Source organism: Streptomyces sparsogenes subsp. cuspidosporus, from assembly GCF_039532705.1.
Classification (GTDB): Bacteria; Actinomycetota; Actinomycetes; order Streptomycetales; family Streptomycetaceae; genus Streptomyces; species Streptomyces sparsogenes.
The window spans coordinates 1-115,343 of the sequence record NZ_BAAASD010000014.1 but is presented as its reverse complement, the minus strand read 5'-3'; the positions used below and the strand labels follow the sequence as shown (position 1 = coordinate 115,343).

Below are 115,343 nucleotides of genomic sequence, written 5' to 3'. Positions count from 1 at the left end.
CCGCCCGCTCAGCCCAAGGCGGAAATACCGCTGTCACACCCCGTCCACACCTCCCGGCTCCGCACCCCCGGGCCCGCCCCCCGGGGCCCGGGCACGCGTGATCGAGCACGTCCGGATGTTTGCTATGGTTTTCCCGTCGGAACGGCCGCGGGCCGGACGGCAGACACCTTGTCCGGGTGGCGGAATGGCAGACGCGCTAGCTTGAGGTGCTAGTGCCCTTTATCGGGCGTGGGGGTTCAAGTCCCCCCTCGGACACCACACCAGCTCGGCTCCGGCCCGGCTCCCCCTCCTCGAGGCGCCTGAACACCAGTTCGGGCGCCTTGTTCGTTGGCGGACCGTTCCCTGGCGTCCGGGCGCCCGACGCGTGAAATCCGGGACCTCTGGGCAGGCATCGCCCCGATCGCGCGGGAACCCGAAACGGGACGTGAAGCATCACATCAAACGAGTCCGATCCTCGAAACCGGGGCGGGCCGGTTTGTCCGTGTCTTGTCCATTTTCTCAGCCAATGGGTAGGTGAGTGTGGAATCAGGGGTTCCGCTCAGCGTCGTATTGGTCGATGATCACCCCGTGGTACGCGCGGGCATAGCGGCGTGGTGCGCCGCCGCCGATGTGCCGATCAAGGTGGTGGCCGAGGGGTCGGACGTGTCGGTGGCCCTCTACGGTCCGGGCCGGGGGGCGGACGTCGTGGTCCTGGACCTGTTGCTGCAGAACGGAAGACCCGCGTACGAGGAGTTACAGGAGCTGGTCGCCCAGGAGCGCAAGGTCGTCGTCTACACCATGCGGGACAGCCAGGAGGCGGCGTTGACCTGTATGGACCTGGGTTCGGCCACCTACCTCACCAAAGCCGAGGGGCAGCGGCACCTGGTCAAGGCGATCCGGGCCGCCGCCGACGACATTCCCTACACACCCCCGTCACTGGCCGGCGCGTTCGGCAGCGACACCCGGCAGAGCCGCCCGTTGCTGTCCGTACGGGAGGTCGAGGTGCTGGTGGAGTGGTTCCAGTCCGAGTCGAAGGCCATGGTCGCCCAGAGCCTGGGAATCTCGGAACGCACCGTCAACACCTATCTGGACCGGGTGCGCATCAAGTACGCGAACGTCGGGCGCCCGGCGACCACGAAGGCCAAGCTGGTGGCCAGGGCGGTTCAGGACGGCCTGATCTCGCTGGACGAGTTGTGACCCGGCACGCGGCCTCCACCAGGAGGCGGTCCTCGCCGTGAACCGTGCGCACCTGGATCCCGCAGGCCGCCGGCGCGGGCAGCCGCTCCTGCGGGGTGTCCACCACGATGCCCACCCGCACCTGGTTCTCGCGGCGGATCACGGTGACGCGCGCCGTCCGCCGGGCGGCGGCCAGCGCGGCGATGACCGGGTCCAGGAGCGCGCGGCGCAGTGGCAGTGGCAGCTCGAGGGGGTCGCCGCGGACGGCGAGCTGGACGGTCACCCCGTTGCGCTCGGCGACGTCGATACAGGCCCGCATCTCGTGGACCAGCGGGTCGAAGGTGCAGTCGCTCTCCGCGAACAGCCGCCGCAGCCGGGCGGCCTCCAGCGCGCAGGCCCGCCGCACCTCGTCGTCCCGGGGATCGAGGGAGCCGTCGGCGAGACCGGTGAGCAGAGGCAGCACGGTGGTGTTCAGCTCGGCGTACCGCCGGCGCTGGTCCACCTGGATCTGTCTGCCGACGGCGATGCGGGTGCGCACCCGCTCCTGCACCCGCAGGGCCTCGCCGATGGCCGTGCTGCTGGTGAGCAGCAGTTTCGCGCCGGCGGCGATGGTCATCTGGAAGCAGCAGGCGGACAGGGCGCTCAGGGCCATGGCCGCCCCGACGGGGCGCGGCGGCACGTCGGCCGCCAGCGTCTGGGCGACGGTGGCGGCCAGATGGCAGCCGATGAAGGCACCGGACGCCATGGGTCCCCGGTCGCCGAGCAGCACGACGGCGAACCAGCCCGTGAGGGAGAAGGACCAGTGGGCGGGGTCGACGAAGTAGTGGTTCGCCGGCACCTGGCTGGTCGCGGCCATGGAGGCGGCGAAGGTGCAGGCGAGCGCCGACGGCACCCAGCCGCGCGGCCATGGGCGCCCGCCGAGGCCGAAAAGGACGCAGCCGCCGAGGACCAGGGTGAGCAGGCCGTAGGCGGCCAGCGGGAGCCAGGGGTGAGGGTAGACGTCCAGGTTGCCCAGGAGGCGGGGCAGCGCGTACCCGACATGGAGGGTGACGAGGATGACCAGGGCCCCGGCGCGGATGCCGCGGCGCTGGTGACGGGTGATGAGCTGGCCGTGGTCCTCAGGCACGCGGCCACTCCAGGCGCACCGTCGTGCCTCGGCCCGGCCGTGACTCCACGGTCGCCCGGCCCCCCACGTTGCTCATCCGGCCGCAGATGGAGTGCTTGATTCCGATGCGCTGGACGGGAACGCGCTCGGTGCGGAACCCCACTCCGCGGTCGGCGATGACCACGGTGACGACGTGCTGGGTGCGCTTCGCCGTCACTCGCACCACATCGACCCCCGCGTAGCGGGCCACATTGCGCAGCGCCTCGCCGAGGCCGCCGCGCAGCGCGGTCGCGGCGGGGCACCAGACCGTGCCGAGGTCCTCGTCGAACCGCGTGATGACATGGAGGGAATGCGCGGCGATCTCGTCGGCCAGTTCGGAGGCCAGGTCCACCTCCCCCGCGGGCGACTGCTCGGCACGCAGTCGGACGAGATCTCGCGCGGCCTGGGCCCGCAGCGTCTCCGGCCGCATCGACGCCCACGGCGCCGATGCGATCAGCAGGGTCGCGCAGGCGGTGTCGTGGAGGGCGGCCAGGTATTCCCGCTCCGCGGCGCAGCGGGCCTCCGCCGCCTCGCCCTGCCGCCGTGCCCGGGCGGCCCGGTCGGCGGCCTCGTCGGCCGCCCGGCTCTCGCTGAACACCAGCCGGACCACCACCTGGGCCAGGACGACGTTGACCAGCACCCAGGTCACGCTGGGCAGGGCGTCGGTCCATTCGTGGCGCGGGCGCCACGCGGCGCCCGTCAGATCGGCGCAGCACAGCCATAACGCCGCCAGGATCGCGGTGAGCGGCGGCTGCATGAGCTGGTAGGCCACGGCCGTGAAGTTGACGGACACCAGGATCCATGTGCTTCCGTGCGCGGGCTGCCCGTCGGGGACCGTGATCCGCTGGCTCAGGCACAGAGCCGTCATGACCGCCACATCGAGGAAGAGAAGCAGCCTGGGCCGCGCGGTCGAGGCGGTGGCGAGCCACAGGTGGATCCAGCACCAGGCGAGCGCGGCGAACGCCACCGCCGCGGCGGGCGCGATCTTCCCCACCGGCATGGCCGGCACGGCCAGGAGGGCGCAGGCACTCATCACCGCGGCGCGGCCGTAGAGCGCCAACCGCCGGTTGAACACCACATAGGCCCGGGCCCAGGGCCCTGCCGGACCGGGGAGGCGCGCCAGGCCGGGCAGGGCGGCCCCGGGCGGGAGTGAGGGAATCGGCATCGGTCATCCCCCCTCGGCGATCGGCCGCGGTATACGGCGACCGGGGTGACCCGACGGTCCGTGATCAGAGGAAATGTCTTTTGTCGGTCGAACGACCCTCACACCGCATGACCCGGCCCGTCTAGGCTGGACCGAGCGCGGCGGCTCCGGGGGAGCGGGTCGGGACGATCTGGAATCCCACCCATGTCGGGCCCCGCAAGCCCCTTGCGAGGAAGTAATGCCTCGAGCATCGGCGCGCTTTCGCCTCATGCCAACCTTCTCTTGAACGTGTAGCGAAGGGAATGCAGTCGTTTATGTCCGCACCCGCGCCCAACGTTGTCCTGCTCGGCGGTCCCATGCCGCTGGCCGATCAGTGCACGCGATATGTCGATGACACCGAGTCGACGCTGAAGCTTCTCGTCGGCAACGCCTACGAACACTTCCAGCCCACAGGCGAGTTCACCGAACACCAGGGACGGCACCTGCGGGTCTTCCAATGGATCCGCCGGACCTACATCGCCGAGTGACCAGGGGTCGGAACATCGCCGGCGGGCCCCCTCGCGCTATGCGAGTCGACCCCCCGGCGAGTTCGGGCAGACCGGACGGGGCCGGCGTCACCGCCGGCCCCGTCCGTCAGGTCGAGGCCAGAACCGTGTGGCGCAACTCCCTGAGTTTCCGGCCGGGTTCCAGTCCCAGTTCCCGGTCGAGGACGCGCCGGGCGGACTCGTATATGCCGAGCGCCTCGGACTTCCGCTCGGAGCGGTAGAGCGCCAGCATCAACTGCCGGTAGAAGGTCTCGCGGAGCGGGAACTCGGCGACGAGCGACCGCAGCCGGCCGACGAGTTCCTGATGCCGGCCGAGTTCCAGCTGCACCTCCGCGGACATCTCCGCGCATTCGATGCGCATCTCGTCCAGTCGCTTCAGGAATCCGGCCACGATCGGCCCGGCCTGGACATTGCCGAACGCCGGCCCGCGCCAGAGCGCCAGCGCCTGCTCGAAGCAGCCCGCCGCCTCCGCGTGTGCCCCGCGCCTGACGTGCTTCCGCCCGTCGGAGACCAGCCGCTCGAAGGCATCGAAATCACATTCGGTCGACGCCCTGCGCAGCATGTATCCGCCCGGCCGCGTGATGATGGGGTCCTTTCCGCCCGGCCGGTCCAGGAACTTGCGCAGCCGCGAAATGCAGACGTAGATACCCGCGGTCGTGCGCTGCGGAGGCAGTTCGCCCCAGATTTCTCTCGTGAGCTGTTCCGCCATCACGACCTGGTCGGAGCGGATCAGCAGAACCGCAAGGACGGTGGCGAGTTTCTGCGCTCTGAGCGGCGCACTTCTCTTTTCGTCGACCACTCGGAGAGGTCCCAAAATCTCGTACCGCACTGAATTCCCCCCTGTATTCGTTCGATTAGGCGGCTTCGATTTCCGGGGCGTCGACGAGGACTGCGTGATGCAGCCGCTTGAGCGCGGCGGACGGCTCGAGTCCGAGCTCCTCCCCCAGCACGGTCCGCGCCGACTGGTAGACGCTCAGGGCGTCGGCCCTGCACCCCGAGCGGTAGAGCGCCAGCATGAGTTGCCGGTAGAACGCCTCGTACAGCGGAAGCTCTTCGATCCGGGCGTAGAGGAAGCTGACGAATTCGCGGTGGCGGCCGAGTTCCAGGCCGGCGTCCACGAACGACTCGACGCATTCGAGTCGGGACTGCTCGGCCCAGCACACGAAGCCGTTGACGATCGCCCCGTCGCGCAGATCCTCGAGAACCGGGCCGCGCCAGAGGTCCAGGCCCTCCTCGTACGCCTCACACGCCTCCTGGGTGCGCCCGGCCCGGCGCGCGGCACTCCCCTGGCGGACCAGGTCCTGGAAGACATGGAAGTCCAGTTCGTCCGCTTCATCCGCGCCCAGCCGCAGGACGTATCCGCCGCGGGCGGTCACGATGGGGCTCTCGGTCCGGTCGGGGCGCCTGAGGAACTTGCGGAGCTGGGAGACGTAGACGTGAAGCGTCGCTATGGCCTGCCGCGGCGCCCGGGTGCCCCAGATCTCCTTGACGAGGTCTTCGCTGCTCACCACCTCGTCCGCGCGCACCAGCAACGCCGCCAGCAGCACCTCGACCTTGCGGGCGCTGAGCGAGGTGATCGACGGTCCGTCGACAACGCGTAGCGGGCCAAGGATCTCGTACCTCATGACGCCCGACCTCCCCCTGTCACCGGCGTCTCCTCGGACCAGAGGGGCTCTCCATTACGATCGAATTCGGTCAGCATTCGAAAAAATTCACCCCCGATTTTGGAAGCCTTTATGGTCACACTTCAGGCCTCGGCGTCGATGCCTCCCCACGCCGAACCCAGTTTAGAGAGAACGAACTCACCACCGCGCTCAGCCACGCCGATGCAACACCGCCCTCAGTGCGATTTTCGGTCAGATGAGAGTGGTCTTCTGTCTACGGAAGTCGGCGGCGTGCTCCGCGGTCGGCGGTTGCGCCGACACATGGCACCGAACAACGACGGTCGGTGCCCCGGACGCCGGTTGCCCCTGACGAGACGACAACCAGCGGCAGCGTTCGCAAAGAGACAACATCGCCGCATCCTAACCGCGCCGCGCGGGACAGTGTGAGGGTCAATAGACCCACAACCAAATCGGCACATAGGAGGATTCATCGATCAGTGACCGTCACGGGGCCCGCCCGACTTCCGCGGCGCCGGACACCTGCCGCCCGTGCCCCGGCCGGTTAGATCAACTTTAGAGAACATTCCGAGAATGAGCGCAGTTCGGGGCATGTCGTGAGCCATAACCAGCGGTCCCGCGATTCACGTATGGGGGTGTCATGACCGGGAGCAGCCCGACCCGCTCACCGCAGGAGATGTCCCCCGTCGCGATCGTGGGCCTGGCCTGCCGACTGCCGAACGCGCCGAATCCGGAGGCGTTCTGGCGGCTGCTGCGCGAGGGCGACAGCGCCGTCGCGCCCGTCCCGGCCGACCGCCTGCCCCAGCGTCCCGGGTCCCCGCCGTACTTCGCCGGACTCCTGGATCACGTGGACACCTTCGACGCGGCGTTCTTCGGCATCTCGCCGCGCGAGGCGACGGCGATGGATCCGCAGCAGCGGCTGATGCTCGAACTGGCCTGGGAGGCCATGGAGGACGCGGGGCTCGTCCCCGGAACGCCGGCGGACAGCAGGACCGCGGTGTTCACCGGCGCGATCTGGGACGACTACGCCACCGTGCTCCACCGGCACCGGCCGCACGAGGTCAGCCGTCACACGATGACGGGTCTGCACCGCGGCATCATCGCCAACCGGATATCCCACCGCCTGGGCCTGCGCGGCCCGAGCCTCACCGTGGACGCGGCGCAGTCCTCCGGGCTCGTCGCCGTGCACCTGGCGTGCGAGAGCCTGCGCAGGGGGGAGGCCGATCTGGCGCTCGCGGGCGGGGTGAACCTGATCCTGGCCGAGGAGAGCATGCGGGTGGCCGAGGCCCAGTTCCAGGGGCTGTCACCGGACGGCCGGTGCTACACCTTCGACGCGCGCGCCAACGGCTTCGTGCGCGGCGAGGGCGGCGGCATGGTGCTGCTGAAACCGCTGGCCGCGGCCCTGCGGGACGGCGACCCGGTGTACTGCGTGATCGAAGGCAGCGCCGTCAACAACGACGGCGCCACCGACGGCCTGACGCGGCCGAGCGCCGAGGCCCAGACGGAGGTGGTGCGGCAGGCGTGGCAGCGGGCCGCGGTGACGCCGGCCGACCTCCAGTACGTCGAACTCCACGGCACCGGCACACCGGTCGGCGACCCGGTCGAGGCGGCCGGCCTCGGCGCCGCGCTCCGCGGCCACCGCCCGGCGAACGCCCCGCTGCGGGTCGGGTCGGTCAAGACCAACCTGGGCCATCTGGAGGCCGCCGCCGGCATCGCGGGGCTGCTGAAGACCGCCCTGAGCATCCACCACCGGCACCTCCCGCCCAGCCTGAACTTCGCCACCGCCAACCCGGACATCCCGCTGGCCGAGCTAGGCCTGCGGGTCCAGACCGAGTCCGGGCCCTGGCCCGACGAGCGGCGGCGCCTCACGGCCGGGGTCAGCTCCTTCGGCATGGGCGGCACCAACTGCCATGTCGTGCTGGCCGAGCCGCCCGCCCCGGCCGCGCCGCCGGCCCGTACGGCACCGGCCAGGGGCGCCTCGCCGCGCACCGTCCCGCCGGTCACGCCCTGGGTCGTCTCGGCGGCGAGCCCTCGGGCGCTGGCCGCCCAGGCCGCCGCCCTGCGCCAACACCTGCGAACCCGTCCCGGACTCCACCCGGTGGACGTCGGCCACGCCCTCGCCACGACCCGGGCGGCCCTCCCCCACCGGGCCGTCGTCCTGGGCACGGAGCCGGGCACGGGCACGGACCCGGACGGCGGACTCCTCGGCCGTCTGGAAGCCCTGGCCTCGGGGACGGAGACGGCGGGAGTGGTCCGGGGCCGCGCGGGCGAGGGACGGGTCGCGTTCCTCTTCAGCGGCCAGGGCAGTCAGCGCCCCGGCATGGGCCGCGAGCTGTACGCGGCGTACCCGGTCTTCGCCGCCGCGCTGCGGGAGGTGTGCGCCCACCTGGACCCCTGGCTCGACACCCCGCTGCTGGACGTGATGTTCGCGCCCGCTCCGCCGGGCGACGAGCCGCTGCTGGACCGGACGGTGTACACCCAGCCCGCGCTGTTCGCGATCGAGGTGGCCCTCTACCGCCTGGTGACGTCGTGGGGCCTTGTGCCCGACCACCTGATGGGCCACTCGGTCGGCGAGATCACGGCCGCGCACGCGGCCGGGGTGCTGTCGCTGCCCGATGCCTGCGCGCTGGTGGCGGCGCGCGGCCGTCTCATGCAGTCGATCACCGCTCCCGGTGCGATGGCCGCCTGGCAGGCGACCGCCGAGGAGGCCGGACACGCGCTCGCGGCGTACGGCGGCCGGATGAGCCTGGCGGCCGTCAACGCCCCCGCCTCCGTGGTGGTCTCCGGTGACCGCGACGCCGTGGCCGAGGCGACCGCCGCCTGGCGGGCGCGGGGCCGCAAGGCCACCGTGCTGAAGGTCAGCCACGCTTTCCACTCCCCGCACCTGGACGGCGTGCTCGACGAGCTCCGCGAGATCGCGGCCGGGCTGACGTTCGCCGCGCCCGCCATCCCCGTCGTATCGAATGTGACCGGCGGCCCGGCCACCGAGGCCCAGCTGCGCTCACCGGACTACTGGGCCGACCACGCGCGGCAGGCCGTGCGGTTCGACTCCGGTGTGCGGCACCTGTGCGACGCGGGAGTCGGCACGTTCCTCGAGCTCGGTCCCGACGCCTCGTTGACGGGCATGGCGCGCGAGAGCGCGGCGGCGTGGGCCGGCGACGCGCCCCGTCCGGTGGCGGTCGCGGTGCAGCGCCGCGACCGTCCGGAGGCGCTCGGCTTCGTGTCGGCGATGGCCCAGGCCCATGTGCGCGGCGTCCGCGTCGACTGGGCGGCCGCCTTCGCCGGGCACGAGACCCGGCGGGTGCCCCTGCCGACCTACGCCTTCCAGCGCGAGCGCCACTGGCCCGGCCCCCCGGACGAGCGGCGGGCGGACGCGCCCCGGACGGCCCCCGCCGCGCCACCGGCCGGCGCCGCCCGGCCGGCCGACGCCACGGGTGACGCCCCGCCGTCCGCCGACGGCGTGACCACCCCGGGCGGGCTTCTGGCGCTCGTGCGCACCCACACGGCCCTCGTCCTCGGACACGACAGCCCCGACGGCATCGACCCCGGTCTGACCTTCAAACAACTCGGCTTCGACTCGCTGGCCGCCACGGAGCTGAGCGAACGCCTCAGCGCCGCGACCCAGGTCGCCCTGCCCGCCACCCTCACCTTCGACCATCCGACGCCGAACGCGGTGGCCGCGTGGCTGCGCGCGGCGGGCGAGGGCAGGCCGGCCGCCGCCCCGGTGCCGACGGGCGGAGCGGCCACGGCCGACGATCCCGTCGCCGTGGTGGCCGTCGGCTGCCGCTACCCGGGCGGTGCCGACTCGGGCGAGGCGCTGTGGCGCCTGGTGGACGAGGGCGTGGACGCCGTGGGCGAGTTCCCCGGCGACCGGGGCTGGGATCCGGCCGAGCTGTTCGGCCGGGAACCGGACGGGAGCGGGGGCAGCGCGACAGGCCGGGGCGGCTTTCTGTACGACGCGGGGGACTTCGACGCGGAGTTCTTCGGGATCAGCCCGCGCGAGGCGCTGGCCATGGACCCCCAGCAGCGCATCCTGCTCGAACTCTCCTGGGAGGTCCTGGAGCAAGCCGGCATCCCCCCGGCCTCGCTGGCCGGCAGCGCGACCAGCGTCTTCGTGGGTGCGACGGCGGCGGACTACGGACCGAGACTGCACGAGGCCACCGCCGAGATCGACGGCCACCTGCTGACCGGCTCCACACCGAGCGTGGTGTCCGGCCGGGTGGCCTACGCCCTCGGTCTCGAGGGACCGGCGCTCACGGTGGACACGGCGTGCTCGTCCTCGCTGGTGGCGACGCACCTGGCCGCACAGGCGCTGCGGCAGGGCGAGTGCGACCTCGCCCTCGCGGGCGGGGTGACGGTGATGGCCACGCCGGGCATGTTCACCTCGTTCTCCCGGCAGCGCGGCCTGGCCCCCGACGGCCGGTGCAAGCCCTTCGCCGCCGCCGCGGACGGTACCGGGTGGAGCGAGGGCGCCGGGCTCGTCCTGCTCGAACGTCTCTCGGACGCCAGGCGCAACGGCCACCGGGTGCTCGCCGTGATCCGCGGGTCGGCGGTCAACCAGGACGGCGCGAGCAACGGCCTGGCCGCCCCCAACGGCCCGTCCCAGCAACGCGTCATCCGCCAGGCGCTGGCCAACGCCCGCCTCGGCCCGGCGGACGTGGACGCGGTCGAGGCCCATGGCACCGGCACCACCCTGGGCGACCCCATCGAGGCCCAGGCCCTCCTGGCCACCTACGGCCAGGGCCGCCCCGACGACCGGCCGCTGTGGCTGGGATCGGTGAAGTCCAACATCGGCCACACCCAGGCCGCCGCGGGCGTCGCGGGCCTCATCAAGATGGTGATGGCCCTGCGCCACGGCCGCCTCCCCGCCAGCCTCCACATCGACCGGCCCACCCCCCATGTGGACTGGTCCGGCGGACGTGTCCGGCTCCTCACCCGGCCCACCGACTGGCCCGAGGCCGGCCGGCCCCGCCGCGCCGCCGTCTCCTCCTTCGGCATCTCCGGCACCAACGCCCACCTCATCCTCGAACAGGCCGCGTCTCGGCCGGAACCGCGCGAGCCGGTCGCGCCCGGGGGCGGCGTGGTGCCCTGGGTGCTGTCGGCCCGTACCGCCGAGGCGCTGCGCGCCCAGGCCGGGCGCCTGGCCGAGTGGGTCACCACCGGCGCCCCGGCCTCCCCGGCCTCCCCGGCGGACGTGGGGTGGTCGCTGGCCACGACGCGCTCGGCGGACCGGCACCGGGCCGTGGTCAGCGGTATCGACCGGGACGAGCTGCTGTCCGGACTGCGGGCGGTGGCCGAGGACCCGTTGGACACCGCCGTCGCGGCGGGGGCGGCTCCCGGCCCGGTCATGGTGTTCCCCGGGCAGGGTTCGCAGTGGCGTGGCATGGGCGTGGAACTGCTGGACGGCTCCCCCGCCTTCGCGGCTCGCGTCGCCGCGTGCGAGGCGGCGCTGGGCGAGTTCGTCGACTGGTCCCTGACCGCGGTGCTGCGCGGCGCGCCGGGCGCGCCGGAGCCGTCCCGGGTCGATGTCCTCCAGCCGTGCCTGTGGGCGGTGATGGTGTCGCTGGCCGCCGTCTGGGAGAGCTTCGGCGTGCGGCCCGCCGCGGTCGTCGGACACTCGCAGGGCGAGATCGCCGCGGCCTGCGTGGCGGGCGGACTGTCGCTGAGGGACGGCGCCCGGGTGGTGGCGCTGCGCAGCCGGGCCCTGCGGGCCCTCGCCGGGCAGGGCACCATGGCCTCGCTCGCGCTGAGCGGCGAGGAGACCGAGCGTCTCCTCGCGGACCTGGGCGCGGAGGCCGAGCGGGTGACGGTGGCGGTGTTCAACGGGCCGTTCTCCACCGTGGTGTCGGGGCCGACCGAGCGGGTCGCGGCGGTGGTGGCCGCGTGCGAGGCGGCCGGCCACCGGGCCCGGACCATCGAGGTGGACTACGCCTCGCACGGCCCGCAGGTCGACCGGCTCGCCGACACCATCCGCGCCGACCTGGCGGACCTCGGCCCCCGGGCCTCGGGCGCGGAGTTCTACTCGTCCGTCACCGGCGCCCCGCGGCCGACGGAAGAGCTGGACGCCGACTACTGGTTCACCAATCTGCGGCAGCCGGTCCGGTTCGCGCCGGCGATCGACACCCTGCTGGCCGCTGGATACCGCGTGTTCATTGAGGTCAGCCCCCATCCGGTGCTGATCCCCGCCCTGCGGGAGTGCTTCGAGGAGGCCGACGTGGCGGCGGCCACCGTGCCGACGCTGCGCCGGGACCAGGGCGGCCGGGAGCAGTTGGCGCGTGCGCTGGGGGACGGCTTCGCGGCGGGGCTCGCCGTGGACTGGAGCCGCTGGTTCACCGACGGCGAGGGCGCCCGGCCGCGTACGGTCGAGCTGCCCACCTACCCGTTCCAGCGACGACGGTACTGGCTGACGGCGGACCAGGGCCGCCGCGCCGGGCGGAGCTCCACAGCCGGCACCCGGCCCACCGGCCACCCGCTGCTGTCCTCGGCGGTCGAACTGGCCGACGGCGGGCTGGTGCTGAGCGGCCGGCTGCCCGGCGACGCCGACTGGCTGGGCGCCCACACCGTGGCGGGCGTCCCCCTCGTGCCCGGCGCGGTCCTGGTGGAGTGGGCGCTGCTGGCCGCCGACGAGGCGGGCGGGACGGTGCTGGAGGAGCTGCTGCTGCGCGCGCCGCTGCAGCTGCCCGGGCTGGACGGGCTGAACGGAGGTGTGCTCGCTCAGGTCTCGGTCATGGCTCCGGACGACTCGGGCCGCCGTGAGATACGGATCTCGTCCCGGCCGGAGGACGCCGGCGCCGGTGGCGGATGGACGTGTCACGCGGTGGGGTCGCTGGTCCCGTGGAGCCGGCCCGCTCCCGCGGATGCGGTGGCGCCGGTCGTCCCGTGGCCGCCGGCGGGCGCCGAGGCCCTGGAGCCCGGCGGGCTGTACGAGCGGGCCGAGCAGCGCGGTTACGGCTACGGGCCCGCGCTGCGGGGGGTGCGGGCGCTGTGGCGGGACGGCGCCGACCTCGTCGCCGATGTGGTGCTGCCCGAGGCGACCGGCGAGGGCGACGACGGCCTCGGTACGGGCGGCGCGGCGGGGTTCGGCATCCACCCGGTGCTGCTGGACGCTGCGTTGCAGCCCGCGCTGCTGACCGCCCCCGATGACGAGAGCGGCGAGGGTGGCGAGGGCGACGGGGGCGATGCCCGGCTGTGGCTGCCGTTCGCGTGGAGCGGGGTCCGCCTGTGGGCGACCGGGGCGCGCGCCGCGCGGGTCCGGCTGACGCCGGCGGAGGACGACGGGGGCGCCGCGGACGAACGGGAGCTGCGGATCGCCGTGTCCGACCCGGCGGGGGCTGCCGTGCTGGGCGTCGAGACGGTGGTGCTGCGCCCGCGCAGCGTACGGCAGGTGCGGGAGGCCGGCGGGGCCGCCGCGGGCGGTCTCTTCACCCTCGGCTGGACGCCGGTGGGGCCCGGCGAGCCGGCCGGCGGGAAGGACGACGCAGGACGCGTGGCCGTGCTGGGCGAGGCGCGGGCGGAGCCGGACGCCGACGGGTGCCAGGAGGGGTACGGGGGGCGGTACGCGGACCTCCCGGAGCTGCTGGCCGCGCTGGACGCCGGGGCGCCGGCCCCGGCCGTCGTGGTGTGGCGCCCCCCGACCCCCGGCGTCGGCGCCACGCCGGACGCCGCCCTGTCCGCCGTACGAGGCGCCATGGCGCTGCTGCGCGCCTGGAGTGCCGAGCCGCGGCTGGCGGACAGCCGGCTCGTGGTGCTGACCCGGGGCGCGGTGGCGCCCGACGGTGACGGGGGCGAGCCGGTGGACCCGGCCGCGGCGGCGGTCTGGGGCTGTGCCGCGGCCGTCCAGGCGGAGCACCCCGGCCGCTTGTTCCTCGTGGACGCGGACGCCGGCGCCGACATCGGTACGGGGGCGGGTCCGGCCGCCGTGGCGCGGGTGGCCGTGCTCGACGAGCCGAGGGCCGCGCTGCGCGGGGACACCCTGTTCGCGCCACGCCTGTCCCGGTCCTCCGCCGCCGTGGGCGGCGGGGCGTTCGACCCGGAGGGCACCGTCCTCGTCACGGACGCCGGGGGCCCGCTCGCCGAGGCGGTCGCCGAGCGTCTGGTGCGCCAGGAGGGCGTCAAGCGGCTGCTGCTGGTCTGCTTCGAGGGCGCGGACGGCACGAACGACGACACGGCCGACGAGACGAGGTGGGGTGCCCGGGTGCGCGTGGCCACGGTCGATCCGCTCGACGCCGCCGCGCTGGAGCGCGTGGTGGAGGGGGTCGATCCGGCCCATCCGCTGACCGGCGTCGTCCATGCCGCGGGGCTGTCCGCCGGCGCCGGGTCCGTACCGGGGTGGGCCGCGGCGGCCGGGGCGGCGGAGGCGTTGCACCGCGCCACCGCCGGGCTGCCGGGGGTCCGGTTGGTGACCCTGGCGGACGCCGCCGCCACATGGGACGGCCCGGTGGCCCCGGAAAGGGCCGCGGCGGGCGCGTTCTGCGCGGCCGTGACGGCCATGCGGCGACGGGCCGGGCTGCCCGGCGTGGCGGTGGCCTTCGGGCCGTGGGCCGCCACCGGTGCCGATTCCGGCGGGCGCTGGGCCGGGGTGCTCGGCGCGGACCACGGGATGGCGCTGCTCACGGCCGCGTGCCGCGCCGACGGCCCGGAGCTGGTGGCGGCCGACCTCCGCGCCCGTCCCCTGGCCGCCCACCCGGCCCACGAGCCGCTGGCCGCGCTGCGCGCGCTGGTCGCGGGCGCGGCCGGCCGCCGTCCGGCTCCTGGCCGGGGGCGGCGGCCCGGCGCACGGAGGTCCGCGGGTCCGCGACCTCGCCGTGCGCGTCCTCGGGCGCGTGCGCGCCCGAGCCGGCGGCAGGGCTGGTGGCCTGCCGCTCGTTGGGGGAGGTGGGGTGCTCCGTCACGCGTGGGTTTCCATCCGTCCGGGGCCATGCGCCCTGTTCGCCCGGGCGCACCGAGTGTCAGACACTTCGTCGGCAGTGCAGATAGAGCTGGATCTCGGGTGGTACGTCCGTGCTGGCCGGAGCGTACGAGTGGGAGTCCTCCGCAGCGATCTCGAAGCCCGCGTCCCGCACGACCCGCCGCAGTTCGTCCCGCAGGTAACCGGATACCCGGACCGAGTTGCCTAGGAACGGGATCGCGAAGTCGTCCACGTCCGCCTCGACCATGGCCAGGGCCAGCAGCCCGCCGGGTCTCAGCAGCCCGCGCAGCGCCCGCAGCGCGTACGGGATCTCCGGGCGCGGCAGCATCAGCAGCGAGAAGAAGGCGACGATCGCGTCGAACTCGCCCAGGTCGCGGGCGCCGCCCGGCCCGTAGCGGCCGCCGGCCCGCAGATCGACGATGTCCGCCTGGTGGAAGGTGGCCGCCGGGACGTTCTCCCGGGCGAGCGCCAGCATCCCGGGCGAGATGTCGATGCCGACCAGCTCGTGTCCGGCCTCGACGAGCTGACGGCCCGTGGGCAGGCCGGTGCCGCAGCCGACGTCGAGCACCCGGGAGCCGGGCGCGAGGGCGTCGGCCAGCCACTGGCCGGCCGACACCTGGCCGTCCTTGTGCGGAAACGCCTCGTCGTAGCGGTCGCCGATCGCGTCGAAGGCCTCCGCCTGCCCGCTGCGGTCCAGCGCCAGGCGGTCGAAGTCCTCGAACCCCTCGTAGTCGTCGGCGTAGTGGTCCACCGCCGCGCCGTCCGTCACCTGCCCCCCGTGCTCCGCCCCGTCGTGGACGCGCCGGCCTCCCTCACCGCTCACGCCTCCGCCCCCTCCTGTGACCGCGTCAGATGCGCCGACCCCTTGGTGAGTTGCGCCCCTGTCTGGTTTTTTCCCGAGTGCAGTCTTCCGGACGACGATCCTACGTTTGAAACACAGGGGCGCAGCAAGAGGTTCAGGACCTCGAGTGCGCCGACGTGCGACACCGGCCGGTACGGGCGGCCGGCCGTCGCCAGTCCGCCGGCAGTTCCGGGACGGTCCACGCCGGGTCCGGACGCCAGTCCTCCCAGCCCTCCCGGAACGGCGCTCCCCAGGATTCGATGAGACCGACGGCGGCCCGGCCCGCGGCCCGCACGCGCTCGGCCTGCTCGGGTGCCATCAGGCCGACGCGCTGGGCCTGCGCGAACTCGTCCTCGTCCTTCCATTCCCAGCTGCGGTCCGGGTAGACCGCGATGTCCAGGAAGTGGTCCTCCGAGTCGATGCCGCCGCTCCAGCGCAGCCGCGGCTCCTCCAGGTTCACGTACCAGTTCTTGAACCGCCAGTCGCGCTCCCAGAAAAGCCACACCGACCACGGGTCGCCGGGCCGGGCGAGCTTGAGCACCCCGGTGCCCAGCCAGGAGCACAGCGCGGTGGTGCGGGGCTTGGTGTAGCGGGTGGACAGCGGCTCGTGGTGGACGGAGGTGCCGTCGGTGAGCTGCGGCTTGACGCAGGCGGTGCCGGGCGCCAGCCAGACGGCGAGCAGCTCGTCGGTGTCCTGGACCACGGTCACGGGGCGGCAGATGTGGATGCGGTCGGCGGCGTTGGCGCGGTAGCGCCACAGGATGTGGTCGCCCCGCGCCCACCGGGCGGTGCCCGCCGTACCCGTCGTCTCCACGATGTCCGCTGTCATGAGCAGATCTTAGGTGGGCGGGCGGCATCACGCCGTGACCGGTACCGCAACACCGCGTTACGGATGGGTCATCCGCAACACGTCGAGCGCCTCGTCGAGCTGTTCCAGCGTCAGCAGCCCGCGCTCCACGTACCCCGACTCCAGGACCACCTCGCGGATGGTCTTCCGCTCGGCCAGCGACTTCTTGGCCACCTTCGCCGCCTCCTCGTAGCCCAGGTAGCGGTTGAGGGGGGTGACGACCGAGGGCGAGGACTCCGCGTACTCGCGGGCCCGCTCCGCGTTGGCGGTGATTCCGTCGACCGTGCGGTCCGCCAGCAGCCGGGAGGCGTTGGCCAGCAGCCGCACCGACTCCAGCAGGTTCTTGGCGATGACCGGGAGCATCACGTTGAGCTCGAAGTTCCCGGCCGCCCCGGCCCAGGCCACGGTCGCGTCATTGCCGGTGACCTGGGCGGCGACCATGAGCACCGCCTCGGGGATCACCGGGTTGACCTTCCCCGGCATGATCGAGGAGCCGGGCTGGAGGTCGGGCAGGGCGATCTCGGCGAGCCCGGTGCGCGGCCCGGAGGACATCCAGCGCAGATCGTTGGCGATCTTGGTGAGGGAGACCGCGAGGGTGCGCAGCTGCCCGGAGGTCTCCACCAGGCCGTCGCGCGCGCCCTGCGCCTCGAAGTGGTTGCGGGCCTCGGTCAGCGGCAGCCCGGTGGCGCGGGCCAGCTCGGCGATGACGGCCGCGGAGAAGCCGGGCGGGGTGTTGATGCCGGTGCCCACGGCGGTGCCGCCCAGCGGCAGCTCGGCCAGCCGGGGCAGCGAGGCGCGCAGCCGCTCCACCGCGTAGCGGACCTGGGCGGCGTAGCCGCCGAACTCCTGGCCCAGCGTCACCGGCGTCGCGTCCATCAGGTGCGTACGGCCCGCCTTGACGACCTCGGCGAACTCCTCCGCCTTGCGCTCCAGGGCCCCCGCGAGGTGGTCGAGCGCCGGGATCAGATCGCCGGTGACGGCCGCGGTGGCCGCGATGTGGATGGAGGAGGGGAACACGTCGTTGGACGACTGGCTGGCGTTGACGTGGTCATTGGGGTGTACGTCGCGGCCCAGGCGCTCGCTCGCCAGCGTGGCCAGCACCTCGTTGGTGTTCATGTTGGAGGAGGTGCCCGAGCCGGTCTGGAAGACGTCGACGGGGAAGTGGTCGTCCCAGCGCCCCTCGGCGACCTCGGCCGCCGCGCCCGCGATCGCCTCCGCGACCTCGGCGTCCACCACGCCCAGCTCCGCGTTGACCTTCGCGGCCGCGGCCTTGATCCGGGCCAGCGCCTCGATGTGCGCGCGCTCCAGACGCTGCCCGCTGACGGGGAAGTTCTCCACCGCCCGCTGCGTCTGTGCCCGCCACTTGGCGTGCGCCGGGACCCGCACCTCACCCATGGAGTCGTGCTCGATGCGGTACTCCCCGCCGGACTGCTTCTCGTCTGTCATGACGCCCACCTCCCACTCTTTGCGGCTCTTCGCCTCCGGGGCGCCTCAGCCTCCCCCAGCCTTCGGCCGGGGGTGCCCCCTGTCGACGGTCGACCGTGCTCGGCTGCTCGTTCCTCGCAGCCTCCGCGCGCTCTCCCTTTCGACAGCGGCGCGCCCCTTCGGCTCACTCGCCGATGATGCTCACAGCACCCGCTCCGCCCGCCGTGTTCCCCCTGCCGCGCAGGTGATCGCGTGAGCCGGGTCACCGGACGGCCTTCGGCGCGGGCGTGCGCGGCGTGTCCACCTCCCCGGTGCGCCGCAGCTTCTGCCACGGCAGCAGGGCCCCGGTCGCCGCGGTGACACAGGAGTGCAGCAGCACCACGTACATCAGCTGCCGGTAGGCGATCTGCTGCAGCGGCAGCACCAGCAGGGGGCCGTACCGCTCGCGGTCCAGCCGGAAGGCGTAGGCCGCGCCGAGCAGTTGCGCCAGCATCAGCGCCGACCAGGCCAGCAGGGACTTCACCGGATCGAGGAAGATCGCCCCGTACAGCGTGAACAGGTCGATCAGCGGGGCGCACAGCGGGGCGACCACCTGGAAGAACACCACCAGCGGCATCCCGACCCGGCCGAAGCGCCCCGAGGGGCCCTGGTCGATGAGGGAGCGGCGGTGCTTCCACAGCGCCTGCATGGTGCCGTAGCTCCAGCGGTAGCGCTGCCGCCACAGCTGGCCCAGCGTGCCGGGCGCCTCGGTCCAGGCGCGGGCGGTCTCCTGGTAGACGACCCGCCAGCCGGCCCGGTGCAGGGCGATCGTGATGTCGGTGTCCTCGGCCAGGGTGTCGGCGCTCATGCCGCCCACCTCCAGCAGGGCGCGGCGGCGGAAGGCGCCGATGGCGCCGGGGATGGTCGGCATGCAGCGCAGCAGGTCGTACATCCGCCGGTCGAGGTTGAACCCCATCACGTACTCGATGTGCTGCCAGGCGCCGATCAGGCCGGAGCGGTTGCCGACCTTGGCGTTGCCCGCGACCGCGCCGACGCCGGGGTCGGCGAAGGGGCGGACCAGCTCGCGCACGGTGCCCGGCTCGAAGACGGTGTCGCCGTCCATCATCACGATCAGGTCGGAGCGGGCCTCGGCGATGCCGTGGTTGAGCGCGGCGGGCTTGCCCGCGTTCTCCTGGCGCAGCACGTGTACGTTCGGCAGGTCCAGGGCCTCCACGAGGTCGGCGGTGCCGTCGGTCGAGCCGTCGTCCACCACCAGGATCTCGATCGGATGGGTGCTCGCGGCCAGCGAGTTCACCGTGTTGGCGATGCACTCCTTCTCGTTGTAGGCGGGCACGATCACGCTCACCGGCTCGTCCACGTCCGCGCCCCAGGTGAAGCGCCGCCGGTCCCGGGCGCGCCGGTGCCACCAGGCGAGGATCAGCATCATCAGCAGCCGGGCGAGGACGGCCACGCCGACCACGGCCAGCAGCCAGGCCAGGGCCGGCATGGTGACCTCGGTGAAGGAAGCGGCCCAGATCAGGGCCCGGCCCTGCCAGACGCGCGCCCCGTGGGCCGGGTGGACGGCGGCCTCGGCTCCGAGCGCCCCGGTGACGGTGGCGAAGGTGTAGCCCTTCGCCTTCATCCGCTCGATGTACCGGTCCAGGGCGGCGACGGTCCGTGAGCGGTCGCCGCCCGCGTCGTGGAAGAGCACGGCGGCGCCCTTCCCGGCCTTCGGGGTGGCGTTACGGATGATCTTCTCGACGGGCGGGCGCTGCCAGTCCTGGCTGTCGACGTCGCTGAACGCGCTGATGTAGCCGCGGTGGCCCAGATAGCGCTGGACCGGCCAGCTCCGGTCGTCGAGCGCGGAGAGCTGCGAGGAGTACGGGGCGCGGAAGAGCGAGCTGTTGATGCCGGCCGCGCCGGCCAGGGCCAGCTGGGTCTGCGCCAGCTCGCGGTCCACCCGGTCGTGGGTCTGGTACGCGAGGTCCGGGTGGGTGAAGGTGTGCACGCCGATCTCATGGCCGGCCTCCCGCATCCGGCGCACCAGGGTGGGCTCGCGGACCACCATCTGGCCGAGCACGAAGAAGGTGGCCGGCACGTCGTGGTCGCGCAGCACCTTGAGGATCTCCGGGGTCCAGCGGGGGTCGGGCCCGTCGTCGAAGGTCAGCGCGATGGTCCGGGCCGGGATGTGGTGGCTGGTGGGCCTGCCGCGGTTGTCGAAGGTGAGCACCGGGCCGCCGGAGAGGGCCCGCTCGGGGACGTGGCGGGCGGGGTACGGGGGGTGCACCCGGGAGTCGTTGCCGACCTCGGCGTGCAGATAGCCGTCCAGGAGCATCGTGCAGGCCAGCGCGATCAGCGTGACCACGCCGAGCACCAGGCGCGTCCGGGGCGCGGCCCGCCGCCGCCCGGCCGCGGCCGCCTTGGACACCGCGCGCCCCGTCGCTCCCCGGCCCCGCCGCCCCCGCGGCCAGGGGTGCGGCCGGGGCTCGGCGGCCGGGTGCCTGCGGCGGCGCGGACGCGGCAGCCTCGGCTGCCAGCCGCCGCTCATCGGGCCCCGGCCCCCGTCCGGCGCTCGGCGTGCCGGGCGGTTCCCGCCGTGGCCGAGGGGATACGGGCCTTGGTGTGGCCGCGCCGGGTGTCCTTCGAGTCCCGTCCGGCCGGGCCGGTCGTGGCGCCGCTGTCGGGGAGCTGGGTGTCGGGGGCGACGGCGGTGCCGCCGGAGAAACCCGCTCCCAGCAGGGCGGTGTATCCGAGGACGACGCTCCCCGCGACCACGCCCGCGTGCCGCAGCAGGCGGGCGCGGCGCCCGGAGAGGTCGACGAACACCGGCCCCTCCGCGGCCTCGGCCGCGGCCGTGTCCGGAGCCTCGTCGGTGGCTTCGTCCGGAGCCTTGTCCATGGTCTCGTCGGGAGCCCCGTCGGGAGTCAGTAGGCGGGTCGGCATGCGCTCGGCCACGTCTGATTGATCCATGAGCCCGAGGCTAATGCAGCAAATAGGATTTTCCGCATATAGGTAAACAATGCGGTGTGTCATAGCCCATGACGGTTCATTCGGTGTGCGAGCTTGGGAGAGCGGAACAAGCGCCGCGCCCCGGAGGCCGGCAGAGCCTCCGGGGCGGGCCCCGGCCCCGTCACGGAAGGAGCGCACATCGCGTGAGGGCCCTCTCCACCCCGCGCCTGGGCGGCTACACCACGCTCGCCGCGACGCTCTGCGCCGCCATCGCCGTATGGGCCGGTGGCGAACGTCCGCCCCCGCCGCCCGCGACCCCGTCCGCGCACTCGCCCACCTCCGCCCGCCCGTCCGCGCCGGCTGCTCCGTCGGTGCTGGCTCCTCCGTCCGCCCCGCCGCGCCCGCCGGCCCCGGCCCGCCCGTCCGCGCCCCCGCCGGCCCGCCCCGGCGCCCCGTTCGTGCCGTACGTCAGCGCGTGGGCGGCCACCGGGTACGACATGGCCGCGGCCGCCGCGCGCGGCGTCAAGGAGTTCGCCCTCGGGTTCGTCGTCGCGGGCAGGGGCTGCGCCCCCGTGTGGGACGGCGGGATCCCGCTCGCCGACCGGGCCCTGATGGCCCGTATCGCCGCCGCGCGCCGGGCCGGGGGCGATGTGCGGGTCTCCTTCGGCGGGGCGGGCAGCCGGGAACTGGCCACGATCTGCCCCGGCGTGCCGCAACTCGCCGCCGCGTACGCTGCGGTGATCGACCGTTACGGCTTCACCAAGGCCGACTTCGACATCGAGGGCCCCGCCCTCGCCGACCCCGTCTCCGCCACCCGCCGGGCGCGGGCCATCGCCTGGCTCCAGCGCGCCCGCCCGGACCTGGACGTCTCCTTCACCCTGCCCGCCATGCCCTGGGGGCTGACCGACGACAGCAGCGCCCTGCTCGCCAACGCCCGGGCCCAGGGCGTCGCCGTCTCCGGCGTGAACATCATGGCCATGAACTACGGCGGCGAGCACACCGGCGACATGGGCCGCTACGCCGTCCAGGCCGCCATCAACGCCCACGGCCGGATCCGCGGCGTCCTCGGCCTCTCCGAGGCCGCGGCCTGGAAGACCCTCACCGTGACCCCAATGATCGGGGTCAACGACGTCTCCGGAGAGGTCTTCACGCTCAAGGACGCCGCCGTCCTCGCCCGCTTCGCCGCGGCCAAGGGCATCGGCCGGCTGTCCATGTGGTCCGCCGAACGCGACCGCCCGTGCCCCCCACGCGCCACCACCCCCCGCCCGGCCCCCACCTGCAGCGGTGTGGCCCAGCGCCCGGGGGCGTTCGAGGCGATACTGACCGGCTGACCCGGCGGCCGTCCCTTTCCCGATGGCCGCCCTCGCATTGTTCGGCCCTGGGGGGCCTCGCAAGCTTCGGGCGGCCGCGCCGGACTCCGTCCGTCGGGTGGTCGCCGTCGACTGTCGCTACGCTCCCGGGCGCACCGGGATGCTGGTGACGAACGGCTGGGACGGGCCCGGGTCGGTGAAGAAGTCGTTCCCCTTGTCGTCCACCACGACGAACGCCGGGAAGTCCTCCACCTCGATCTTCCAGACCGCCTCCATGCCCAGCTCCGCGTACTCCAGGACCTCCACCTTCTTGATGCAGTCCTGGGCCAGCCGCGCCGCCGGGCCGCCGATCGAGCCGAGGTAGAAGCCGCCGTGCGCCTGGCAGGCCTCGGTGACCTGCTTGGAGCGGTTCCCCTTGGCCAACATGACGTACGAGCCGCCGGCCGCCTGGAACTGCTCGACGTACGCGTCCATACGGCCCGCCGTCGTCGGTCCGAAGGACCCGGAGGCGTATCCCTCGGGGGTCTTGGCCGGGCCCGCGTAGTAGACGGCGTGGTCGCGCAGGTACTGCGGCATCTCCTCGCCCGCGTCCAGCCGCTCCTTGATCTTCGCGTGCGCGATGTCGCGGGCGACGACCAGCGGGCCGGTGAGCGAGAGCCGGGTCTTGACCGGGTACTTGGTCAGCTCCGCCCGGATCTCGTCCATCGGCCGGTTGAGGTCGATGCGGACCACGTCGTCGTCCGACAGGTGCTCGTCGGTGGTCTCCGGCAGGTACTTGGCCGGATCGGTCTCCAGCTGCTCCAGGAAGACGCCCTCGGGGGTGATCTTCGCCAGCGCCTGGCGGTCGGCGGAGCAGGAGACCGCGATGGCCACCGGGCAGGACGCGCCGTGGCGGGGCAGCCGCACCACCCGGACGTCATGGCAGAAGTACTTGCCGCCGAACTGCGCGCCGATCCCGATCCGCTGCGTCAGCTCGAAGACCTTCTCCTCCAGCTCCTGGTCGCGGAAGCCGTGACCGGTGGGGGAGCCCTCGGTGGGCAGCTCGTCCAGGTAGTGCGCCGAGGCGTACTTCGCGGTCTTGAGCGCGTACTCGGCGCTGGTGCCGCCGACCACGATCGCCAGGTGGTACGGCGGGCAGGCCGCCGTGCCCAGCGAGCGGATCTTCTCCTCCAGGAACTTCATCATCGAGGCCTCGTTGAGGACCGCCTTCGTCTCCTGGTAGAGGAAGGACTTGTTGGCCGAGCCGCCGCCCTTGGCCATGAAGAGGAACTTGTACGCGCCGCCGTCGGTCGCGTACAGCTCGATCTGCGCGGGCAGGTTGGAGCCGGTGTTCTTCTCGTCCCACATGGTCAGCGGGGCCATCTGGGAGTAGCGCAGGTTGAGCTTGGTGTACGCGTCGTACACGCCACGCGACAGCGCCTCCTCGTCGCCGCCCTCGGTCAGCACGTTCTGCCCGCGCTTGCCCATGACGATGGCGGTGCCGGTGTCCTGGCACATCGGGAGCACGCCGGCGGCCGCGATGTTGGCGTTCTTCAGCAGGTCGAGCGCGACGAAGCGGTCGTTCGGGCTGGCCTCGGGGTCGTCCAGGATGCGGCGCAGCTGGGCGAGGTGGGCGGGGCGCAGATAGTGCGAGATGTCGTGCATCGCCTCGGCCGCGAGCCTGCGCAGCGCCTCCGGCTCGACCTTGAGGAACGTACGCCCGCCGGCCTCGAAGGTGCTCACGCCCTCGGAGGTCACCAGGCGGTAGGGGGTGGTGTCCTCGCCCAGGGGCAGCAGGTCCGAATAGGCAAACTCTGGCACGGCCATTCCTCACTCGACGGGGCTGGGGCTGACGTCGTCGACAGCGGACACCAGCGTAGAACGGCGCGGGACGGCCGGATCTGTGAGGTGGGGCATAAGACCGCCTTGCGGCGGGTGCGGCCCCGCCACGCCGGACTCCGTCCGGCGAGTCTCCCCAGTCCTATTTCGCGATGTATCGCGAGTGGTTAATCTGGTCGGGTGACTGAGCAGCAGCCGGTGCCCCTGACGAAGACCATCCCCGCCCCCGCGCCTGGCGCGCCCGCGTCCAGCGCGGAGTTGCGGGCCTCGGACGCGGACCGCGACCGGATCGCGGACATCCTGCGCGAGGCGCTGGCCGAGGGGAGGCTGGACCCGGAGGAGCACGCTGAGCGGATCGACGCGACGTACCGGGCCAAGACCGTCGGCGAGCTGGAGCCCCTGGTCCGCGATCTGCCGGCTGTCGGGGCGGCCGACCGGGCCGCCGGGGCGTCCCCGGTGCCGGGGGCGGGGGCGGGCGGCCGGGGCCCGCAGGAGGCCCGTGCCCTGCCCGCCACGGACAACCTCGTGGCCGTCTTCGGCGGCGCGATGCGCAAGGGCCGCTGGCGGGTGCGGCGCACCACCAACGTCCTCGCTCTCTTCGGCGGCGTGGAGATCGATCTGACCGAGGCGCTGTTCGAGCAGCGGGAGATCGTCATCAACGTCTCCGCCGTCTTCGGCGGGGTGGAGATCAAGGTCCCGGAGAACGTCACCGTCAGCGGCGGCGGCGCGGGCGTCTTCGGCGGATTCGACATCAAGGGGTACGAGGCGCCGGATCCGGACGCCCCGGTCGTCGTGGTGCGGGGATTCGCCTTGTTCGGCGGTGTCGAGGCCACACGAAAGCGCGGAAAACGCCTGAAGAACCTACGTGCATATTGAATTTCCGGCCGGGGCAACGGTGTGCATAAGCACGCGCACAGCGGGTAAGGCTTGGTGCATCGTCTCCCGTACGGCTGATGGGGGTGCTAACGGGCCGTACGGGCGAGGCGGGCAAGGGTGACCACCGGAGCCGTCGTCAGGAGTAGACCGTGCTGCAACCGCATCAGCCCCTGCTGGACGCCGCCGTGCCCCCGCAGCGCATCCCCGCGCGGGATCAGGCAGGGCCCTGGCACTCGGAGGCGGTGTGCCGCCGGGACGAGGCCGGGCTGTTCTTCGCTCCCTCGAAGGAGCCCACGGCTGCGCGGCTGTCGCGGGAGGAGGCCGCCAAGCGCGTCTGCGCGCGCTGCCCGGTCATGGTCGAGTGCCGGGAGCACGCCCTGCTGCAGCCCGAGCCGTACGGGGTGTGGGGCGGGCTGACCGCCGCCGAGCGCCGGGTCGTGCTGGCCCGCCGGCGCCGCCGCGAGGCGGAGCTGCAGCGCGCCGTGCGGGTGGCGGCCGCGGGCTGACGGAGGTCGCGGCGAGCCGGGTCCTCGTAGGCGGCGGGCCGGGCCCCGCGAAAAAAGGGGGGTCTGGGCCCCGCCGGGAGGAGGGGCCCCGCCTGTGCGTGCCCGCTACCGCGCGCGGTCGAAGTCGACCGAGGCGTAGGCGCGCAGCTTGGACAGCCGGTGGACCGAGTCGATCTGCCGGATGGTCCCCGACTTGGAGCGCATCACCAGCGACTGGGTGGTCGCGGTCTCCGCGCGGTACCGCACCCCGCGCAGCAGATCGCCGTCGGTGATCCCGGTGGCGACGAAGAACACGTTGTCGCCGCTGACCAGGTCGTCCGTCTCCAGCACCTTGTCGAGGTCGTGGCCCGCGTCGATGGCGCGCTGCCGCTCCTCGTCGTCCTTGGGCCACAGCTGCGCCTGGATGGTGCCGCCCAGGCACTTGATCGCGCAGGCCGCGATGATGCCCTCCGGCGTGCCGCCGATGCCCAGCAGCAGATCCGCGCCGGCGCCCTCGCGCGCGGCCATGATCGCGCCGGCCACGTCGCCGTCGGAGATGAACTTGATCCGGGCGCCCGCCTCCCGGATCTCCTTGACGATGTTCTCGTGCCGGGGCCGGTCGAGCACGACCACCGTGACGTCCTCGGGGCTGGACTTCTTCGCCTTCGCGATCCGGCGGATGTTGACCCCCGGCGGCGCGGTGATGTCGACGAACTCGGCCGCCTCGGGGCCGGTGGCCAGCTTGTTCATGTAGAACACCGCGGACGGGTCGAACATGGTGCCGCGCTCGGCGACGGCCAGCACGGACACCGCGTTCGCCATGCCCTTGGCGGTGAGCGTGGTGCCGTCCACCGGGTCCACGGCCACGTCGCACTCCGGGCCGGTCCCGTCGCCCACCCGCTCCCCGTTGAAGAGCATGGGCGCTTCGTCCTTCTCGCCTTCGCCGATCACGACGACACCGTTCATGGAGACGGTGTGCACGAGGGAGCGCATGGCCTTGACGGCGGCGCCGTCGGCGCCGTTCTTGTCGCCTCGTCCCACCCAGCGACCGGAGGCCATGGCGCCGGCCTCGGTGACCCGGACCAGTTCCAGGGCCAGGTTGCGGTCGGGGGCCTCGGGGCTGACTTCCAGCTGGGACGGCAGATGATGCTCGGTCATCGGATCGCACCTTTCTGTACGGCGACGGCCGGATGTGAGGGTGATTGTGCGTTTCTGCGGGAGCTGGGGACAGCCCCCCGAAAAGCACAGTATCCGCTGATTGCGAATGTGAGCAGAGGGCCCCACGCATGAGCACGACTGCCATGAGGGACGATAGGGGGCGTGGCAGGTATGCGAGGCAAAGAGACGGTGCGGGACATGCTGCTGTCGCTGGTGGTGATAGGCGCCGTCGCAGCGGGCATCTACGTCTTCGCCATTCCGCACGACGACAGCAAGAATCCGCTCAAGACGGTCGACTACAGGGTAGAGCTGATCACCGCCCGGCGCGCGGCGCCGTACCCGGTGGCCGCCCCGGAGCCCGGCAGGCTGCCCAAGGGCTGGCGCGCGACCTCGGTGACGTACGGGCCCGAGACATCGTCGCGGCCGCAGGGCGACACGGCCTGGCACCTCGGCTTCCTCACCGCGGAGGAGGAGTACGTCGCGGTCGAGCAGAGCAACGCCAAGACGGGGCCGTACGTCGCCGAGGTCACCCAGCGGGCGAAGAAGACGGACCGGGCGCAGCGGATCGACGGCAAGGAGTGGGTCCGCTACAAGGGTGACAAGTACAACGCCCTGGTGCACACGGAGCCGGGCGTGACCACGGTGGTCACCGGCACGGCCTCGTTCGGCCAGCTGACGGAGATGGCCTCCGCGCTCACCGCGAAGAAGGGCTGACCCGACCGCCGCCGCGCCCCACCCGCGCGGGGCGGCTTGGTCCGGCTGCGGTCGGTCCGGCTGTGATCGGTCCGGCTGTGATCGGTCCGGCTGTGATCGGTCCGGCTGTGGTCACCGCACGCGCACGCCGATGGGGGCGGGCCTTGTACGGCCCGCTCCCTCAGCGGCTGTCGTCGCCGCCTTCGCCCGCCCCGGTGTCGTCCCCCTCCGCCGTCTCGGCCAGCGCCGCGTCCAGCCGCGCCCGCGCGCCCTCCAGCCAGCGGCGGCAGACCTTCGCCAGCTCCTCGCCGCGCTCCCACAGGGCGAGCGACTCCTCCAGGGTCGTCCCGCCCGCCTCCAGGCGGCGCACCACCTCGACCAGCTCGTCCCGCGCCTGCTCATAGCCGAGCGTGGACGCCTCGGCCGCGCTCCCGGCCGCCTGGGTGGCCTTCTCGTCCGTCTTCGCCATGCCGCACAGCCTATTCAGAGGGACTGACAACGTCGGAGGGGCCGACCACGCCGGAGGGGCCGGCAACCTCAGCGGGGCCGGCAACCTCAGCGGGGCCGGCAACCTCAGCGGGACCGGCAACCTCAGCGGGGCCGGCAACGTCAGCGGGACCGGCAACCGCGCGGACCGTGAACTCGCCCTCGGCGACCCGCGCCCTGAGCTTCTCCTCCGCGCTCACCTCGGCCGCGGCGCGCACCACCGACCCGTCCGCGTGCTGCAACACCGCATAGCCGCGCCGCAGGGTCGCGGCGGGCGACAGGGCCACCACCCGGGCGTGGGTGTGGGTCAGCTCCGAGTCCGCGCGGTCCAGCAGATGCCCCAGGCAGCGCCGGCCGCGGTCGAGGAGCCCGGAGACCTGCTCGGCCCGCTCGTCCACCATCCGGTGCGGCTGCCGCATGCACGGCCGCGCCAGCGCCGCCGCGAGTCCCCGCTCCTCCCGGTCCAGCAGGCCGTGCACGCTGCGCAGCGCGCGCTCGCGCAGGTGCTGGATCCGCACCAGCTCCTCGCCCACGTCCGGCACGATCTTCTTGGCCGCGTCGGTGGGGGTGGACGCCCGCAGATCGGCGACCAGGTCGAGCAGCGGCGAGTCCGGCTCGTGGCCGATCGCCGAGACCACGGGCGTGGCGCAGGCCGCCACGGCCCGCACCAGCTGCTCGTCGGAGAAGGGCAGCAGATCCTCCACGCTGCCGCCGCCGCGCGCCACGATGATCACGTCCACGTCCGGCATCGCGTCCAGCTCCTGGACGGCCTCGATCACCTGCGGCACGGCATGGACGCCCTGGACGGCGACATTGCGCACCTCGAAGCGGACCGCGGGCCAGCGCAGCCGCGCGTTCTCCAGGACGTCGCGCTCGGCGGCCGAGGCCCGCCCGCAGACCAGCCCTATCAGCTGCGGCAGGAACGGCAGCGGCTTCTTCCGGTCGGCCGCGAACAGGCCCTCGGCCGCCAGCGACTTCTTCAGCAGCTCCAGCCGGGCCAGCAGCTCGCCGATGCCGACCGGTCGGATCTCGGCGGCCCGCAGGGAGAGCTGGCCCCGCGGCGCGTACCACTCCGGCTTGGCGTGCACCACCACCCGCGCGCCCTCGGTGACCGTGTCCGCGACCTTGTCGAAGACCGCGCGGAAGCAGGTGACGGTGAGCGAGATGTCGTAACTGGGGTCGCGCAGGGTCAGGAACACCACCCCGGCGCCCGGGCGCCGGGACAGCTGGGTGATCTGCCCCTCGACCCACACCGCCCCGAGCCGGTCGATCCACCCCCCGATCAGCCGGGACACCTCGCCGACCGGGATCGGCGCCTCAGCGGACGTGTTGACAGCCATGCCCGCGAGCGTATCGGCCCTCACCGACAATTCCCCGAGTCCGCGGCCCCCTACCATGGTGACCATGACTGCATCGCCTGCCCGCCGGGTCCTGCTCGCGGCCCCCCGCGGCTACTGCGCCGGCGTGGACCGTGCCGTAATCGCCGTAGAGAAGGCCCTGGAGCAGTACGGGGCGCCGATCTACGTGCGCAAGGAGATCGTCCACAACAAGTACGTCGTGCAGACCCTCCAGAAGAAGGGCGCGATCTTCGTCGACGAGACGGAGGAGGTGCCCGAGGGATCCATTGTGATCTTCTCGGCGCACGGTGTGGCGCCGGTCGTCCATGACGAGGCCAGGCAGCGCCGGCTCGCCACCATCGACGCGACCTGCCCGCTGGTCACCAAGGTCCACAAGGAAGCCGTCCGCTTCGCCAAGGAGGACTACGACATCCTCCTGATCGGCCACGAGGGCCACGAGGAGGTCATCGGCACCAGCGGCGAGGCGCCCGACCACATCACCCTGGTCGACGGCCCGGAGGACGTGAAGAACGTCCGGGTCCGCGACGAGTCCAAGGTCGTCTGGCTGTCCCAGACCACGCTCTCCGTGGACGAGACCATGGAGACCGTGGACGCGCTCAAGGAGCGCTTCCCGGCGCTCGTCAGCCCGCCGAGCGACGACATCTGCTACGCCACGCAGAACCGCCAGGTCGCGATCAAGCAGGTCGCTGCCGAGTCCGACCTGGTGATCGTCGTCGGCTCCAAGAACTCCTCCAACTCGGTGCGGCTGGTCGAGGTCGCCCTCGGCGCCGGCGCCAAGGCCGGCCACCTGGTCGACTTCGCGAGCGAGATCGACGAGGCCTGGCTGGAGGGCGTGACGACGGTCGGCGTGACCTCGGGCGCCTCGGTGCCGGACGTGCTGGTCGAGGGCGTGCTGGAGTGGCTGGCCGAGCGCGGCTTCGCGGATGTGGAGGTCGTCCAGCCGATGCGCGAGAGCCTCACCTTCTCGCTGCCCAAGGAGCTGCGGCGCGACCTGAGGGCGGAGGCGGCGGCCGCGGTGGCCGCTCCCTCCCAGGCCCCCTCCCAGGACGCATGACCGCCCGGCCGGAAGGCCCGGCGGGGGCCGGCGCGCCGACCGAGGGTCACGGGCAGGTCCGGGAGCGGGCGCCGGAGCGGATCCTGGGCGTGGACATCGGCGGTTCGGGCATCAAGGGCGCGCCGGTGGACCTGGCGCGCGGCGACCTGGCCGAGGAGCGCTTCAAGGTCCTCACCCCGCAGCCGTCCACGCCCGACGCGGTCGCGGACCGGGTCCGTGAGGTCGTGGACGCCTTCGGCTGGTCCGGGCGGCCGGTCGGGGTGACCTTCCCGGGCGTGGTGACGGACGGTACGACCCGGACCGCCGCGAACGTCGACAAGGGCTGGATCGACGTCGACGCGGCGGCGCTGCTCGGCGAGCGGCTCGGCTCGCCGGTCACGGTGGTCAACGACGCGGACGCGGCCGGGATCGCGGAGATGACCTTCGGCGCCGGACGCGGCCGCAGGGGCACGGTCATCCTGCTCACCTTCGGCACCGGCATCGGCAGCGCGGTCTTCACCGCCGGACGCCTGGTGCCCAACACCGAGTTCGGCCATCTGGAGCTGCACGGCCACGAGGCGGAGAAGCGGGCCTCGTCCAAGGCCAAGGAGGACCACGACCTGAGCTGGCAGACCTGGGCGCACCGGGTGCAGAAGTACCTCGCGCACCTGGAGATGCTCTTCTCACCGGAGCTGTTCGTGATCGGCGGCGGGGTGAGCCGCAAGGCGGCGAAGTTCCTGCCGCTGATCGAGGGGATCAGGGCCGAGGTCGTGCCTGCGCGGCTGCAGAACAACGCGGGGATCGTGGGGGCCGCGATGGCGGCTCGGTCCGCGGCGGCTGATCCGGCCGGGATCCGCGACTCAGCTGCCGCTCCCACTGCTGCCGCTGGTTCCGCCGGCTGACCAGGGCGCCCTTGCGCGCCAGGACGATCAGCGAGGCCAGCAGGGTGCCGGCGTAGAGCCAGCCGGCGTTCAGCGACAGCGCGGTGAACACGCCCATCGCCTGGCCGGCCAGGCCCTCCGTCCCGTCGTTGATCGGCAGCAGCCCGAAGGCGAACGCGATCGGCGCCCCGACCGGGGCGGCGGCCAGGTCCACCGGCCGTACCCACAGCCCGCAGGCCGTGCACGCCAGCAGGAAGACCACGCCGTACGCGGTCGTGGACGCGGAGAACAGCAGCGCGTCCAGGCAGCCGAAGCCCAGCATGACCACGGTCGCCAGCAGCCCCGCGCCGAAGCCGGTGAGACGCGGGGCGGGGTAGCGCACCCCGGCCACCGCGCGCCCCACGGCGCCCACGGCCGTCGCACCGCCCGCCCGGGGCCGCCGCGCCGCTCCCTCCGGCGCGCGCGCCCCCTCGCCCGCGCCGCCTCTGTACCTGTCCCGGCCCACGTCCCTGTCGTCCGCCGCCGGGCGGGGCGGCGGGGCGTACGAGCGGCGCGGCGTACGGGTGCTGTAGTGCTCCACCCGACCAACGTAGGTCGAGGGGTGCCCGGAATCCGGCGTTGGACACGCCCTTCGCAGGACCTTGGCAGTGTGTTCGACCGATTTTCAGTCCGGCCGGGTGACGCGGAGCGGCCCCGTAGACTGGTGCATCGGCCCCGCAGCGGGCCTCGTCCCTGTCGTCACATTCTCGCTACGGGAAGTTACGGGAAGTCGCCAACGTGTCGCTCACGATCGGAATCGTCGGTCTGCCGAATGTCGGCAAGTCGACCCTGTTCAACGCCCTGACCAAGAACGACGTCCTGGCGGCCAACTACCCGTTCGCCACCATCGAGCCCAACGTCGGAGTCGTCGGCGTCCCCGACCCCCGCCTCGACACCCTCGCCGAGATCTTCGGCTCGGCCCGCAAGCTCCCCGCCACCGTCGACTTCGTCGACATCGCGGGCATCGTCAAGGGCGCCTCCGAGGGCGAGGGCCTGGGCAACAAGTTCCTGGCGAACATCCGCGAGTCCGACGCGATCTGCCAGGTCATCCGCGCCTTCAAGGACGAGAACGTCGTCCACGTCGACGGCAAGGTCTCGCCCAAGGACGACATCGAGACGATCAACACCGAGCTGATCCTCGCCGACCTCCAGACCATCGAGAAGGTGCTGCCGCGCCTGATCAAGGAGTCGCGGATCCAGAAGGACAAGCAGGCTCAGGTCAAGGCCGTCGAAGAGGCCAAGACCATCCTCGACGAGGGCCGCACCCTGTTCTCCGCCGGCATCGTCCAGGGCACCGACCGCGCGGCCGTCCTCCACGACCTGCACCTGCTCACCACCAAGCCCTTCCTCTACGTCTTCAACGTCGACGAGGACGAGCTCACCGACGACGCCTTCAAGGAAGAACAGCGCGCCCTCGTCGCCCCCGCCGAGGCGATCTTCCTCAACGCCAAGCTCGAGGCCGACCTCGCCGAGCTCGACGACGAGGAGGCCCTCGAGCTCCTCCAGTCCGTAGGCCAGGACGAACCGGGCCTCGCCACCCTCGCCCGCGTCGGCTTCGACACCCTCGGCCTGCAGACCTACCTCACCGCCGGCCCCAAGGAGTCCCGCGCCTGGACCATCAAGAAGGGCGCGACCGCCCCGGAGGCGGCCGGTGTGATCCACACCGACTTCCAGAAGGGCTTCATCAAGGCCGAGGTCATCTCCTTCGACGACCTGGTCGCCACCGGCTCGGTCGCCGAGGCCCGCGCGGCGGGGAAGGCCCGGATGGAGGGCAAGGACTATGTGATGCGGGACGGCGACGTGGTGGAGTTCCGCTTCAACGTGTAGCAGTCGCCATGGCATCAACGTGGTGATCTGGCCAGACACGCAGTTCAGGCGGGGTCGGCCCCAATGGGGCCGACCCCGCCGCCGTGTCCGTTGCCGGATCTGTGCTGGACCACCTGACGCCTCCGCCGCCTGTCGTCAGTCCTGGTCATCCCTACCACTGCTGGACATGTGCCGGCCGGTCCGGGATTGGTCGGCGTCCTGCCGGGCTGGGACGGTCATTGGCCCGCGCGGGCGCGTGATCCGGGCAGCGCGCGCCTGGGATCACTTATGCCGGGTGCATTCCGGCCGCGGGGGCGATCGGTGCGTGATGTGTATAGCGACGGCCCAATCGCGAGACAGAAAATGATCACAAGAAGCACCCTGGGAAACCTCTCGGCCGCCAAAGATCGTTTTAGGCGTCAAAGCGAAGGCGAGTACGCCTGTTCGATTAATACTGGGCAGCCAGGCGAGTAATCAAGCCACGCGCCTCCTGTCCACTTGCCTTCTCATGCCCCGGCGGCACCATGGTTTGGCTACGTGAAGAGCGCCTCGCGTCGCGGGCTGAGATGGTCGGGAGACGGATGAAGTACGCGTGGCCGCATGCCACCTTCCTGGGACGGTTGGGGAGTCGTGCCCTAGAGGATCTGTTGAGTCAGGGAACTCCAATGGAGTACCCCACTCATCGGCACCTCTTGCAACAGGGTGATCAAGGTCGGCACGTTTTGCTGCTCACCCACGGCGTGGTCAAGGTTGTGGCCAGTTCGGAGAGCGGCTATGAGATGCTGCTCGCCATCCGGGCGGCGGGTGACTTCGTGGGTGAGATGGCTGCGTTCGAGGATCGCCCCCGATCCGGAACCGTCATCGCGTGCAGTGACGTGAAGGTCCGTGTCATCCAGCTGCCCGCACTGGAGAGCTTCCTCACCCGCCACCCGGACGCTATGAGGGCCATGCTGGGCATGCTGTGCGGACGATTGCGGTGGGCCAACCGGCGCCGTGTCGACTTTGGCGCCTATGACTCGCTCACCCGGCTGGCGCGGGTCATCGCGGAACTCAGTCAGGCATATGGTCAGCGCGAGACTGGCAGCGCGCTGAAAGGCAACGTGATCGGCGTGACGCTCAATCAGTCCGAACTGGCCTCGCTTGCCGGGTTGGCCAAGCCGACAGCGGAGAAGGCTCTCGCGGATCTTTCCCAACGGGGGCTGGTCAAGCGCAGCTACCGAAAGATTACGGTCTGTGACGTCCCGAAGCTGCTTGCGTTTGCCAAAGTACTTGATGAAAACCCGTACTGATATGGAATCAAGCGTCGGCGATCCTTCTAGCCTCTCTGACGGCACTTCGCGGGAAGTGTCGTCAGAGAGAGGAATGGCCGGGTGGCCGAGTGGTCCGGGTTCTACCCCTGCACATGCCTAGCCGTTGATGCCCAGGCATACGGAGGCAACAACGACCGTAGACAGTCCGAGATCCAGCATGACTTGCCGCGGCTCCTTTCCCGAGCTGCCAGGAACACCGGACTGGACCGTTCCCAGTGGCAGATTCAGCGCAAGGGGGACGAGGAACTGGCCGTCCATCCCATGGATGGCACGGAGCCGCGTCTGGTCGACGACTTCGTCCGGCACCTGGTGTCCGAACTGCGTGAGTACAACGTTCTGCGTGTCCCATCCGCACGGATGAGGCTGCGGGCCGCCATCCACCATGGTCCGGTAGAACTGGCGGACAACGGGTTCGCCGGCTCGACCGTGGTCACCACCGCACGGCTGCTCAGCTCCCGTCATCTCTACGACGCCTTGAAGGCCCACGATGGCGCCGACCTTGCGCTTCTGCTGTCCGATGACGTTTACCGGTCCACGGTGGCCGGCGGACACACCGCCCTTGCCAGCGCCGACTTCCGTCGCGTCGTCGTGCACGAGAAGGAGTGCGAGGCTGTCGCCTGGCTCCGTGTCCCGGGACACGATGCGCAGAGCCTTGGCAACGGCCCTCGCGCTGACGGGCCCGCGACTCAGGGGCCACGGCTGCCCGCCGACGACAACCGCGACAGTGGCTCAATGGTCCGCAACGACTACCGGGGCGAGCAGATCAACGTCAACAACTTCACCGCCCCCGTGGACCTGCGTGGTGGTGTCGTCGGTTTCGGGAGCACAGGTGGCTGATGACACGGCCGGGCTCAACGAGCTGCCCTTTTCCGGCCCTGAGGAGGGGCTTCTCCAGGAGCACCAAGAGAGCCCTGGCCTGACGGAGCCGCTGAGCGATGACTCGGGGCCGCACCCCCGCGCTGAGGGTGTGGAGCGGTCTGAGCCGGACGAACGAGAGGAGGACGGCAAAGGATACGACGACCTCCGCCGTGTCCTGGGGCAGCAGATCGTTCACAACAACTTCTACGCTTCCGTCGACGCGTCCGGTGCGGCGTTCGGCTTTGGTATGGCCGCCGCTCCCGGGCTCGCTCCCGGCTCGGTGACGCCGTCGGAGATCGACAAGGCCCTGCGGTACTTCCTACCCCCCCTTCCGTGCTTTGACGAGGCGTTCCGAAAGCTCGATGTGGAGCACATCGTTGTCCTGGTCGGCCAGGACAACAGCGGGCGTACTGCGGGCTCCTTCGCGCTTCTCAGAAAGGCCATGGGTACCAAGACCGGACTGCGGAGTCTGTCGCCCGCTAACTCCCTGGCGGATCTGGCGGCGTCACGTGACATCAAGACGGGGCAGGCGTACGTGATCCTCGACTACGTCGGTGAGACACACGTCGACGCGGTGCAGGCCTTCGGGATACGTCGGTTGAGTGAGGAGCTGCGCGGTAGGGGTTCTTACCTGGTGATCACGGCGTCCGAGGCCACTCGGCGACGCCTGGCGCTCCGCGACTACTGCGTTCCGTGGCACGCACCGGATCCACTTGAGCTTTTCCATCACTGCAACCAACTGCTCTCGGCACCGGTCCCACCGGACCTCGCGGAGGAGCTGCTGCAGCATGTTAAGGCGCTGCGTCGCCCAGCGGACGTCATCGCCGCGGCCACTGGACTCGCCGACGGACCGGATGTCGCGTTGAAGGCGCTTCGGGACAGCGACAGAGAGCTGGTCCGAAAGTGGTTTCACAAGGAGCCCTCTGCCGAGGATCTGCTGCCGCTGGCGGCCCTCGCGTTCCTTGAGGGAGTCCCGGAACGTACCTTCGAGCAGCATTCTGTCCAGCTCAGTACCTATGTGCGCGACTGGGAGCAGGCAGGCGAACTCCCGGTCGCAGAGCCGGACGGCGCGGCGACGACCGCACGGCGCGGCGTGGTCTTCAAGCAGACCCGCGCCCGCTGGAAGGAACAAGCGGTCGGACTTGTGCGGACTGAGCGCCGGGCCGGTCGGGGCCAGGATTCCAGCCGCAGCGAGCGGCGGATCGTCTTCCACTCGCCCCGGATCCGGGAACTGGTCATCGGTGAGCTGCACGACCTGTACGGGTACGAACTCTGGTACCCGCTGCGGCAGTGGCTCGGCAGGCTCTCCCTGGTTGACGACCTGGACGTGCGTACCGAGGTTGCCCGAGGCATCTCTTTGCTCGCCCGGCATGCTCTAGTCGAGGTGGAGGAGAATTTCCTCCAGAGCTGGGCCGGTGGCATCACCAGCCAGCGCGTGACGACGGCGCTCACGCTTCAGTTCATGTGCCAGGAGCCGCATTTGGCGCCTCAGGCGCTGAACGTGGCGCTGGGCTGGGCTGATCGCAGGGGTCCTGAGAGGGCTGTCACATCCGCCATGGCGCTCACGGGACGGATTGGGTCGCTCTACCGTCTTGAAGCGCTCAACTGGCTGTGGTTCCTGACGCATCGAGGCGAGCGGGTGGCTTCTGCCGCACGCCGTTCGCTGGTCCTCCTGCTGCAGACCGGCGAACAGGAGCCCGACCGAGCGGTGTTCATGCTTCGGTACGTACGCACTCGGATAGCCGGAACGGCCCGCCGCTCCACAGCACGTTCTCATGCGTTGCGGGCAGCCGTGCAACTGCTGGAAGCGGAACAGTTGGAGGGGGCCGGCCCGCTTCCTGCGGCGCTTCTGCAGCACGTTTCGGCGAGCGCGCGTCACCTCGGCTCGCTATGGACAAGTGTGCTGCTCAGCGTCTGCCGTCGCCGGGCCGTCGGTGCCCTTTGCCGAACCCTGGTGGCCCTGCGTGACGATCCTTCGGGTCCCGACCTCGTGCGTAATCTCGGCGAGGCGATGCGCATGGAGATGAATTCCCGGCAGTGGGACGTGCTGCGCAAGGACCTGTCCACCGCTTTGAACCACCCCGACTACGCGATCCCTGGCACCCGCCAATTGGCCCGCGTGCTCATCGGCTCGCTGAGGAGTTAGCCGATGGCGGGCAAACACCCTCATGGCCCTTTTGTCGCAGTGATTTTTTTGCCTCAAGGAGGACGAAGCAAGTGAACTACCCGGTAGTCGCCGAACACGTGCTCGGCGCAGTCCAGGGCAATTGGTGGTCGCGACGGCGCCGCCGTGATGATGTGCCGGATCTGCCGCCCGGTGCGGTGTACGTCTTCAGGGTCGGCGGAAACTACAGGCAGTTCCCCGAAGGTTTGGTGTTCGACCCCTCCCACGCCGACGTGCTGGACGCGTCATCGGTCAGCCTTGTGGACACCAGGGCGCGACTGGTGGAAGTCGAGCGCACCATTCCCTCGGTGAGCGAAGCCGACAACTTCACCATCCGGGCCTCCTTCACGTGCCAGGTCATCGACCCCACGGTCATCGCCCGACAGGGGGTCGTCGACGTGACGGTCCCGCTACGCGCCTACCTCGCGGGTGACAGTGAGTTGCCTCGGCTGAGCGCCGGACATCGCGTGGAGGAGGTCAACGTGGTGCGTAGCGAGGTGACCCGCCGCATGACCGCGTACAGCGCCATCGTGGTGCCGCGTGTCCCCGGAATGAGCGTCGAGTTCGTCGGCGCCGAAGTCCAGGTCTCGGACGATCTGCGGGACTGGGAGCAGACACTTCGAGACGAGCGTCGCTCTCAGGAGCTCATCCGTGGCCAGCGCGACTTCGAGACGCAGGACACCCAGCGAATCGCCGAGCTCCTCTCCCAGGGATCCGAATACGCAGACGCCTTCGGCATCGTCCGGGACCGCATCGACGTGGCCCAGGCGGCGGCTCGGATCCACCAGACTGCCCACGAGGAATCGGCCCGTCGCGAGCGGGCCGCTGAGGATAATCGGGCACACGCTCACGCGCAGGAGACGGCGCAAGCGCAGATGCGGCGTGAGGTCATCCTCACCTTGCTGCGGCAGATGGGTTCCACTGACGACTACATCGACTATCACCAAGCGCTCGATCAGGTGCTGCGGGACATGGGGGGACAGCTCGGGTCCAGCAACGCCGACCCGGCCGCTCGCGCCGTTGAATCCGGGCGGGATCGTCCCCGGCCCAACGCGTCCAGGCACCTGGGAGGCCCAGGGCATGCGCAGGACGGCTTCGTCAAGAATGAGGACGATCTCCTTGACTGATTCCGCGACCACAGCAGAGCCCTCTTCCTGGCGTTCTGATTCGGCGCGTCGTCTGCGTACCCTGACCGGCGTCGACGAGGACCTGCTCGCCAGGGTCCGCTACGAGCGGAGCAAGTACACGGCTCTCGGGGGAGTGGTGCTTGGCACCTCTGTCATCGCCGCGTTCTCCATGTGGAATTTCGCGACCGAGGCACTGGGTCGGGCATCTTTTTTGGCCCTGATTCCAACCGTGATCTGGATGCTCTTCATCCTCAACCTGGATCGCTGGCTGGTCACTCCTCAGCCGAACGCTCGGCGCCGGGTCGGACCACTCGTGCTGCGACTTCTGATCGCCTTGGTGCTCGGCGCCGTGATCGCCGAGCCGCTGGTGCTGCGCATCTTCGCCACCGCGGTGGAGGAGCGCGTTACGGGTCAGCGGAACAACGCGATCGACCAGCTGCGGGGGAACCTGCTGCGCTGCAACCCTGTGCCGTCCGGCACCGATACTCAGTCTCCCGCAGGCTGTGGCGGGTACGTCCTCACGTTCGGCTCGACGCCCGGCGGGCAGTCCGACGAACTCGCATCGCTCCGATCGGACGCCGCCGCGCTCCAGAAGCGCGTGGACCAGGACAACGACAAGCTCGACGTCATTGATGCGGAAGTCCGGGACGAGTGCCGGCAGCTGATCCGTGTTGCCTCCACCGGGCTGTACCAGCGGACGTCCGAGTGCTTGCGGTTGCGGGAAAAGGCGCAGGACTACCGGGTCACGCACAACACGGAGGAAAACGAGCGCCGACTGGGCGCGATGAACGATCGAATATCGCAGATGGGAGGTCAGTTGACAACCTTGCGCGGCACCTTCCTCCGGGACCGCGCCAAAGGAATTGAACAACGCCTCACGAAGGAGAGGACCAAGCAGAAGGAGATCGGTGTACTGGAGCGGATGCGTGCGCTGGATGAACTCGCCAGCGGAAACCCCGTGCTCTTCATAGGTATATGGCTGGTGCGAGCGCTCTTCGTGCTCCTCGACACACTTCCCGTGCTAGTGAAGTTCCTCAGCGGCGAGAGTGCCTACGAGCGAATGCTCACCAGCGAGAGCAACAGCGCGGTCAAGATCCATAGCGAGAGACTACGGATCGCCGAGCGCCGTGCCACGGCGGATACCGAGATCGCTCAGGACGCGATTGAGCAGGAAGTCAGACGGAGCCGGGCCGAGTCAGACGCCGCCCACCGCGAACACACGGCGGCGATGCACATTCGCGTCCGTCAGGCGGTGAGCGCGTTGGAGGATGAACTGCGGCGCACCTCGTCGGTTTGATCACCGTCCGAGTGGTAGCACGCCGCCCCGGACTTGCCCCGGGGCGGCCGCGGACGTTCATGGAAGGAGAGGGCATGTGCCCACAGCGGCTGGACGCGAGGGCCGTTCATGGCGGAGAACTCGTACGTACCCTGATCACGGAGACCCGGGAGGAGTTGCTGAAGGCGGACAGTAAAGCGGGGCTGATGCTCACCGCACTGGGGGCGGCCCTGACTGCCTTGCTCGGCACGATCAGCGCCGGTGGCATCGCACCGCAGGAGTACGCCTCAGTGTCGCAGGTGTTCTTCTGGGCAGGGTGCGCGGCATGGGTGCCGGCTCTCATAATGTTCGGTCTTGCCGTGGTACCACGTGCGGGAAAGCCACAGCAGTCGCGGGCGCACTACTTCGGGGATGCCGCGGTAACGTTCTCTGTGGGGCTGTTCGCGGATCTAGTTCAGCGAACTGACCCCAGGGAGCGGAACTTGGAGCAGTTCATGACGCTGTCGCGAACGGTATGGATCAAATACCGTTGCATACGCCAGGGGATGGCATGGAGTGCGGTGTTTCTCGTCCTCACCCCGATTGGTCTGCTGACTGGGGCATTGGCTTAACAGCGCGGTGTTCGAGACGGCCCAGGGAGCCGCGAGACACTAGCGGCTGACACCGCCCTCTCAGCGCGGCCTGACGCCAGCGGCCTGTCGGCGATCGTTGCACGTCCCGGCCTCTTGTCCTCCTTGCCGACCTGGCCGACGCGGCTGTACACAAGGCCGATCAGGGGCTCGCCTCGGCGGTCTGCAACCAGGCCGCACTCAATGGCCTCCGACCCGGCCTCCCCGAACGGGCACGCGAGATGTGCCACCAGCATGCCGCCGCCTATCTGCAGCCTGCCCGCTCCCCGGAACGGCGGCGATCCGCGTCCTGGAGCCCGTCGTCAACCTCCCCCGCCTGAAGATCCGGGCAGGCCGCGCCGATGACGGCCCGTGAGCGACTCGTTGCCCTCTATGAAGCTGTGGGCCAGGGCGCAACCGCTCAGTTCGAGACTGTCGGCCGAATCGGTGGTGGTTCCACCGGGCTCACCGCCGTCAGATGTCGGGCTAAAGCATTGCAAACAGGACCGGCTCGTCGAGGGTTAGGCGGGCACCTGCCTCGTCCAGGGTGCGTGCGGCCAGCGTCGCCTCGGCCAACCTGGGGGGTAGCGCTTCGGCGAACTTCAGGCCCTGTACGGCATGCCTGTCGATTTCGGGCAGGCTCAGGCCCTCGTGCCCCTGGGCCATGGCGTGGGCAAAGTCCTTGCGGGTGAGGTCGTCCCGCAGCCGGATCCAGTGGGCGTGGGCGCGCCGGTGCGGTGCCACGGCAGGCAGCAGGGTGGCGGCGAGCGTGGCGTTGGCGCGGTGGCCGGCCCAGGTCCACCACCGGACGTCCCCGTCGGGTCGGCGGGCGATGACGGTGCTCCCGGGGTGCACCGTGTTCAGGTGATCCTCCCTGGCCTGGGCGAGTCGTGCGGAGGCCCGTCCGGTGAGGCGCACGGGTGGGTCCTGGCCGAGGAGTACGTCGCGGGCGGCGCGGGTCAGCTCGAAGGAGAGGATCCGCTCGGCGCCGAAGCCTGCCCACCGGGCCCGCCCGCCCTCCTCGACCGGGATGACAAAGCAGCGGCGACGGCTGAAGTCGATGTGGGTGACCTGCCAGCTCCGTCCGGCCAGCAGGAGCCTGCGGGGACCTTGGACCTCCTCGGTGAGCAGGTCGGGGTCGGTGCGGCCGATCTCGCTGCGGCCGTTGAGGACGGTGAACTCGGGTGGGGCGGTGAAGACGGCCGTGAGGTTCATGAAATGGCGGTGCCCGTAGCGGTGTTCGGCCTCCGGGCCGATGAACAGAAGGCCCGAGTCCTGGTCGAGGTAGCCCTGTTCGACCAGATGCCGGACGACAGGTGCGGCTCCGGGGTCGAAGGGGCTGATGCCGCCCCACCACTGCTGCCACACGTTCTCGCCGACCTGATGCTCCTGGAGGCACAGGGCCAGCAGTTGCTGGGCGACGAGATGGCGGGGCTCGGGGGGTGGGTTGACGGGTTCCACCCAGTTACGAGACCACTGCAGCAGCAGGGCCGCCGAGGCGAGGAGCCCTTCGTCGTCCAACGCGAGGAAGAGGCAGTTGCGGCTGGCGCCGGGCCGGCGTCCGGTCCGGCCGAGCCGCTGGAGGAAGGCGGCGACGGTGCGGGGCGCGTCGAGCTGGATGACCCGGTCCAGGTCGCCCACGTCGATCCCGAGTTCCAGCGTGCTGGTCGAGACGATCACACAGTCACGGGCCTCGGTAAACGCCGCTTCGGCCCGTCTGCGTTCGTCCACGGAGAGCGAGGCGTGGGAGAGGAAGGTCGTGACGCCGCGCAGGCGCAGCTGCTCACCCAGCTCCTCGACGGTGCGGCGGCTCTCGCAGAAGACGAGACGTTTCTCGCCGCGGTGCAGAGCGGCGATGACGATCGCGGCGTTGGCGACGGAGCCGACGTAGTCGAGTTCGATCTCCCCGGCCGGTTGCATGGTCCCGGCAGGGGGCGGCTGCGGCCGGGATCCGGGGGCGATGACGCGGCCGGGACGCTGCCCGTATCCGGAGCCCTGGAGCCAGTCCAGCAGTTCAGCGGGGTTTCCGATGGTCGCGGACAGGCCGACGCGCTGGAGGGGGCGGCCCGCGACGCGCGCCAGGCGTTCGAGGACGGCCACCAGGTGCCAGCCGCGGTCGTCGCCGGCGAAGGCGTGGACCTCGTCAATGACGACCGAGTGCAGGCCGCTGAAGAAGGAGCGATGGTCGACGTGGGTGCTGACCAGCATGGACTCCAGGGACTCGGGTGTGGTCAGCAGGATGTCGGGGCGTTCGACGAGCAGCCGACGGCGGCGCGAGGTCGTGATGTCGCCGTGCCACAGGCCCGTGCTGCGCCCCAGCCAGCCCGCGTACGTCTCCAGGCGCGGGTGCAGGTTGTTGAGGAGGGCTTTCAGCGGGCACACGTACAACATGCTGGTGCCCTTCCAACCGCGCCGGTTCATCCGGGACAGCAGGGGGAAGACGGCCGCTTCGGTCTTGCCGCCCGCGGTGGGGGCCAGCAGTACGGCGTCGTCGCCGGCGAGGAGCGGGGCGACGGCCTCGGTCTGGAGGGGGCGCAGGGTGTGCCAGCCGAGCGTGTTGACGATGTGGTGTCCGAGGACGGGGTCGAGCAGATCGAAGGCGTCGGGCGCGTGCAGCTCGCCTGGCTCGTCGGACACCCGGTCGCTCACGGCAGGTCCAGAGGGATGTCCGCCGCGCTGCTTGCCGCGTTGCGCTCGGTGTCGCTGAGTTCAGCCGTGTGCAGGGTCAGGGAGTAGTGCTTACGGGGGTCGAAGTCCTCGAATTCGTCGATGCGGTCCAGGACGTCGGCGACCAGCTTTCGCAGATACAGGCGCGGCGCGATGCCGACCTTGCCGCCGAGCGCACCGGTGACGGCGCGGGCCAGCTCGTCGAGGTAGGCGTCGTCCGCGAGCGCAGCCAGCCGCGAGGGATGACGGGCGTCGGCCGCGAAGATGTCGCGCACCTTGCGCCCCAGTTCGCCGAGGGAGGCGAGGTCGAAGCCCGGCAGTCGCAGCTGCACCGCCCGCGGGGAGTCGAAGCGCGGGTCGGTGGTGAAGTCGGTGGCGAGGCGCTGGGCGAGCGGCGCCAGGCGCTGTACGCCCTGCTGGCCGTCGTAGAAGGCGGGGGTGCCGGTGATGACGAGGAACAGGCCGGGGAAGCGTCCGGTGTCGATCTCGTCGAGGAGCTGGCGCAGCGCGTTGAGGGACTTTTCCCGGACGTCGCCGCGCACCCGCTGCAGGGTCTCGACCTCGTCCAGTACGAGCAGGAGTCCGGGGTGCCCGCAGTCCCGCAGCACGGTCAGCAAGCCCTGGAGGAAGCCGAGGGCGCCGAAGTGGTCGAGGTCGCCGCGGATTCCAGCGGCGCGCTTTGCGGCGGCGGCCACCGACCTCTGGCCGCCGAGCCAGGCGATCAGGGCTTCGGCGAGGGCTCCCTCACCGGCTGCCACGGCCCGCCGGTATCCGCGCAGTGCTGCCGAGAAGGCGGGGGTGGTACGGGCGACGGAGGCCAGCCGCTGCTCCAGAAGTATGTCGACGGCGGCTGCCAGCGCCTCCTCGTCCTCGTCCGCCACGTCGCCTCCGGCCAGCGCCTCCTCTTCCAGGGCGTAGAACCAGGAGTCGACGACAGCGCGTAGTGCGGACGGCTGATGGGTGGCGGTGGTGAGCCGTTCGGTGAGTCTGCGGTAGACGGTCTCCAACCGGTGCAGCGGGGTCTCGGTCTCCGAGATCTGGACCTCGCTGACGGCGAGCCCGCGCCGTTTGGCCCGCTCGGCGAGCCAGCGGGCGAAGAAGGTCTTGCCGGAGCCGTACTCGCCGCGCAGGGCGTGGAAGGCGGCACCGCCACGGGTGACGGTGGCCAGGTCGTCGTCGAGCGCGCCCTCGAAGCGCTCCAGCCCGACGGCGAACAGGCCGAGCCCCGCCTGCGGGACGGTGCCGCGCCGCAGCGCGTCCACGACGTCGCGGCGGCGCGCGGCGCTGATGTCGAGGGCGGGTCGGGTCATGCGCTGCCTTCCGAGGGCAGGAACTGCTGGCTGAGCAGGGCACGGTCGAGCTGCACGGTGCGGCCCGACTCGACCAGCTGGAGCACGGGGTAACCGTCGATGTTGAGCAGCCGCTCGAGCATCGTGGCGAAGCGCGCGGGGTTGCGCTGCGACTTGCCGGTGGCGGCCTGGGCTGCCGCGGCGACCGCTCCGGGCGACAGCTTTCCGCCCGCCGCGTCCAGGGCGTCGAGCGCCGCCTCGACGGCCTTTTCAGTGGGCGCGGCGCGGACGAACTCGCGCTGCGTCCGGTACGGGGCGCTGCGCACGGTCCGCTGCCCGAGGGTGAGCCGGCCGGACGCCGTGGAGCGGCGGGCAGGCCGAGCCTTCGACTCTTCGAGGGGGGCGGGCGGTGCCGGTGTGTCCTGGGCCACCGCCTCGGGCACGGCCGCGGGGCCGGATTCCTTCCACCATGCGGGCTCGGCCGACTCGGGCGGCAGCAGCACCCAGCCCGATGGCACGGCACCTCCGGACGGTACCAGGGTGATCACGGGAACGGTGACCTCGGCGAGTGAGGCACCGCCGTGGTATCCGGCCTGCCGTGCGGTGTAGCGCAGGTCGTCACGCCAGGCGGCGGTGATGCGCCGGCCGTCGGTCATGACGCGCGGACCGGCCAGAGCGACTTCCCCGTCACCGGGGTTTCCGGTGCGCCAGCGGGCGCCGCGCACTCCGGTGACCTCGGCGGGCTGGTGTCCGCGTTCGGTGCGGTCGACGATGTGGCCGTGGTCGGAGACGAGCACGACCGGACGCCCGTAGTCGCGGGCGGCGTTGAGCAGGTCGGGCAGTTTCCCGATGTCGGTCAGGCCCCAGCGGCCGCTGGTTCCCTCCCGGCCGTCGGCCAGCGCGTCGTCGATGGTGTTGACGACGACGGCGACGAGGTCGTCGGAGGCGAGAGTCTGGACCAGTTCGGGGGCGAGCCGGTGACCGGGCGGGCCCTCGTAGCCCCCCTTGTGGAAGAGGTGCGCGTTGCGGTGCCGCTTGCGCCAGAAGGCGGCGAAGCCGTTGCGCTCGGCGGTCTGACCGCCCTCGGAGGGCCGACCGCTCAGCAGTGACGCGCGGCTGACACGGGTGACCGACGGCAGCATGGACACCGCTGCCTGCCGCACCGGCAGGGTGCCCTTCGCCGCGGCCGGCACGATCTCGGTCCACGCCCTTCGATCCAGTTCCCCAGCGAGGCGGACGGCGACGTCCGCGCTCATCCCGTCCAGTACGAGGATCAGCGGACGGCCGCCGCCCTGGGCGAGCGGGGCCGCCGTCCGGGCGAGGACGTCCTCGATGAGCAGCGCACCGCCGTTCGCCTGCTGGCAGGCGGTCTCGGACCAGGAGGCGAGGAGGCCGGCGAAACGGGCGTCGAGAGCGACGCGGCGCTCCCGTGCCGCTCCTATCAGCCGCCGGTACGCCTCGCCGACGGCGGCGTCACGGGACGCGTCTCCCTCCGCGAGGACACCGATAGCCAGGTCGGCCCAGCCCGAGGAGGCCAGGTGTTCCTGCACGGCCTGGCCGACGGTCGAGGGAGAGGCGGGCTCGGTGGCGAGCCAGCGCATCAGGCGGACGGCGGTACGGGCGGTCTCGCTGGACTCGGCGTGCAGGAGGGCAAGCTGATGTGCCTCCAGGTCGCGCAGGGCGGCCTCGGCGAGTGCGGTCGCGCCCTCGCCGCGCCTGCCGAGGCAGGCGGCCAGGGCCCGCAGCCGCCCCAGGTAGCCCGACGGAAGCAGCCGGTCGCTGCGGACCAGATCGGTGAGACGCGCGTCGGCGGCGAGCCGGTCGGCGCGTTCGAGGACGGCCAGCACCCGGGAGCGTGCGGCGCCGGCCGGTGCGGCGGGGCCCTCGGCCTGCGCGATCCAGCGGGTGAGAACGCCCGTGGCGGCGTCGGCGAAGGGCCGTAGCGTGTCGAAGGAGGCGAGGGCCGGACCGAACAGGGTGCCCAGCGCGAAGCCCGCGGCCTCCGCCGACTGTGAGCCCAGGGCGGCCGAGGCGAGCACGCCAAGCGGCAGCGCGTCACTGCCCCGTCCCTCGGCGGCCAGCGCGAGCAGCGTGGGGGCGGCCGGCCCGATGGTCCGGGCCAGCCAGTTCTCCAGGCCGCGCTGTTCCTCATTGGGCAGGGCGGCGTAGAGCGAGGGCCCGGCCGGGGTGCGGGTCCAGGCGAACAGCGCGTCGGCGTCGAGGTCCAGGGTGTCGGACGCGGGGTCGCCGAGCCCGAGGCGCGCACCGAGCAGGGCGCGTACGGCCCGGTCGCGGGTGAGGACGGCACCGACCCGGGGCCAGCCGTCGAGGGGCTCGGCCTGGAGTAGCGCGCCGAGCAGCCAGTGCTCGCCCAGCATGCGCGGGTCGAGGTCGGCGGCCCCGAAAAGCTGGGCGACGATCTCGGCGCGGTCGACGGGCAACGGATGCCTGCTGACCGCGTGGGCGCGCAGGTCCAGGCCGAGCTGGTCGGGCGGGACGGTGCCGGTGACGACAAGGACGCTGTCGTCGTCCCCCGCGCCGCCCGCGAGGTGGCGGTGCCAGGCATCGGTGACGCCGAGCGGGGACTGCTGGTCGGTGACGACGACGCGGCGGTGACCGCCGCCGGTCGCGACGGTAAACTCGGTGTCCTTCTCCTCGGGATCCCATACCGCGTCGACCAGGACGAGTCGGCGGTCGGGCGCGTGCTTCAGCTCGGTCTGAAGCAGTACCTCGATGGCGCGCCGGCCTGCGACGGGCCGGGTGATCGTCACCGGCTCTCACCGTCCGGCTCGGCACGCCAGGAGATCTCCACCGGAGTGTCCGGGTACAGGGCTCGGTACGCCTCGATCTCCTCGCGTACGGCGGTGAGGTCGGCATGGAGCGCGGCGGGACCGGGGGCGATGACCCGGCGGGCGGCCCGCAACGGGCGGGACCCATCGGCGCCGGCCCCCGAGTCCTCGGGCTCCCATGACAGCGGCTGCTGCTCGCCCCGCACGGGTCCCGCGGGGTCCGAGGAGACCGGCGGGGCGCCGTGCTCGGACAGTGTGACCTGCTCGGCGTCCGTCACCGGGCCCGGTTCGGCAGAGGGCGTGTCGGGGGTGGGCCGCTCCAGCCGGAGAGCGGCGTCCAGCAGGGCGTGCCCCGTCTCGCGGACCTCGCCGAGCACGGAGATCAGGGATCGTTGGAGCTCGGGAGCGCGCGCTGCCTCGCCGATCCGGTCCATGAGCCGCTGTGCGCGATCGCCGATGCTGTCGTCGCGGCCGGTGAGCCCGTGCACGCTGGACAACAGCCGCCAGTTGGTGCCGTCCAGGGCCGCCAGCACGTCCGCGGCGCTGTCCATCGTGTGGGACAACTCCCGGGCGGGCGTGTCGTACGAGACGGAGGCCAGCTCGCACACCAGCCCGGTGGCGTCGTCGGTGTGGCGCACAAGGCGGGCCAGCAGGGCGGCGGCCTCCCGCAGGATACGGCTGCGCTCGGCCGTGTGCTCCCCGTCGAGCCCGAGCAGGGTGGCGTGCCGCTTGAGCACGGTGCGCACGTCCCCCACGCTCTTCTCGTACGCGGTCGCCCTGGCCAGGACGTCGGTGGCGAGCCGGTTCACGTTGCGGGCGAACAGGCCGGGCTTGGCGGTGACGCCGAACAGTCGACCGGCGCGGTCCCGGGCGGTGGCGTACTCCTCCTCGGTGGGCAGCCGCTGGGCGCGCAGCTTCCAGCCCAGGCCGATCTCGGACAGCGGGGGAGGCGTGGTCTCGGTACCGGAATACAGCACCCAGGAGCGGTCGTCGAACAGGGCGTAGGCGGCGATGAGCAGACTGGAGACGTGCTTGTCGAGGCCGCGCAGGCCCAGGTCGTCCCTGATCCAGTTGCGGATGTCCTCGACCCCGAGTTCGCCGTGCTCGCCGTGTGCGGAGGCGGCCTGGTTGATCCGCGCGCGCAACTGGTCGCCGCGCACGACGAGCGGGCCGTCGTGGACGGTGCCCAGCTCCAGCGCCTCGACGACGCGCTTGACGGTCCGCAGCTCCCTTTGATCGACCTCGACCCGGCCGCCTTCGTCCATGGCACGGGTGAGCCACCGCAGGGCCGTGGCGAGGTCTGACGGGGTGACCGCCCGGGGTGTGGGGCCCGGCCCGGGGCCGAAGTCCGGGTGCTTGTCGTAGAGGGCCGAGAACATTCCGTCGGCGAGCTGCGCCACCGCCTGGTCGAACGGCTTGCTGCCCTCCGGTTGCGGGCGCGGGAACTCGGGCTGGAGGGACAGCACACGTCGCCCGTCGGGCACCTCGGCGCCCCGCGTGCCCTCCCTGGCCTCGGCGAGCCCGTACACCTCGCGCAGCGAGTCGACCAGGGTGCGGGTGAGGTTGTCGCGGGCATGCTCCAGGCTGCGACGGGCCTTGGCGCGGTCGTCCGGCGGGAAATTGCGGGTGTAGTCGGACAGCCGGTCGCGTTCCAGCAGGAAGTTGATCCTCATCAGGCGGCCGAGCTGGGCCTTGCGCTCCTCGGAGAAGTGGTCGCACAGCCAGACCAGCACGGGTGCGCCGGGGTGCGACGCGCGCAGGGCGGCGACGCGCCGGTAGGCGTCGTCGGGGGAGCGGCCCTGTTCCTCGTCGAAGGGGCAGTCGAGGATGATCCGCAGGTTGCCGGCGGTGGCCGGTTCGAAGGCCTCCTCCGCGACACTGCGCGGGTTGCGGACCTCACCGAACACGAATTCCACCGTGCGCTCGGAGCCGCGCCACACGATCTTCTTCTCGTCGAGGAGCTGCCCTTGCCGGCCGGTGAGGCCCAGCTCCTCCCACAGCCGCTCGCGGAGCCAGGCGCGCCGCACACCGCCCTTGTCCTCGCCGACGACGGCGTCGAGGATCGGCTCGACGTCAAGGTCGGACAGGTGGAGGGAGAAGACCGGGTCGTCGCTGCCCTCGGAGCGCAGTTCGCCGGGGAACTCGCCCTGCAGCGCCCGCATCCGCTCGATGACCTTCTCCCGCACGGGCACGGCCCGTGAGCGCAGAGAGCCGTGGTTGAGGGCGGCGAGCCGGCCGGCGGTCAGGCGGCGCAGTGCGGGCACGTCGGGCGCGAGGGCGGCGAGCAGCAGCGTCTTGACGTAGCGCTCGTCGGCGAGGAAGTCGGGGTGGTCGGCACGCCCGTACTTGTTCAGCAGGAAGCGGCGGGCCTTGGCGTGGAAGCGGCGGGCGGTCTCCGACTCCTGTTGGAGCTTGGCTGTGAACGCGGTGCTGGTGGCGTCGACGAGGACGTCCCACAGGTCGCCGAGCGGGATCAGTCGGCCGACCTCGGCGTCGGCGTTCCGTTCCAGCAACTGCTGGACCAGCTTGAGACCGGTGCGTTCACGCTGGAGCGCCCCGGACAGAGCCACGAGGACGTTCAGCAGGGCGGGGGAGAGCGGGTAGACGGCCCGGAAGTCCTCCCAGTCGGCGCCGGTGGCGCCTTCCCCGTCGAGGAGCACGTCCTTGACGAGCTGGCCTGCCTTGTCGATCCCGGCGAACGCGGCCTCCAGCACCCGCTCCTGCCCGGCGAGCGGCCTGAGGACCCGCTCCTTGATGATCTCGGGGAGGTTACGGTCCTCCAGGTCGACGACGGTGACGCGCTCCTTGAGGTACTCCAGGGCCTGCTGGAGGTTCTCCACGTCCGAGCCGAGGATGTCCGAGCCCATGAGCTGGGAAAGGTCGCGCTGGCGGGAGATGAACGAGATGATCGGCACCGGCCGGTCGGGGTTGCTGGACTCGATCAGCTTGACGAGCTTCTGGATCTCGTCGTTGATGAACGTCCGGTCCGACATCCGGGCCTGCAGCCACAGCACCAGCTCGTCCAGGAACAGCACCACGCCGTCGTAGCCGAGCAGCCGGGCGTGCTTGCTCATCTCACTGAGCCCGTCGTCCAGCGCCACATACGCGGCAGCGTCACCGCTGACCGTCTCCGCGTAGCGCTTGTTCGGCCCATTGAACAGGGCCGTCAGCAGCTGGTCGCGCTGCGGGTCGCCGGCGGGCGCGCGGAACGAGGCGTCGAGGGCCGCGCTCGTCCAGCCGGCGGCGGGGACGGCGCCGATGGGCTTGAGCTCCCCGTCCTCGTCGTCCTCGTCGTCCGCCGCAGCGGCCTGCGGGGCGACGGGCGCGGGCAGCAGCCCGATGAACGCCTCGTCGCCGATCTTCGCGCGCAGCTCACGCGCGTCCGCGAGCAGCGAGTCTGCCCGGAACACCAGCGGCGTGGGCGCCTCGGGCCGCTCCCGGCGCACGGCCTTCACATAGCCGCCGAGCAGTGCAGACTCCAGACTGGCGGCGCCCACCAGGTGGTAGGGCACCATCAGGAACTTCTTGCCGGGCAGCCAGTCGGCGTGCTCGGTGACCACCTCGCGCAGCCGCGGCTTGTTCTCGACGGCAGGGTCCCCGTTGAGCACGGCATGCAGCACGGTCAGGAAGTGGCTCTTACCGGCGCCGAAGGAACCGTGTAGATATGCGGCGTGCGAGGCGTTCTTGCTCAGGGCGCTGCGTACCAGCTTCAGGGCTTTGCGGAACTCGCCCTGGAGCTGCGGCGTGACGACATAGTCGTCGATCGACCCGGCGGCATCGCCGGTGAACCCCTCGGACAGGGCGATCTTGAAATCTCCGGAGAGAACGTCCTCCTTGATGTCGAGGACATCCCTCAGTACGACCCCGCTGCCTCTCGCCATCAGCCGCTTCCGCTCCCCACAGCCTCGTCACACCCGGCTGCCGCGGCCGGGCTCCCGGCGGGCACCGGCCCGCGCACACCACGACTGTCTATCCTGCCAGGGGTACGGGTGCCCGTGGGACGGCCGGGGGAATCGGCGTCAGGACGAGGCGCCCGGACCGTCCGCTCGCAGTACCGCCCAGACGGTCTTGCCGGGAGCGCCTGTGCGGGGCGTCACACCCGACCTCTCGGCGAGCGCGCCGACGATCAGCAGACCGCGGCCCGCCTCCTCGTCCTCTGCGGCCGTCCTCAGTGCGGGGCGGCGCTCGCCGCGCATGTCGCTGACCTCAATTCGCAGCCACCCGTCGATCAGGGCCAGCCCAAGCAGCGCGTCTTCCCGCCCTGGCCCGCGTCCGTGGGTGACGGCGTTCGCAGTGAGCTCGGCGACGACGAGACTCGCACTGTCGTTGACCTCGGAGCCGTACGGGTACCCCCAGGAGTCGAGGTAGTACGCGGTGAGGCGCCGGGCGAGACGAGCGCCGCGCGGGGTGGCGGTAAAGCGCAGCTCGAAGGTGGTCTCGTCGGGGTGCGTGGTGATGTCTGCGGGGGGTGTCATGCGTCGACGGTGGCGCGGGCGGAGCGACTGTGACCAGGAGGCGCGATGGTACGGGAGGGGACTGTGGGGGCGGGTGGTGGGGGTGTCAGAGGTGTACGGGGTCACCCGTACGGGAGAACGTCGGGCGTTCGGCCGCGCTGCCGGTCGGGGCGTTCCTACGCTGGCGAGATTGACCGTACGTGAGCGCAGTTGGCATGCATGCCGGTGTTTCGAGGGGGCGAGGGACATGGACCTGGTGGACGGTACCGGCACGGTGAAAGCCGCCGACGGCGTGGATCCGGGGAACGGGTTCCTGCGCTGCTTCGGCCGCCAGATGAAACTGCTGCGCGAGGCGGCGGGCCTCACCCAGGCGGAGCTGGGGGCACGGGTGGGGTATGGGGAGGCGCAGATCGCGTCGGTGGAGCAGGGACGCAGGATTCCCAAGCCGGAGCTGGTGGACGCGGTGGACCGGGTGGTGGGTGGGGGTGGGCTGCTGTCGGCGATGAAGGGGGAGGTGGGGAAGGCTCGGTATCCGGGGTTCGCCCGGCAATACGTCCAGCTCGAAGCCGAGGCCGTCGAATTGCATGTCTATGACACCCACATCGTGAACGGTCTGTTGCAGACGGAGGAATACGCGCGGGCTGTGTTCACGATGCGGCGGCCCCTGCTCGACGAGGGGACGATCGATCAGCGAGTAGCCGCCCGTCTGGCCCGCCAGGAGATCTTCTCCCGCAAGTCACGGCCGCTGATGAGCTTCGTCATCGAGGAAGCCGTGCTGCATCGACCGGTAGGCGGTAGCGCCGTGCTGCGAGGACAGTTGGAACAGATTCTGCTCATCGGCCACAACCGCAATGTGGAGGTTCAGGTCATGCCCACCGCCCGAGCTGACCACGCGGGGCTCAGTGGGCCGTTCACGCTGATCGAGACTGTGGGACAGCGCCGTATCGCCTACGCAGAAGTGGCCAGTATCAGCGGGCTGCTCACCGAGCGGAAAGCGGTCCGTGAATTGGAGGCGCAGTATGGAATCATCCGAGCACAAGCACTGACGCCAAGCGAATCGCTGGCGTACATCGAGAAGTTGCTGGGAGAGGTATGAATCTCCGTACGGATGTCCTAGCGCAGCCCCTCATCTGGAAGAAGAGCAGCCACAGCAGCGGTGAGGGCGGCCAGTGCGTGGAGGTCGCCCGGACGGTCGGAGCCGTCCACATACGTGACTCCAAGCGGACCACAGGGCCGGTCCTCACGGTCACCCCCACAGAGTGGACCGCATTCCTGCGCATGGCGGCGGGGCGCGACTGACCGGAGACGTAAAGGTCCTAGGGGGCGGGGATACAGGATCCACGCCCCCTCGGACCTGTACGGAGCCGACCGGGGCTACTTACCCGCCCGGCCCCGCTTCTTCTCGGGGCGCCAGGCGGTGAGGTCGTCTGAGGAGAGATGGCGACCGTACATGCCGGCAACGAGGGCGCTGTTGAAGTCCTCGGCGGGGTTGCCCTCCCACTCGTCGTCGTACTCGTCGTGCCACTGCTTGACCCATGGCATGACCTCCGCGAGCCCCGCGAGGAGCGGGACGAAACGAGGGTCCTCCTTGCGCCAGCCATCGACGTTCAGACGGTCGTTGAGGAGGTTGACGAGGGCCTCGGCCTGATGGCGATGGTTCCAGCCGGCCCAGCCGATGAGGAGCGAGGGGTCATTGTCGGGGGAGGCACCGGGGTAGGAGACGAACCGCTCCTTGGGGACGTCGAGCTTGCCCCGGTTCGACCAGTAGCTGTGCTTGAGGAAGTCGGCGGACGTGTACTTCGGCGGGACCTTGATGTCATGCCGCCTGCCGTCCTCGTCCTCCTTGCGCTGTTCCTCCCAGACCTTCTCCCACTGGGCGCGCTTGCGCAGGCCGGACTCCTTGTAGCGGAGGGCGGCGAGGTACGGGACGTGTTCGGGCTCGACGACGGCGGTCAGGACGGTGGACAGTGGCACGTCTTGCTTGTCGAGATGACGGGCGGCGTAGAGCGCGGCGACGTCTTGTACGTCGTTGTCGTGGCGGAGGGCATCGGCGAGCTGGAAGATCGTGAGTGGCTGCGGGGAGTCGAGCCCGTCGCGCTCCTCGAACCACAGCTCCTCGCGCTCCATGGCGTCCAGCAGCCAGGACCGCAGGGCAGCGGCCTCCCTGTCCTTCCAGGGCTTGGTGGACCAGCGGCGCTTGTACTCGGGCCGCTCGATGAGGCGGATGTCCTTGTTGTCGGCGATGAGGTCGAGCCGTGCCTGCACGATCTGGCGGTAGGACTCGGGCCAGTCGGGTGAAGAGGGGATCTCGGTGACCGGGGTGGAACCGTGGCGCTCGAACCACGCGGTGTCGGCACCACTGCGGGCCAGTGCGATTTCGAATGCGCGCTGACCGAGCTTTAGTTGTGGTACGTCGTCGTCGGTGAGGTCGGCCGGATCACCGGGGAGGGTGGTGCGCGCGACCTCGGCGGGCGTGAGCAGCCCGTACAGCCCGTACACGGTCCAGTCCAGCTCCTCCTGGAGGAGGATCATGCGGGCGCGGATCCGCTCCTGCGCGGCCTCAGCGGCTTCGAGGGCTTCGCGGGTGGGGGGGGTGGGGGAGATAGTGAGGGCGACGGGCTCATGGGCGGCTAGCTCTTGGGCGAGAGTGTCGAGTTGGCGTGCGAGGGCCAGGGGGAGTTCGGAGGGGAGAGGGAACTGCTGGAGCTTCGTCGAGTTGAACTGGTAAAAGCGCTCCCATTCGCTACTCGTGAAGCCTCCACCTTCACCCCGGATACCCTTGTCGTGGCACATCTGCTTGAGCCAGAAACAGGCCACCGACGAGTTCAGCACCCCGAGCAACTCAAGGTGCTGCTCCTCGCTCGCGGTCTCGGGCAGCTTGATCACAGGCGCGGTCTGCTTGAACACCTTCCCGCCCCGGTCCAGCACAAAGTGATTGTGCGTGGCGACCTCTCCATACGCGATTGCCCAAGTGTGTGCCTCGTCGTCCTTGGGCAACTGGTGCCACTCGTACCAGGGGCGCCCCTCTGAGAAGTAGGTCCCTTTGCTGAAAGTGGCTCGATTGCCCAGCTCGGTTCGGTTCGGCCACATCCACTGAAGCACCTCCGTGAGCTGGGCCCTGGGCCGCAGTTCGTGCGTGGCGGAGTATGGAAAGACGATCGCCTGTCCGTTCAACTGGTTCCAGTCGCGCAGCTCGTCTCCTACGATGAGGCTGCGCACATGTTCATCACGGATGCTGCGGTCTCGAAGGACCCGCCGAGGCGCGATCATGGCCTCATCCGAGCCGGGAATGCCAAACACCCCAAGCCGATACGTCCGAGTTCCAAGACGCGAAGTGAGTGCTCCGTCAACCTTGTCGAAAACATCACCCGCGCCACCGCCACTAAGCGACCAAGGATGCGAAGCAAACCTCCCCCTCTCCACATCCTCCACACTTACCCACTCCGCAGGACCCCGCCCCGGCTTCCGCCACTGCGAAACAATCGCCTGCCACACCTTCCCCCGTGCCGGATCCTTTGGCGGACCGGGCTCCCCCCGAACCCCCAGCACCGCCCGAATCGGCAGTGCCTGCCGCGGCCCCTGGTTCCGCCCCACCAGGATCACCGTCGGCGTACCATGCCCCGGAATGAACGCCCCCGACGTATCCAGCACATGCGTCAGCTCTACACCCGGAGAGTCCCGCCGACGCCGCGTCTGCGGGTCCTTGTACGGCCCCCCATGGAAGAACGACTCGATCAGCGTCGCCCCGAACTCCCGCTTCATGAAGGAATTCGCCGTGATCTGCCCGGTGAAGCCACCGTCCCGGCGGTCGCCGCTCGCCCGGACGGCCAGCTCGAAGATCCGCTGGGCGAACGGCACGGACAACGCGTACTTCCCGGAGCACGCCCAGTAGATCTTGCGGTAGTTCTCGTTCTCCGCCTTGTCCTTGACCGTGATGTATGGCGGATTCGCCACGACCACGTGGTACGAGCCGCGCCCCAGCAGGTCGGCCTCCTTCACATACTGCGCCACATCCTCCGTGCGGTACGTGAACGCCTCGCCCCGCTCGACGTCGTCGAACGTCGGGTCGGTCTCGCGTCCCGCCTCCCGCCCGTGCAGCAGGGAGTCGGCGACCGCGATGCGGATCGGCATCGACGGAGCCGCGGACAGGCGGCCGACCTTGCACTCCTTGAGCATGTCGACGAGCAGGCGGAAGCGGGCGATGGAGACGGCGAAGGGGTTCTTGTCGGCGCCGTGGACGGCCTCCAGGGTGCGGCGCACCAGCGTCCAGTTCTCCGTGCCGGGCTCGGCCTCGCGCCAGGCGGCGAGGACGCGGCGGAAGAGGCCGAGGAGGAAGTGGCCGGAGCCGCAGGCGGGGTCGATGCAGCGCAGGCCGCGGACGACGGTGGTGAGGTTGCCGTTCTCGTCGATCTCTTCGGACGTCTCGCCCCGCCAGCCCTCGGGAACGTGCTTCCACGCCGGGTCCAGGCCGAACTCCTCCAGGGCCGGGTCCAGGGTGAGGTCGAGAATGAACTCCTCGACGAACTCAGGGGTCTGGAGCAGCGCGTACGTCTTGCGGGCATGCTCGGACAGGTGCTGGTAGAGGTCGCCGAGGAAGCGGGTGTTCAGGGTCGGGTCGGTGAAGTCGTAGCGGATGAGGCCGTCCGGGCCGCGTTCGCGCCAGAAGGAGAGCAGGCGGGATGCAGCGCCATAGGTGGGGTCGAGTTCCCACAGCGGGTTGTGCGCCGGATCGAAGAGGCCCTCGGCGATCTCGTGCTCGCGGCCGAGCGCGCGGAAGGACTCCTTGAGCCAGTCGCGGTCGTTGAGCTCGGGGTGCTTGCGGAAGAAGGCGTCGTGGTTGTCCTGCGCCTCGGCGAGCCGCTCGCCGGGGCCGGAGAGGCGGGCATCGGGGACGAGGCCGTTGTCCTCGCAGAAGCGCACGAAGACGCAGGCGAGGACCCAGGCGGCGGCGATCTGCACCACCCGCTCCTCCAGCCACGGCTCCTCCCGGACTTCCGTGCGACCTGCACGGACGGCCCGCTCGTACTCGGCCTTCAGTGCCGCTGCCTGCTCGCTGTCGCCGTGGGCACGCTCACGCAGATCTGCCTCCAAGAGCGCGACCTGCTTCTGGAGGTCCTTGAGCAGCGCGTCGTGGTCCAGCGGCGCGGCGACCGGCGTGTCCGTTGCTTCGGCGGTCGTACGGGCATCCTGGGAGGGCACCGGGGGCGTTCCTTCGCTTCGTGGTCGCGGCGCGTGCTCTCGCGCCGGTCCGTCCATCCTGCCAGCCCGGACGGCGTGGCGGGCCCACTGGGACCTACCGCTTGGCGAGCGGAATCCCCCCGAGACGGCCCAGGCCGAAGGCGAGGCGGTAGATGTCGGGCAGGTCGAGGAGGGAGTAGTCGTCGACGTTGTGGTCCCGGCGGCGCAGCACGCCGAGGTCGATCAGCTCCTGGACCAGGCGCGGCAGGTCGTCGGGGTGTCGAGGGCCGGTGCGGACCAGTTCGGGGCGGTCGGCCTGGGCGTAGCGGGCCGTGTCCTCCCGCAGCAGCTTCGGGAGGTCGCGGTTCTTCCAGATGTTGATGATCTTTCCCTGGGCGAGGGGGACCTGGCAGCCCGCGAGCGGCTTTATGGCCCGCTCGACCCACGGGACGTCCTCGCAGATCTGGACCACCCGCACCGCGGAGGCCTCGCGGACCCCGCTCCGGATGGCGTCGTGATGCAGCGCGCGGTCGTGCGAGGGGGAGGAGACGCGCGTCGTCTCGGCGGCCACGTCGAGGGCCTTGAGGAAGCTGCGCGGGCTGATCCGGCCGTTGCTGTCCATCAGGTGGTTGGGCAGCCAGGCGTAGGGGCGGCCCCGGCGGACGTTCGTGCCCATGAAGGGGTCGGCGATCCGCTCGAACAGCTGCTGCTGGGCCTTTTCGTCGTTGCGCAGGCCGGGCGGGGCCGCGTACCGCACCGATGTGCCGGTCTCGGCGAGCTGCCAGCCGCCGGTGAAGCGGCGGAACCGCTCGGCCGTTCCGTCGTCCTCGTTGCCCAGGTGGTGGAAGAGGAGGCCGTACAGGTCGGCGCGGGTCCACTCCAGGGGGGCCGCGTTCCCGGACAGCTTCGACGCGTCGGGGAAGAGCTGCTTGGCCGCGTCGAACATGTCGGGACGCAGGAACACCTTCAGGCGGATGTTGCGGGTGCCGAACCGCATCCGCATCGCCAGGCGGAGCAGCTCGGCGATCATCCGGTTGCGGGTGTCCCAGTCGCTGTGCAGGTGCTCCAGGCCGTCGAAGACCAGCAGGTGCACCGTGTCCTCGGCGGCGGCCTCCGCGTCCGCCCGCGCGAGGGTGGTCTCGGCCGGTCCGGTGTTGGCGCGGACCCAGGCGATGCGCTCCGTCCAGTCGTCCGTCGCCCGCAGCTCGGGCTGTCCCAGGGCGGTGAGCAGGACGGCCTGCCAGATCTCCTCCGGGAGCGCGTCGCCGGCGAGCAGCGAGGGCAGGGTGAGCGGGCCCGGGTAGTGCGGCACGATGTCCATGCCGTAGCCGGGTGTGACGCGCAGGCGGTTCAGCCGGTTGATGCGGTACTCGCGGGCCGCCGCCGCGCGCAGGTCGGCGTCGAGCAGGGAGCGCGCCCAGAATGTCTTGCCGACGCCCCGGTCGCCCTGCACCACCGTGCTGTCCACATACAGCGCCGCGCGGTGCGCGTCCGGCATGTACAGGGTGTGCGGCTCGGGGGGCCGGGTGTCCGCGTCCACGGTGCCCTCCAGTGCGCGCGACAGCAGGTCGCGGTACTCGTCGGGGGCCAGCGGCTCGGTCATGGGCGGTCGTCCTCGGACTCGGTGCCGGAATCCTCGGCCGGGCCCGCCAGGATCAGCGGGACGGCCGTGTCCAGGAAGTCACGGTACGCGGCCTCGACGAAGGCACGCTCCTGCCAGTCCGGGGAGTTGGGCACGTTCATCCCGATCAGGCCGGGCTCGAACAGGATCGGGATCGGGGAGTGGGGCGCGTCGTCGTCGTCCTCATCCCAGGAGCCCTCCGTGGCTCCGGCGATCTCGTCCGGCGCGAGCGAGTCATAGAGGATGCTGAACGTGGCATAGGCGCTCTTACGGAAGGACTGAATGTGGGTGTCCTTCGAGTAGTGCACCGAGTCCGGGACCATCGACGCCACCATGCGCAGCTTCTGCCGGATCGCCGGGGCCTGCCCGGAGGCCGCCCACGCCTCGAACAGGTCACGGTAGCCCGACCACGTCTGGTCGTTGTCCGCGCCGAACAGCAACGCGTAGTCGCACAGATGGGAGATGGTCACGGCGGCCACGTCGTGGATGCCCGCCCGGCTGTCGAGCAGCACCACATCGGGCAGACGCCCGCTGTCGCTCCGTTCCACCGCCTCCTCGCAGGCACGGACCGTGGCGGCCAGGCGGTCGGCGAAACGGGCGCCCTCCGTGTCGGCGTACACCCGGTTCAGCTTGTCCACGTACGCGTTGGGGATGCCTTCGGTGCCCGCGCCGCGCGCCGGGGCGATCCACAGCTCACCCCGGTTGCGCGGGTTGTACCCGGAGCGGGCCACGATCTCCAGACCGTCCGCGTTGCCGAGCGCCGACTCCACCAGGTGGTCCACGACACCGTGCCGGCACAGAGTGCCGCCCCCGAGCAGGAGCGGGCCCACACCGGGCGACTCCAGGTCGAGGTCGACGACCAGCACGATCAGCCCTTCGTCGGCGAGCCGGCGGGCCAGGACCGCGGCCGCCGTCGTGCGGCCCACACCGCCCTTGAACCCGTACAGGGCCGTACGGCCGGGGCGGGGTACCCCGTCGTTCCCGCCGATGGGGGGAGTGGTGACATGGGACCACTCCTCGCCGACGACCGTGTTGTCGAGGAACCGGACCGCGCCCGCCGTGCCGGTGGCCGCCACGACCTCCAGGGTGCGCGGCGAGGCCGTCAGGGTCTTCGGCAGACGGGTGACCGAGGTCAGCACGAGCGGACGTTCGCCGCTGTAGCGCCCCAGGCGGCGGGTGAACGACTCCCGCCAGCGTTCGGCCTGTTCGGCACTCGCCCCGTCGTCCCTCTCGTCGTCCTCCACCACCAGGGAGAACCGGCCGAGCACATCCCTGACGAGGAGGACGTCGAAGCCTGCCGCGGCGACCTCGCGGGCGAGGTCGAGGGCGGCCGGGCGCGCCTCGTCGAAGCGGATTGGTGCGTCGTAAAGGCTCATGGCAGCTTTCCGGTCATTTCCACGTGCAGATGCAGCTCGTGGGCGAGTTTCGCCGCCTCCTGACGGCGGGACAGCAGCGCCCGGTCGAGGTGGGTTCCGTCGGTGTAGCGGTCGTCGACGATCCACTTCTCGAAGTCTTGCGAGACCCTCCTCAGGGCTTCGGTGAGGGAGAGGCCGGGGCGTCCGTCGAGCAGCAGGGGGAGGGCCTCGCGCATCTCGTTCACATGCCCCAGCGTCTTCCGCTTCCTGTTCTGGTTCCGGGCATGGGGGTCGTCCCACCAGAGCCGGTCGCTCTCGGAGCCCCCGCTGTTCCGCATGGACACCCCGTGCGCCCCGGCGAACCGCTTCAGCAGCGCCTTCATCAGGCACTCCACCGCGAGCCCGAACAGATGGTCCGCGTTCAACAGCCGTCCGTCGCCGTGGAGATAGGCGGCGTCCTCGTAGTGCCGTTCCCCCGCGCAGGCGTAGTCCGTCTTTGCCTTCTTGCTGTCCTCGTCGTCCCCCACGACCCCGATCATAGGGTCTTCGGCTGATCCCGCGTCAGCCGTTAGCTCGCCTCCTGGAGCTTCGTCAGTCCCTTCATGAACAGCCCTTCCAGGACTACCCACTCGCTCATCCGGTCCACCACGTCCACCGTGCGGCCGTCGATTGCCGGGGTGGCCTGCGGGTCGTCCATGGGGATCAGCAGCCACAGACCATGCGGCACGCCGGCCGGGCGGCGTGCCGCCTCCTGGAGGGAGACCAGCAACTCGCGGCCGCCCGCCTCCCAGTACCGGGCCGTCAGGGAGGCCCGGTGGGCGAGGAGCACCGTGCGCGGGCCCGCCTGCTCAGCGAGCGTCGTGCAACGGGCGGCGACGCGCTCGGCGGCGAGCCGGGTGTAGGACGCCAGCGCGGGCCCGATGCGGCCGGTGTCGGTGTACTTAGCGTCCGCCTTGAGTAGGGCCCCCCACCGCACCTGCTGCTCGTCGGCCAGGGCCCGCAGGGCAGCCAGGAAGAGCTCGTCCACATCGACCGGCAGCACATCGAACCGGGTGGCGAGGCGCTCGGCCGTGCCGGGCAGTTGGGCACCCCGGACGGTCAGGGCGAGGAACCCTCCCCGACGCACCGCCTCCTGAAGCCGTGCCTCCATCACCCGGCGCGGGTCGCGGCCCTGCGCCAGCTGGCCCTGCGCGGCGTCGTACAGCGCGCCGGTGCTCGTCAGCACCGAGCCGGTGTAGGCCGGGCGGCTCTGCTCGGCGTCCCGCGTGGGCGGGAAGAAGCGCCGTCTGTCCCGGTCGTACTCCAGCGGGAAGTGCGCCTCGGCCAGGGCCTCCTCCCACTCCACGTACGTGACGCCCGCGAGCGTGGCAAGGCCGGGGAAGCGGGACCTCACCCGGCTCAACAGGTCATCGGCACCGATTCCGATACCGGGACGCACCCCGGCCGCAGCCTGCGAGATGCGCAGCGCCCGGTCGAGGCCCAGGTCCAGGGGGAACAGCTCGAAGCGCGGCGTGACGCCGACTCCGCCCGCCATTGCTGCGGCCAAAGTCAGCAGGCGGGTGTCGGCCAGCGGGGCCATCCCCTCCGGGGCGGGCACGGCGCGCAGTTCCCGCAGGACGGTGCCGCCGCCGGGCAGCGGATCGCGAGCCGCCACCTCCTCGGCTGCCCGGCCGAGGAGGGTCGCGTACTCTGCGAGTTCCACCGGCGTGGGATCGTCACTGCCCGGCAGATCGACCAGGGCCAGCAGTACCGTGCTGCCGCGCCGCAGGACGGCGAATCGGGAGGCGCCGTCCTCGTCGCCGTTCCCCACGGCGGCGGCATCGTCGCGGCGGGCCTCGACTTCGGCGGCCGCCCGCACGACGGCCACGGCTTGTGTCTGGAGCCCGGCCCGGTCCTCCGTACCGTCCTCGTCGTGCGGCGTGCGCCGTACCCGCAGCTCGGTGGCGAGTTCCCGCGCCGTCATGACCCTGCCCTGCTCGGCCAGTATGGTCACCAGCTCGTCCCGGACCTTCTCCAGCCACGGAAGCGCCGCCCACTGATCGATCGCGGCGCTCAGATTCCCCGAGACGGTCGGCTGGCTGACGCCGAGGGCCCTGGCGATCGCCGACTGGGCTGGCCACGACGGCAGTTCATTTGCCTGCTCGACGCCCGGCAGGCCCAGTGTCGCCAGGACGATGTCGCGTCGGGGGCGGGTGCGGGGGCCGGCCTCGGCCGGAACCAGCCGGGCCGAGAGTGTCTCGACGGACTCCACGGGCTCGACGGACGTATCGGCCGCTACCCGTACGGGCTTCTTCGCCGTCGCGCGCCTGCGGAGTTGCTGGGTCCACTGGCGGTGGCGGCGATTGAGCTCCTTGCGGATCACGTTGCCCGCACCCCGCGCACGGGAGATCGTGTGCGGCGGGACGTCCAGGAGCTGGCCCACTGTCTCGGCACCGAGGCCGGCGGCCACCGACACGGCCCGCGGCGACAGTCCCGCGGCGTGCAGGGGGGTCGCCAGGCCCGCGGCGGCGGCGGCCTGCTCCCGGGCGTCCTCGACGTCCGCCGCCTGCGTGTCGACCGTGGCGGGGGTGGTGGGCGGGCGTGTCGCGTCCGCCCGGCGGAAGACCTGGCGCCAGGCCTCCTGCATCTGACGGAGGCTGTCGAAGCGCTGCTCGACGTCACGGTGCAGGGCCTGCCCGAAGAACTCGCTCAGCCCCTCCGCGAGCGCGGGCTCGAAGAGTTCGCGGGCCACATAGAGCTCCGCCTGAGGGACCGTCAGCGGATCGCCCTGGCCGTCGCCCCACACCGGCCGCTCGCCCGAGGCCATCTCGTGCAGCGTGACCGCCGCCGCGTACCACTCCGCGTGGTCGTCGTAGCGGGAGCGGCGGCTGCCACCCAGGAAAGGGTCGAGGTAACCGCGGGTGCCCGCGTGGAGGTCCTGGTCGGCGGCGTCGGCCAGGGAGAAGTCGAACAGCATCAGCTGCCAAGAGCCGTCACTGCGCTTGAACAGGCCCAGATTGTCCGGCTTGATGTCGCGATGGCGCACCCCACGGGCGGCCAGACTGTCCAGGGCCTCGAAGAGATCGTTGCCGAACCGCTCCAGCTGGGCGTATCCCAGCCGGCCCTCGCCGCGCAGCCGCGACCCGAGACTGACTGGCTCGCGGTCGCCCGCCGGCCGGAACCCCCCCGCGTACTCGACCTCCAGGACGGTGTGCCCGCCCAGCTCACGAGGGGGCGCGAGCAGCTTCACGATGCGGTTGCCGCCCACCTCGCGCAGCGCCTTCGCCTCCGCGTAGAGCCGCGCGTCCTTCTCCCGGTCGAGCGCCACCTTGAACACCCGCAGGGACGCCAGGTCCGGCACCCCGTCCTCGGCACGGCGTACCAACAGGGCGCGGGCGGTCGCGCCGGTGCCGAGGACCCGTACGACCTCCCACTCGGCGTCGAGGCGGCAGCCGGCCTTGGCCGTGAGCGGGTCCACGGCCTCGACGGCCCCGCGCCGGGCCGCGGCATCGTCCGCCTCAGCGGCGTCGAGCAGCCGCAGGAACTCTTCGGCGGACGACAGCCTGTTCTGCACGTCGGAGGCGGTGGCCCGGAAGACCAGGTCGTCCAGCGTCGTGGAGACGCTGTCGGACGCCGCGGACGGATGGAGCCCGCCGTCTGCGGCCAGGCGGTCCACCAAGGCGCCCCGTGCGTCGGCGGGCGGCTTGCCGGTCAGCAGCAGATAGGAGACGGCTCCGATGCCGAAGACGTCGAGGTCCACCGGGTCGGCGAACTCCCTGGCGGCCTCCGGGGCGAGGTACACCTGGGCGATGTCCGCCACCAGCCCCGAATCCAGCGGTGTCTGCCCGAGGCTGAGGTGCGAGGTGGTGTCGAAGTCCCTGGCAGCGGTCTGCCAGTCGGCGATCCGCAGCACCGGTTCCGTGCCGTCCTCACGCGCGGACACGTACACCGAGCGCGCCGACAGCGCCCGGTGGTAGAGCGATCGGTTGTGGGCGTAGCGGACGGCCTCGGCGAGCTGGCGCACCAGGTCCAGGCGCACGGCGGGAGTGAGCCGGTCGCCGTACGCGTCCAGGTACGCGTCGAGCCGCAGGTCCGACTCCCGGTGTCGGAAGAGGATCGCCGGGCCGCCCTGGTGCTCGCGGATCTGGACGGCCTGGACGATGCCGCGGTGATTGATGCCCTGGAGCACCTGGTACTCGCGCAGGGCCGCCCGGTCCACCCGGCCGCGCTGCTCCGCCGACGCCGCCTGGCCCGACAGATAGATCCGGACCCTGCCGCTCTCCTTGACCAGGCCGTCGTCGCGCACGGCGACCCGGTCCTCCCAGCCGGGGCCCGCGTCCAGCGCGCGCGGCGCGAGCCGCCAGTCGTCTCCGAAGCGCAGGTGGCTGGTGGAGTGGCTGATCCCGATACGCTTCATCAGCATTTCGAGCCGCTGGCTGTCCTGCGGGGTGACGCGCCAGCTCTCCCGCTCGGGCGGCAGCCCGAGCAGACCGTCCCAGATGCCGGGCAGGCCGCTCGTGCCGCCGTTGCGTCCGTACACCGACGCGCGCTGGAACTCGTCCAGCTCGCTCACCAGGTCGGGGTCGTGCAGGAAGACCGCCGGCTTGATGTAGGGGATCTTCGCCTCGGGGATTCCCGCCGCGTGTGCGGCACGCTCCAGCTGTGCTTTGAGCTCCTTGGCCTTGAGGTCGGTGAGGTGCAGCGGGTTACGCAGCGTCCGCACCCGGTCACCGTGGAACTGCCAGGTGTCCCCGTGGTTCACCACGCGGCCCGGGTGTCCCTTCAGCTCCAGCAGGTACACGCCGCCGGGCACGGCGATCAGCAGATCGCACTCGTTGACCCGGCCTGTGACACCGGTGAACCGGAACGTCGCCCACGCCCGGTACGGCTCGGCGTTCGGCATCAGCTGTCGTACGTGCTCAAGGCCCTCCTGCTCCCACCGGAAACCGGACCGGCGCGGCTGGAACCAGTGCTCGCGACGCGCCAGAGGGCCGGGCTTGGCGGCAGTCGGCGTCACGTGGAGTCCTCCGGGTCACGGGGCGGCGTAGTAATGGGGGAAAGCCTAGCGAGGTCAAGCGCGGTGACAGAGGGCCCTTCCGGCGGCTGTGCCGGGGCTCGATCGCACGCCACGGACTTGGCACGCATGGCGGATAGCTGGTGCGGGGCGCTGCTCCGTCGCTGGGCGGTGATGTCGCCGCTTGCCTGCCTTGCTGGGCTCTCCGGCACTCCAGCGGGCGATCTGCGTGAGCACGTGGATTCCCGGGTGCCTTGGAGAAGGCGGCTTGCAGGCCAACGGCATCCTCATGCCTGGCCTCTCATCGATCCCGGAGATCACGCGGTAGCTGCCTACTGAAACCCCCCGGGGTCGCGCTCCAGCTCAGTCAGGGCTCCGCTGCTGTGCTGCGGCGCCGGCTGTGCCCGGGCGGGGCTCATGGGGAGCTGTTGTGCTGTTCGGCCGCGGCGCGGCGGAATTCCTCGTTGATGCGCTGGGCTTCCTCGAGCTGGTCCTCGAGGATGACGATGCGGCAGGCGGCCTCGACCGGCATGCCCTGGTCGACGAGTTCGCGGGCGCGGGCGGCGATCCGCAGTTGGTAGCGGGAGTACCGGCGGTGCCCGCCCTGTGAGCGGAGCGGGGTGATGAGGCGGGCCTCACCGATGGCGCGGAGGAAGCCGGGGGTGGTGCCGAGCATCTCTGCTGCCCGGCCCATGGTGTAGGCGGGGTAGTCGTCGTCGTCCAGACGATCGCTGAGCGGATTGTCTGCTGTCATTCTCACCTCGTTGAGCAACGCGTCGAGGGGCCCTGGTGCCGTACGCACCAGGGCCCCGAAGGAAATTCAACACCATCTGTCGGCCCTACTGCTGTGCCGACCTTCTGTTTTCCGCTACGCCGCCCACGGAGGGCGGGATCGCGGGGATCGCGGCTGCGTGACCGGGGACCACCTTCCAATCCGGGGTCTTGCGGTACCCGGGCCGGTTTCCCGGGCCCGGGCGATCCTGATGGCGTCCGCTTCCTCCGTTCTTTGCCGGGTCATCCACTCAGTGCTGCCCGGTGCGGCCGCCAGTCCCGTCGCCCTCCTGAAGACAACCTGGCTTCGCGACTCCGCAGCCGCACCGGCCCTGCGAACTTCATGTACCTCTACCCGCCAGTTCGTCTCTGTCGGGTCTCGCTCGACTCTGTCTACGAGAGAAACCTTAACCAGGTCGCGCCCCAATGTCTACTCTGGCGAGCATAGATTTTGTTCTGTGCGGGTCCTCGTTAACCTGCCGTCCGTGCCAGCGGGTGTGCGCCTGGTCACCCGATCGGCTCGGGGCCGCACCCCGACGGGAGGCATCGGCGCGTTCGCCGCCGCGTCCAGCGGGGTACAGCCGGCCCGATCGATGAATAAAATCGGCTCTCATGTCGAACGCTGACGAACTGCTCGTCGATGTGGCCGCCATGGTCGAGTCCGAGCAGAGCAATCAGATGTCCCTGACCGTGGTCGCCGGCGGCGCCGTCATCACCGGACGGCTGGCTCCCGAAGCCGTGTGGAGGCAGCGCGTGTCGGAGATCCTGAGGGACTCGGACCGCCTCGGCCCCTTCTCCGGTGTCTTCACCGCCGACGAGACGCGGGACCGGCCCGGCCGTGGCGAGCCGCCCACGCATCTGCACTTTCATGTCGCCCGGATCCTGCAAGGCAGCATGGGGATCCCCGAGACGGGAGGGATGTACCGGGTCGCGATCAAGGATGTCAGCGCCTGGACCGTCGGAGACTTCAGCTACTCCGACTCATGAGTCACGTCTCATGAGTCACGTCTGATGAGTCATGCCTCATGAGTCACGCACTCCAGGTCGGGCCGGGAGGCGCCGTCCTGCCGACCGGACGCGGAACGCGTTGAGGGCTCGACCGGCGCGCGCCGGTCGAGCCCTCAACAATTCGAGAGCGGATTCGGCCGGAGGGGAAATGCTCGCCGGCTGAGGCGCTGAAACGGGCGCCGTGATCCGGGTCGGCGATGCCGGCCGGGTCTGCGAGGGCCTGCGGCGCCGGCCGGGCCGGGGAGCGTGGCGTGCCGGAGAATTTTCCCCTGCCGTGGAACGAGTCGGGGCCCGCACTCCGAAGTGCGGGCCCCAGTCGCGAAACGTGCGCGTCGGCGTCAGGCGGGAACGATGTTCTCCGCCGTCGGGCCCTTCTGGCCCTGGGCGACGTCGAAGCTCACCTTCTGGCCTTCCAGGAGCTCGCGGAAACCCTGGGTGGCGATGTTCGAGTAGTGGGCGAACACGTCGGCGCCGCCACCGTCCTGCTCGATGAAGCCGAAACCCTTTTCCGCGTTGAACCACTTCACGGTGCCAGTAGCCATGTGTCACATCTCCTTCGGGGCAGTGTCCGGAACTCCGCACTGCGCGGGCTCCGCGTCGCCGCGATGATTACCCCGTCCGGAAAGTGACCGGAAATACAAAGGAACTCCCACCGGCCTGGAAGGTCAGTGGGGGCGCCTGTAGTTTTCGGGAACCACAACTGCAACTGGCATCGACGGTAGCACGGCATATTCGGCTGCACATGCTGAATCATTACGCTCCGTTGTTGTCTCAGAAATGTTCAGCGCGCGCTGCGTCGATTTCTCACTCCGCGAGCACAGATATTGTCCGCCCGGAACACTTCACCCGAATGCCGCGCGCATGGGGCGCCTCCGGGTGAGCCGGCGGCAGGGTGGAGGGAGAGAGCGTGCGGCCGGACGGTGAGGTGGTCATGGCGGAGACCGGGGACCGGGCGGCGGGGCGTGAGGTGGCGACCTGTCTGGTGACGGGGGCGAGTGGGTACATCGGCGGCCGGCTGGTGCCGGAGCTGCTGGACGCCGGGTACCGGGTGCGCTGCCTGGTCCGTACGCCGCGCAAGCTGCGCGATCAGCCGTGGGCCGGCCGGGTGGAGGTCGTACGGGGCGATGTCACCGACGCCGGCTCGGTGGCGGCGGCGATGGAGGGGATGGACGTCGCCTACTACCTGGTGCACGCGCTCGGCACCGGCCGTGACTTCGAGCGCACCGACCGCGAGGCGGCGCGGATCTTCGGCGAGCGGGCGCGGCGGGCCGGCGTCCGCCGGCTGGTCTACCTGGGCGGGCTGACCCCGGCCGGCGTGCCCGAGCGCGAGCTGTCGCCGCACCTGCGGTCCCGCGCCGAGGTGGGCCGCATCCTGCTCGGATCCGGCGTGCCGACGGCCGTTCTGCGCGCCGCCGTCATCATCGGCTCCGGATCGGCCGGCTTCGAGATGCTGCGCTACCTCACCGAGCGGCTGCCGGTGATGGTCACCCCGCGCTGGGTGCGCACCCGGATCCAGCCGATCGCCGTACGGGATGTCCTGCGTGTCCTGGTGGGCTGCGCGGCGCTGCCGCCCGAGGTGCACCGGGCCTTCGACATCGGCGGCCCGGAGGTGCTCACGTACGTCGAGATGATGCGCCGCTACGCCGCCGTGGCCGGGCTGCCCCGGCGGCTGATCCTGCCCGTGCCGGTGCTCACACCCCGCCTGTCCAGCCACTGGATCGGCCTGGTGACCCCCGTGCCGGCCTCGATCGCGCGTCCGCTGACGGAGTCCTTGCGCCATGAGGTGGTGTGCCGGGACCGGGACATCGAGCGGTATGTGCCCAGCCCGCCCGGCCATCCGATCGGTTTCGACCAGGCGGTCGTCCTGGCGCTGCAGCGCGTGCGCGACGCGCAGGTCGCCACCCGCTGGTCGTCCGCCTCCGTGCCGGGCGCCCCGAGCGATCCGCTGCCCACCGACCCGCACTGGGCCGGCGGCAGCCTCTACGGCGACGTACGGGAACGTCACGCGGACGTGGCGCCCGACGCGCTGTGGGACGTCGTCGAGGGCATCGGCGGGGAGAACGGCTGGTACTCCTTCCCGCTGGCCTGGGCGGTGCGCGGCTGGCTCGACCGCCTCGTCGGCGGCGTGGGCCTGCGCCGGGGGCGGCGGGACGCCCGGCGGCTGCGGGCCGGCGACTCGCTGGACTTCTGGCGGGTGGAGGAGATCGAGCGCGGGCGGCTGCTGCGGCTGCGCGCCGAGATGCGGCTGCCCGGACTGGCCTGGCTGGAGATGTACGTCTACGACGACGGGGCCGGGGGCGCGAACTACCGGCAGCGGGCCCTGTTCCACCCGCGCGGACTGCTCGGCCATCTGTACTGGTGGGGCGTCTCGCCCTTCCACGCGGTCGTCTTCGGCGGCATGGCCCGCAATATCGTCCGCGCCGCCGAACGCGCGCGGCAGCAGCGCCGGCCCGCCCCCCGGCCGGCCGATGCCGGGCCGGGCGGCGGGTCCGAAGCGACCCCGTCCGGCGAAGCGGCCCCGTCCGTCGAGGACTCGGCCGTCCGCGCCGACCGCCGCCGTCCCCCGGAGGGGAACTGAGACCCATGCCCGTCCCGGTCGTCCTGTTCACCTCGGACCTGCGGCTGCACGACCATCCGCCGCTGCGCGCGGCGCTGGAGGCCGCCGACGCGGTCGTCCCGCTCTTCGTACGCGACGACGCCGTGACGGCGGCGGGGTTCGCCGCCCCCAATCGCGGCGCCTTCCTCGCGGACTGCCTGGCCGACCTCGACGCGTCCCTGCGCGAGCGCGGCGGACGGCTCGTGGTGCGCTCCGGCGACCTGGTGGAGGAGGTGTGCCGGGTGGCGGGCGAGGCGGGCGCGGACGAGGTGCGCATGGCGGCGGCGCACAGCCGTTTCGCCACGCGGCGCGAGGAGCGGCTCCGGCGGGCCCTGGAGCGCGAGGGGCGCCGCCTGCTCGTCCACGACGCGGTGACCGTGGCCGTGCCGCCCGGCGAGGTGACGCCGTCCTCGTCGGACCACTTCGCGGTGTTCACCCCGTACTACCGGCAGTGGGCCCGGGCCCCGCTGCGCGCCGCCGTGGCCGCCCCGCGCCGCGTCCGCGTCCCCGACGCCGTCATGGGCGAGCCGCTGCCCGCCCGCGGTGAGGTCACCGGTGTCTCGCCCGCCCTCCCGGCCGGAGGGGAGAGCGAGGGCCGGAGGCGGATGACCGCCTACTGGCGGCACGGCCTGGACGCGTACGCCGACACCCGCGACGACCTGGCCGCCGACGCCACGTCCCGGCTCTCCGCACACCTTCACTTCGGCACCCTGTCCCCGGTGGAACTCGTCCACCGCGCCCGCCGCCACGGCGGCCCGGGTGCCGAGGCGCTGGTCAGGCAGCTCGCCTGGCGCGACTTCCACCGCCAGGTCCTCGCCGCCCGCCCCGGCGCCGCCCGCGCCGACTACCGCACCAGACACGACCGCTGGCGCACCGGACGCACCGCCGAGGCCGACATCGAGGCGTGGAAGGAGGGCCGTACGGGCTACCCGGTGATCGACGCGGCGATGCGGCAGCTCCGGCACGAGGGCTGGATGCACAACCGCGCCCGGCTGCTGACCGCGAGCTTCCTGACCAAGACGCTCTACGTCGACTGGCGCGTCGGCGCCGCCCACTTCCTGTACTGGCTGGTCGACGGGGACGTGGCCAACAACCAGCTCAACTGGCAGTGGGTGGCCGGAACCGGCACCGACACCCGGCCCAACCGGGTGCTCAATCCCGTCACCCAGGCCAGGCGGTACGACCCCGACGGCGCGTATGTGCGCCACTGGGTGCCCGAGCTGGAGGGTGTCGGAGCCCCCGCGGTGCACGAGCCCTGGAAGCTGCCGGGACCCGATCGCGCCGCGCTCGACTACCCCGACCCGGTGGTGGGGCTCGCCGAGGGCCTGGAGCGCTTCCGGCGGGCACGCGGCCGGAAGGACCGGCCGTGACCTGTTCCGGCGTGGTCAGCCGGCTCCAGGTGGGTCGCTCGTCTTCCCCTGGTGGCTGAGCGGCTGGTGGCGGGTCGCGCCGTCGGCGCGGTTCCGGAGGCCGCTCGGCGTGGGCGGCGGCGTTGTGGGGATTCCCCCGATGTCGAGGCCGGCGCCGCGCGGACACGATGGGTGCCGCGCCGATCCGCGCCTCCCATCGAACCGGACAGAAGGCAGAAGGCCGTTCCGTGCTCACTTTCCCGTTGCACAGCGTCGTGCGGTCCGTCCTCGCCGAACTGGACGCGGAGGACTGGACGTTCGAGGAGGACGACACCTGGTGTCACGTCAGCCCGCCGGCCCATCGGGCGCGGATCCAGGGCTGGAAGCTCCATGTGTCGGCGACACCGCTGTCGGTGCCGCACGTTCTGCACCGCGCCGCCGAGGTGCTCGTCGCCGCGGGGTGCGCCTTCAAGTTCGCCGGAAGTGTCCGGCTGGTCGACGAGATGACGTCGGCCGGTTGCGACCGCGCCCAGTGCGGCAAGATCATCACCGCGTACCCCCGCGACGACGACCGCTTCAGATCGCTGGCCGAGGAGCTGGACGCGGCGACGGCAGGGCTGCCGGGTCCGGCGATCCTCTCCGACCGCCCGTACCGCAAGGGCAGCCTGGTCCATTATCGGTACGGCGCGTTCCTCGGGAAGCCGGTGCTGACCGACGACGGCTCCTACGAGGCGCGGATCGAGGCACCCGACGGCACCCTGGTGACCGACCACCGCACGGCGTGGTTCGCCCCGCCCGGGTGGGCGGTCCTGCCGCTCGACGGGCCCCCGGGGCGGGCGGCGAAGCCTCCGGCCGAGCCCGGGCCGGTGCTGCTGGCCGACCGGTTCGAGGTGCGGGAGGCGATCCGCCACTCCGCGCGCGGCGGTGTCTACCGGGCGCTGGACCGCAAGACCGGGCGGGAGGTCGTCGTCAAACAGGCGAGGGCTCATGTGGGCGGCGGTCTGACCAGCGAGGACGCCCGGGCGCTGCTGCGCCGCGAGGCCCGGAACCTGTCCGGCCTGGCCGGTGTCTGCCCGGAGTTGGTGCACGAGTTCGACCAGGACGGGCATGCCTTCCTGGTCGAGGGCCTGGTCGACGGGGAACCGCTCGCGCGGTGGGTACGGACGCGCGTGGTGGAGGCGCCGGACGACGGCGGGATGGCGCCCGCCGAGGCCGTCGAGGTGGCGCGGGACCTGGCCCGGCTGCTCGCCGAGGTGCACCGCCGGGGCCTCGTCCACCAGGACCTCACGCCGAACAACGTGATGGTCACCCCCGAGTGGCGGCTGGTGCTGATCGACCCGGAGTGGGCGACTGCCCCCGGCATGTGGACCACCCGGGCGATGACCCCCGGCTTCGCCTCCCCGGAGCAGGAGGCCGGACCGCGCTACGGCCCCGCGTTCGGCCCGGAGTCGGACCTCTACTCGCTCGGCGCGGTGCTGTGTTACCTGGCCACCGGCGTCGCGCCGGTCTTCGCGGCCGACGGACGGGCCGGCGGACGGGGCGGCGAACGGGCCGGCGGACGGGGCGGCGGACGGGGCGGCGGGCCGGTCGGCCGCGCGCATGGCGAGCGGATCCGCCGGCTGCTGGACGCGGTCGCCGGCGAGCGGCCCGCCGCGCGGCTGCTGGCGCCCGCCGTGCTCGGCCTCACCCGGGAGGACCCGGCGCGGCGCTGGAGCGTGGGGCGCGTCCTGGACTTCCTCGACGGCCTGCGCGAGCCGGGGCGCTCCCGGACCCCCACCACGGCCGCGGTGTCGGCCACGGTGGCCGCGGCGGATGTCGCGCGGCCGCCCGGGCGGGCCGAGTGGCTGCGGCTCGTCGACGACGGGCTCACGTACGTGCTGCGGGGCATGGCGGACCCGGCCGGCGGGGCGGAGCGGCTGTGGCCCGCCGGGCCCTTCGGCGACAAGGCCGACCCGTGCGCCGTTCAGCACGGGGCGGCGGGTGTCCTGGCGGCCCTCGTCCGCGCCGACGAACTGCTGGACCGGGCCGGTCTGCGCGACGCGATCGCGCGGGTCGCCGACTGGATCGACGCCAGGAGCGCGGAAGCGCCCCGCGCCCTTCCCGGCCTGTACTTCGGCCGCTCGGGTACCGCCTGGGCGCTGTACGACGCCGCGCGCCACCTCGGTGACACCGGCCTCGCCGACCGCGCCACCGGGCTCGCCCTGTCCGTACCCGTGTCCTGGCCCAACCCCGACGTGTGCCACGGGGTGGCCGGAGCCGGCCTGGCCCACCTGCGGTTCTGGCACCGCACCGGGCGCGCGGAGTTCCTGGCACGCGCGGGGGAGTGCGCGGACCGCCTGGTGGCGGTGGCGGAGACCACCTCGCGGGGCGTGTGGTGGCCGGTGCCGGACGACTTCGACTCCGCGCTGGCCGGTGCCCGCCACCTCGGTTTCGCCCATGGTGTGGCCGGGGTCGGAGCCTTCCTGCTGTACGCCGCGCGGGAGACCGGGGACCGCCGGTACACCGACCTCGCGACCGCCGCGGGGCGGACCTTGGTGGCCGAGGCGGAGCGCGGCCCCTGGGGTGCCCGATGGCGCTCCGACGCGGCGCAGCCGCCCGGCACCGGACTCCTCTACCACTGGTGCAGCGGCTCCTCCGGAGTCGGCACGTTCCTCCTGGGGCTGGCTCTGGCCACCGGCGACGACTCCTTCCTGGGGCCGGCGCGGGAGGCTGCCGTGGCCGTCCACCGGGTCCGCTGGTCCTCACCCACCGCCGCCTGCCACGGGCTCGCGGGCGACGGCGAGTTCCTGCTCGACCTCGCGGAGGCGGTTCCCGACGGGCCGTACCGCCGCTGGGCCGAGGACCTGGCCGCCGTGCTGCACCAGCGGCACACCGTCCGGGACGGCCTGCTCCTCATCCCGGACGAGACGGGCTCCGCGGTCCGGGCGGACCACCAGACCGGCCTCGGCGGACCGATCCACTTCCTGCTGAGGCTCGCCCACGGCGGGCCGCGGCCCTGGATGCCGCTGTCCTGACCCCGGACAGCCGGCGAGACCCACCGGCTACACACCACGACACACCACCGACAGAGGAGAGAGAACGCATGGACACCGACCTCGACGCGCTGCAACTCCTGCCCAGCGAGGAGGAGACAGCCGCCATCTGCTGGTTCACCTGCCTCGGCACATGCGGCGGCGTCACGTGCGACGGCACCTGCGGGCGTACGGACGTCTGACGCGCCGAGACGCACCCGACCCAGCCCGACCCGACGTACACATCTCCGATCGGCTGAGAGGAACCACCGTGCCGGAACCGCAGAACGAGGGCGCGACGCGGGTCTCCGCCGAGCGCCCCGCCCCTCCACGGGGGCTGCCCAGGGTGACGCTCGGGCGGGGACGCGTCCTGTTCGTCTCCTCCGGCGCCATCGGCGTCACCGCTCTTCCCGAATGGGTCCTGGCCCTGCGGTTCCGCTACGGCTGGTCCGTCCGCGTCTGCCTCACCCACTCCGCGGACCGGCTCGTGTCCCGGCACGCGCTGGCCGCCCTGACCCAGGCCCCGGTCGAGGGCCCCGACTGGCCCACCGAACGGGGGGTCGTGCCCCACCAGGAGCTGGCCGAGTGGCCGGACCTCGTGATCGCCGCCCCGGCCACCACCAACTTCGTCGCGAAGTGCGCGGCCGGCATGGCCGACAGCCTCGCCCTCACCACCGTCCTGTGCACGGGAGCACCGGTGCTGATCGCCCCGAGCATCCCGGAGAACGCCCTGCTCCGGCCCGCGGTTCAGCGCAACCTTCGACTTCTGGAGGAGGACGGGTACCACCTGGTGCCCATGGGCCCCGCCGTCTCGGCCCACCGGGGCACCGTCAGCCAGTCCGGCATGCCCGGTCTGCCGGCGATCCTGAAGGTCGCCGCCCGCGTATTGGAGAAGACCGAGAAGACCGAGAAGGCGGAGAAGACCGAGAAGGCGGAGAAGACGGAGAAGACGACAGAGCAGGCCGAGCAGACCGAACGCGAGAGCGCCGCCGACGCGGGGAGGCAGCCCGTTGGCTGAGCCTCCCGCCGCCTCACCCGCCCCGTCTTCCCCGCCCGCCCCCTCCGGCCGCCGTCTGCTGTGGGATTCCGTACGGCACAGCCGAGGCCGACTCGCTCTCCTCGCCGCCCTGATGCTGCTGCGCAGCGCCACCGTCCTCCTCACCCCCGCCTTGCTCGCGGCCGCGGTGGACGGCGTCCTGCGCGGGTCGAGCGATCCGGGTCCCGCGGTGGAGTGGGCGGTGGTGGTGGCGGTCGGCGGGGTCTGCGAGGCCCTCCTGATGCCCCTGGGCACCTTCGGCGCCGCGTGCGACGCCCGCCGGCTCCGCATGCGCCTCGCGCGGCACCTCATCGGCCTCGGAGCCAGGCGGCCCCAGCCGCACGGCGAGTCCGTCACCCAGGTCACCCAGGCGGCCGTGCAAGCCGGGATGGTGCCCGTGGCCCTCGCGCAGTGGACGGTGACGCTGTCCGGCTCGCTCGTGGCGCTCGCCTGGCTGTGGACCACGGACTGGCGTTCGGCCCTGGCCTTCAGCCTGGCGGCCCCGATCGCGGTCGTGGTCGCCCGCCGCTTCATCGGCCGGGTCACCGAGACCCACTCCGCGTATCTGGCCGCCCAGGGCGAGATCGCGAACCGGCTCCTCACCGCGCTCTCCGGCGCCCGGACCGTACGGGCCTCCGGCACGCTCCACGCCGAGCGGGCGCGCGTGCTGGAGCCGCTGTCGGAGCTGTCGGCCGTGGGCCGGCGGATGTGGCGGATCCAGCGGGGCACCGTCTGGCAGTTCGGCCTGCTGCTGTCGCTGACCGAGGCACTCGTGCTCGCCATCGCCGGACTCGGCGTCACCCAGGGCCGGCTGTCGTCGGGCCAGCTGCTCGCCGTCGCCGGATACCTCCAACTCGCCTTCCAGGCGTTGCGGCAGATCGAGGCGCAGCTCACGCTGGCCCAGGCCAGGGCGGCCGCGGATCGGGTGGCGGCCACCCTCGCCGCCCCGCCCCCGGTGTACGGCCGGGGGAGCGCCGGGGGCCCGGCCGGTGTCCGTGGCTCGCTGAGCCTGCGCAAGGTCACCGTGCGGCGGGACGGCGAGACCCTGCTGGACGGCGTCGACCTGGACGTCCCGGCCGGCCTCTCGGTCGCCCTCGTGGGCCGGACGGCCTCGGGCAAGAGCCTGCTCGCCGGCCTGCCCGGCCGGCTCACCGAACCGGACGAGGGCGAGGTGCTCCTCGACGGCGTCCACCTGCGCGACCTGACCGCGGCCGAGCTGCGCCGCGCCGTCGCCTACGCCTTCGAGCGCCCCCTGCTCATCGGGACGACGCTGCACGACACCATCGCGTACGGCCGCCCGGACACCTCCCGCGCGGCGGTGGAACGCGCCGCCCGCCTCGCGCGCGCGGACGGTTTCGTCCGGCGCCTGCCCGACGGCTACGACACGCCGCTGCACTCCGCCCCGATGTCCGGAGGCGAACGGCAACGCGTCGGCCTCGCCAGGACGCTGGCCCGGGACGACGCTCATGTGTACGTCCTCGACGACGCCACCTCGGGCCTGGACACGGTCACCGAGGCCGAGGTCAGCGAGGCCGTCACGGGCGCGCTGGCGGGCCGGACGAGGCTCGTCGTGGCCCACCGGGTCACCACCGCCGCCCGCTGCGACCTCGTCGTATGGCTCGCCGACGGCCGCGTCCGCGCGGTGGCCCCGCACACCGAACTCTGGTCGGACCCCGCCTACCGGGCGGTGTTCGCCGTCGAGGAGTCCGCCGTCGAGGAGGAGCCGTCGTGACCGAGATCGCCGACTGGCGCCCCGGGCTGCGCCTGCTGCGCGCCGCGCTGCGCGGCACCCGCGCCCCGGCGCTCCGCGTCGCCGCCTGGTCGGCCGTGGAGGCGGCTCCGGCGCTGGCCTCCGGCTGGGTGCTGGGGCGCGCCCTGGACCAGGGATTCCTGGACGGGCGCCCGGCCACGGGACTCGCCTGGCTGACCCTGCTCGGCGTGCTCTATGCCCTCCGGGCCGCCGCCGAGCGCGCCGTCTTCGAGCCGCTGTCCCACATCGTCGAACCGCTGCGCGACGAACTCGTCCGACGGCTCGTGCACGGCACTCTGTACGCCGCCGTTCACCGGGTCCGCACCGCTGACGCGACGGATGTGGCACGGCTGACCGGCCAGGTCGACGCGGTGCGCGGGATCGTGGGGGCGCTGCTGCGTACGGCGCGGCCGCTGGCCGTGACCCTGGTCGCCGCGCTCACCGGCCTGGCCGTGCTCGACCCGCTCCTGGCGGCCCTGGTCGGGGTGCCGCTGGCGGTGGCCGTCGTGGTCTTCCTGGTGAGCATGCGGACGGTCATCCGCCGCCGGCAGAACTTTCTCGCCGCCGAGGAGCGGGTGGCCGCCGTCACCGGCGAGGTCCTCGCGGCCGGGCGGGACATCACGGCGCTGGGTGCCGAGGAACGTGCGGCCTCCGATGTGCGGGACGCCGCGGACGCCTCCGTCGCGACGGCCCTCGCCGTGGCGCGGGCCGGCGCCGTCCGCACCCCGGTCGTCCTCGTCGGGGGCCAGCTTCCGGTGCTGCTGATCCTGCTGACCGCACCCGCGCTGGTGCAGCGGGGCGGCGTCTCGGCCGGGGCGGTCGTCGGCGCCGTCATGTACGTCACGGTGTATCTGGTGCCCGCCCTCGAGCTGATGACCGGCTCGGTCGCCGGATACTGGAGCCAACTGCGCGTCCTGAGCGGCCGGCTGGCCGCGGCCTCGGACGTACCGGATGTACCGGATGTTTCGAACGATCCCGTGCCGGTGCCGGTGCCGGTGCCGGTGCCGGTGCCGGCTCCGGGCGTGGTGGCAGAGGCGCCACGGGAGGGAGACCTGGAGGTCCGGAACCTGACATTCGCCTACGGGCCGCACGCCGCACCGGTGCTGCGCGGGCTGGACCTGGTCGTCCCCTCCGGCGACCACCTCGCGATCGTCGGCCCCAGCGGCATCGGCAAGTCGACGCTCGCCGGACTCCTCGCCGGGGTCGAGACGCCGCTCGACGGCACGGTGACGATGGCCGGGCAGCCGGTCCGGGCGGGGCGGGTGGCGCTGCTGCCCCAGGAGGCGTACGTCTTCCCCGGCACGGTCGGCGACAACCTCCGCTATCTCGCGCCGGACCTGGACACCGCCGCGCTGGACCGGGCCGTGGCGGCGGTCGGGGCGCGGGAGCTCGTCGCCCGCCTCGGCGGCTACGACGCGGAGGTGCCGGACCCGGCCGGCACGCTCTCCAGCGGAGAGCGCCAGCTCATCGCGCTGGCGCGGGTGTACGCCTCACCGGCCCGGGTCGTGGTCCTCGACGAGGCGACCAGCCATCTCGACATGGCGGCGGAGGCCGTGGCGGAAACCGCCTTCGCGGCCCGCCCAGGCACACTCGTCGTGATCGCCCACCGGCTGACCACGGCGGCCCGGGCCCGGCGCGTCCTGCTCCTCGACGGAGAGCGCCCCGTCCTCGGCAGCCACGCCGAACTCAGCGCCACCAGCCCGGCGTACGCGGCACTCGTCGGTCACTGGACGGCGCAGGCCCCGCGCGTGCCTCAGGGGTCGCGGGCCGGACGGCCCTGATCAGCCGGGTGCGGTGCCGCCCGCCCCGGCCGCGGCCAGAGCCGTCCGGGACCGTACGCCGGTCTTGCGGAAGATGCGGGTGAGATGGGCCTCGACGGTCTTCACGGAGATCACCAGGGTGTCCGCGATATCGCGGTTCGGCATGCCCAGCCGGACCATCCGGACGATCTCCGACTCCCGGACCGACAGCGCGGGCGTGGCGGCGGCGCCGACCCTGGGCCGGCGCCCCCCGATCGCACGCTGCTGGTCGATGGCCAGCCGCCGCAGCCGGCCGGATCCCGTCGCCACCGCCAGCGCCTTGGCGCGCCCCGCCTCCTCGGCGGCCGCCGACAGCTCCCCGGCGCGGGCCAGCCGCTGGGCCAGCAGGAGACGGGTGTGGCCCTCCCACAGGGCCATGCGCCGGTCGGCGAAGCCGGACGCGGCCTCGCGCAGCAGCGGCAGCGCGCGGCCGTCGTCGGCGGCCTCCGCCCTGGCGTACAGGTCGCGCGCGCGTCGCCCGGGCGCGGTGCGCGGCACGCCGGCCCCCGAGCCTTCAAGGACGCCAGAGCCTTCAAGGTTGCCGGGGCTGTCGGGGCTGTCGGGGGCGTCGTGGCTGATGGGGCTGTCGGGGCTGTCGGGGGCGTCGTGGCTGATGGGGCTGTCGGGGCTGTCGGGGGCGTCGTGGCTGATGGGGCTGTCGGGGCTGCCGGGGGCGTCGTGGCTGATGGGGCCGGCGGGGCCGCCGGGGCCGTCATCGCCGTCGCGGCTGCCGGAGCCGCCGGGGCCGTCGTGGCCCTCGTTCCCCGGCGGCCGACGGCCGGCCTCGGGCGGCAGAACGGCCCACCACAGCCGCTCGACCGCGGCCGGCGCCGCGGCCGCGGCCGCGGCCCCCGTACGCGGGCAGCCGTCGCGCCAGGTGAGGGCGGACGCGCGGAGCAGCCGGGCGAACCCGGCCAGGTCGGGGCGGTGCAGCGTGCTCGCGCGTGCCTCGCAGTCCTCCGCCGACCGCAACGCCTCCGCCAGCCTCCCCAGGGCGAGCAGCGCGCAGGCGTGCCCCAGCAGGAGCCGGGGCAGCGCACCGGACCGTCCGGCCCGGCGCGCCGCCCGGACTCCCCGGGCGAAGAGACCGGCGGCGGCGGAGAAGTCCTCGGCGACGTGCGCCGCCCAGCCCAGCCGGACGACGGTCTCGACGTGCTCCGCCAGTGCCGCGGCGTCCATGGCGCGCAGGAAGGCCGCCGCGGCGGCCGCCCCCGCGCGGTAGTCGGCGGTGTGCCCGGCCACCGCGCCGGCCAGCGCCACGACGGCCGCCGCCTCCGGTCCCCTGTCCTCGGCCAGCAGCTCCCGTACGGCGGGGAGTTCGCCGCGGACGGCCGCCAGCAGGGCGAGCCGCAGGCGCAGGGGCGGGGCCTTGTCCTCGGGGGCGGCCCGCAGGCCCGCGGTGAGGAGGTCGCGCGCCTCGTCGTGCCGGCCGAGGTCGATGGCCAGACGGGCGCGCAGCTCGGCCACCGCCGTGGCGTCCTCCAGGTCGCCGAGTTCCGGCAGCAGTTCGCGGCACAGGCGGTGGTCCCCCGCGCGCTCCGCCGCCCGCCAGAGCGCGAGCACGAGTCGGCGGCGCAGCGCGGGCGGCGCGTCGAAGGGAGCGATCCGGCGGGCGGCGCGCAGCCATTCCACGGCACGTTCCGGGGCGGAGCCGAGGACGTGGTCCGCCGCGTCGGCGAGCAGCCGTACCGTGGAGAGGTCGCCGGGGGCGGCGGACCGGGCGACATGGACGGCCCGTTGGGCGGGCTCGGCTCCGGTCTCGTCCAGCACCTCGGCGGCCCGGGCGTGGGCGGCGATCCGGGCGCCGGGCGGGATCCGGGCGTACACGACGGCTCGCAGCAGCGGGTGGCGGAACCGGAAGAGCGGCGTGCCGACCGTATGGGGGCTGATGATGCCCCGCTCGGCGAGTACGTCCAGGGCGGGGAGCACGGCGGCCGCCCCGCGGCGGGCGACGGCGGCGGCGAGCGCCGGGTCGAACGGGTCGCCCAGCACGGCCGCCGCCCGGACGACGTCTCGCTCGACCGGGCCGAGCCGGTCGGGCTCGCGGGCGTGCTGCGGGAGCGGGCCGGGGAACAGGCCGGTGCGGGCCAGCTCGCGCAGTTCGGGGTCGGTGAGCGGGGCCAGCGTGGCGAGCCAGCCCGGGATGCCGCCGGTCAGCTCGTACAGGAGGCACCGGCGTTCGACGGAGGTCCCCGCGTCGAGCAGCCCGGCGAACCGCTCCCGGCTCAACGGCGGGGTCTCGGGTACGGCGGTGACATCGTTCATGGGACCAGCCAGAGAGGAGAAGTCGGGGGCTTGGAGCGGGCCCGTGCGGACGGGGTCTTCCCGCCGCACGGGCCCCGCTCGTCGTGCTGCCGGCGTGGACCGGCGTCGCTAGAGGGTGGTGAGCCAGGGCGGGGAGCAGAGGGCCACGCTCGGCGTGCTGAACTCCACCACGCCCTCCTCCTCGCTCTTCACCTCGGACGCGAGTTCCTGCAGTTTCAGAATCTGGTTCAAGGCCGGACTCCTTGGCCGGGCGGGGAGGTGCCCGGCGTCCGGGCACCTCCCCGCTGGTGGCGTGACGCTCTCGTCGCCGGTGCTGCTAGCAGACGGCGCTGAAGTCGCTCTGGCAGACCCCGCTGAGCGTGCTCCACTCCTCGACGCCGTCCTCGTCGGGTCCGTGGCTGTTCTCGAGCTCCTGCAGTTCCAGGATCTGAGGCATGGTCGGTCTCCTTCTCACTGATGGGATGTGCCGGTGACACCCGGCCGACGGACGCGGCCGGGAACTCGTGGGGCCTCTCAGGACCGTGCGGCGATCGCGTCCACGGTGAAGAACGGATCGGGGGCGGGGTCGAGCAGTTGGCTGAGGAAGAGCAGCACCCCTGACGAACCGCTCCAGAGTTCGGCGCTGTACCGGAAGGTCTGGTCGCCCAGGAAGCGCACCCCGTCCTCGTGCGGCACGGCGTGGGCGTACAGCGCCCGCGCGACCCGCAGCGCCGCCCGCCGGGCCTCGGCGTCGCCGGTGAGGCGGGCGTGCTCGGTCAGGGCCAGGCCGAGGCCCGACAGCCCCTGGTACAGCCCGGGCATCGCGGTGAACCGCGAGTCGAGCCGGGCGAGCAGCCGCGGCAGGGCGGCGGCCAGCCGTTCGTCGTCCACGGCGGCGGTGTAGCGGGACACCGCGAAGGTGACTCCGGCGCTGCCGCTGTACAGGTAGGGCATCGCGCGGCGGTCCGTCTCGGAGACCGGGAAGGACAGGTCGGGGGCCGCCGGGTCGGAGGCGCGGTCGAGTTCCGCGTGGAGCAGCCGTACGCCACGGGTGAGCGGGCCGCGGTCCCCGGTGACCCGGGCGAGCTGCTGCAGCAGCAGGGCGATGCCGCTGCGGCCGTGCAGCAGACCGACCGCGTCGTCGGGGCCGAGGCGCGCGGTCAGCTCGCTGTCGGGCGGTAGCGCGGCGGTGAGGGCCCGGGCCCGGTCGAGGTGGTGTTCGTCGCCGGTGCGGCCGTACAGGGCGAGATGGGCCAGGGCGACACCGGCGCCGCCTCCGGCGAGGGTGGCGGTCCGCGTGGTGAGGGGATGGAGGTCGGCCGTGGCGAGCAGGTCGGCCGCTTCCTGGAGCAGCCCGTGGTCCGCGAGGACCCAGGCGATGCCCGACAGGCCCATGTGCAGCCCGGGCGGCAGGGTCGGCGCGGCGGAAAGGGCGTCGCGCCGCAGCCGTTCCAGCGCGCCCTCGGGGAGCGGCCGTCCGGCCCGGGACAGCGCGTGCAGGACACCGGCGGTGCCGTAGGCCAGGCACAGGGTGTTGGACAGATAGCCTTCCGGGACGGTGGGGAACACCCGCTCCGCGTGGTCCGGATCGGCCATCGCCACCAGGGCGTCCGCGGTGGCGTCCCGCAGGGCGGCCAGATGCGCGAGGGGGTCGCTCTCCACCTCTTCGGGCGCGGGCAGCGGTGGGGTCTCGCGCGGCGGGTGGTAGCGGGTGGCGCGCGACCACAGGGAGTCCGGTACCGGCGCGGTGTCCTCGATGCCGTGGCGCAGGTGCGTCAGCGTGTCGGGGTTGCGCTGGACGACCAGGTTCAGGGGGAAGACCAGGAACTGGGCGATCGCGCACAGTCCGTAGTGGTCGTAGCGCTCCGGGTCCCCGCCCACCAGGTCGTGTGGGGGGCTGAACCCCGGTGTGCCCATGGGCGTGAAGTCGGCGCCGGTCCGCGCGGCCGCCTCGAAGTCGATCAGCCGGATCCCACCGTCGTCCGTGGCCATCACATTGCCGGGGCTGACGTCGACGAAGACGAAGCCGAGGGCGTGCAGCCTGGCGAGGGCCTCTTCCGTCTCCGCGACGATCCGCTCGCACCGCGCGAAGTAGTCGGCGAAGTCCTCGGGCGTGGGCGCCGTTCTGATGCAGGGGTTGTGGGCGACGGTCCACCCGTTCAGGTTGCGGCCCTCGATGAACTCGGTGACCAGGAATTCGTGTTCCCATTCCCGGAAGTAGGCGATCGGCTCGGGGGCGAGCCCCGGGGCGGCGGCGTGCAGGGTCTTCAGCGTCTCCCACTCGGCCCGCAGCCGTTCGGTCGCGGTGATGTCGCCCGCGCTGACACCGGTGTGCTGCCGTGCCTCCTTGATGAACACGCTGCGGCCGGTGCTGTTCTCCCGGCCCCGGTACGCGCCTCCGCCGTTGCTGGGCCGCAGCACGGCCTCGAAGGTGTACCCGCCGAAGGACAGCTCGCCGCCGGGAGCGGGGGCGGACTCCTCGAACGGGTCCTGGATGCCGGCGGGCAGGTGGAACGCCACCCCGCGCCGGTCCTCGACCAGGTTCCCGTGGCCGTCACGGACCAGCGGCAGGGCCGTGCCGTCCGGCTTGAGCCGTTCCAGCCTCCGGTAGGCCCCGTAGCGGTAGTGCACCGTGCGGGACTCGCCGAACCGCCGGTCGCTGAGGACGTACGGGCCCTCCTCGTCCTTCAGCGCCTCGCTCAGGGCCTCCATCAGCTTGCGGGACGCGGCCACGTCCGGGGGATAGGCGGCGATGAACTTGCCGCTCTGCGGACGGGCCGCGTGTTTGTGGTGCGTCCACTGGTAGAACAGCTCCGCGGCGAGGTGCTTGAAGGGGACGCCCTGCTCGAAGAGGACGCCGGTGGCGAGGTCGAGCACCTGGTCGAGGCGGTCGGGCCGGGCCGAGACGTGCACCTTCCAGCCGCACTCGGCGAGCACCGCGTCCTGGGGCCGCCACATGGTCCACACGCCCGTCCGGTCGGATGTCCACCCGTCCGGGACACGGCTCGGACGGAACAGCCTGCCGAGCGCGGGGGCGCTCTCCAGCGGTGCGTAGAAGTCCGGGTCGGCGACAGTGAATCCGTACGGTTTCCTCATCCGTCTCTCCAGGGGCCGCGTACGCGAGACCGTCCAGTACGGCGAAGTGGGCGGGCCCGCTCTTCTCGCACCGGTTGACGCACCACACGATGGCGAACGGCACCCCGGGTGTCAACTGATATGAATGTGCTTCTCGATCTCATTCATCTGAGCTAATATCGTCGCCGACGAACTCTCACCCTCACCTGACGAACCCCCAAGGAGGCGGTTATGAACGGAGTTCTGGCCCTCCAGGCCCTGGAGCCGGCGGACACCGAGGTCGCGGACGCGCTGCCCACGACCATGACCATCACGACCGGCAACAGCCATCTGAGCGTGTTCATGGACTGCACCACGACCGTCACCCGGGCGATGCCTCAGGGCTGACCGGCGGTGCCGGCCGCCGCCGCGGCCTGGTCGCGGGTGCGGTCCCGGACCTCTCCGACCACGGGGGAACGGGTGAACGCGTGAGTGACCCGGACCAGCCAGGCCGCCTCGTCCTCGGTGGTCTCCAGGCGTGCCGCCGGTGTCCGGCGGCCGGGGTCCGGTGTCCCTCCGCGCGGCCGGCCGGCCCGTTTGTTCTCCAGTGCCGCGGCGATGACGGCCGCTTCGATGACGGCCGCTGTCAGGGCTGCTTCAGGGTTGCCGACGGCCGTCGCCGGGCCGGCGCGGCCCAGCGCCTCCCCGGCCCAGGTGGGCGCCTCCGGCTGCTGGTAGGGCCGCAGCGCCAGGCTGCCGTCCCGGATCTCGATGACCCTGCGGTACAGGGCGAACTCCGCCTGGCGCAGCCCGGGGGACCGGCGCGCGGCGCGCGGATCCAGCGCGATCTCGGGCAGTTCGGCGTAGAGCGCCGACCACAGCGGTTCCAGCCTCTTGTGGGCGTGGCGGGCGCGCAGCCGGCGCAGGGGGCGGGCGACCCGGTCGCCCCACAGGGTGGCGGTGGCACCGGCGGCGGCCAGCACGGCCGTGACCATGCCGAGGGTCGTGGAGAGGAGGTCCTCGCCCATGTCCTGCCGCCCGGCGGCGACATTGGCGGCGGCGTCGTCCAGCGCCCACAGCGCCCACACCACCCCCGTTGCCGTGGCCAGCGCGGCCAGTCCCAGGCCCATGCGCAGCGGGCCCGGGGGAGTGCGGCGCGTGTGCCGGAACAGGGCTCGCGCGAGGACATACAGACACCAGCAGATGTAGCCGGCGAAGAGGACGTTGTACGCGGCGAGGGCCCACGCCCGGCCGGGCGCGGCCACGGCCGAGGCGCCTTCCTCGGCGACTCCGGCGGTGAGGAACAGCGCCAGCGCCGCCGCCTGGACGGCGGCGGCGGCGCGGATCCGGCGGCGTCGCCGCACCGGCGCGGAGCCGGACCCCGGCGGTCCGAGGGCGAGCGCGACCAGCGAGAGGAAGGTGGCGGCGGCGGCCTTCAGCTCGTACGTCACGAGGAGTTCGGTGGCGGGGGAGGGGACGAGGTGATCCAGCGCGTCCAGCACCACCGGGGCGTTGAGCAGCATCGCCGTTCCCGCGCACAGCGCGAACCCGGCCACGTCGCGCTGGGCCGAATCGGCCCTCCCCCCGCGGGTGATCACCAGCCGGTGCACCGCGAACACCAGGAAGACCAGGGCGGCGAGGGACGCGGTCAGGCTCGCCATGAGCGCCGCCGGGCGGCCCGCCGGCCCGGGAGCCGCTGCTCGGGTGAGCCGAACAGGGAGCGGAGCCGGGCCTCTTCCGGCCCGGTCGAGGACCGTCGGGCCGCGTCCGCCCGGTCGAGCTCCGCCGCGCGGTGGAGGATCAGGGACGCGACGAGTTCGGCCTCTTCCTCCTGTGGCTCCGTATAGACGGTGCGCCCCAGAACCCGCTGCACCAGAGAGGCCGGGAGGTGTGGCAGCAGGACCGTGGCCGCGGAGGACGCCGCTGGGGAGGTCTCATGGTGACCGCATAACAGGTGGGCGACCTCGTGCAGCTGGATGTGCTGCTGGTGCAGGGGCGTGGTGTCCGCGGGATAGAGGATGCGGTCGGCGCGGTCGGTGGTGACGAGCAGCCCGCACGGAAGGTGCGGCCGCGCCGCGACCGGCATGAGGTCGATCGGCCGGCCCCTGGTGCGCGCCAGCCTTCCGATGAACTCGTCCATGTCGAACGGGGTCGGCAGGTCCAGGCCGTCCACCAGACGCCGACATCGTTGCCACAGGGGCTTGTGGCTCCGGCCGCTGCGCACGCGCTGCTCCTTCCCCCGTGGTCCCGTGTGCCCGTGGTCCCCGTGTGACTCCGGCCCCGTGCGACGTGTCCGTCCGGGTCAGCCGCCGGAGCGCTCGCCGTCCGCCGGCGTACGCCTCTGCTCACCGCCGCCGGCCGCGCTTTCCCGCCGGGCGAGGACATCGATCATGTCGCTGATCGTGTTCACGCCCTCGGGCGACAGGTTCACCGCCCGCAGCGCCACGCTCCGGACCCCGGCGTCCCGCAGGGCCCCCAGCAGCTCCAGCTCCTTGGCGATGGCCGCCCCCTGGTCGTCGTCGAAGAAGTACGCGACCGGGACGTCGAAGAACTGGGCGAGCGCTTCCAGATGCCGCTTGGTGGGATTGTCCCGGCGGCCCGTCCGCAACTGCCACATGTACGTGGCGGAGAAGCTCTCACCGGTGGCCTCCCGGCACGCCCGGGCGACCTCCTCATGGCTGAACTGCTCACGATTGGGCCGCCGCACGACGCGGAACAGCGTGTCGAGCTTCTCCGCGAGGGTCGTCGGCGCAGCCGACTCGGCACCGCTCACGTCCAGCCTCCCCTCTGCCGTCAAGACAGCCCGTATGGGTGCCCGCTGGGCACTCGTTCACTCTAGCTGATGTCGCGCGCGTGGAAGCCGGCCGGAGCGGCTGTAATCAAGGACGCGGGAGCCTCCCGGGTCAGCCGCGCCGGGGAGGGATGCGCTTCGGCCGGCGGTTCCGGCGGGCGATCGAGGCGTTCAGAGCGGTCGCGAAGCAGCACCAGGCGGCGTACGGTGCGAGGACACGCGCCGCGGTGCGGTCGACGCGGGCGGTACGGCGCAGCAGGTCGGCGTTGCTCAGGTCGAGCAGCAGGGTGCCGGCCAGCCCCGCGCCCGGGCTGCGGAGAGTGAAGAACAGCCGGTTCCACTCCGCGTTCAGCGCCAGGTTGACCGCCAGGCTCCCGAGGAGTCCGCAGCGCCGGCGTGCGTTGTCCGCCCGGCCGAGCGCGTGGCCGGCCGCGTACGCGATCGTGGCGTACAGCGGTGTCCACACGGCGGCGAACGCCCAGGGCGGCGGTTGCCAGTCCGGCTTGCGCAGCCCTCGGTACCAGGCGCTGTCCGCCTCGACCGCCGAGGCGCCGACCACGGCCGTGGCGGCGACGGCCGTCGCCGCCGCTCCGTAGCGCAGCCAGGCTCGGGGCCGAGAGGTGTCGTGATGTGTGCGTATGGGCTTCATGTCGCAAGAGTGCCCTCGGGAGTCCATTCGAACACGGCCGCGTCACCGAGTGGGCGCGGTGGCCGAGGCCGGCTTGCCGTCGCCGTACAGCCACACGTCGAACAGGTCCTGGAGGTCCTGGCCCGCCTTCTTCTCGCACAGCGCGATGAACTGCCGGGTGTCGGCGTTGCCGTGGCGGTGGTCGCGGGTCCAGGCGCGCAGGATGGCGAAGAAGGTCTTGTCGCCGACGGCCTCGCGCACCCTGTGCAGCACCATCGCCCCGCGCCCGTAGACCGGCGGGTCCGAGACCCGGCCGGCGCTGGGCGGGGAGGCGGGCGGGAAGGCCCAGATGCCTTCGCTCTCGTCGTCCGTGCCGTCGTAGAAGTCGTCGAAGATCTCCTGGGCGGTGCGGCCGTCGTGGTCCTCCTCCCACAGCCACTCGGCGTAGGTGGCGAACCCCTCGTTGAGCCACATGTCCTTCCAGGCCCGGGGCGTGACGGAGTCGCCGAACCACTGGTGGGCGAGTTCGTGCACCAGCAGCGCCTCGCCCGGCGGCGACGGGAAGACGGGTTTGGTCTGGGTCTCCAGGGCGTAGCCGAGGTCGGGCAGGTCGGCGACGATCGCGCCGGTGGAGGAGAAGGGATAGCGGCCGAAGGTCCGGGTCTCCCAGTCGATGACCTCGGTGACCTGGTCGGGAAGACCGGCGGCCCGGTCGGCGAGTCCGGGGTCGACGGCGACGTACTGGGGGAGGGTGCCGTCGGTGGTCGTGGTGTGGATGTCGAAGTCGTCGATGGCGACGGTGGCCAGATAGCTCGCCATGGGTTCGGCGGTACGCCAGTGGAAGGTGGTGCGGTCGCCGTGCTCGGCGCGGCCGGCCAACTCGCCGTTGGACACGGCGGTGTAGCCCCGCGGGACCGTGACGGTGATGTCGTACGCGGCCTTGTCGGACGGGTGGTGGTTGCCCGGGAACCAGGCCATGGAGCCGGTGGGCTCGCCGAGGCCCACGGCGCCGTCCTCGGTCTCGATCCATCCCTCTTCCGAGCCGTCCGGGTCGGAGATGGTCTTGGGCCGGCCGTCGTAGACGATCGTGGCCTTGAAGGTGCGGCCCTCGGGGAGGGCGGCGGCGGGGGTGAGCGTCAGCTCCGTACCGGTGCGCGCGGTCCTGGCGGGCTCGCCGTCGACCGTGGCCCCGCGCACCCGCAGTCCGGCGAGGTCCAGGTTGAGGGAGGACAGGGCGCGGGTGGTGCGGGCGGTGAGTTCGGCGGTGCCCTCGAGGCGGTGGGAGTCGGGGGAGTAGCCGAGGGTGAGGCGGTAACGGGTCACGTCGTAGCCGCCGTTGCCGAGCCCGGGGAAGAGCCGGTCGCCGACACCGGCGGCGCCGGGCCGCGCGCCGGGGACCCCGTCGGAGTCGTCGTGGGATCCCCCTCCACTGGTGCAGGCGGCGGCGCACAGCAGCAGGGCGAGGGCGGCGGACAGCGGCCGCGGAGAGGGACGGGTGCGCAGGGCGGGCTCCTCGGGGACCGGCGGATGCACGGCGATGAGCGGTGCTGAGCGGTGGGCGAACGGCGCCGTGCACGGCTGTGCACGGCAGTGCTACGGGATTGTCCGGGCGTTGATCGCCATTGATACCCGCCTTATGCGCTGTTGTCGAAGTAAACGTCCCTGAGCTGCAGTTCACCACTTCTGGTGAAGCTCTGGCCTTCAGTTGCGCACGACAACACTCGGTTGCGAAGCTGTTGCCGACTGTCAACCACGGGGAGCGCACGTGGCCTTTGGTGACCAGCCCGCATACCTTCGAGTCGCCGACGACCTCCGGAAGAAGATCACCACCGGCGAGCTGCCACCGCACACCCGCCTCCCCTCCCAGGCCCGGATCCGCGAGGAGTACGGGGTCTCCGACACCGTCGCCCTCGAGGCGCGCAAGGTGCTGATGGCCGAGGGCCTGGTCGAGGGCCGCTCCGGCTCGGGCACCTATGTCCGGGCGCGCCCCGTCCCGCGCCGCCTGGTGCGCACCGGCTATCGCGTCGGCGGTGCGTCCAGCCCGTTCCGCCAGGAACAGGCCGACGAACGGATCATCGGCACCTGGGAGTCCGGCAGCGAGCAGGAGGAGGCCGGCCGCGAGATCGCCGAGCGGCTGGGCATCCGGCCCGGCGAGCGCGTCATGCGCACCCGTTATGTGTTCCGGGCGGCGGGGGACGCGGTGATGATCTCCACCTCCTGGGAGCCGCTCGCCGTCACCGGCCGCTCTCCGGTGATGCTCCCCGAGGAGGGCCCGCTGGCCGGTCGCGGTGTGGTGGAGCGGATGGCCGCCATCGACCTCGTGGTGGACAACGTGACGGAGGAGGTCTCCGCGCGGCCCGGCCGGGCGGAGGAGGTGCTGACGCTGGGCGGGGTGCCGGGCCACTTCGTGCTCGTCATCACGCGCACGTATTTCGCGGGCGGCCGCCCCGTCGAGACGGCCGACGTGGTGGTGCTGGCCGAGCGGTACCGCATCGCTTACCACCTTCCGGTGCGCTGACCGCCGCTCTCGCCGGGGCGGGGCGGTGCCCCGATCGGCGCCCGCAGATCGTTTCGCCCTCAACTCCGGTAATCCCTCATGGATTTGAGCTGAATTTGAGCTGAGGGGAAATTGAGGTAGATTTGAGGTCCGTGGCTGCTGCATGGAAAGCGGCACATCGGACTCAACTCGCGTCACCCGACCATCCGGGCCCATTCGCGGTATCTGTGCACGAACGTTGAGGAAGAGCCGCGGCTTCCCTCTTGGGTAACCCGCGATCACGGACGGGATTAATGAATCCCGTGCCCGGTCGGTAAAGATTCCGCGAAGGGCCCGGTGAGCATCCTCGATGCCTGCTCCTCAGGGATTTTACCAGTGGTTGACCTGCGCTGATGTAGTCCAAAGAGTGATCGCGAGAACCGGACCTCAAACTCAGCTCAAACCCGTGAGGTACCCCTTCAATTCGCTTGTACGATGACGCGCGTTTGCATCAGGTACAGCTATCGGGGACGAAGGGAGTGTCAGGGACGTTGAGCACTGAACAAGGTTCCCACTCGCATTACAAAAGGTCGCTCGGGACGGTGTCGCTCACCGCGGTCGGCCTCGGTTCCATCATCGGCTCCGGTTGGCTCTTCGGTGCCGAGCGGGCCGCGTCGCTGGCCGGTCCCGCGGCCATTCTCGCCTGGGTGATCGGTGCCGCGGTCGCGCTGACCATCGCCCTGACGTACTCCGAGCTCGGCTCGATGTTCCCCAAGGCCGGCGGCATGGTCCGGTACGGGCAGTACTCGCACGGCTCGCTCGCCGGCTATCTGGCCGCCTGGGCCAACTGGATCGCCATCGTCTCCGTGATCCCGGGTGAGGCCACCGCCTCCATCCAGTACATGAGCTCCTGGGACTTCGGCTGGGCGAAGCACCTGTACGACGGGAAGGAGCTGACCGGCACCGGCGTCCTCCTCGCCTCCGTCCTGCTGGTCTTCTACTTCTTCCTCAACTGGTTCGCGATCACCCTCTTCGCGAAGACCAACACCGCGATCACCGTTTTCAAGGTGGTCGTCCCCACGCTGACCGCCGGCGCCCTGCTGCTGGCCCACTTCGACACCGGCAACATCAGCGGCAACGGCGGCTTCACCCCCAACGGCTGGAGCTCGGTCTTCACCGCCGTCGCGGTCTCCGGCATCGTCTGGGCGTACAACGGCTTCCAGTCGCCGCTCAACATGGCGGGTGAGGCGCGCAACCCCGGCAAGTCCCTGCCCAAGGCCGTCATCAGCTCCATCATCATCTCGCTGGTGATCTACGTCGCCCTGCAGGTCGCCTTCCTGGGCGCGGTCCCGGCCGCCGACCTGTCGCACGGCGGCTGGTCGAGCCTGTCCTTCAACTCCCCGCTCGCCGACCTGGCCACCGCCTGGGGCCTGAACTGGCTGGCGCTGCTGCTGTACGCGGACGCCTTCATCTCCCCGTCCGGCACCGGCATGATCTACGCGGCCACCACCTCCCGCATGATCCACGGCGTGCAGGAGAACGGCCACCTGCCGAAGATCTTCGGCAAGGTCGACCCCAAGACCGGCATCCCGCGCCCCGCGCTGCTGCTCAACCTGGTGATCGCCTTCGCGTTCCTCGCCGTCTTCCGCGGCTGGGGCTCGCTCGCCGAGATCGTCTCCGTCGCGACCGTCATCTCGTACATCACCGGCCCGGTGGCCGTGATGTCGCTGCGCCGCCTCTCCCCGAACCTGCCGCGTCCGGTGAAGCTGCGCGCCATGCCGATCATCGCGCCGATCGCGATGGTCTTCGGCTCGCTCGTTCTGTACTGGGCCCGCTGGCCGCTGACCGGCAAGGTCATCTTCATCATGGCGATCGGCCTGCCGATCTGGGCCTGGTACGAGCTGCGCAAGCCGTGGGCCGAGCTGAAGCCGCACCTGCTGGCGGGCGCCTGGATGGTGGCCTACCTGCTGGTCATGGCCTTCGTCTCGTGGGCCGGCGGCAAGGAGTACGGCGGCCGTGGCTACCTGCCCGAGGGCTGGGACATCCTGGTCGTGGCCGCGATCGGCCTGGCCTTCTACGCCTGGGGCGTGAGCAGCGCCTGGCGCAACCCGAGCCTGGTGGAGGCCGAGCAGGAGCTGGCCGCCGACGCCGCGGCCGAGGCCGCCGCGGGCGAGGCGGACGACGACCGGCGCGAGAAGGCCGCCGCGGGCGTCTGAGACGGTGCGGGCCGGACGAGGTGCCGCCCATGGCGGGGCAACACCTCGACCGGCCACACCGCCGATGACCGGCGGCGTGGCCGGATGAGTGCCTCGTTGTGAGAAGCCGTATCCGGTGCGTGAAGGTTGGGCGTAGGCTCGGGCATATGCGGATCGGGAATTCCTTACCGGAGTCACGGAGGCGTGCGCGGGGGCGCGCCGGATTGGAGGGGGCGGACCGATGAGTGACAGCAATGCCGTCCTGCCATGGCTCGTCATCCGCCAGGACGACAACGGCAACCGCTATCGCGTCGGCCGTTACGCCACCAAGACCGAGGCCCAGGAAGTGGCCGACCGGCTCGACTCGCAGAGCAAGGAGCAGCTCTACGTCGTCGAGCGGACCGCGGCCTCCCGCCAGAGCCGCTGACCCCCAGCCGGACCCGCCGGACCCGCCGGGCGGGCCCGACCCTCCCCCCTTCCGTCACCCGCGCCGATCTCCCGCGTCGCACCCCGGGGCACTCCCGTAGGGTGCGGCGCATGACGGTGCGCGTGGTGGTGGGCGGAGCGGTGTTCGACCAAGGGCGGCTGCTGGCCGCGCGGCGCAGCGCCCCGCCCGAGCTCGCGGGCCGCTGGGAGCTGCCGGGCGGCAAGGCCGAGCCGGGGGAGACGCCCGAGCAGACCCTCGTGCGGGAGCTGCGCGAGGAGCTGGGCGTCGAGGTGCGGCCGCTGGAGCGGCTGCCCGGAGAGTGGGCCCTGAAGCCCGGATACGTCCTCCAGGTGTGGACCGCCGAGCTGCGCTCGGGCGAGCCGCGCCCGCTGGAGGACCACGACGAGCTGCGCTGGCTCCCGCCGGACCGCGTGGACGAGGTCGACTGGCTGGACGAGGACCGTCCGGCGGTGGCCGAAGCGGTACGGCGGCTGCTGGGCGCTTAGCCTCCGCCAAGGGCCGGTACGGCCCGCGCCCGCCTCGAGACGCGCCCGCCTTGAGCCCCGCGTGAACGAAACCGCGCCCGCCTCGAGACGCGCCTGACGACACCGCGCCCGCAAAGCCGCCACTGGGGAAAGCCCTGACCACGGCTTTGCGATGGTGGGCGGTACTCCCACCCGGATATCGGGTATGTACTGATTAACCTCCCTGAATCCATACATTCCGGCGGGGCTTCGACATGTCGGGGGAAGTGATCGGCGTGACGGACAGTGCGGGGGCGGCCGGGTTCCGGCCCGGGGGGCCCGGTGTCGCCGAGTGGGTCCTCCCCGCCGAGCCCGGTGCCGTCCGGGTGGTCCGCTCCCAGGTGCGCCAGGCGCTGGACGACTGGGGCCTGGCCCCGCTGTGCGATGTGACGGTGCTGCTGGTGAGCGAGTTGGTGACCAACGCGCTGCGGCACGCCAGCGGTCCGATCGGCGTCCGTATGTACGCCCGCCGCGAACGCGCCGCGGCCGAGCCGGTCCTGCTGGTCGAGGTCTCCGACCCGCTCGCCGACCCGCCGCGCGAGCGGGTGGCCACGCCGGAGGACGAGGGCGGCCGCGGTCTCCAGTTGGTCGCCCGCAGCGCCCTGCGCTGGGGTGCCCGGCGTGACGGCGCCGGGAAAACGGTGTGGTTCGAGCTGGCTCTGCCCGGTTAGGAGTGTGGGGGAGCACTGATCTTGAGCGCTTGTCAAAAAGCCAGGACGGGACCTGAACGCGGGCTGAGATAGTGCTGTGATCGTGAAGACCGTACTCCGGATGGCCGAGGTGCTGGATACTCGCTATCTGGGAGCCGGTCGGAGCACCTGAGCCGGAGGGGACGGGCGCATGAGCGAGAAGCCAGCGGGGGCGGATATGCCCGAGGAGGCGGTTGGTTCGCAGGTGTCGTCAATGTCGACTTCGCTCGTGTTGTCCGGATCCTCCCTGCCCTCGACACCCCCGGTGTGGCAGAGCAGCTCCCCCGGCTCGATCTATGACTACATCCGGGTCGCCTCGTTCTCGCTGGGGCCCGACGGCCGGATCGCGCAGTGGAGCCGGCGCGCCACCGAGCTCCTCGGCCTCACCGCCGAACAGGCCATCGGCAGGGACCCGGTGGAGGCGTTCGTACCGCCCGAGCTGCGCGAGGCCAGCCGCCGCAGGGTCGCCGACATCCTCGACGGCAGGGAGTGGACGGGGCTCGTCCCCTACCACAACCCCCAGGCACCGCACGGCCATGGGATCGCCGAGGTCTACGTGATGCCGTCCGAGACCGAGCACGGCGAGCGCTCTGCCCTGTGCATCGCCGTCGATGTCACGGCCCTGCGCGGACTGGAGACCGACCTTGCCGCGTCGCAGGCCGTTTTCGGTCAATCTCCGCTCGGTTTCTTTCTCTTTGGTACGGATCTCCGCATGCTGCGCGTCAACGAGCGGTTTGCGACGGTCTTCGGCCGCCCCGCCGAGACGTACCGCGGCGCCTCCGCGTACGACCTGCTGCCGCGCGGCGAGGCCGACCGGCTCGCCGCCGCCCTGCGCCAGGTCCTCGACAGCGGGCAGGCCCTGACCGACATGCCCATCGTGGGCACCGTGCCCGGCAACCCCGAGCGGCGTCGCTGGTCCGTCTCGCTGTACCGGCTGCACAGCGGCTCCGGCCGGCCCATCGGCGTCGCCGGTCTCGCCACCGATGTCACCGGCCGCCGCCGCGCCGAGCAGGAGGCCGCCGGGGTGCGCCGCAACCTGGCGCTGCTCAACGAGGCCGGGGCCCGAATAGGCACCTCCCTCGACCTGGAGACCACCGCCCGCGAGCTGCTGGACGTGGCCGTGCCGCAGTTCTGCGACCTGGCCTCCGTCGACCTCTACCAGGGTCTGCTCTCCGGCGACGAGACCCCGCCCGGACTGGCCGACGGCAGCGCCGAGTTGCGCCGGGTGGCCTTCGCCAGCGCCGTCTCGGACGGCCCGGTCGCCTTCGGCGACAGCTACCGGGCCGGGGGCGACGACGACACCGGCGGCGCCACCAAGCCCATCCAGGTCGGCGAGGTGCACCGCTACCCCTTCAACTCCTCCTGCGCCGTGGCCCTGCGCACCGCCCGGGCCCGCGTCGTCCCCGGCCCGGGCGGCGGCGAGAGCCTGGAACTGGGCAGCACGATGCTGCAGTCCACGCTCGTGGTGCCGATGGTCGCCCGCGACACGGTGGTCGGCCTCGCCCAGTTCTCCCGCACCAAGGGCAGCGAGCCCTTCGGCGAGCGGGACACCGCCCTCGCGGTGGAACTCGCCGCCCGCGCCGCCGTCTCCATCGACAACGCCCGCCTCTACCGCAGGGAGCACGAGCGCGCGCTGATACTCCAGCGCAGCCTGCTGCCGCCCGGCGACCCCGAGGCCGCCGGACTCGACATCGCCTGCCGCTATCTGCCGGGCAACGCCGCGACCGAGGTGGGCGGCGACTGGTTCGACGTCATCGAGCTGCCCGGACACCGCACGGCCCTGGTGGTCGGCGATGTGATGGGCCGCGGACTGCGCGCCGCCGTCGCGATGGGCGAGCTGCGCACCGCCGTACGCACCCTGGCGCTGCTCGACCTGGAGCCCGCCGAGGTGCTCTCCGCGCTCGACGAGATCGCCAGCGGGCTCGGCGCGCCCGGCGGCTCGCACGCCGGCGGGCGGGCGGGCTCGCGCGCCCTGGCCCGCGGTGCCAAGGCCGCCGACGGCTCCTCCGACCTGTCCGAGGTGTACCTCGCGACCTGCGTGTACGCCGTCTACGACCCGGTCACCCGGCGATGTACCTTCGCCAACGCCGGGCATCCGCCGCCCGTCCTCGTGGAACCGGGCGAGCCCGCCCTGCTGATGGAGGTCCCGCCCGGGATGCCGCTCGGCGTCGGCGGCGAGCCGTTCGAGGAGATCGAGGTCGAGCTGCCCGACGGCGCGCTGCTCGCCCTCTACACCGACGGCCTGGTCGAATCCCGCGACCACACGCTCGACGAGGGCCTCCAGGCCCTGCGCGCGGCCCTCGACCCCCAGAAGCCCGCCGACAGCGCCGACAGCGCCGGCAGCGGCGTCAGCGGCGACACCTCCGCCCCGGCCGCCGGGGCCGCCGGGCGCAAGGCCGTGGCGGGGTCGCTGGAGGACGTCTGCGACCACGTGCTGAGCACCCTCGACACCCACCACGGCGAGGACGACATCGCCCTGCTGATGGCCCGGGTGCAGGGTCTGTCGGCCGACTCGGTCGGCGACTGGCAGCTGCCCAGCGAGCCCAAGTCCGTCGGCCGCGCCCGCGAACTGGCCCGCGCGCAGCTGGAGTCCTGGGGCATGGACGAGCTGGCCGACACCACCGAGCTGCTGGTCAGCGAGCTGGTCACCAACGCGCTGCGGTACGGCGAGGGCGAGATCCGGCTGCGGCTGCTGCTGGACCGCACCCTGGTCTGCGAGGTCTGGGACGGCGGTCTGGTCCAGCCCCGCCGCCGCCGCGCCCGCGACACCGACGAGGGCGGGCGCGGGCTCCAGCTGGTCGGCCTGCTCAGCGCCGGCTGGGGCAGCCGGCGCACCCCCCACGGCAAGACGGTCTGGTTCGAGCTGCCGCTGCCCGACGGGAGCTCCTCGGGCCCGGACTCCGTGGAGGCCCTGCTGAGCATGTGGTGAGGGGCGGGCCGGGTCAGGACGGGCGGCGCCGGATCTTGTTGCCCAGCCACACCAGCGGGTCGTACTTGCGGTCCACCGCCCGCTCCTTGAGCGGGATCAGCGCATTGTCCGTGATCTTGATTCCCTCCGGGCAGACCTCGGTGCAGCACTTGGTGATGTTGCAGTATCCGAGCCCGTGCTCCTCCTGGGCGGTGCGCTTGCGGTCGATCCCGGCCTCGCCCGCCGCGTCCAGCGGGTGCATGTCCAGCTCGGCGACCCGCATCAGGAACCGGGGCCCGGCGAAGGCCTGCTTGTTCTCCTCGAAGTCACGCACCACGTGGCAGGTGTCCTGGCACAGGAAGCACTCGATGCACTTGCGGAACTCCTGCGGCCGCCCCACGTCCTCCTGCCACATCCGGTACTCGCCCGGCCCCAGGCCCTCGGGCGGCACGAAGGCCGGCACCTCGCGCGCCTTCTCGTAGTTGAACGACACGTCCGTCACCAGGTCCCGGACGACCGGGAAGGCGCGCAGCGGCGTGATGGTGATCGTCTCGTCCCGGCCGAAAACCGACATCCGCGTCATGCACAGCAGCCGGGGCCGCCCGTTGATCTCGGCGCTGCAGGAGCCGCACTTGCCCGCCTTGCAGTTCCAGCGGACCGCCAGATCCGGTGCCTGGGTCGCCTGGATCCGGTGGACGATGTCCAGAACGACCTCCCCCTCGTTGACCTCGACGTGGAAGTCCTTCAGGCCGCCCCCTTCCACATCGCCCCGCCACACCCTGAAGTGGGCCTCGTACGCGGTCATTGGGTCAGCTCCTCGTCCGTCAGGTACTTCGCCAGCTCGTCCTTCTCGAACAGGCCGAGCAGATCGGGCCGGATGGGCGGGGTCCGGCGGCGCTCCAGCCGGATCTGCCCCTGCCGCGCGTCCGGCGCCGCCAGACCGCCCGAGGGGTCGGCGAGTCGGCAGACCAGGTTGACCGGCCGCCACTCGCGGTCCATCTCCGGATAGTCGTCGCGGGTGTGCCCGCCGCGGCTCTCGGTCCGCTCCAGCGCGGCGCGTGCCACGCACTCGCTGACCAGCAGCATGTTGCGCAGGTCGATCGCCAGGTGCCAGCCGGGATTGAACTGCCGGTGCCCCTCCACCCCGGCGCGCCGCGCCCGCACCCGCAGATTGGCCAGGCGCTGCAGCGCCTCCTCCATCTCCCCGGCCCGCCTGATGATGCCCACCAGGTCGTTCATGGTCTGCTGGAGCTCCTGGTGGAGGGTGTACGGGTTCTCGGCCGGCCCGGTGGCCAGGCCCGGGTCGCCGCCCTCCGCGCTGAACGGGCGCAGCGCCTCGGCCGCCGCCAGGTCGACCTGGGCGTCGTCCGGCGCCGGCCGCCGCCCCGCGCCGGCGGCCTCCTCCGCGTACCGGGCCGCGTACAGGCCCGCGCGGCGGCCGAAGACCAGCAGGTCGGACAGGGAGTTGCCGCCGAGCCGGTTGGAGCCGTGCATGCCGCCGGCGACCTCGCCCGCGGCGAACAGCCCGGGCACCCCGGCCGCGGCCGTGGTGTCCGGGTCGACGTCCACCCCGCCCATCACGTAGTGGCAGGTGGGGCCCACCTCCATGGGCTCGGCGGTGATGTCGACGTCCGCCAGCTCCTTGAACTGGTGGTGCATGGAGGGCAGCCGCCGCTTGATCACCTCGGCGGGCATCCGGGTGGAGACGTCGAGGAAGACCCCGCCGTGCGGGGAGCCGCGGCCCGCCTTGACCTCGGCGTTGATGGCGCGGGCGACCTCGTCGCGGGGGAGCAGCTCGGGCGGGCGGCGGTTGTTGTCCGGGTCCTCGTACCAGCGGTCGGCCTCGTCCTCGGTCTGGGCGTACTTCTCCTTGAAGACGTCCGGGATGTAGTCGAACATGAAGCGCTTGCCGTCGCTGTTGCGCAGCACCCCGCCGTCGCCGCGCACCGACTCGGTCACCAGGATGCCCTTGACGGAGGGCGGCCAGACCATGCCGGTCGGGTGGAACTGCACGAACTCCATGTTGACCAGCGGCGCCCCGGCCAGCAGGGCCAGCGCGTGGCCGTCGCCGGTGTACTCCCAGGAGTTGGACGTCACCTTGAAGGACTTGCCGATGCCGCCGGTGGCCAGCACCACCGCGGGGGCCTCGATGACGAAGAAGCGGCCGGACTCGCGCTCGTAGCCGAAGACCCCGGCGACCCGCTCCCCGTCCTCGTCCTTGATGACGCGGGTGACGGTGCACTCCTGGAAGACCTTGAGCCGGGCCTCGTAGTCGCCGAACTCGGCCTTGTCCTCCTGCTGAAGGGCGACGATCTTCTGCTGGAGGGTGCGGATCAGCTCCAGGCCGGTGCGGTCCCCGACATGGGCGAGGCGCGGATATTCGTGGCCGCCGAAGTTCCGCTGGGAGATCCTGCCGTCGGGGGTGCGGTCGAAGAGCGCGCCCCAGGTCTCCAGCTCCCAGACCCGGTCCGGGGCCTCCTGGGCGTGCAGCTCGGCCATCCGCCAGTGGTTGAGGAACTTCCCGCCGCGCATGGTGTCCCGGAAGTGGACCTGCCAGTTGTCGCCCTCGTTGACGTTGCCCATGCTGGCGGCGATGCCGCCCTCGGCCATCACGGTGTGGGCCTTGCCGAAGAGCGATTTGCAGATGACGGCGCAGCGCTTGCCCTGCTCGCGCGCCTCGATCGCGGCCCGCAGCCCGGCGCCGCCGGCGCCGACCACGACCACGTCCCACGCCTGCCGTTCGACTTGCGTCATCCTCGAGCACCTCTCCTAGAAAAAGCGCGGATCGTCGAAGGCGCCGCTCGCCACCAGATAGACGTAGAAGTCGGCCAGCGCGACGCTGACCAGCGACGCCCAGGCCAGCGCCATGTGGCGCGCGTTGAGACTGCTCACCCAGCCCCACAGCCGGTAGCGCACCGGGTGCCGGGAGAAGTGCTTGAGCCGGCCGCCGACGATGTGCCGGCAGGAGTGGCAGGAGAGGGTGTACGCCCAGATCAGCACGATGTTGATCAGCAGGACCAGGGTTCCGAGGCCCATGTGGCCCCACCGGCCGTGCTCGTCGCGGAAGCCGAGCACCGTGTCGTAGGTGAGGATCCCGGCGACGATCACCGCGAAGTAGAAGAAGTAGCGGTGGAGGTTCTGCAGGATCAGCGGGAAGCGGGTCTCGCCGGTGTACTTCGCGCGCGGCTCGGGGACCGCGCAGGCCGGGGGTGAGGCCCAGAAGCCCCGGTAGTAGGCCTTGCGGTAGTAGTAGCAGGTCAGCCGGAAGCCCAGCGGGAAGATCAGGATCAGCAGGGCGGGGGACAGGCCCCACCACGCGCCGAAGATCTCCCAGTTCGCGCCGCTCTTCATGGGCACGCAGTTCTGCGCGACGCACGGCGAGTAGAAGGGCGAGACGTACGGCTCGGCGTAGTAGTCGGCCCCCGAGAAGGCCCGCCAGGTCGAGTAGACGACGAACGCGAACAGCCCGGCGGCGGTGGCCGCGGGCGCGAGCCACCAGCGGTCGGTCCGCAGATGGCGGGCGGGGACGGCGGCGCGTGAGGGCGCGTGGACGCCGTGCGCGGCGGGGTCTGGTCCGGAGGTCGTACGGGCCTGGGGGCCGGTGCCTGTGGCCAAGGTGAACTCCGTGGTGGAGTGTGCGGGTGGGGTGGGGGCGGCGCGCGCCGGAAGGGCGCCGGGCGCCCGCGCGCGCCTCAAGGGCGCGTGACGGTCGCGCGCGCCTCGAGAACGCCGGGCGGGCGCGCGCCTCAGGGCGCGTGGCGGTCGCGCGCGCCGAGCCCCTCGTCGTCGACGTCCGACCACAGCGCACTGTTGTACGGGGCGTCGGGGACCAGCACCATCTCGGGGCGGGCCCGCTCGCCGGGGGCCGTCTCGCGCAGCAGGGCGAGGCTCTCGCGCAGGTGGTCCGTGTCGGTACGGACGCGGCGTATCTCCAGGCCGCCGGCGCCGACCGACTGCTCCAGCCGGTGGACGGAGCGGACCAGGTCGTCGAGACAGCGCTGGACGGCCGTCAAGTCGTCGTTCAAGGACATCGCTTGCCCTCACTTCCGCGGTTGCGGTTGGCGACGCTCATGCGACAGCGAGTGTTGCGCGTCACAGTCACGGTTGGGAAGGGATCTGTCGCGATTCACCGAGCCACCGGCGCACCCACACCCTCGCGCGCGGGGGTGCGCGCCCCCCGGATTGACCCGGTCGGGTGATCCTTTGCCCTCCATGGCCGTCTCGGCGTGCTGTTTTCTGAACCGTCGCTTTGAGTGAGGAGTATATGCGATGAGCGTCACAATATGCCAAATATGCACAATCCCGGCTCTCCCGGCCCGGCCGGCCGAGCAGGCCCACCCCGGAGGTACGTGCCATGTCCATCGCCAAGCGCCGCCGCGTCGCGCTGCTCGCCACGGGAGTGCTGCTGCCGCTGCCCTGGGTGAGCGGGTGCAGTTCCAGCGGTGACGACAGCTCGCCCGCCGCCGCACGACGGGACGTGGCCGCGGCCGCCCGCGACCGGGTGGCCGACCGGGGGACGCTGCGCTGGGCGCTGGACGCGGCGCCCGGGACGTTCAACGCCTTCCAGACCAACGCCGACAGCGGCACCCAGCGGATCGCGGGCGCCGTCCTGCCGTCGCTGTTCACCCTGGACGGCCGGGGCCGCCCGCAGCGCGACCCCGACTACCTCGAGGCCGCCGACGTGGTGGACCGCGAGCCCAAGCAGGTCGTGCGCTACAAGCTCAACCCGAAGGCGGTGTGGACCGACGGGCGCCCGATCGGCGCCGAGGACTTCACCGCCCAGTGGAAGGCGCTGCGCGGTACGGACGGCGCGTACTGGACCGCGCGCAACGCCGGATACGACCGCATCGCCAAGGTGGAGCCCGGCGACGGGGCGCACGAGGTCGAGGTCACCTTCGCCAAGCCGTACGCGGACTGGCGCTCGCTGTTCACCCCGCTGTACCCGAAGAGCGTGATGGGCGACCCGGCCGCGTTCAACGACGGGCGGCGCAGGGGGCTCGCGGTCGGCGCCGGCCCGTTCATGATGCGCCGCACCACCGGCGGCACCAAGAGCGTCACGCTCGTCCGCAATCCCCGCTGGTGGGGCGACCGGGCCCGGCTCGACAAGCTGGTCTTCAAGGCCGTGCCGGTCAAGCGGAGGGCCGCCGCCCTGCTGGCCGGCAAGCTCGACCTGGCCGAGGTCGACCGGGCGACGGCCGAGCGGATCGAGGCCGCGGGCCAGGCGCCGGGGAAGAAGGGGGCGAAGAAGCAGGCCGCGGCCGAGCCGTCGGCCCGCCACGGGGCGGCCGGGGACCGGTCGGGCCAGGACCGGGCGGCCGGCGACCAGGCAGGCCAGGACCGGGTGGACCAGGAGCAGGTGGCCCAGGGCGGCCGGGACGCGGCCGACGCGATGCGCGCCTGGGCGGAGGCGAACGCCCCCGAGAAGGTGCGGGCCAGGACGGCGGCCCTGCGCAGGTTCACCGTGCGCAAGGCCCTGGAGCCCGCCTACACCCAGCTCGCCCTGAACGGCACCAAAGGCCCGCTCGCCGACGAGCGGGTGCGCCGGGCCGTGGCCCGCGCGATCGACCGCAAGGCCCTCGCCGAGCTGGTGCTGAGGCCCCTGGGCCTGCCCGCGAAGCCGCTCGGCAACCACCTGCTGATGGCCGGCCAGCAGGGCTACAAGGACCACAGCGGCGCCATCGGCGGCAAGGACACCCACGCCGCCCAGGCCCTGCTCGCGGACGCGGGCTGGCGCCCCGGCACCGCCTCGGACCGGGAGAAGGCGCTCGGCGCCGGAACGGACGACGAGGGCCGGGACGGCGGACGCGACGCGAGCCGCCGCGACGCCGGGCAGGGCGACGCGGGCCGCTCGGAGCGGAGCGGGCACGCCGCGGCGGCCGTCGTCCGCAAGCACGGCCGGCCGCTGGAGCTGCGCTTCGTGGTGCCGAGCGGCTCCGGCACCGCCCCGCTGGACAAGGTCGGCGACCGCATCGCGCGGATGCTGGAGGCGGTCGGCGTCCGCACCAAGGTCGTCAAGGTCTCCGGCAGCGGCTACTTCAAGGACCACATCGCCTCCGGCAACTACGACCTCGCCCTCTACTCCTGGCCCGCCAGCGCCTACCCCGCCACCGACGGCCGACCGATCTACGCCAAGCCGCAGCCCGCCGCCGACGGCTCGCTGGTCGTCGAGCAGAACTACACCCGGGTCGGCACGGACCAGATCGACCACCTCTTCGACCAGGCGATCGCCGAGCTCGACGCCGGCTCCTCCCGGGCCCTGGTCGGCCGCGCGGACGCCCGCATCTGGGCGGCGGCCGGGTCCATCCCGCTCTACCAGCGCCCCCAGCTCGTCGCGGCCCGGAAGACGGTGGTCAACGCGGGCGCCTTCGGCTTCGCCACGCCCCGGTACCAGGACATCGGCTTCCGGAAGTGATCCTCAGGACTGCCTCAATTCCCTTGTACGGCAGGTCGGTTGGTCCGAAGCTTGGCACCTGACCACACACCGCACAGACGGGGGATGGCGACATGAAGCACGGACTGACCACGGCGATCGCGGCCTTAGTGATCGCGGCGGGGGCCACGGGCTGTACGTCCGGCGGTGAGGACGGGGCGCCGCGCAGCGGCACCCAGCGCCTCGCGACCGCCAAGGCGTGCGCCGACGCCACGTACACCTGGCTGAACGTCTCCCGGCGCACGGTGCTGACCGACATGACGGGCACCCACTACGACAAGGGCGACAAGGTGAGCACCGTGGACGCCAAGGAGGTCGCCCGCTACACCCGGTCGGTCAGCACCAGGGGCGCCGCGGTGCCCGGGAAGCGGCTGATCCGCGACCTCGCCCGGCACCAGAGGACGGGGCTCGCCGGTGACGGGGTCACGATGCTCGACGACACCGGACGTACCACCAAGTACGTCAAGAAGGCCGCGTCCGGGGAGCAGACCGCCAAGGCATCCGGTCGCTATGTCGTGGCCCGCGCGGTGGACCTGGTCGAGGGTGATGTCCGCTACTCCTGCGCGCCCGAGGCCGGGAAAGGGCCTCGGGCGGCCGGCTCCGGCCATGTGATGACATGGGACCCCACTACCGAGATGATCATCGTCCGGTGTGGAGAGAAGCTGGAGAAGAGCCTGTCCCAGGGTGCTCGCGAGGCCGCCCGCCTGGGCTGCCGCGAGGGCGACCCCGCGCGGGCCTGAGCGCCTACGGGGTGTCCGGACACCCGGCCCGGCACGGGCGGGGCGGCTGCCGCCGCCCCGCCCACGTACCATGGGGTGAGGCCGTGGCGTGATCTGCCCGGCGGGCGGGCGTGCCGGACCGGGCGCGCCGCCATCCACGAATCCGGGAGAAGCGCCGCAGTGCCCACGCGCCACGACATTCGAAACGTCGCCATCGTCGCCCACGTCGACCACGGCAAGACGACCCTCGTCGATGCCATGCTCAAGCAGGCCGGCGCGTTCGCCGCCCACCAGCAGGTGGACGACCGGGTCATGGACTCCAACGACCTGGAGCGCGAGAAGGGCATCACCATTCTCGCGAAGAACACCGCCGTGAAGTACCACCCGGCGGACGGCGGGGACCCCGTCACCATCAACATCATCGACACCCCCGGCCACGCCGACTTCGGCGGCGAGGTCGAGCGCGGCCTGTCCATGGTGGACGCGGTCGTGCTGCTGGTGGACGCCTCCGAGGGCCCGCTGCCGCAGACCCGCTTCGTGCTGCGCAAGGCGCTCCAGGCCAAGCTGCCGGTCATCCTGTGCATCAACAAGACCGACCGCCCGGACGCCCGGATCGACGAGGTCGTCAACGAGACGTACGACCTCTTCCTCGACCTGGACGCGACCGAGGAGCAGATCGAGTTCCCGATCGTCTACGCCTGCGCCCGCGACGGCATCGCCTCGCTGAACAAGCCGGAGGACGGCACCGTCCCGGCCGACAGCGACAACCTCCAGCCGTTCTTCTCCACCCTCCTGGACACCGTCCCGGCCCCCGAGTACGACGCGAGCGCCCCCCTCCAGGCCCATGTCACCAACCTGGACGCGGACAACTTCCTCGGCCGTATCGCGCTGCTCCGCGTCGAGCAGGGCGAGCTGAAGAAGGGGCAGACCGTCGCCTGGATCAAGCGCGACGGCTCGATCTCCAACGTCCGGATCACCGAGCTGCTGATGACCGAGGCGCTCACCCGCAAGCCCGCCGAGGTGGCCGGGCCCGGCGACATCTGCGCGGTGGCGGGCATCCCGGACATCATGATCGGCGAGACCCTGGCCGACCCGGAGAACCCGATCGCCCTCCCGCTGATCACGGTCGACGAGCCGGCCATCTCGATGACCATCGGGACCAACACCTCGCCGCTGGTCGGGCGCGGCCCCGGCGGCAAGGGCGCCGACAAGTCGGCCGTGAAGGACCGGAAGGTCACCGCCCGGCTGGTCAAGGACCGCCTGGAGCGCGAGCTGATCGGCAATGTCTCGCTGCGCGTCCTGCCCACCGACCGCCCGGACGCCTGGGAGGTGCAGGGCCGGGGCGAGCTGGCGCTGGCCATCCTGGTGGAGACCATGCGCCGGGAGGGCTTCGAGCTGACCGTCGGCAAGCCGCAGGTGGTCACCCGGGAGATCGACGGCAAGGTCCACGAGCCGATCGAGCGCATCACCATCGACGTGCCCGAGGAGCACATGGGCGCGGTCACCCAGCTCATGGGCACCCGCAAGGGCCGGATGGACAACATGTCCAACCACGGCTCCGGCTGGGTCCGCATGGAGTTCATCGTCCCCTCCCGCGGCCTCATCGGCTTCCGTACGGAGTTCCTGACCCAGACCCGCGGCACCGGCATCGCGCACTCCATCCACGAGGGCCACGAGCCGTGGTTCGGGGAGCTGAAGACCCGTAACAACGGCTCGCTGGTGGCCGACCGCTCGGGTGTGGTGACCGCCTTCGCGATGACCAACCTCCAGGAGCGCGGCACGCTGTTCGTCTCTCCGGGCACCGAGGTGTACGAGGGCATGATCGTCGGGGAGAACTCCCGCTCCGACGACATGGACGTCAACATCACCAAGGAGAAGAAGCTCACCAACATGCGGTCCTCCACGGCCGATGTGACCGAGTCCCTGGTGCCGCCGCGGCTGCTGTCGCTGGAGCAGTCCCTGGAGTTCTGCCGCGACGACGAGTGCGTCGAGGTGACCCCGGAGACGGTCCGCATCCGCAAGGTGGTGCTGGACCAGAAGGAGCGCGCCCGGTCCGCCGCCCGCGCCAAGCGCTGACCCACCCGTCCGCGGGGCGCCGCGCGCGCCCCGCGGGGACACCGCGCGCCCCGCGCCCGCTGATCTCAGCACACCGGCCGATTACCATGGGTAATCGGCCGGTGTGCTGTTCGCCACATCCCGTCGGCCCGGATTTCCCGCCCTCAGGCAGGGAGTCCGGGCCACTGCCATGTCAGCTAGATGCCAGTCAAACGCTTATGCGGCGATCAGTGTCCGATTATCGGTGACTGCGCTCCGCATGATGTGTTAACAGTCCGTTTCGCGTGTGTCTGTCTGCGGCAGTTTTGTCCGGATTTCGAAGCTCCGCGCGTAGATCCTGTGACCAAAGCGAGACCCTTAAAGTGTGGTTAACGGGACTGCCGTGCTCAATTATGGGGTCCGTTGAGCTCGGGTCGATGGGTCACGCGCTGTGGGGAGCGCCGGCCTTGCGAGCACACGGGGGGTTCCGGTCCCGTTCGCTGTCAGGGGTGTCAGCGTGTCTCCGGTTGCCCCTTTACGTAGTGACAGTGGACTCCTGAGGAGGCAAACCCATGCGCGGTGCCAAGAGCGCCAAGTGGGTCGCGATGGCGGCGATTGTGGCGCTGGCCGCAACCGCCTGTGGTGGCGACGGCGGCAGTGACAGCGGCAACAACGACATGAACAAGGGGGCGGCGGACCCGAACGGGATCCTGACCGCCCAGCTGAGCGAGCCGCAGAACCCGCTCCAGCCGGCGAACCAGAAGGAGAGCCAGGGCAGCCGCGTCATCCGGCAGGTCTTCTCCCAGCTGGTCGGCTACGAGCCGGGCACCGGCAAGCTCACCTACGTCAACGCCGAGTCCGTCACCCCCAACAAGGACTCCTCAGTCTGGACGGTGAAGCTCAAGCCGGGCTGGACGTTCCACAACGGTGAGAAGGTCACCGCGAAGTCCTACGTGGACGCGTGGAACTGGGCGGCCAACACCAAGAACAACCAGACGAACTCCAGCTGGTTCCAGGACATCAAGGGCTACGAGGACGTCCACCCGGCCAAGGGTGACCCCAAGGCCGACAAGATGTCCGGCCTGAAGGTCGTCAACGACAACGAGTTCAAGATCGAGCTGTCCGGCCCGGTCTCGTACTTCGCCTACAAGCTCGGCTACGACGTCTGGTCCCCGCTGCCCAGCGAGTTCTACAAGGACCCCAAGGCGTTCGGTGAGCACCCGATCGGCAACGGCCCCTACAAGTTCGTCTCCTGGGACCACAAGAAGCTGATCAAGGTCCGGGCGTTCAAGGACTACAAGGGCCCGGACAAGCCGAAGAACGGCGGCATCGACTTCAAGAACTACACCACCGCCGACGCCGCCTACTCGGACCTGCGCTCCAACAACCTCGACTGGATCGAGCAGGTGCCCACCACCGCGCTCACCAACTACAAGAGCGACCTGGGCAAGCGCGCGATCGACCAGGAGTACTCGGCGGTCCAGTCGATCGTCCCGGCCTTCTACACCAAGCAGTTCAAGGACATCGACCCCAAGGTCATCCAGGGTCTGTCGATGGCCATCGACCGTGACACGATCACCAAGACCGTGCTCCACGGCTCGCGCACCCCGGCCGACAGCTATGTCGCCCGCGGCGTGCTCGGCTACAAGGCCGGCGCGCTGAAGGAGCAGGTCACCTACAACCCGACGAAGGCCAAGGCCCTCATCAAGGAGGGTGGCGGCGTCCCGGGCAACAAGATCTCGATCCAGTACAACGCGGACCAGGACCACAAGCCCTGGGTCGACGCGGTCTGCAACAGCATTCGCAAGGCCACCGGCGTGGACTGCGTCGGCGACTCGAAGCCGGACTTCCAGGCCGACCTGAACGCCCGTGACAAGCACCAGGTCAAGTCGATGTACCGCGGTGGCTGGGTGCTGGACTACCCGGTCAACTCGAACTTCATGCGCGACCTGTACGGCACCACGGCCGCCGGTAACACCAGCGGCTACTCCAACAAGGAGTTCGACAAGCTGAGCAAGCAGGCCGACGAGGCCCCGACGCTCGACGAGACGGTGAAGCTGTACCAGCAGGCGGAGCAGGTCCTCGCCAAGGACATGCCGTCGATCCCGCTGTGGTTCTACAAGGTCAACAGCGGCCAGTCCAACAAGATCTACGGGAAGATTCCCTACGGTCAGGACGGCGACCCCATCTTCACCGACATCCAGGTGAAGAAGAAGTAAGCATCGGGACCGCCGGCCGGTGCCGCCGCTGCCCCTCACCCCGGGGAGCGGCGGCACCGGCCCGCAGGCGTCAAGGCCCCGTACCCCCGTCCCCCCACCCGGTGGCTGCTGACGAGACGAGGCCTTCGCCGACCCCCAACGGCATGGAGGCATAATGGGGCGCTACGTCATCAGGCGACTGCTCCAGATGATCCCGGTCTTCATCGGGACGACTCTGTTGATTTTCCTCATGGTCCACGTCCTTCCCGGCGACCCCATCAGGGCGATGTGGGGCGACAAGGCGGCGGACCCCGCACAGGTCGAGGCGCTGCGCCATAAGTTCGGCATGGACAAGTCCCTGCCGATGCAATACCTCGACTACATGGGCAACCTGTTCCAGGGAAACTTCGGCGAGACCTTCGGCGGCCGCCAGGTCATCGACGAGATGGGCGAGGCGTTCCCGGTGACGCTCCGCCTCGCCGCGGTGGCCCTCGCCATCGAGATGGTCATCGGCATCGGCCTCGGCGCCTGGGCCGGTCTCAAGGCCGGCAAGGCCGTGGACACCGGTGTCCTGATCTTCACGCTGATCGTCATCTCGATGCCGGTCTTCGTCCTCGGCTACCTCGCCCGGTTCGTCTTCGCCGACGAACTCGGCTGGCTGCCACCCAACGTCCAGGACTCCACCAACCTCGAACAGCTGCTGCTACCGGGCTTCGTGCTCGGCATGCTCTCCATGGCGTACGTGGCCCGGCTCACCCGGACCACCTTCGCGGAGAACCTGCGCGCCGACTACATGCGCACCGCGCTCGCCAAGGGCCTGCCGCGCCGCCGTATCGTCGGCGTCCACCTGCTGCGCAACTCGCTCATCCCGGTGGTGACCTTCCTGGGCACCGACGTGGGCTCCCTGGTCGGCGGCGCCGTCGTCACCGAGGGCATCTTCAACATCCAGGGCGTCGGAAACCTGCTGTACAAGGCGCTCACGCAGCGGGAGGGCGTCACGATCGTCGGCGTGGTCACGGTCCTCGTCCTCATCATCCTGCTGATCAACCTGCTGGTCGACCTGCTGTACGCGGTCCTGGACCCGAGGATCCGTTATGCCTGACGTGACCAAGACCAAGACCGACACGGCGGTCGACGCCGTGGCCCCGCCGACCGAGGTGGCGACCGTGCCGGCCGCCGGCCCCGCCGCCCAGGAGAAGCCGCGCTCCCTGTGGGGCGACGCCTGGTACGACCTGCGCCACCGGCCGATGTTCTGGATCGCGGCGGTGCTGCTGATGCTGCTGCTGCTGATCGCCGCCTTCCCCGGTCTGTTCACCAGCGCGGACCCGCGCGACGGCGACCTGACCAACCACTTCCTGGCCAAGCCGCAGCTGACCCACTTCTTCCAGTCCGACTGGTTCGGCTACGACATCCAGGGCCGTTCGATCTACGCGCGTGTCGTCTACGGCACCCGCGCCTCGGTCCTGGTGGGCCTCGGCACCACCGTCGCGGTCACCCTCGTCGGCGGCACGCTGGGGATGCTGGCCGGCTACTTCGGCGGCTGGCTGGACTCGATCATCTCCCGGATCACCGACATCTTCTTCGGCCTGCCGTACCTGCTCGGCACGATGGTCGTGCTCAACGCCTTCACCGAGCGCAAGGTGTACGTCGTGATCGGCGCCCTGGCGTTCCTCGGCTGGACGACCATCACCCGGGTGACCCGAAGCTCGGTGATCACCGCCAAGCAGGCGGACTACGTGGTGGCGGCGCGCGCCCTCGGCGCCGGGACCCGCCGGATCCTGCTGCGCCATGTGCTGCCGAACGCGATCGCGCCCACGATCGTCGTGGCGACGATCGCCCTCGGCGCGTACATCTCGGCCGAGGCCACGCTGTCCTACCTGGGCCTGGGCCTCGCCGACCCGACGGTTTCCTGGGGCGTGGACATCTCCTCGGCCAAGGACGCCATCCGTGACAACCCGCATGTGATGCTGTTCCCGGCGGGGATGCTGAGCCTCACCGTCTTCGCCTTCATCATGCTCGGCGACGCGGTGCGCGACGCCCTCGACCCCAAGCTGCGCTGAGGAGGGCGTACGTGACCACTATTGAGAAGACCGCGAGCGCCCCCGCCCGACAGCGTGAGGGCGACGACGGCACCCCGCTGCTGGAAGTCCGCGACCTGCATGTGGAGTTCCACACCCGGGACGGTGTCGCCAAGGCCGTCAACGGCGTCAACTACAGCGTCCACGCGGGCGAGACCCTCGCCGTGCTCGGCGAGTCCGGCTCCGGCAAGTCGGTGACCGCCCAGGCGATCATGGGCATCCTCGACATGCCGCCCGGAAAGATCCCGCAGGGCCAGATCCTGTTCCGCGGCGAGGACATGCTCACCATGTCCAACGAGGAGCGCCGCAAGATCCGCGGCCGGAAGATCGCCATGATCTTCCAGGACGCGCTCTCCTCGCTCAACCCGGTGCTCTCCGTCGGCTACCAGCTCGGCGAGATGTTCCGGGTCCACCAGGGCCTGTCCAAGAAGGCGGCCAAGGCCAAGGCCATCGAGCTGATGGACCGCGTCCGCATCCCGGCGGCCAAGGAGCGGGTGGGCGACTACCCGCACCAGTTCTCCGGCGGTATGCGCCAGCGCATCATGATCGCTATGGCCATGGCGCTGGAGCCGGACCTGATCATCGCCGACGAGCCGACCACCGCGCTGGACGTGACCGTCCAGGCCCAGGTCATGGACCTGCTCGCGGAGCTCCAGCGCGAGTACAACATGGGCCTGATCCTCATCACCCACGACCTGGGCGTCGTCGCCGACGTCGCCGACAAGATCGCGGTGATGTACGCGGGCCGGATCGTCGAGACCGCTCCGGTCCACGAGCTCTACAAGCGCCCGGCCCACCCGTACACCCAGGGCCTGCTGGAGTCGATCCCGCGTCTGGACCGCAAGGGCCAGGAGCTCTACGCGATCAAGGGCCTGCCGCCCAACCTGCTCAAGATCCCCACGGGTTGCGCCTTCAACCCGCGCTGCCCCAAGGCGCAGGACATCTGCCGCACCGATGTTCCGCTGCTGGAGCCGGTCACCGAGCAGGACGGCACCCCGCTGCCGGGCCGCGGCAGCGCGTGCCACTTCTGGAAGGAGACGATCCATGGCTGAGATCAGGAAGACCGACGAGGCCGTGGACGCCACTCCCGCCGACGCCACGCCCAACGTCACCGAGGTCGACGTCGTCAAGGCCGCCACCGAGGAGGCGGCGGTCGCCGCCATCGACGCCCCCGTCGAGCGCGGGGAGCCCATCCTTCAGGTGCGCAACCTGGTCAAGCACTTCCCGCTGACCCAGGGCATCCTCTTCAAGCGGCAGATCGGCGCGGTCAAGGCCGTCGACGGCGTCTCCTTCGACCTCTACCAGGGCGAGACCCTCGGCATCGTCGGCGAGTCCGGCTGTGGCAAGTCCACCGTCGCCAAGCTGCTGATGACCCTGGAGAACGCCACGGCGGGCGAGGTCTTCTACAAGGGCCAGGACATCACCAAGCTGTCGGGGCGGGCCCTGAAGGCCGTCCGGCGCAACATCCAGATGGTGTTCCAGGACCCGTACACCTCGCTGAACCCCCGGATGACGGTCGGCGACATCATCGGTGAGCCCTTCGAGATCCACCCCGAGGTGGCCCCGAAGGGCGACCGGCGCCGCAAGGTGCAGGAACTCCTGGACGTGGTGGGGCTCAACCCGGAGTACATCAACCGCTATCCGCACCAGTTCTCCGGCGGTCAGCGCCAGCGCATCGGCATCGCGCGCGGCCTGGCTCTCAACCCGGAGATCATCATCTGCGACGAGCCGGTCTCGGCGCTGGATGTGTCGGTGCAGGCCCAGGTCATCAACCTGATGGAGAAGCTGCAGGACGAGTTCAACCTCTCCTACCTCTTCATCGCCCACGACCTGTCCATCGTGCGGCACATCTCCGACCGCGTCGGCGTGATGTACCTGGGGAAGATCGCGGAGATCGGCACCGACACCGAGATCTACGACCACCCCACCCACCCGTACACCCAGGCGCTGCTGTCCGCCGTCCCGGTCCCCGACCCGGACTCCCGCGAGGGCCGCGAGCGCATCATCCTCGCGGGCGATGTCCCCTCCCCGGCCAACCCGCCCTCGGGCTGCCGCTTCCGCACCCGCTGCTGGAAGGCCCAGGACAAGTGCGCCAAGGAGGTCCCCCTCCTCGCCATCCCCGAGCGCTTCGCCGGCGCGGACACCCCGGCGGCGCACGAGTCGGCGTGCCACTTCGCGGAGGAGAAGGACGTGGTCCACGCGTAGCGTCCGCCGCGTCGGCCAGCCGTGACGAGGGCCGCCCGGACCGTGCTGACGGTCCGGGCGGCCCTCGTGCTGATTCAGGATCCGCCCGATTCGGGCCAATGCTGCACCCGGCTCATGGGACGACCTCGCGACGCGCGGCGTCCAACAGCTTTCCGATCTCGGCCCGCGCCACCACTGGCTGCGGCGGCCCGTCGCCGGAGGCCCACACGGTGACTCGGAAGTCCGGCGACGTCGGCTCCCAGTCCACGCTGACGTACGCGTCAGTGGCGCGGCGGAAGTCCAGCTTCAGCACCGGCGAGGCAGCCAACTGCCTGGAACCGGCCGCCGACCCCATGGGAACCCCCCGCCTCCGCGAGAGCGATGACCCGGAGGTGGTCATAGCCGCGCCCGCAGCCACGCTCCGCGCGTTCCTGCGGGCCGCCAAGGCTGGGGAGTTCGACCGGATGATCGAGTGACCGCTGACGGTCACTTCATGTAGCAGACCTTCTGGCCGGAGAACCAGAGCTTGTAGCTGTTCCCGTTGTGAGTGACCGTCTCACTGTGGGCCTTGATCTCCGCACAGTGTTTGCCCGTCATGGAGGGATGGGGCGTGGGCGTGGGCGAGGGTGTGCTCCCGTCGTCCTGGGCGGAGGCCGCCGCGGGTTTCGCGGACACGGCGGGCGCCGCGAAGGCGGTACTCGTGGCGGTAGCTGCCGCTCCGCCGGCCAGCAGGGCCGCCGCAGCGCCGGTAGCCAGGGCGCGCACGATCGAGTTCCGCATCACTGTCACCTTCTCGGATCGGCTATGAACTGCCCTTGTCTCATTGTTCGCCCGCTGCTGGCGAGGTTGCATGTCGATCATCTGTGCTCTGTTCGCGGTGAGTATGAGACGGCGACACGCCGTCGCGACGGCGTGTCGCCGTCTCATACTCACCGCAGATCTCCGCGCCGTTCCGCCGCCCGCGTCCGCAGCAGCCGCAGGGGGACGGCGAAGCCGAGACGGCGTCATTGGCCGCCACCACCCGCCCGTACGGGGCGAAGACGAGCGCCGGGTAGGGCAGATGGCCGTACAGGATCTCTTCGAGGGCGGCACGGACGGGCCGCAGCGCCGCCTCGTCCAGGCCCGACTCGGCGAACACCGGGGCGTAACCGGCCCGGGCCAGCAGGTCGTTGCGTTCGCGGAGGGAGAGCCCGAGCGATTCGGCCAGCCGGATGAGGATGGCGCGGCCCGGCTGGGAGCGGCCGCTTTCGAGCGCGCCAACTCGATCGGATTCCGCGATGTGATGGTGCTGGCCGACACCTACGCTCCGGGCGGTCGAGGTCCATCGGGTGCGCCCGGTGATCGATCGCGTGTTCCCCTTCGACGAGGTCCCCGACGCCTTCCGGTACGTCCGGTCGGGTGGCGGCTTCGGGAAGGTCGTCATCAGCCACGGCTGACCGTCGCCGCCGTCAGCAGGACGGGCCGACACGGACGGCCGCCGCGCGGATGCGGAACGTCACCTCCTGGGATGTCATGGGGGGACTGAGCCGGAGCTCACGCCGGGACTCCGTTCGGCCCTCGGGAGGCACCCATGCGCATCGCCGCGCGCGCCCCGCGCGCCAGGCGCGCGGCGCGGGCCGTGGGGGTCCCGGCCCTCGCCGTGGCGCTCGCCGCCCCGGCCGTCACGGGCTGCGGCGGCGGCAGCGGCGCGCCCCAGGGGGTCGTACGGTCCTCCTGGAGCGACCCGCCCAACCCGCTGGAGCCCGCCAACATCAATGATGTGCAGGGCGGCAAGGTCCTCGACATGATCTTCCGGGGCCTCAAGCGGTACGACCCCGACACCGGCGAGGCCAAGAACGCGCTGGCGGAGCGGATCCTGACGACCGACCAGCGGAACTTCACCGTCACCATCAAGCGCGGCCGGCGGTTCGGCAACGGCGAGAAGGTCACCGCCAAGTCCTTCGTGGACGCCTGGAACTACGCCGCGCTGCTCGACCACGAGCAGCGCAACGCCTACTTCTTCGAGTACATCCAGGGCTACGACCAGGTCCACCCGGCGACCGGCCGCCCCACCGCCAGGACCCTGGCCGGACTGCGCGTCAAGGACGAGCGGACCTTCACCGTGCGGCTCAACCAGAAGTTCTCCAGCTGGCCCGAGACGCTCGGCTACAACGCCTACGCGCCGCTGCCCCGCGCCTTCTTCGAGGACCACGCCGCCTGGCTGCGCAAGCCCGTCGGCAACGGCCCGTACGAGGTGGTGTCGTACACCAAGGGCTCCGTGATGAAGCTGCGCGCCCGCGACAACTACCCGGGCCCGGACAAGCCCCGCAACAAGGGCGTCGACCTGCGGGTCTACACGGACAGCAACACCGCCTACACCGATCTGCAGGCGGGCAACCTCGACCTGGTCGACGACGTGCCCGCCGCGCAGCTGAAGTTCGTCCGCTCCGACCTCGGCGACCGCTACATCAACCGGCCCGCCGGCATCATCCAGACCCTCACCTTCCCGATGTACGACCGCCGCTGGCGGGGCCCGGGCTCGGACCGGCTCCGGCGCGGCATCTCCATGGCGATCAACCGCGCGCAGATCACCGACCGGATCTTCCACGGCACCCGCACCCCCGCCACCGACTGGACCTCGCCGGTGCTGCGCCGCCGGGGCGGCTACCGGCCCGGCCTGTGCGGGGACGCCTGCCGCTTCGACCCCGCGCGGGCCAGGGCGCTGATCAAGGCGGGCGGCGGGCTGCCCGGCGGGCGGATGACCATCACGTACAACGCCGACAGCGGCTCCCACAAGGACTGGGTCGACGCGGTCTGCAACAGCGTCAACACCGTGCTGCGCAGCGACCGGGCCTGCGTGGGCCGGCCGGTCGGCACCTTCGCCGACTACCGCAACAAGATGACGGACAAGCGGATGACCGGTCCGTTCCGGGCGGGCTGGCAGATGGACTACCCGCTGATCCAGAACTTCCTCCAGCCGCTCTACTACACGGACGCCTCGTCCAACGACGGCCACTGGAGCGACGCCGCATTCGACCGGCTCGTCGACCGGGCCAACGCCGAGTCCGGCGACGGAGCGGCCATCGCCGCCTTCCAGGACGCCGAGAAGATCCTCGCCGCGCAGATGCCCGCCATCCCGCTGTGGTACCAGAACGGCAGCGCGGGCTACTCCTCCCGGCTCAGCGGGGTGACCCTCAACCAGTTCAGCGTCCCGGTCTACGACCGGATCGAGGTCGGCTGAGCCATGGGCCGCCACGTGCTCCGGCGACTGCTCCAGATGATCCCCGTCTTCCTGGGCACCACCTTCCTGATCTTCTTCATGGTGTACGCGCTGGGCGACCCCGTCGCCGCGCTCTTCGGCGACAAGGCCCCCGACCCGGCCACCGCCGCCCGCATCCGCCAGGAGCTCTACCTCGACGAGCCGCTGTGGCGACAGTACGTCCACTACATGGGGCAGGTCTTCAGCGGCCACTTCGGCACCGCCTTCGACGGCCGGCCCGTCACCGAGCTGATGGCCGACGCCTTCCCCGTCACCCTCCGGCTCACCCTCGTCGCCGTCCTCTTCGAGACGGCCCTCGGGCTCACCCTCGGGGTCGCGACCGGGCTGCGCCGAGGGCGCGCCCTGGACACCTCCGTGCTGCTGCTGACCCTGGTGGTGGTCTCCGTCCCGACCTTCGTCAGCGGCTCGGTGCTGCAGTATCTGATCGGGGTGAAGTGGGGCTGGACCACGCCCTCCGTCGCGCCCGAGGCGCCCCTGGGGCAGCTGCTGCTGCCGGGCGTCGTCCTGGGCCTGGTCTCCCTCGCGTACACCACCCGGCTCACCCGCACCTCCCTCGTGGAGAACGCGCGCGCCGACTACGTGCGCACCGCCGTCGCCAAGGGGCTGCCGCGGCGCCGGGTGATCGTCCGCCATCTGCTGCGCAACTCCCTGATCCCCGTGGTGACCTTCCTCGGCACCGACCTCGGCGCGCTCATGGGAGGCGCCATCGTCACCGAGCGGATCTTCAACATCCACGGCGTGGGCTACCAGCTCTACCAGGGCATCCTGCGCCAGAACTCCCCGACGGTCGTCGGCTTCGTGACCATCCTCGTGATCGTCTTCCTGCTGGCGAACCTGCTCGTCGACCTCCTCTACGCCGTGCTCGACCCGAGGATCCGCTATGCCTGAGCCCTACGACAGCCCGCCCGCGCCCGCGCCGCCCGGCGGTGGCGGCCCCGCCGGCGGCGGGGCGGCCGTGGCCGCCGCCGACCCCACCGCGGCCGCCGCCCCCGAC

82 protein-coding genes, 1 tRNA gene and 3 pseudogenes are annotated in these 115,343 nt (G+C 71.7%); 47 read left to right on the top strand and 39 right to left on the bottom strand.

The genetic code is table 11. The annotated features are described in order from the left end of the window. The first annotated feature begins 170 nt into the window (after positions 1–170). Together ABFY07_RS18835 and ABFY07_RS18830 are read left to right on the top strand one after the other, a co-directional pair. A tRNA-Leu gene (locus ABFY07_RS18835) sits at positions 171–258 on the top strand. Between the two features lie 261 nt (positions 259–519). After that, a complete protein-coding gene (locus ABFY07_RS18830; RefSeq protein WP_065968270.1) occupies positions 520–1,176 on the top strand; it encodes a DNA-binding response regulator in 657 nt (218 codons plus the stop codon). Here the strand turns inward: ABFY07_RS18830 and ABFY07_RS18825 are convergent. Together ABFY07_RS18825 and ABFY07_RS18820 are read right to left on the bottom strand one after the other, a co-directional pair. Beyond that, positions 1,082–2,281, bottom strand: a complete 1,200-nt coding sequence (locus ABFY07_RS18825; RefSeq protein ID WP_346175596.1) for a hypothetical protein — start codon at positions 2,279–2,281, stop codon at positions 1,082–1,084. The genes ABFY07_RS18830 and ABFY07_RS18825 overlap by 95 nt on opposite strands. Further along, positions 2,274–3,464, bottom strand: coding sequence for a sensor histidine kinase (locus ABFY07_RS18820; protein WP_346175595.1), 1,191 nt, complete (start codon positions 3,462–3,464; stop codon positions 2,274–2,276). Before ABFY07_RS18820 ends, ABFY07_RS18825 begins: the two co-directional genes overlap by 8 nt. Positions 3,465–3,757: 293 nt before the next feature. On the opposite strand from ABFY07_RS18820, the gene ABFY07_RS18815 reads away from it, so the two are divergent. Next, on the top strand, positions 3,758–3,970 hold the full coding sequence (locus ABFY07_RS18815; RefSeq protein ID WP_065968263.1) for a DUF5988 family protein: 213 nt from the start codon (positions 3,758–3,760) through the stop codon (positions 3,968–3,970). 106 nt (positions 3,971–4,076) lie between these two features. Here the strand turns inward: ABFY07_RS18815 and ABFY07_RS18810 are convergent, their stop codons facing one another. Continuing rightward, entirely contained in the window at positions 4,077–4,787 is a 711-nt protein-coding gene (locus ABFY07_RS18810; RefSeq protein ID WP_346175594.1) for an AfsR/SARP family transcriptional regulator, read from the bottom strand. Positions 4,788–4,842: 55 nt separating this feature from the next. Further along, on the bottom strand, positions 4,843–5,613 hold the full coding sequence (locus tag ABFY07_RS18805) for an AfsR/SARP family transcriptional regulator (RefSeq protein ID WP_346175593.1): 771 nt from the start codon (positions 5,611–5,613) through the stop codon (positions 4,843–4,845). A gap of 637 nt (positions 5,614–6,250) precedes the next feature. On the opposite strand from ABFY07_RS18805, the pseudogene ABFY07_RS18800 reads away from it, so the two are divergent. Next, positions 6,251–14,140 (top strand): annotated as a pseudogene (locus ABFY07_RS18800) (type I polyketide synthase); the annotation flags it as partial. 418 nt (positions 14,141–14,558) lie between these two features. Here the strand turns inward: ABFY07_RS18800 and ABFY07_RS18795 are convergent. The 5 genes from ABFY07_RS18795 to ABFY07_RS18775 form a co-directional block, all read right to left on the bottom strand. Then, positions 14,559–15,269, bottom strand: coding sequence for a class I SAM-dependent DNA methyltransferase (locus ABFY07_RS18795; protein WP_346175657.1), 711 nt, complete (start codon positions 15,267–15,269; stop codon positions 14,559–14,561). 205 nt (positions 15,270–15,474) lie between these two features. Beyond that, positions 15,475–16,188 (bottom strand): cytidylyl-2-hydroxypropylphosphonate hydrolase, encoded by a 714-nt coding sequence (gene fomD / locus ABFY07_RS18790; protein WP_346175592.1) that lies wholly within the window; start codon positions 16,186–16,188, stop codon positions 15,475–15,477. Between the two features lie 57 nt (positions 16,189–16,245). After that, positions 16,246–17,652, bottom strand: a complete 1,407-nt coding sequence (locus ABFY07_RS18785) for a class II fumarate hydratase (protein WP_346175591.1) — start codon at positions 17,650–17,652, stop codon at positions 16,246–16,248. Between the two features lie 241 nt (positions 17,653–17,893). Beyond that, a complete protein-coding gene (locus tag ABFY07_RS18780; protein WP_428836959.1) occupies positions 17,894–19,945 on the bottom strand; it encodes a bifunctional polysaccharide deacetylase/glycosyltransferase family 2 protein in 2,052 nt (683 codons plus the stop codon). A gap of 209 nt (positions 19,946–20,154) precedes the next feature. After that, on the bottom strand, positions 20,155–20,580 hold the full coding sequence (locus ABFY07_RS18775; RefSeq protein ID WP_346175589.1) for a hypothetical protein: 426 nt from the start codon (positions 20,578–20,580) through the stop codon (positions 20,155–20,157). Between the two features lie 182 nt (positions 20,581–20,762). On the opposite strand from ABFY07_RS18775, the gene ABFY07_RS18770 reads away from it, so the two are divergent. Beyond that, positions 20,763–21,890, top strand: a complete 1,128-nt coding sequence (locus ABFY07_RS18770; RefSeq protein WP_346175588.1) for a chitinase — start codon at positions 20,763–20,765, stop codon at positions 21,888–21,890. A gap of 117 nt (positions 21,891–22,007) precedes the next feature. On the opposite strand, the gene ABFY07_RS18765 is transcribed toward ABFY07_RS18770, so the two are convergent. Continuing rightward, complete coding sequence (locus ABFY07_RS18765) at positions 22,008–23,669, bottom strand: fumarate hydratase (RefSeq protein WP_346175587.1); 1,662 nt, start codon at positions 23,667–23,669, stop codon at positions 22,008–22,010. Positions 23,670–23,885: 216 nt separating this feature from the next. Between ABFY07_RS18765 and ABFY07_RS18760 the strand changes: the two genes are divergently transcribed. Both ABFY07_RS18760 and ABFY07_RS18755 read left to right on the top strand, forming a co-directional pair. Then, positions 23,886–24,563, top strand: a complete 678-nt coding sequence (locus ABFY07_RS18760; RefSeq protein ID WP_428836958.1) for a DUF1707 SHOCT-like domain-containing protein — start codon at positions 23,886–23,888, stop codon at positions 24,561–24,563. Between the two features lie 149 nt (positions 24,564–24,712). Continuing rightward, positions 24,713–25,069: a WhiB family transcriptional regulator gene (locus ABFY07_RS18755; RefSeq protein ID WP_014176756.1), complete on the top strand. Its 357-nt coding sequence runs from the start codon at positions 24,713–24,715 to the stop codon at positions 25,067–25,069. Positions 25,070–25,174: 105 nt separating this feature from the next. On the opposite strand, the gene glpX is transcribed toward ABFY07_RS18755, so the two are convergent. Beyond that, a complete protein-coding gene (gene glpX / locus ABFY07_RS18750) occupies positions 25,175–26,206 on the bottom strand; it encodes a class II fructose-bisphosphatase (RefSeq protein WP_065963962.1) in 1,032 nt (343 codons plus the stop codon). A gap of 171 nt (positions 26,207–26,377) precedes the next feature. On the opposite strand from glpX, the gene ABFY07_RS18745 reads away from it, so the two are divergent. Continuing rightward, a complete protein-coding gene (locus ABFY07_RS18745; RefSeq protein ID WP_079151071.1) occupies positions 26,378–26,920 on the top strand; it encodes a DUF4245 domain-containing protein in 543 nt (180 codons plus the stop codon). A 160-nt stretch (positions 26,921–27,080) separates the two neighbouring features. On the opposite strand, the gene ABFY07_RS18740 is transcribed toward ABFY07_RS18745, so the two are convergent. Next, positions 27,081–27,368 (bottom strand): exodeoxyribonuclease VII small subunit, encoded by a 288-nt coding sequence (locus tag ABFY07_RS18740; protein ID WP_346175586.1) that lies wholly within the window; start codon positions 27,366–27,368, stop codon positions 27,081–27,083. A 10-nt stretch (positions 27,369–27,378) separates the two neighbouring features. Next, positions 27,379–28,725 (bottom strand): exodeoxyribonuclease VII large subunit, encoded by a 1,347-nt coding sequence (gene xseA / locus ABFY07_RS18735; protein WP_346175585.1) that lies wholly within the window; start codon positions 28,723–28,725, stop codon positions 27,379–27,381. A gap of 55 nt (positions 28,726–28,780) precedes the next feature. On the opposite strand from xseA, the gene ABFY07_RS18730 reads away from it, so the two are divergent. Both ABFY07_RS18730 and ppgK read left to right on the top strand, forming a co-directional pair. Further along, positions 28,781–29,797 carry a 4-hydroxy-3-methylbut-2-enyl diphosphate reductase gene (locus tag ABFY07_RS18730; RefSeq protein ID WP_346175584.1) on the top strand — a complete coding sequence of 339 codons (1,017 nt, stop codon included), beginning with the start codon at positions 28,781–28,783 and terminating at the stop codon, positions 29,795–29,797. Then, entirely contained in the window at positions 29,794–30,678 is an 885-nt protein-coding gene (gene ppgK, locus ABFY07_RS18725) for a polyphosphate--glucose phosphotransferase (RefSeq protein WP_346175583.1), read from the top strand. Before ABFY07_RS18730 ends, ppgK begins: the two co-directional genes overlap by 4 nt. A 70-nt stretch (positions 30,679–30,748) precedes the next feature. Here ppgK and ABFY07_RS18720 read toward each other — a convergent pair. Further along, positions 30,749–30,979, bottom strand: a pseudogene (locus ABFY07_RS18720) (DUF6542 domain-containing protein); the annotation flags it as partial. A gap of 455 nt (positions 30,980–31,434) precedes the next feature. Here ABFY07_RS18720 and ychF point away from each other — a divergent pair. The 8 genes and pseudogenes from ychF to ABFY07_RS18680 all read left to right on the top strand — a co-directional run. Beyond that, the gene (gene ychF, locus ABFY07_RS18715) at positions 31,435–32,523 is read left to right on the top strand and encodes a redox-regulated ATPase YchF (RefSeq protein ID WP_346175582.1); all 1,089 of its coding nucleotides are present in this window, start codon (positions 31,435–31,437) and stop codon (positions 32,521–32,523) included. Positions 32,524–33,167: 644 nt separating this feature from the next. Next, positions 33,168–33,791, top strand: coding sequence for a Crp/Fnr family transcriptional regulator (locus tag ABFY07_RS18710; protein ID WP_346175581.1), 624 nt, complete (start codon positions 33,168–33,170; stop codon positions 33,789–33,791). Between the two features lie 81 nt (positions 33,792–33,872). Continuing rightward, positions 33,873–34,649: a nucleotidyl cyclase domain-containing protein gene (locus tag ABFY07_RS18705; protein ID WP_346175580.1), complete on the top strand. Its 777-nt coding sequence runs from the start codon at positions 33,873–33,875 to the stop codon at positions 34,647–34,649. After that, positions 34,642–36,816 carry a hypothetical protein gene (locus ABFY07_RS18700; RefSeq protein ID WP_346175579.1) on the top strand — a complete coding sequence of 725 codons (2,175 nt, stop codon included), beginning with the start codon at positions 34,642–34,644 and terminating at the stop codon, positions 36,814–36,816. Before ABFY07_RS18705 ends, ABFY07_RS18700 begins: the two co-directional genes overlap by 8 nt. Before the next feature lie 71 nt (positions 36,817–36,887). Then, positions 36,888–37,961 (top strand): hypothetical protein, encoded by a 1,074-nt coding sequence (locus ABFY07_RS18695; protein ID WP_346175578.1) that lies wholly within the window; start codon positions 36,888–36,890, stop codon positions 37,959–37,961. Continuing rightward, the gene (locus ABFY07_RS18690; RefSeq protein WP_346175577.1) at positions 37,954–39,258 is read left to right on the top strand and encodes a DUF4407 domain-containing protein; all 1,305 of its coding nucleotides are present in this window, start codon (positions 37,954–37,956) and stop codon (positions 39,256–39,258) included. Before ABFY07_RS18695 ends, ABFY07_RS18690 begins: the two co-directional genes overlap by 8 nt. 74 nt (positions 39,259–39,332) lie before the next feature. Further along, positions 39,333–39,848: a Pycsar system effector family protein gene (locus ABFY07_RS18685; protein ID WP_346175576.1), complete on the top strand. Its 516-nt coding sequence runs from the start codon at positions 39,333–39,335 to the stop codon at positions 39,846–39,848. Positions 39,849–39,979: 131 nt separating this feature from the next. Then, a pseudogene (locus ABFY07_RS18680) lies at positions 39,980–40,282 on the top strand (hypothetical protein); the annotation flags it as partial. 49 nt (positions 40,283–40,331) lie between these two features. On the opposite strand, the gene ABFY07_RS18675 reads toward ABFY07_RS18680, so the two are convergent. The 5 genes from ABFY07_RS18675 to ABFY07_RS18655 form a co-directional block, all read right to left on the bottom strand. Then, positions 40,332–42,494 (bottom strand): DEAD/DEAH box helicase, encoded by a 2,163-nt coding sequence (locus ABFY07_RS18675; RefSeq protein WP_346175575.1) that lies wholly within the window; start codon positions 42,492–42,494, stop codon positions 40,332–40,334. Continuing rightward, positions 42,491–43,822 carry a BREX system ATP-binding protein BrxD gene (gene brxD / locus ABFY07_RS18670; protein WP_346175574.1) on the bottom strand — a complete coding sequence of 444 codons (1,332 nt, stop codon included), beginning with the start codon at positions 43,820–43,822 and terminating at the stop codon, positions 42,491–42,493. The genes ABFY07_RS18675 and brxD overlap by 4 nt, the downstream gene beginning before the upstream one ends. After that, positions 43,819–46,572 (bottom strand): BREX-2 system phosphatase PglZ, encoded by a 2,754-nt coding sequence (gene pglZ / locus ABFY07_RS18665; RefSeq protein WP_346175573.1) that lies wholly within the window; start codon positions 46,570–46,572, stop codon positions 43,819–43,821. The genes brxD and pglZ overlap by 4 nt, the downstream gene beginning before the upstream one ends. Further along, complete coding sequence (locus tag ABFY07_RS18660) at positions 46,569–50,471, bottom strand: BREX-2 system ATPase PglY family protein (protein WP_346175572.1); 3,903 nt, start codon at positions 50,469–50,471, stop codon at positions 46,569–46,571. Before ABFY07_RS18660 ends, pglZ begins: the two co-directional genes overlap by 4 nt. A 138-nt stretch (positions 50,472–50,609) precedes the next feature. Continuing rightward, positions 50,610–51,065: an ATP-binding protein gene (locus ABFY07_RS18655; protein WP_346175571.1), complete on the bottom strand. Its 456-nt coding sequence runs from the start codon at positions 51,063–51,065 to the stop codon at positions 50,610–50,612. A 226-nt stretch (positions 51,066–51,291) separates the two neighbouring features. Here ABFY07_RS18655 and ABFY07_RS18650 point away from each other — a divergent pair, with 226 nt between their 5' ends. Both ABFY07_RS18650 and ABFY07_RS18645 read left to right on the top strand, forming a co-directional pair. After that, complete coding sequence (locus tag ABFY07_RS18650) at positions 51,292–52,140, top strand: helix-turn-helix domain-containing protein (RefSeq protein ID WP_346175570.1); 849 nt, start codon at positions 51,292–51,294, stop codon at positions 52,138–52,140. Beyond that, positions 52,137–52,343 carry a DUF397 domain-containing protein gene (locus ABFY07_RS18645; RefSeq protein WP_346175569.1) on the top strand — a complete coding sequence of 69 codons (207 nt, stop codon included), beginning with the start codon at positions 52,137–52,139 and terminating at the stop codon, positions 52,341–52,343. Before ABFY07_RS18650 ends, ABFY07_RS18645 begins: the two co-directional genes overlap by 4 nt. 75 nt (positions 52,344–52,418) lie before the next feature. Here ABFY07_RS18645 and pglX read toward each other — a convergent pair whose 3' ends face one another. The 6 genes from pglX to ABFY07_RS18615 all read right to left on the bottom strand — a co-directional run bounded on the left by pglX (position 52,419) and on the right by ABFY07_RS18615 (position 64,945). Further along, positions 52,419–56,243 carry a BREX-2 system adenine-specific DNA-methyltransferase PglX gene (gene pglX, locus ABFY07_RS18640; RefSeq protein ID WP_346175568.1) on the bottom strand — a complete coding sequence of 1,275 codons (3,825 nt, stop codon included), beginning with the start codon at positions 56,241–56,243 and terminating at the stop codon, positions 52,419–52,421. A gap of 94 nt (positions 56,244–56,337) precedes the next feature. After that, positions 56,338–57,825 (bottom strand): hypothetical protein, encoded by a 1,488-nt coding sequence (locus ABFY07_RS18635; RefSeq protein ID WP_346175567.1) that lies wholly within the window; start codon positions 57,823–57,825, stop codon positions 56,338–56,340. Next, positions 57,822–59,219 carry a KGGVGR-motif variant AAA ATPase gene (locus ABFY07_RS18630; RefSeq protein WP_346175566.1) on the bottom strand — a complete coding sequence of 466 codons (1,398 nt, stop codon included), beginning with the start codon at positions 59,217–59,219 and terminating at the stop codon, positions 57,822–57,824. Before ABFY07_RS18630 ends, ABFY07_RS18635 begins: the two co-directional genes overlap by 4 nt. Beyond that, entirely contained in the window at positions 59,216–59,725 is a 510-nt protein-coding gene (locus tag ABFY07_RS18625; protein WP_346175565.1) for a hypothetical protein, read from the bottom strand. The genes ABFY07_RS18630 and ABFY07_RS18625 overlap by 4 nt, the downstream gene beginning before the upstream one ends. Before the next feature lie 41 nt (positions 59,726–59,766). Beyond that, entirely contained in the window at positions 59,767–64,194 is a 4,428-nt protein-coding gene (gene pglW, locus ABFY07_RS18620) for a BREX system serine/threonine kinase PglW (protein WP_346175564.1), read from the bottom strand. A gap of 412 nt (positions 64,195–64,606) precedes the next feature. Continuing rightward, complete coding sequence (locus ABFY07_RS18615) at positions 64,607–64,945, bottom strand: MerR family transcriptional regulator (protein WP_065963979.1); 339 nt, start codon at positions 64,943–64,945, stop codon at positions 64,607–64,609. Positions 64,946–65,574: 629 nt separating this feature from the next. On the opposite strand from ABFY07_RS18615, the gene ABFY07_RS18610 reads away from it, so the two are divergent. Beyond that, positions 65,575–65,949, top strand: a complete 375-nt coding sequence (locus tag ABFY07_RS18610; protein ID WP_346175563.1) for a hypothetical protein — start codon at positions 65,575–65,577, stop codon at positions 65,947–65,949. A gap of 359 nt (positions 65,950–66,308) precedes the next feature. Here ABFY07_RS18610 and ABFY07_RS18605 read toward each other — a convergent pair whose 3' ends face one another. Then, positions 66,309–66,512 carry a cold-shock protein gene (locus tag ABFY07_RS18605; protein WP_065963989.1) on the bottom strand — a complete coding sequence of 68 codons (204 nt, stop codon included), beginning with the start codon at positions 66,510–66,512 and terminating at the stop codon, positions 66,309–66,311. 389 nt (positions 66,513–66,901) lie between these two features. On the opposite strand from ABFY07_RS18605, the gene ABFY07_RS18600 reads away from it, so the two are divergent. From ABFY07_RS18600 to ABFY07_RS18570, 7 genes are all read left to right on the top strand, one after another. Further along, positions 66,902–68,548, top strand: coding sequence for an SDR family oxidoreductase (locus ABFY07_RS18600; protein ID WP_346175655.1), 1,647 nt, complete (start codon positions 66,902–66,904; stop codon positions 68,546–68,548). Positions 68,549–68,553: 5 nt separating this feature from the next. Continuing rightward, positions 68,554–69,936, top strand: coding sequence for a cryptochrome/photolyase family protein (locus ABFY07_RS18595; protein ID WP_346175562.1), 1,383 nt, complete (start codon positions 68,554–68,556; stop codon positions 69,934–69,936). Positions 69,937–70,163: 227 nt separating this feature from the next. Beyond that, positions 70,164–72,929, top strand: coding sequence for a class IV lanthionine synthetase LanL (lanL, locus tag ABFY07_RS18590; protein ID WP_346175561.1), 2,766 nt, complete (start codon positions 70,164–70,166; stop codon positions 72,927–72,929). Positions 72,930–72,997: 68 nt separating this feature from the next. Beyond that, the gene (locus ABFY07_RS18585) at positions 72,998–73,129 is read left to right on the top strand and encodes an ALQxL family class IV lanthipeptide (protein WP_211301783.1); all 132 of its coding nucleotides are present in this window, start codon (positions 72,998–73,000) and stop codon (positions 73,127–73,129) included. A gap of 68 nt (positions 73,130–73,197) precedes the next feature. After that, entirely contained in the window at positions 73,198–73,944 is a 747-nt protein-coding gene (locus ABFY07_RS18580; RefSeq protein WP_346175560.1) for a flavoprotein, read from the top strand. Then, positions 73,937–75,694: an ABC transporter ATP-binding protein gene (locus ABFY07_RS18575; protein ID WP_346175559.1), complete on the top strand. Its 1,758-nt coding sequence runs from the start codon at positions 73,937–73,939 to the stop codon at positions 75,692–75,694. Before ABFY07_RS18580 ends, ABFY07_RS18575 begins: the two co-directional genes overlap by 8 nt. Beyond that, positions 75,691–77,493, top strand: coding sequence for an ABC transporter ATP-binding protein (locus ABFY07_RS18570; RefSeq protein ID WP_346175558.1), 1,803 nt, complete (start codon positions 75,691–75,693; stop codon positions 77,491–77,493). Before ABFY07_RS18575 ends, ABFY07_RS18570 begins: the two co-directional genes overlap by 4 nt. Here ABFY07_RS18570 and ABFY07_RS18565 read toward each other — a convergent pair whose 3' ends face one another. The 3 genes from ABFY07_RS18565 to lanKC form a co-directional block, all read right to left on the bottom strand. Further along, entirely contained in the window at positions 77,494–79,776 is a 2,283-nt protein-coding gene (locus ABFY07_RS18565) for a helix-turn-helix transcriptional regulator (protein WP_346175557.1), read from the bottom strand. Between the two features lie 108 nt (positions 79,777–79,884). Next, a complete protein-coding gene (locus ABFY07_RS18560) occupies positions 79,885–80,007 on the bottom strand; it encodes a hypothetical protein (protein WP_346175556.1) in 123 nt (40 codons plus the stop codon). A gap of 282 nt (positions 80,008–80,289) precedes the next feature. Next, a complete protein-coding gene (gene lanKC, locus ABFY07_RS18555) occupies positions 80,290–82,851 on the bottom strand; it encodes a class III lanthionine synthetase LanKC (protein WP_346175555.1) in 2,562 nt (853 codons plus the stop codon). 210 nt (positions 82,852–83,061) lie between these two features. Between lanKC and ABFY07_RS18550 the strand changes: the two genes are divergently transcribed. After that, the gene (locus ABFY07_RS18550) at positions 83,062–83,217 is read left to right on the top strand and encodes a hypothetical protein (protein ID WP_346175554.1); all 156 of its coding nucleotides are present in this window, start codon (positions 83,062–83,064) and stop codon (positions 83,215–83,217) included. Here the strand turns inward: ABFY07_RS18550 and ABFY07_RS18545 are convergent. The 5 genes from ABFY07_RS18545 to ABFY07_RS18525 form a co-directional block, all read right to left on the bottom strand. Beyond that, the gene (locus ABFY07_RS18545; protein WP_346175553.1) at positions 83,208–84,470 is read right to left on the bottom strand and encodes an MAB_1171c family putative transporter; all 1,263 of its coding nucleotides are present in this window, start codon (positions 84,468–84,470) and stop codon (positions 83,208–83,210) included. The two genes, ABFY07_RS18550 and ABFY07_RS18545, sit on opposite strands and share 10 nt — an antisense overlap. Continuing rightward, complete coding sequence (locus tag ABFY07_RS18540; protein ID WP_346175552.1) at positions 84,458–85,033, bottom strand: ParH-like protein; 576 nt, start codon at positions 85,031–85,033, stop codon at positions 84,458–84,460. The genes ABFY07_RS18545 and ABFY07_RS18540 overlap by 13 nt, the downstream gene beginning before the upstream one ends. Positions 85,034–85,111: 78 nt before the next feature. Then, positions 85,112–85,582 (bottom strand): helix-turn-helix domain-containing protein, encoded by a 471-nt coding sequence (locus tag ABFY07_RS18535; protein ID WP_065964006.1) that lies wholly within the window; start codon positions 85,580–85,582, stop codon positions 85,112–85,114. A gap of 130 nt (positions 85,583–85,712) precedes the next feature. Beyond that, positions 85,713–86,249, bottom strand: a complete 537-nt coding sequence (locus ABFY07_RS18530) for a TspO/MBR family protein (protein WP_346175551.1) — start codon at positions 86,247–86,249, stop codon at positions 85,713–85,715. Between the two features lie 42 nt (positions 86,250–86,291). Beyond that, positions 86,292–87,731: a M1 family metallopeptidase gene (locus ABFY07_RS18525; protein ID WP_428836957.1), complete on the bottom strand. Its 1,440-nt coding sequence runs from the start codon at positions 87,729–87,731 to the stop codon at positions 86,292–86,294. A gap of 262 nt (positions 87,732–87,993) precedes the next feature. On the opposite strand from ABFY07_RS18525, the gene ABFY07_RS18520 reads away from it, so the two are divergent. The 6 genes from ABFY07_RS18520 to ABFY07_RS18495 all read left to right on the top strand — a co-directional run bounded on the left by ABFY07_RS18520 (position 87,994) and on the right by ABFY07_RS18495 (position 95,468). Further along, positions 87,994–88,746: a GntR family transcriptional regulator gene (locus ABFY07_RS18520; protein ID WP_346175549.1), complete on the top strand. Its 753-nt coding sequence runs from the start codon at positions 87,994–87,996 to the stop codon at positions 88,744–88,746. Positions 88,747–89,255: 509 nt separating this feature from the next. Beyond that, entirely contained in the window at positions 89,256–90,920 is a 1,665-nt protein-coding gene (locus ABFY07_RS18515) for an APC family permease (RefSeq protein WP_346175548.1), read from the top strand. A gap of 220 nt (positions 90,921–91,140) precedes the next feature. Then, positions 91,141–91,326 (top strand): SPOR domain-containing protein, encoded by a 186-nt coding sequence (locus ABFY07_RS18510; protein ID WP_065964012.1) that lies wholly within the window; start codon positions 91,141–91,143, stop codon positions 91,324–91,326. A 110-nt stretch (positions 91,327–91,436) separates the two neighbouring features. Beyond that, positions 91,437–91,832: a (deoxy)nucleoside triphosphate pyrophosphohydrolase gene (locus ABFY07_RS18505; protein WP_346175547.1), complete on the top strand. Its 396-nt coding sequence runs from the start codon at positions 91,437–91,439 to the stop codon at positions 91,830–91,832. Positions 91,833–92,077: 245 nt separating this feature from the next. Continuing rightward, positions 92,078–92,521: an ATP-binding protein gene (locus tag ABFY07_RS18500; RefSeq protein ID WP_346175654.1), complete on the top strand. Its 444-nt coding sequence runs from the start codon at positions 92,078–92,080 to the stop codon at positions 92,519–92,521. 169 nt (positions 92,522–92,690) lie between these two features. Further along, positions 92,691–95,468, top strand: a complete 2,778-nt coding sequence (locus ABFY07_RS18495) for a SpoIIE family protein phosphatase (protein WP_346175546.1) — start codon at positions 92,691–92,693, stop codon at positions 95,466–95,468. 13 nt (positions 95,469–95,481) lie between these two features. On the opposite strand, the gene ABFY07_RS18490 is transcribed toward ABFY07_RS18495, so the two are convergent. From ABFY07_RS18490 to ABFY07_RS18475, 4 genes are all read right to left on the bottom strand, one after another. Continuing rightward, a complete protein-coding gene (locus tag ABFY07_RS18490) occupies positions 95,482–96,252 on the bottom strand; it encodes a succinate dehydrogenase/fumarate reductase iron-sulfur subunit (RefSeq protein ID WP_065964019.1) in 771 nt (256 codons plus the stop codon). Further along, positions 96,249–98,201 carry a fumarate reductase/succinate dehydrogenase flavoprotein subunit gene (locus ABFY07_RS18485; protein WP_346175545.1) on the bottom strand — a complete coding sequence of 651 codons (1,953 nt, stop codon included), beginning with the start codon at positions 98,199–98,201 and terminating at the stop codon, positions 96,249–96,251. Before ABFY07_RS18485 ends, ABFY07_RS18490 begins: the two co-directional genes overlap by 4 nt. A gap of 15 nt (positions 98,202–98,216) precedes the next feature. Continuing rightward, complete coding sequence (locus tag ABFY07_RS18480) at positions 98,217–99,062, bottom strand: hypothetical protein (RefSeq protein WP_346175544.1); 846 nt, start codon at positions 99,060–99,062, stop codon at positions 98,217–98,219. 131 nt (positions 99,063–99,193) lie between these two features. After that, the gene (locus ABFY07_RS18475) at positions 99,194–99,478 is read right to left on the bottom strand and encodes a hypothetical protein (protein ID WP_065964025.1); all 285 of its coding nucleotides are present in this window, start codon (positions 99,476–99,478) and stop codon (positions 99,194–99,196) included. Positions 99,479–99,801: 323 nt separating this feature from the next. Here ABFY07_RS18475 and ABFY07_RS18470 point away from each other — a divergent pair, with 323 nt between their 5' ends. The 9 genes from ABFY07_RS18470 (at position 99,802) to ABFY07_RS18430 (ending at position 111,566) form a co-directional block, all read left to right on the top strand. Beyond that, the gene (locus ABFY07_RS18470) at positions 99,802–101,859 is read left to right on the top strand and encodes an ABC transporter family substrate-binding protein (RefSeq protein WP_346175543.1); all 2,058 of its coding nucleotides are present in this window, start codon (positions 99,802–99,804) and stop codon (positions 101,857–101,859) included. Between the two features lie 92 nt (positions 101,860–101,951). Next, the gene (locus ABFY07_RS18465) at positions 101,952–102,617 is read left to right on the top strand and encodes a hypothetical protein (protein WP_346175542.1); all 666 of its coding nucleotides are present in this window, start codon (positions 101,952–101,954) and stop codon (positions 102,615–102,617) included. A gap of 159 nt (positions 102,618–102,776) precedes the next feature. Beyond that, the gene (gene typA, locus ABFY07_RS18460; protein ID WP_346175541.1) at positions 102,777–104,672 is read left to right on the top strand and encodes a translational GTPase TypA; all 1,896 of its coding nucleotides are present in this window, start codon (positions 102,777–102,779) and stop codon (positions 104,670–104,672) included. Positions 104,673–105,202: 530 nt separating this feature from the next. Next, complete coding sequence (locus ABFY07_RS18455) at positions 105,203–106,849, top strand: peptide ABC transporter substrate-binding protein (protein WP_346175540.1); 1,647 nt, start codon at positions 105,203–105,205, stop codon at positions 106,847–106,849. A gap of 154 nt (positions 106,850–107,003) precedes the next feature. After that, the gene (locus ABFY07_RS18450) at positions 107,004–107,930 is read left to right on the top strand and encodes an ABC transporter permease (protein WP_346175539.1); all 927 of its coding nucleotides are present in this window, start codon (positions 107,004–107,006) and stop codon (positions 107,928–107,930) included. Beyond that, positions 107,923–108,888: an ABC transporter permease gene (locus ABFY07_RS18445; RefSeq protein ID WP_346175538.1), complete on the top strand. Its 966-nt coding sequence runs from the start codon at positions 107,923–107,925 to the stop codon at positions 108,886–108,888. Before ABFY07_RS18450 ends, ABFY07_RS18445 begins: the two co-directional genes overlap by 8 nt. 11 nt (positions 108,889–108,899) lie before the next feature. Continuing rightward, positions 108,900–109,958: an ABC transporter ATP-binding protein gene (locus ABFY07_RS18440; protein ID WP_346175537.1), complete on the top strand. Its 1,059-nt coding sequence runs from the start codon at positions 108,900–108,902 to the stop codon at positions 109,956–109,958. Beyond that, on the top strand, positions 109,951–111,111 hold the full coding sequence (locus ABFY07_RS18435) for an ABC transporter ATP-binding protein (protein WP_346175536.1): 1,161 nt from the start codon (positions 109,951–109,953) through the stop codon (positions 111,109–111,111). Before ABFY07_RS18440 ends, ABFY07_RS18435 begins: the two co-directional genes overlap by 8 nt. Positions 111,112–111,320: 209 nt before the next feature. Continuing rightward, positions 111,321–111,566: a DUF397 domain-containing protein gene (locus ABFY07_RS18430; RefSeq protein ID WP_428836954.1), complete on the top strand. Its 246-nt coding sequence runs from the start codon at positions 111,321–111,323 to the stop codon at positions 111,564–111,566. 10 nt (positions 111,567–111,576) lie between these two features. Here the strand turns inward: ABFY07_RS18430 and ABFY07_RS18425 are convergent, their stop codons facing one another. Continuing rightward, positions 111,577–111,870 (bottom strand): hypothetical protein, encoded by a 294-nt coding sequence (locus tag ABFY07_RS18425; RefSeq protein WP_346175535.1) that lies wholly within the window; start codon positions 111,868–111,870, stop codon positions 111,577–111,579. Positions 111,871–112,418: 548 nt separating this feature from the next. Here ABFY07_RS18425 and ABFY07_RS43165 point away from each other — a divergent pair. The 3 genes from ABFY07_RS43165 to ABFY07_RS18410 all read left to right on the top strand — a co-directional run bounded on the left by ABFY07_RS43165 (position 112,419) and on the right by ABFY07_RS18410 (position 115,237). Continuing rightward, positions 112,419–112,526, top strand: coding sequence for a zinc-binding dehydrogenase (locus tag ABFY07_RS43165; RefSeq protein WP_428836953.1), 108 nt, complete (start codon positions 112,419–112,421; stop codon positions 112,524–112,526). Positions 112,527–112,660: 134 nt separating this feature from the next. Further along, positions 112,661–114,310 carry a peptide ABC transporter substrate-binding protein gene (locus ABFY07_RS18415; RefSeq protein ID WP_346175533.1) on the top strand — a complete coding sequence of 550 codons (1,650 nt, stop codon included), beginning with the start codon at positions 112,661–112,663 and terminating at the stop codon, positions 114,308–114,310. Between the two features lie 3 nt (positions 114,311–114,313). Further along, positions 114,314–115,237, top strand: coding sequence for an ABC transporter permease (locus ABFY07_RS18410; RefSeq protein WP_065964057.1), 924 nt, complete (start codon positions 114,314–114,316; stop codon positions 115,235–115,237). The last annotated feature ends 106 nt before the right edge of the window (positions 115,238–115,343 follow it).

Excerpts from the sequence above, each read along its gene's own strand:
- ABFY07_RS18820 (WP_346175595.1), bottom strand. The coding sequence starts at position 3,464 with ATGCCGATTCCCTCACTCCCGCCCGGGGCCGCCCTGCCCGGCCTGGCG.
- ABFY07_RS18815 (WP_065968263.1), top strand. The coding sequence starts at position 3,758 with ATGTCCGCACCCGCGCCCAACGTTGTCCTGCTCGGCGGTCCCATGCCG.
- ABFY07_RS18805 (WP_346175593.1), bottom strand. The coding sequence starts at position 5,613 with ATGAGGTACGAGATCCTTGGCCCGCTACGCGTTGTCGACGGACCGTCG.
- fomD (WP_346175592.1), bottom strand. The coding sequence starts at position 16,188 with ATGACAGCGGACATCGTGGAGACGACGGGTACGGCGGGCACCGCCCGG.
- ABFY07_RS18785 (WP_346175591.1), bottom strand. The coding sequence starts at position 17,652 with ATGACAGACGAGAAGCAGTCCGGCGGGGAGTACCGCATCGAGCACGAC.
- ABFY07_RS18780 (WP_428836959.1), bottom strand. The coding sequence starts at position 19,945 with ATGCTCCTGGACGGCTATCTGCACGCCGAGGTCGGCAACGACTCCCGG.
- ABFY07_RS18775 (WP_346175589.1), bottom strand. The coding sequence starts at position 20,580 with ATGGATCAATCAGACGTGGCCGAGCGCATGCCGACCCGCCTACTGACT.
- glpX (WP_065963962.1), bottom strand. The coding sequence starts at position 26,206 with ATGACCGAGCATCATCTGCCGTCCCAGCTGGAAGTCAGCCCCGAGGCC.
- ABFY07_RS18745 (WP_079151071.1), top strand. The coding sequence starts at position 26,378 with ATGCGAGGCAAAGAGACGGTGCGGGACATGCTGCTGTCGCTGGTGGTG.
- ABFY07_RS18740 (WP_346175586.1), bottom strand. The coding sequence starts at position 27,368 with ATGGCGAAGACGGACGAGAAGGCCACCCAGGCGGCCGGGAGCGCGGCC.
- xseA (WP_346175585.1), bottom strand. The coding sequence starts at position 28,725 with ATGGCTGTCAACACGTCCGCTGAGGCGCCGATCCCGGTCGGCGAGGTG.
- ABFY07_RS18730 (WP_346175584.1), top strand. The coding sequence starts at position 28,781 with ATGGTGACCATGACTGCATCGCCTGCCCGCCGGGTCCTGCTCGCGGCC.
- ppgK (WP_346175583.1), top strand. The coding sequence starts at position 29,794 with ATGACCGCCCGGCCGGAAGGCCCGGCGGGGGCCGGCGCGCCGACCGAG.
- ABFY07_RS18710 (WP_346175581.1), top strand. The coding sequence starts at position 33,168 with ATGGAGTACCCCACTCATCGGCACCTCTTGCAACAGGGTGATCAAGGT.
- ABFY07_RS18685 (WP_346175576.1), top strand. The coding sequence starts at position 39,333 with ATGTGCCCACAGCGGCTGGACGCGAGGGCCGTTCATGGCGGAGAACTC.
- brxD (WP_346175574.1), bottom strand. The coding sequence starts at position 43,822 with ATGACCCGACCCGCCCTCGACATCAGCGCCGCGCGCCGCCGCGACGTC.
- ABFY07_RS18660 (WP_346175572.1), bottom strand. The coding sequence starts at position 50,471 with ATGGCGAGAGGCAGCGGGGTCGTACTGAGGGATGTCCTCGACATCAAG.
- ABFY07_RS18655 (WP_346175571.1), bottom strand. The coding sequence starts at position 51,065 with ATGACACCCCCCGCAGACATCACCACGCACCCCGACGAGACCACCTTC.
- ABFY07_RS18650 (WP_346175570.1), top strand. The coding sequence starts at position 51,292 with ATGGACCTGGTGGACGGTACCGGCACGGTGAAAGCCGCCGACGGCGTG.
- ABFY07_RS18645 (WP_346175569.1), top strand. The coding sequence starts at position 52,137 with ATGAATCTCCGTACGGATGTCCTAGCGCAGCCCCTCATCTGGAAGAAG.
- ABFY07_RS18635 (WP_346175567.1), bottom strand. The coding sequence starts at position 57,825 with ATGACCGAGCCGCTGGCCCCCGACGAGTACCGCGACCTGCTGTCGCGC.
- ABFY07_RS18630 (WP_346175566.1), bottom strand. The coding sequence starts at position 59,219 with ATGAGCCTTTACGACGCACCAATCCGCTTCGACGAGGCGCGCCCGGCC.
- ABFY07_RS18615 (WP_065963979.1), bottom strand. The coding sequence starts at position 64,945 with ATGACAGCAGACAATCCGCTCAGCGATCGTCTGGACGACGACGACTAC.
- ABFY07_RS18610 (WP_346175563.1), top strand. The coding sequence starts at position 65,575 with ATGTCGAACGCTGACGAACTGCTCGTCGATGTGGCCGCCATGGTCGAG.
- ABFY07_RS18605 (WP_065963989.1), bottom strand. The coding sequence starts at position 66,512 with ATGGCTACTGGCACCGTGAAGTGGTTCAACGCGGAAAAGGGTTTCGGC.
- ABFY07_RS18600 (WP_346175655.1), top strand. The coding sequence starts at position 66,902 with ATGGCGGAGACCGGGGACCGGGCGGCGGGGCGTGAGGTGGCGACCTGT.
- ABFY07_RS18595 (WP_346175562.1), top strand. The coding sequence starts at position 68,554 with ATGCCCGTCCCGGTCGTCCTGTTCACCTCGGACCTGCGGCTGCACGAC.
- ABFY07_RS18585 (WP_211301783.1), top strand. The coding sequence starts at position 72,998 with ATGGACACCGACCTCGACGCGCTGCAACTCCTGCCCAGCGAGGAGGAG.
- ABFY07_RS18565 (WP_346175557.1), bottom strand. The coding sequence starts at position 79,776 with ATGAACGATGTCACCGCCGTACCCGAGACCCCGCCGTTGAGCCGGGAG.
- lanKC (WP_346175555.1), bottom strand. The coding sequence starts at position 82,851 with ATGAGGAAACCGTACGGATTCACTGTCGCCGACCCGGACTTCTACGCA.
- ABFY07_RS18550 (WP_346175554.1), top strand. The coding sequence starts at position 83,062 with ATGAACGGAGTTCTGGCCCTCCAGGCCCTGGAGCCGGCGGACACCGAG.
- ABFY07_RS18545 (WP_346175553.1), bottom strand. The coding sequence starts at position 84,470 with ATGGCGAGCCTGACCGCGTCCCTCGCCGCCCTGGTCTTCCTGGTGTTC.
- ABFY07_RS18530 (WP_346175551.1), bottom strand. The coding sequence starts at position 86,249 with ATGAAGCCCATACGCACACATCACGACACCTCTCGGCCCCGAGCCTGG.
- ABFY07_RS18510 (WP_065964012.1), top strand. The coding sequence starts at position 91,141 with ATGAGTGACAGCAATGCCGTCCTGCCATGGCTCGTCATCCGCCAGGAC.
- ABFY07_RS18505 (WP_346175547.1), top strand. The coding sequence starts at position 91,437 with ATGACGGTGCGCGTGGTGGTGGGCGGAGCGGTGTTCGACCAAGGGCGG.
- ABFY07_RS18495 (WP_346175546.1), top strand. The coding sequence starts at position 92,691 with ATGAGCGAGAAGCCAGCGGGGGCGGATATGCCCGAGGAGGCGGTTGGT.
- ABFY07_RS18490 (WP_065964019.1), bottom strand. The coding sequence starts at position 96,252 with ATGACCGCGTACGAGGCCCACTTCAGGGTGTGGCGGGGCGATGTGGAA.
- ABFY07_RS18485 (WP_346175545.1), bottom strand. The coding sequence starts at position 98,201 with ATGACGCAAGTCGAACGGCAGGCGTGGGACGTGGTCGTGGTCGGCGCC.
- ABFY07_RS18475 (WP_065964025.1), bottom strand. The coding sequence starts at position 99,478 with ATGTCCTTGAACGACGACTTGACGGCCGTCCAGCGCTGTCTCGACGAC.
- ABFY07_RS18470 (WP_346175543.1), top strand. The coding sequence starts at position 99,802 with ATGTCCATCGCCAAGCGCCGCCGCGTCGCGCTGCTCGCCACGGGAGTG.
- ABFY07_RS18465 (WP_346175542.1), top strand. The coding sequence starts at position 101,952 with ATGAAGCACGGACTGACCACGGCGATCGCGGCCTTAGTGATCGCGGCG.
- ABFY07_RS18455 (WP_346175540.1), top strand. The coding sequence starts at position 105,203 with ATGCGCGGTGCCAAGAGCGCCAAGTGGGTCGCGATGGCGGCGATTGTG.
- ABFY07_RS18450 (WP_346175539.1), top strand. The coding sequence starts at position 107,004 with ATGGGGCGCTACGTCATCAGGCGACTGCTCCAGATGATCCCGGTCTTC.
- ABFY07_RS18445 (WP_346175538.1), top strand. The coding sequence starts at position 107,923 with ATGCCTGACGTGACCAAGACCAAGACCGACACGGCGGTCGACGCCGTG.
- ABFY07_RS18435 (WP_346175536.1), top strand. The coding sequence starts at position 109,951 with ATGGCTGAGATCAGGAAGACCGACGAGGCCGTGGACGCCACTCCCGCC.
- ABFY07_RS18425 (WP_346175535.1), bottom strand. The coding sequence starts at position 111,870 with ATGCGGAACTCGATCGTGCGCGCCCTGGCTACCGGCGCTGCGGCGGCC.
- ABFY07_RS18415 (WP_346175533.1), top strand. The coding sequence starts at position 112,661 with ATGCGCATCGCCGCGCGCGCCCCGCGCGCCAGGCGCGCGGCGCGGGCC.
- ABFY07_RS18410 (WP_065964057.1), top strand. The coding sequence starts at position 114,314 with ATGGGCCGCCACGTGCTCCGGCGACTGCTCCAGATGATCCCCGTCTTC.